113 protein-coding genes (2 of these 113 only partly in view) are annotated in these 109,066 nt (G+C 71.2%); 46 read left to right on the top strand and 67 right to left on the bottom strand.

The features are described 5' to 3' along the window. Together ABUW04_RS00845 and ABUW04_RS00840 are read left to right on the top strand one after the other, a co-directional pair. Positions 1-158, top strand: partial view of a maleylacetate reductase gene (locus tag ABUW04_RS00845; protein ID WP_380561668.1) — the 3' portion only. Its footprint begins 898 nt before the window's first position; the window shows 158 of its 1,056 coding nt (coding positions 899-1,056); the start codon falls outside the window, past its left edge; it ends in the stop codon at positions 156-158. Then, a complete protein-coding gene (locus ABUW04_RS00840) occupies positions 155-1,096 on the top strand; it encodes an intradiol ring-cleavage dioxygenase (RefSeq protein WP_380561666.1) in 942 nt (313 codons plus the stop codon). Before ABUW04_RS00845 ends, ABUW04_RS00840 begins: the two co-directional genes overlap by 4 nt. Before the next feature lie 12 nt (positions 1,097-1,108). Here the strand turns inward: ABUW04_RS00840 and ABUW04_RS00835 are convergent, their stop codons facing one another. The 4 genes from ABUW04_RS00835 to ABUW04_RS00820 form a co-directional block, all read right to left on the bottom strand. Next, positions 1,109-2,572, bottom strand: a complete 1,464-nt coding sequence (locus tag ABUW04_RS00835; RefSeq protein WP_380561663.1) for a glycoside hydrolase family 76 protein — start codon at positions 2,570-2,572, stop codon at positions 1,109-1,111. A gap of 138 nt (positions 2,573-2,710) precedes the next feature. Further along, positions 2,711-3,544, bottom strand: a complete 834-nt coding sequence (locus ABUW04_RS00830; protein WP_030252707.1) for an aldo/keto reductase — start codon at positions 3,542-3,544, stop codon at positions 2,711-2,713. A gap of 187 nt (positions 3,545-3,731) precedes the next feature. Further along, positions 3,732-6,293, bottom strand: a complete 2,562-nt coding sequence (locus ABUW04_RS00825; protein ID WP_380563403.1) for a glycosyl hydrolase — start codon at positions 6,291-6,293, stop codon at positions 3,732-3,734. A gap of 246 nt (positions 6,294-6,539) precedes the next feature. Next, a complete protein-coding gene (locus ABUW04_RS00820; RefSeq protein WP_030252703.1) occupies positions 6,540-7,034 on the bottom strand; it encodes an Lrp/AsnC family transcriptional regulator in 495 nt (164 codons plus the stop codon). A gap of 105 nt (positions 7,035-7,139) precedes the next feature. On the opposite strand from ABUW04_RS00820, the gene ABUW04_RS00815 reads away from it, so the two are divergent. Beyond that, complete coding sequence (locus ABUW04_RS00815; protein ID WP_380561661.1) at positions 7,140-8,441, top strand: APC family permease; 1,302 nt, start codon at positions 7,140-7,142, stop codon at positions 8,439-8,441. A 13-nt stretch (positions 8,442-8,454) separates the two neighbouring features. On the opposite strand, the gene ABUW04_RS00810 is transcribed toward ABUW04_RS00815, so the two are convergent. The 6 genes from ABUW04_RS00810 to ABUW04_RS00785 all read right to left on the bottom strand — a co-directional run bounded on the left by ABUW04_RS00810 (position 8,455) and on the right by ABUW04_RS00785 (position 12,533). After that, positions 8,455-8,865, bottom strand: a complete 411-nt coding sequence (locus ABUW04_RS00810; protein WP_380561659.1) for a (4Fe-4S)-binding protein — start codon at positions 8,863-8,865, stop codon at positions 8,455-8,457. A gap of 60 nt (positions 8,866-8,925) precedes the next feature. After that, the gene (locus ABUW04_RS00805) at positions 8,926-9,609 is read right to left on the bottom strand and encodes a class I SAM-dependent methyltransferase (RefSeq protein WP_380561657.1); all 684 of its coding nucleotides are present in this window, start codon (positions 9,607-9,609) and stop codon (positions 8,926-8,928) included. Positions 9,610-9,675: 66 nt separating this feature from the next. After that, positions 9,676-10,305, bottom strand: a complete 630-nt coding sequence (locus ABUW04_RS00800) for a DUF3887 domain-containing protein (RefSeq protein ID WP_051725152.1) — start codon at positions 10,303-10,305, stop codon at positions 9,676-9,678. Positions 10,306-10,378: 73 nt separating this feature from the next. Then, positions 10,379-10,978: a DedA family protein gene (locus ABUW04_RS00795; RefSeq protein WP_232242095.1), complete on the bottom strand. Its 600-nt coding sequence runs from the start codon at positions 10,976-10,978 to the stop codon at positions 10,379-10,381. A 134-nt stretch (positions 10,979-11,112) separates the two neighbouring features. Next, positions 11,113-12,102: an aldo/keto reductase gene (locus ABUW04_RS00790; protein ID WP_380561655.1), complete on the bottom strand. Its 990-nt coding sequence runs from the start codon at positions 12,100-12,102 to the stop codon at positions 11,113-11,115. A gap of 26 nt (positions 12,103-12,128) precedes the next feature. Then, entirely contained in the window at positions 12,129-12,533 is a 405-nt protein-coding gene (locus tag ABUW04_RS00785) for a (R)-mandelonitrile lyase (RefSeq protein WP_030252692.1), read from the bottom strand. A 226-nt stretch (positions 12,534-12,759) separates the two neighbouring features. Here ABUW04_RS00785 and ABUW04_RS00780 point away from each other — a divergent pair, with 226 nt between their 5' ends. Continuing rightward, a complete protein-coding gene (locus tag ABUW04_RS00780) occupies positions 12,760-13,656 on the top strand; it encodes a helix-turn-helix transcriptional regulator (protein ID WP_380563401.1) in 897 nt (298 codons plus the stop codon). A 10-nt stretch (positions 13,657-13,666) separates the two neighbouring features. On the opposite strand, the gene ABUW04_RS00775 is transcribed toward ABUW04_RS00780, so the two are convergent. Further along, complete coding sequence (locus ABUW04_RS00775; protein WP_380561653.1) at positions 13,667-14,761, bottom strand: hypothetical protein; 1,095 nt, start codon at positions 14,759-14,761, stop codon at positions 13,667-13,669. Positions 14,762-14,890: 129 nt separating this feature from the next. Between ABUW04_RS00775 and ABUW04_RS00770 the strand changes: the two genes are divergently transcribed. Beyond that, positions 14,891-15,481, top strand: a complete 591-nt coding sequence (locus ABUW04_RS00770; RefSeq protein WP_380561651.1) for a maltokinase N-terminal cap-like domain-containing protein — start codon at positions 14,891-14,893, stop codon at positions 15,479-15,481. A gap of 21 nt (positions 15,482-15,502) precedes the next feature. Here the strand turns inward: ABUW04_RS00770 and ABUW04_RS00765 are convergent, their stop codons facing one another. From ABUW04_RS00765 to ABUW04_RS00740, 6 genes are all read right to left on the bottom strand, one after another. Beyond that, complete coding sequence (locus ABUW04_RS00765) at positions 15,503-16,534, bottom strand: acyl-CoA desaturase (protein WP_380561649.1); 1,032 nt, start codon at positions 16,532-16,534, stop codon at positions 15,503-15,505. A 202-nt stretch (positions 16,535-16,736) separates the two neighbouring features. Continuing rightward, positions 16,737-17,486 carry a GAF domain-containing protein gene (locus ABUW04_RS00760; protein WP_380561647.1) on the bottom strand — a complete coding sequence of 250 codons (750 nt, stop codon included), beginning with the start codon at positions 17,484-17,486 and terminating at the stop codon, positions 16,737-16,739. Positions 17,487-17,491: 5 nt separating this feature from the next. Next, complete coding sequence (locus ABUW04_RS00755; RefSeq protein WP_380561645.1) at positions 17,492-18,268, bottom strand: GAF and ANTAR domain-containing protein; 777 nt, start codon at positions 18,266-18,268, stop codon at positions 17,492-17,494. Continuing rightward, entirely contained in the window at positions 18,265-18,612 is a 348-nt protein-coding gene (locus tag ABUW04_RS00750; protein ID WP_380561643.1) for an STAS domain-containing protein, read from the bottom strand. Before ABUW04_RS00750 ends, ABUW04_RS00755 begins: the two co-directional genes overlap by 4 nt. 295 nt (positions 18,613-18,907) lie before the next feature. After that, positions 18,908-19,702 (bottom strand): class I SAM-dependent methyltransferase, encoded by a 795-nt coding sequence (locus ABUW04_RS00745; protein ID WP_380561641.1) that lies wholly within the window; start codon positions 19,700-19,702, stop codon positions 18,908-18,910. Positions 19,703-19,773: 71 nt separating this feature from the next. Beyond that, complete coding sequence (locus tag ABUW04_RS00740) at positions 19,774-21,225, bottom strand: MFS transporter (protein WP_380561639.1); 1,452 nt, start codon at positions 21,223-21,225, stop codon at positions 19,774-19,776. A gap of 233 nt (positions 21,226-21,458) precedes the next feature. On the opposite strand from ABUW04_RS00740, the gene ABUW04_RS00735 reads away from it, so the two are divergent. Continuing rightward, entirely contained in the window at positions 21,459-22,394 is a 936-nt protein-coding gene (locus tag ABUW04_RS00735; RefSeq protein ID WP_380561637.1) for a helix-turn-helix transcriptional regulator, read from the top strand. Positions 22,395-22,419: 25 nt separating this feature from the next. Here the strand turns inward: ABUW04_RS00735 and ABUW04_RS00730 are convergent, their stop codons facing one another. Together ABUW04_RS00730 and ABUW04_RS00725 are read right to left on the bottom strand one after the other, a co-directional pair. Next, positions 22,420-23,658: an RNA polymerase sigma factor gene (locus tag ABUW04_RS00730; RefSeq protein ID WP_380561635.1), complete on the bottom strand. Its 1,239-nt coding sequence runs from the start codon at positions 23,656-23,658 to the stop codon at positions 22,420-22,422. Continuing rightward, on the bottom strand, positions 23,658-24,014 hold the full coding sequence (locus ABUW04_RS00725) for a YciI family protein (RefSeq protein WP_030252670.1): 357 nt from the start codon (positions 24,012-24,014) through the stop codon (positions 23,658-23,660). Before ABUW04_RS00725 ends, ABUW04_RS00730 begins: the two co-directional genes overlap by 1 nt. A gap of 152 nt (positions 24,015-24,166) precedes the next feature. On the opposite strand from ABUW04_RS00725, the gene ABUW04_RS00720 reads away from it, so the two are divergent. Beyond that, positions 24,167-25,030 (top strand): alpha/beta fold hydrolase, encoded by an 864-nt coding sequence (locus ABUW04_RS00720; protein WP_380561633.1) that lies wholly within the window; start codon positions 24,167-24,169, stop codon positions 25,028-25,030. Between the two features lie 15 nt (positions 25,031-25,045). Here the strand turns inward: ABUW04_RS00720 and ABUW04_RS00715 are convergent, their stop codons facing one another. The 5 genes from ABUW04_RS00715 to ABUW04_RS00695 all read right to left on the bottom strand — a co-directional run bounded on the left by ABUW04_RS00715 (position 25,046) and on the right by ABUW04_RS00695 (position 28,058). Beyond that, a complete protein-coding gene (locus tag ABUW04_RS00715; protein ID WP_380561631.1) occupies positions 25,046-25,948 on the bottom strand; it encodes an NADP-dependent oxidoreductase in 903 nt (300 codons plus the stop codon). A 105-nt stretch (positions 25,949-26,053) separates the two neighbouring features. Beyond that, positions 26,054-26,383, bottom strand: coding sequence for an STAS domain-containing protein (locus ABUW04_RS00710; RefSeq protein WP_051725148.1), 330 nt, complete (start codon positions 26,381-26,383; stop codon positions 26,054-26,056). Between the two features lie 201 nt (positions 26,384-26,584). After that, positions 26,585-27,166, bottom strand: coding sequence for a GNAT family N-acetyltransferase (locus ABUW04_RS00705; RefSeq protein ID WP_380561630.1), 582 nt, complete (start codon positions 27,164-27,166; stop codon positions 26,585-26,587). A 119-nt stretch (positions 27,167-27,285) separates the two neighbouring features. Further along, positions 27,286-27,714: an SRPBCC family protein gene (locus tag ABUW04_RS00700; RefSeq protein WP_380561627.1), complete on the bottom strand. Its 429-nt coding sequence runs from the start codon at positions 27,712-27,714 to the stop codon at positions 27,286-27,288. Continuing rightward, a complete protein-coding gene (locus tag ABUW04_RS00695) occupies positions 27,711-28,058 on the bottom strand; it encodes an ArsR/SmtB family transcription factor (protein ID WP_380561625.1) in 348 nt (115 codons plus the stop codon). Before ABUW04_RS00695 ends, ABUW04_RS00700 begins: the two co-directional genes overlap by 4 nt. Positions 28,059-28,172: 114 nt before the next feature. On the opposite strand from ABUW04_RS00695, the gene ABUW04_RS00690 reads away from it, so the two are divergent. Then, positions 28,173-28,940, top strand: a complete 768-nt coding sequence (locus ABUW04_RS00690) for an SDR family oxidoreductase (RefSeq protein ID WP_380561623.1) — start codon at positions 28,173-28,175, stop codon at positions 28,938-28,940. Between the two features lie 80 nt (positions 28,941-29,020). On the opposite strand, the gene ABUW04_RS00685 is transcribed toward ABUW04_RS00690, so the two are convergent. Next, a complete protein-coding gene (locus ABUW04_RS00685) occupies positions 29,021-29,758 on the bottom strand; it encodes an SDR family NAD(P)-dependent oxidoreductase (RefSeq protein ID WP_380561621.1) in 738 nt (245 codons plus the stop codon). A 155-nt stretch (positions 29,759-29,913) separates the two neighbouring features. On the opposite strand from ABUW04_RS00685, the gene ABUW04_RS00680 reads away from it, so the two are divergent. The 5 genes from ABUW04_RS00680 to ABUW04_RS00660 all read left to right on the top strand — a co-directional run bounded on the left by ABUW04_RS00680 (position 29,914) and on the right by ABUW04_RS00660 (position 34,680). Then, positions 29,914-30,918 (top strand): RNA polymerase subunit sigma-70, encoded by a 1,005-nt coding sequence (locus tag ABUW04_RS00680; protein WP_380561619.1) that lies wholly within the window; start codon positions 29,914-29,916, stop codon positions 30,916-30,918. Positions 30,919-30,998: 80 nt separating this feature from the next. Next, a complete protein-coding gene (locus ABUW04_RS00675; protein WP_380561617.1) occupies positions 30,999-31,955 on the top strand; it encodes a GlxA family transcriptional regulator in 957 nt (318 codons plus the stop codon). A 117-nt stretch (positions 31,956-32,072) separates the two neighbouring features. Beyond that, positions 32,073-33,071 (top strand): type I glyceraldehyde-3-phosphate dehydrogenase, encoded by a 999-nt coding sequence (gene gap / locus ABUW04_RS00670; RefSeq protein WP_380561615.1) that lies wholly within the window; start codon positions 32,073-32,075, stop codon positions 33,069-33,071. 137 nt (positions 33,072-33,208) lie between these two features. Beyond that, the gene (locus ABUW04_RS00665) at positions 33,209-33,673 is read left to right on the top strand and encodes a MerR family transcriptional regulator (protein WP_380561613.1); all 465 of its coding nucleotides are present in this window, start codon (positions 33,209-33,211) and stop codon (positions 33,671-33,673) included. Beyond that, positions 33,673-34,680: an NAD-dependent epimerase/dehydratase family protein gene (locus tag ABUW04_RS00660; RefSeq protein ID WP_380561611.1), complete on the top strand. Its 1,008-nt coding sequence runs from the start codon at positions 33,673-33,675 to the stop codon at positions 34,678-34,680. Before ABUW04_RS00665 ends, ABUW04_RS00660 begins: the two co-directional genes overlap by 1 nt. A 24-nt stretch (positions 34,681-34,704) precedes the next feature. Here ABUW04_RS00660 and ABUW04_RS00655 read toward each other — a convergent pair whose 3' ends face one another. The 8 genes from ABUW04_RS00655 to ABUW04_RS00620 all read right to left on the bottom strand — a co-directional run bounded on the left by ABUW04_RS00655 (position 34,705) and on the right by ABUW04_RS00620 (position 42,182). Then, complete coding sequence (locus tag ABUW04_RS00655) at positions 34,705-35,229, bottom strand: AAA family ATPase (RefSeq protein ID WP_380561609.1); 525 nt, start codon at positions 35,227-35,229, stop codon at positions 34,705-34,707. A gap of 109 nt (positions 35,230-35,338) precedes the next feature. Further along, positions 35,339-35,563, bottom strand: a complete 225-nt coding sequence (infA, locus tag ABUW04_RS00650) for a translation initiation factor IF-1 (protein ID WP_030252641.1) — start codon at positions 35,561-35,563, stop codon at positions 35,339-35,341. A gap of 46 nt (positions 35,564-35,609) precedes the next feature. Continuing rightward, positions 35,610-36,407 carry a GNAT family N-acetyltransferase gene (locus ABUW04_RS00645; protein ID WP_380561607.1) on the bottom strand — a complete coding sequence of 266 codons (798 nt, stop codon included), beginning with the start codon at positions 36,405-36,407 and terminating at the stop codon, positions 35,610-35,612. 207 nt (positions 36,408-36,614) lie between these two features. Further along, a complete protein-coding gene (locus tag ABUW04_RS00640) occupies positions 36,615-37,310 on the bottom strand; it encodes a response regulator (RefSeq protein WP_380561605.1) in 696 nt (231 codons plus the stop codon). Continuing rightward, the gene (locus ABUW04_RS00635) at positions 37,307-38,983 is read right to left on the bottom strand and encodes an ATP-binding protein (protein ID WP_380561603.1); all 1,677 of its coding nucleotides are present in this window, start codon (positions 38,981-38,983) and stop codon (positions 37,307-37,309) included. The genes ABUW04_RS00640 and ABUW04_RS00635 overlap by 4 nt, the downstream gene beginning before the upstream one ends. 158 nt (positions 38,984-39,141) lie before the next feature. Further along, positions 39,142-40,242 carry an ABC transporter substrate-binding protein gene (locus ABUW04_RS00630; protein WP_030252635.1) on the bottom strand — a complete coding sequence of 367 codons (1,101 nt, stop codon included), beginning with the start codon at positions 40,240-40,242 and terminating at the stop codon, positions 39,142-39,144. 105 nt (positions 40,243-40,347) lie between these two features. Further along, complete coding sequence (locus tag ABUW04_RS00625; RefSeq protein ID WP_380561601.1) at positions 40,348-41,265, bottom strand: ABC transporter permease; 918 nt, start codon at positions 41,263-41,265, stop codon at positions 40,348-40,350. Then, positions 41,265-42,182 carry an ABC transporter ATP-binding protein gene (locus ABUW04_RS00620; protein ID WP_380563399.1) on the bottom strand — a complete coding sequence of 306 codons (918 nt, stop codon included), beginning with the start codon at positions 42,180-42,182 and terminating at the stop codon, positions 41,265-41,267. The genes ABUW04_RS00625 and ABUW04_RS00620 overlap by 1 nt, the downstream gene beginning before the upstream one ends. Before the next feature lie 213 nt (positions 42,183-42,395). Between ABUW04_RS00620 and ABUW04_RS00615 the strand changes: the two genes are divergently transcribed. From ABUW04_RS00615 to ABUW04_RS00605, 3 genes are all read left to right on the top strand, one after another. Next, the gene (locus ABUW04_RS00615; RefSeq protein WP_380561598.1) at positions 42,396-43,655 is read left to right on the top strand and encodes an MFS transporter; all 1,260 of its coding nucleotides are present in this window, start codon (positions 42,396-42,398) and stop codon (positions 43,653-43,655) included. A gap of 254 nt (positions 43,656-43,909) precedes the next feature. Then, the gene (locus tag ABUW04_RS00610) at positions 43,910-46,504 is read left to right on the top strand and encodes an MXAN_6230/SCO0854 family RING domain-containing protein (RefSeq protein WP_380561596.1); all 2,595 of its coding nucleotides are present in this window, start codon (positions 43,910-43,912) and stop codon (positions 46,502-46,504) included. A 76-nt stretch (positions 46,505-46,580) separates the two neighbouring features. Continuing rightward, complete coding sequence (locus tag ABUW04_RS00605; protein ID WP_380563397.1) at positions 46,581-47,174, top strand: phosphohydrolase; 594 nt, start codon at positions 46,581-46,583, stop codon at positions 47,172-47,174. A 300-nt stretch (positions 47,175-47,474) separates the two neighbouring features. On the opposite strand, the gene ABUW04_RS00600 is transcribed toward ABUW04_RS00605, so the two are convergent. From ABUW04_RS00600 to ABUW04_RS00590, 3 genes are all read right to left on the bottom strand, one after another. Continuing rightward, complete coding sequence (locus ABUW04_RS00600; RefSeq protein ID WP_380561594.1) at positions 47,475-47,987, bottom strand: hypothetical protein; 513 nt, start codon at positions 47,985-47,987, stop codon at positions 47,475-47,477. A gap of 26 nt (positions 47,988-48,013) precedes the next feature. Next, positions 48,014-48,265 carry a hypothetical protein gene (locus ABUW04_RS00595; protein ID WP_380561592.1) on the bottom strand — a complete coding sequence of 84 codons (252 nt, stop codon included), beginning with the start codon at positions 48,263-48,265 and terminating at the stop codon, positions 48,014-48,016. 180 nt (positions 48,266-48,445) lie between these two features. Continuing rightward, a complete protein-coding gene (locus ABUW04_RS00590; protein WP_380561590.1) occupies positions 48,446-49,321 on the bottom strand; it encodes a hypothetical protein in 876 nt (291 codons plus the stop codon). Between the two features lie 94 nt (positions 49,322-49,415). On the opposite strand from ABUW04_RS00590, the gene ABUW04_RS00585 reads away from it, so the two are divergent. Continuing rightward, a complete protein-coding gene (locus ABUW04_RS00585) occupies positions 49,416-49,913 on the top strand; it encodes a MarR family winged helix-turn-helix transcriptional regulator (protein WP_380561588.1) in 498 nt (165 codons plus the stop codon). A 103-nt stretch (positions 49,914-50,016) separates the two neighbouring features. Here ABUW04_RS00585 and ABUW04_RS00580 read toward each other — a convergent pair whose 3' ends face one another. Beyond that, positions 50,017-50,607: a TetR/AcrR family transcriptional regulator gene (locus tag ABUW04_RS00580; RefSeq protein ID WP_380561586.1), complete on the bottom strand. Its 591-nt coding sequence runs from the start codon at positions 50,605-50,607 to the stop codon at positions 50,017-50,019. 92 nt (positions 50,608-50,699) lie between these two features. Between ABUW04_RS00580 and ABUW04_RS00575 the strand changes: the two genes are divergently transcribed. The 10 genes from ABUW04_RS00575 to ABUW04_RS00530 all read left to right on the top strand — a co-directional run bounded on the left by ABUW04_RS00575 (position 50,700) and on the right by ABUW04_RS00530 (position 59,984). Further along, a complete protein-coding gene (locus ABUW04_RS00575) occupies positions 50,700-51,167 on the top strand; it encodes a nuclear transport factor 2 family protein (RefSeq protein WP_380561584.1) in 468 nt (155 codons plus the stop codon). A gap of 125 nt (positions 51,168-51,292) precedes the next feature. Continuing rightward, positions 51,293-52,588, top strand: coding sequence for an acyl-CoA dehydrogenase family protein (locus ABUW04_RS00570; RefSeq protein ID WP_380561582.1), 1,296 nt, complete (start codon positions 51,293-51,295; stop codon positions 52,586-52,588). Continuing rightward, positions 52,585-53,613 (top strand): phosphotransferase family protein, encoded by a 1,029-nt coding sequence (locus tag ABUW04_RS00565; RefSeq protein WP_051725146.1) that lies wholly within the window; start codon positions 52,585-52,587, stop codon positions 53,611-53,613. The genes ABUW04_RS00570 and ABUW04_RS00565 overlap by 4 nt, the downstream gene beginning before the upstream one ends. Further along, complete coding sequence (locus ABUW04_RS00560) at positions 53,610-54,512, top strand: SDR family NAD(P)-dependent oxidoreductase (RefSeq protein WP_380561580.1); 903 nt, start codon at positions 53,610-53,612, stop codon at positions 54,510-54,512. The genes ABUW04_RS00565 and ABUW04_RS00560 overlap by 4 nt, the downstream gene beginning before the upstream one ends. Beyond that, positions 54,509-55,492 carry an NADPH:quinone oxidoreductase family protein gene (locus ABUW04_RS00555; protein WP_380561578.1) on the top strand — a complete coding sequence of 328 codons (984 nt, stop codon included), beginning with the start codon at positions 54,509-54,511 and terminating at the stop codon, positions 55,490-55,492. The genes ABUW04_RS00560 and ABUW04_RS00555 overlap by 4 nt, the downstream gene beginning before the upstream one ends. A 2-nt stretch (positions 55,493-55,494) precedes the next feature. Continuing rightward, entirely contained in the window at positions 55,495-56,106 is a 612-nt protein-coding gene (locus ABUW04_RS00550) for a TetR/AcrR family transcriptional regulator (protein ID WP_380561576.1), read from the top strand. Continuing rightward, the gene (locus ABUW04_RS00545; protein ID WP_380561574.1) at positions 56,103-56,951 is read left to right on the top strand and encodes an SDR family NAD(P)-dependent oxidoreductase; all 849 of its coding nucleotides are present in this window, start codon (positions 56,103-56,105) and stop codon (positions 56,949-56,951) included. The genes ABUW04_RS00550 and ABUW04_RS00545 overlap by 4 nt, the downstream gene beginning before the upstream one ends. After that, on the top strand, positions 56,948-57,697 hold the full coding sequence (locus ABUW04_RS00540) for an SDR family NAD(P)-dependent oxidoreductase (protein ID WP_030252611.1): 750 nt from the start codon (positions 56,948-56,950) through the stop codon (positions 57,695-57,697). Before ABUW04_RS00545 ends, ABUW04_RS00540 begins: the two co-directional genes overlap by 4 nt. 116 nt (positions 57,698-57,813) lie before the next feature. Next, positions 57,814-58,761, top strand: coding sequence for a LysR family transcriptional regulator (locus tag ABUW04_RS00535; RefSeq protein WP_380561571.1), 948 nt, complete (start codon positions 57,814-57,816; stop codon positions 58,759-58,761). Between the two features lie 77 nt (positions 58,762-58,838). Continuing rightward, complete coding sequence (locus ABUW04_RS00530; protein WP_380561569.1) at positions 58,839-59,984, top strand: hypothetical protein; 1,146 nt, start codon at positions 58,839-58,841, stop codon at positions 59,982-59,984. A 114-nt stretch (positions 59,985-60,098) separates the two neighbouring features. Here the strand turns inward: ABUW04_RS00530 and ABUW04_RS00525 are convergent, their stop codons facing one another. The 4 genes from ABUW04_RS00525 to ABUW04_RS00510 all read right to left on the bottom strand — a co-directional run bounded on the left by ABUW04_RS00525 (position 60,099) and on the right by ABUW04_RS00510 (position 62,988). Further along, on the bottom strand, positions 60,099-60,938 hold the full coding sequence (locus ABUW04_RS00525; protein WP_380561567.1) for a lytic transglycosylase domain-containing protein: 840 nt from the start codon (positions 60,936-60,938) through the stop codon (positions 60,099-60,101). Positions 60,939-61,374: 436 nt separating this feature from the next. After that, positions 61,375-61,947, bottom strand: coding sequence for a YbhB/YbcL family Raf kinase inhibitor-like protein (locus tag ABUW04_RS00520; RefSeq protein ID WP_380561565.1), 573 nt, complete (start codon positions 61,945-61,947; stop codon positions 61,375-61,377). Beyond that, positions 61,944-62,510: a cysteine hydrolase family protein gene (locus ABUW04_RS00515; protein ID WP_380561563.1), complete on the bottom strand. Its 567-nt coding sequence runs from the start codon at positions 62,508-62,510 to the stop codon at positions 61,944-61,946. The genes ABUW04_RS00520 and ABUW04_RS00515 overlap by 4 nt, the downstream gene beginning before the upstream one ends. 28 nt (positions 62,511-62,538) lie before the next feature. Further along, the gene (locus ABUW04_RS00510; protein ID WP_380561561.1) at positions 62,539-62,988 is read right to left on the bottom strand and encodes a MarR family winged helix-turn-helix transcriptional regulator; all 450 of its coding nucleotides are present in this window, start codon (positions 62,986-62,988) and stop codon (positions 62,539-62,541) included. A gap of 154 nt (positions 62,989-63,142) precedes the next feature. On the opposite strand from ABUW04_RS00510, the gene ABUW04_RS00505 reads away from it, so the two are divergent. Beyond that, positions 63,143-64,006 (top strand): SAM-dependent methyltransferase, encoded by an 864-nt coding sequence (locus ABUW04_RS00505; RefSeq protein WP_380561559.1) that lies wholly within the window; start codon positions 63,143-63,145, stop codon positions 64,004-64,006. A gap of 24 nt (positions 64,007-64,030) precedes the next feature. On the opposite strand, the gene ABUW04_RS00500 is transcribed toward ABUW04_RS00505, so the two are convergent. From ABUW04_RS00500 to ABUW04_RS00490, 3 genes are all read right to left on the bottom strand, one after another. Then, positions 64,031-66,823 (bottom strand): AAA family ATPase, encoded by a 2,793-nt coding sequence (locus ABUW04_RS00500; RefSeq protein ID WP_380561557.1) that lies wholly within the window; start codon positions 66,821-66,823, stop codon positions 64,031-64,033. A 175-nt stretch (positions 66,824-66,998) separates the two neighbouring features. Beyond that, on the bottom strand, positions 66,999-67,844 hold the full coding sequence (locus ABUW04_RS00495) for an alpha/beta fold hydrolase (RefSeq protein ID WP_380561555.1): 846 nt from the start codon (positions 67,842-67,844) through the stop codon (positions 66,999-67,001). Between the two features lie 108 nt (positions 67,845-67,952). Continuing rightward, positions 67,953-68,255 (bottom strand): tautomerase family protein, encoded by a 303-nt coding sequence (locus tag ABUW04_RS00490; RefSeq protein ID WP_030252593.1) that lies wholly within the window; start codon positions 68,253-68,255, stop codon positions 67,953-67,955. A gap of 231 nt (positions 68,256-68,486) precedes the next feature. On the opposite strand from ABUW04_RS00490, the gene ABUW04_RS00485 reads away from it, so the two are divergent. The 4 genes from ABUW04_RS00485 (at position 68,487) to ABUW04_RS00470 (ending at position 71,160) form a co-directional block, all read left to right on the top strand. After that, positions 68,487-68,903: a nuclear transport factor 2 family protein gene (locus ABUW04_RS00485; RefSeq protein ID WP_037594824.1), complete on the top strand. Its 417-nt coding sequence runs from the start codon at positions 68,487-68,489 to the stop codon at positions 68,901-68,903. 55 nt (positions 68,904-68,958) lie between these two features. Further along, complete coding sequence (locus ABUW04_RS00480; RefSeq protein WP_030252590.1) at positions 68,959-69,249, top strand: YciI family protein; 291 nt, start codon at positions 68,959-68,961, stop codon at positions 69,247-69,249. 136 nt (positions 69,250-69,385) lie between these two features. Further along, a complete protein-coding gene (locus ABUW04_RS00475; protein ID WP_030252588.1) occupies positions 69,386-70,384 on the top strand; it encodes a zinc-dependent alcohol dehydrogenase family protein in 999 nt (332 codons plus the stop codon). Positions 70,385-70,416: 32 nt separating this feature from the next. Then, a complete protein-coding gene (locus tag ABUW04_RS00470) occupies positions 70,417-71,160 on the top strand; it encodes a VOC family protein (protein WP_380561553.1) in 744 nt (247 codons plus the stop codon). A 72-nt stretch (positions 71,161-71,232) separates the two neighbouring features. Here ABUW04_RS00470 and ABUW04_RS00465 read toward each other — a convergent pair whose 3' ends face one another. After that, entirely contained in the window at positions 71,233-71,661 is a 429-nt protein-coding gene (locus ABUW04_RS00465; RefSeq protein WP_030252584.1) for a hypothetical protein, read from the bottom strand. A gap of 254 nt (positions 71,662-71,915) precedes the next feature. Beyond that, entirely contained in the window at positions 71,916-73,004 is a 1,089-nt protein-coding gene (locus tag ABUW04_RS00460; protein ID WP_380561551.1) for a DUF5937 family protein, read from the bottom strand. A 99-nt stretch (positions 73,005-73,103) separates the two neighbouring features. On the opposite strand from ABUW04_RS00460, the gene ABUW04_RS00455 reads away from it, so the two are divergent. Beyond that, positions 73,104-74,546 (top strand): MFS transporter, encoded by a 1,443-nt coding sequence (locus ABUW04_RS00455; RefSeq protein ID WP_380561549.1) that lies wholly within the window; start codon positions 73,104-73,106, stop codon positions 74,544-74,546. Positions 74,547-74,572: 26 nt separating this feature from the next. Here ABUW04_RS00455 and ABUW04_RS00450 read toward each other — a convergent pair whose 3' ends face one another. Next, positions 74,573-75,574: an NADP-dependent oxidoreductase gene (locus tag ABUW04_RS00450; RefSeq protein ID WP_380561547.1), complete on the bottom strand. Its 1,002-nt coding sequence runs from the start codon at positions 75,572-75,574 to the stop codon at positions 74,573-74,575. A gap of 1 nt (position 75,575) precedes the next feature. Next, positions 75,576-77,096: an MFS transporter gene (locus tag ABUW04_RS00445; RefSeq protein WP_380561545.1), complete on the bottom strand. Its 1,521-nt coding sequence runs from the start codon at positions 77,094-77,096 to the stop codon at positions 75,576-75,578. 168 nt (positions 77,097-77,264) lie between these two features. On the opposite strand from ABUW04_RS00445, the gene ABUW04_RS00440 reads away from it, so the two are divergent. Continuing rightward, complete coding sequence (locus ABUW04_RS00440) at positions 77,265-77,846, top strand: TetR/AcrR family transcriptional regulator (RefSeq protein WP_380561542.1); 582 nt, start codon at positions 77,265-77,267, stop codon at positions 77,844-77,846. Between the two features lie 27 nt (positions 77,847-77,873). On the opposite strand, the gene ABUW04_RS00435 is transcribed toward ABUW04_RS00440, so the two are convergent. Continuing rightward, on the bottom strand, positions 77,874-78,473 hold the full coding sequence (locus tag ABUW04_RS00435) for a TetR/AcrR family transcriptional regulator (RefSeq protein WP_380561540.1): 600 nt from the start codon (positions 78,471-78,473) through the stop codon (positions 77,874-77,876). Between the two features lie 102 nt (positions 78,474-78,575). Here ABUW04_RS00435 and ABUW04_RS00430 point away from each other — a divergent pair, with 102 nt between their 5' ends. From ABUW04_RS00430 to ABUW04_RS00415, 4 genes are all read left to right on the top strand, one after another. Further along, complete coding sequence (locus ABUW04_RS00430; protein ID WP_380561537.1) at positions 78,576-79,778, top strand: epoxide hydrolase family protein; 1,203 nt, start codon at positions 78,576-78,578, stop codon at positions 79,776-79,778. A gap of 56 nt (positions 79,779-79,834) precedes the next feature. Then, on the top strand, positions 79,835-80,377 hold the full coding sequence (locus ABUW04_RS00425) for an SHOCT domain-containing protein (protein WP_380561535.1): 543 nt from the start codon (positions 79,835-79,837) through the stop codon (positions 80,375-80,377). A 70-nt stretch (positions 80,378-80,447) separates the two neighbouring features. Further along, the gene (locus tag ABUW04_RS00420; RefSeq protein WP_380561533.1) at positions 80,448-80,846 is read left to right on the top strand and encodes an ArsR/SmtB family transcription factor; all 399 of its coding nucleotides are present in this window, start codon (positions 80,448-80,450) and stop codon (positions 80,844-80,846) included. Next, positions 80,843-81,328: an SRPBCC family protein gene (locus ABUW04_RS00415; protein WP_380561531.1), complete on the top strand. Its 486-nt coding sequence runs from the start codon at positions 80,843-80,845 to the stop codon at positions 81,326-81,328. Before ABUW04_RS00420 ends, ABUW04_RS00415 begins: the two co-directional genes overlap by 4 nt. A 35-nt stretch (positions 81,329-81,363) precedes the next feature. On the opposite strand, the gene ABUW04_RS00410 is transcribed toward ABUW04_RS00415, so the two are convergent. Next, positions 81,364-81,774: a nuclear transport factor 2 family protein gene (locus ABUW04_RS00410; protein WP_380561529.1), complete on the bottom strand. Its 411-nt coding sequence runs from the start codon at positions 81,772-81,774 to the stop codon at positions 81,364-81,366. A gap of 143 nt (positions 81,775-81,917) precedes the next feature. Between ABUW04_RS00410 and ABUW04_RS00405 the strand changes: the two genes are divergently transcribed. Beyond that, positions 81,918-82,871, top strand: a complete 954-nt coding sequence (locus tag ABUW04_RS00405; RefSeq protein ID WP_030252559.1) for an aldo/keto reductase — start codon at positions 81,918-81,920, stop codon at positions 82,869-82,871. A 22-nt stretch (positions 82,872-82,893) separates the two neighbouring features. On the opposite strand, the gene ABUW04_RS00400 is transcribed toward ABUW04_RS00405, so the two are convergent. Next, entirely contained in the window at positions 82,894-83,652 is a 759-nt protein-coding gene (locus ABUW04_RS00400; protein ID WP_380561527.1) for a DeoR/GlpR family DNA-binding transcription regulator, read from the bottom strand. A gap of 87 nt (positions 83,653-83,739) precedes the next feature. Between ABUW04_RS00400 and ABUW04_RS00395 the strand changes: the two genes are divergently transcribed. Next, on the top strand, positions 83,740-84,417 hold the full coding sequence (locus tag ABUW04_RS00395; protein WP_380563395.1) for an NUDIX domain-containing protein: 678 nt from the start codon (positions 83,740-83,742) through the stop codon (positions 84,415-84,417). A gap of 16 nt (positions 84,418-84,433) precedes the next feature. Here ABUW04_RS00395 and ABUW04_RS00390 read toward each other — a convergent pair whose 3' ends face one another. From ABUW04_RS00390 to ABUW04_RS00380, 3 genes are all read right to left on the bottom strand, one after another. After that, positions 84,434-84,916 carry an AAA family ATPase gene (locus tag ABUW04_RS00390; protein WP_380561525.1) on the bottom strand — a complete coding sequence of 161 codons (483 nt, stop codon included), beginning with the start codon at positions 84,914-84,916 and terminating at the stop codon, positions 84,434-84,436. A 218-nt stretch (positions 84,917-85,134) separates the two neighbouring features. After that, positions 85,135-86,478 carry a ricin-type beta-trefoil lectin domain protein gene (locus ABUW04_RS00385; protein ID WP_380561523.1) on the bottom strand — a complete coding sequence of 448 codons (1,344 nt, stop codon included), beginning with the start codon at positions 86,476-86,478 and terminating at the stop codon, positions 85,135-85,137. Positions 86,479-86,624: 146 nt separating this feature from the next. Continuing rightward, entirely contained in the window at positions 86,625-88,868 is a 2,244-nt protein-coding gene (locus ABUW04_RS00380) for an RICIN domain-containing protein (protein WP_030252554.1), read from the bottom strand. Positions 88,869-89,086: 218 nt separating this feature from the next. On the opposite strand from ABUW04_RS00380, the gene ABUW04_RS00375 reads away from it, so the two are divergent. Both ABUW04_RS00375 and ABUW04_RS00370 read left to right on the top strand, forming a co-directional pair. Continuing rightward, positions 89,087-90,121 (top strand): LacI family DNA-binding transcriptional regulator, encoded by a 1,035-nt coding sequence (locus ABUW04_RS00375; protein ID WP_232242091.1) that lies wholly within the window; start codon positions 89,087-89,089, stop codon positions 90,119-90,121. A gap of 117 nt (positions 90,122-90,238) precedes the next feature. Continuing rightward, positions 90,239-90,718: a DUF5662 family protein gene (locus ABUW04_RS00370; RefSeq protein ID WP_380561521.1), complete on the top strand. Its 480-nt coding sequence runs from the start codon at positions 90,239-90,241 to the stop codon at positions 90,716-90,718. Between the two features lie 9 nt (positions 90,719-90,727). Here the strand turns inward: ABUW04_RS00370 and ABUW04_RS00365 are convergent, their stop codons facing one another. The 8 genes from ABUW04_RS00365 to ABUW04_RS00330 all read right to left on the bottom strand — a co-directional run bounded on the left by ABUW04_RS00365 (position 90,728) and on the right by ABUW04_RS00330 (position 97,033). Then, on the bottom strand, positions 90,728-91,663 hold the full coding sequence (locus tag ABUW04_RS00365; protein ID WP_380561519.1) for a hypothetical protein: 936 nt from the start codon (positions 91,661-91,663) through the stop codon (positions 90,728-90,730). A 385-nt stretch (positions 91,664-92,048) separates the two neighbouring features. Further along, positions 92,049-93,434 (bottom strand): S1C family serine protease, encoded by a 1,386-nt coding sequence (locus tag ABUW04_RS00360; RefSeq protein WP_380561517.1) that lies wholly within the window; start codon positions 93,432-93,434, stop codon positions 92,049-92,051. A gap of 144 nt (positions 93,435-93,578) precedes the next feature. Further along, positions 93,579-93,926 carry a VOC family protein gene (locus ABUW04_RS00355; RefSeq protein ID WP_380561515.1) on the bottom strand — a complete coding sequence of 116 codons (348 nt, stop codon included), beginning with the start codon at positions 93,924-93,926 and terminating at the stop codon, positions 93,579-93,581. 97 nt (positions 93,927-94,023) lie between these two features. After that, on the bottom strand, positions 94,024-94,632 hold the full coding sequence (locus ABUW04_RS00350; protein ID WP_380561513.1) for a hypothetical protein: 609 nt from the start codon (positions 94,630-94,632) through the stop codon (positions 94,024-94,026). Between the two features lie 178 nt (positions 94,633-94,810). Continuing rightward, positions 94,811-95,200 carry a VOC family protein gene (locus ABUW04_RS00345; protein WP_380561510.1) on the bottom strand — a complete coding sequence of 130 codons (390 nt, stop codon included), beginning with the start codon at positions 95,198-95,200 and terminating at the stop codon, positions 94,811-94,813. A gap of 93 nt (positions 95,201-95,293) precedes the next feature. Next, the gene (locus ABUW04_RS00340) at positions 95,294-95,665 is read right to left on the bottom strand and encodes a VOC family protein (RefSeq protein WP_380561508.1); all 372 of its coding nucleotides are present in this window, start codon (positions 95,663-95,665) and stop codon (positions 95,294-95,296) included. Between the two features lie 361 nt (positions 95,666-96,026). Beyond that, complete coding sequence (locus ABUW04_RS00335) at positions 96,027-96,464, bottom strand: hypothetical protein (RefSeq protein WP_380561506.1); 438 nt, start codon at positions 96,462-96,464, stop codon at positions 96,027-96,029. A 251-nt stretch (positions 96,465-96,715) separates the two neighbouring features. Then, complete coding sequence (locus tag ABUW04_RS00330; RefSeq protein WP_380561504.1) at positions 96,716-97,033, bottom strand: hypothetical protein; 318 nt, start codon at positions 97,031-97,033, stop codon at positions 96,716-96,718. A gap of 301 nt (positions 97,034-97,334) precedes the next feature. On the opposite strand from ABUW04_RS00330, the gene ligA reads away from it, so the two are divergent. The 3 genes from ligA (at position 97,335) to ABUW04_RS00315 (ending at position 102,896) form a co-directional block, all read left to right on the top strand. After that, positions 97,335-99,422, top strand: coding sequence for an NAD-dependent DNA ligase LigA (gene ligA, locus ABUW04_RS00325; protein ID WP_380561502.1), 2,088 nt, complete (start codon positions 97,335-97,337; stop codon positions 99,420-99,422). 888 nt (positions 99,423-100,310) lie between these two features. Next, positions 100,311-100,739, top strand: a complete 429-nt coding sequence (locus ABUW04_RS00320) for a DUF3291 domain-containing protein (protein ID WP_380561500.1) — start codon at positions 100,311-100,313, stop codon at positions 100,737-100,739. A gap of 162 nt (positions 100,740-100,901) precedes the next feature. After that, positions 100,902-102,896 (top strand): S53 family peptidase, encoded by a 1,995-nt coding sequence (locus tag ABUW04_RS00315; protein ID WP_380561498.1) that lies wholly within the window; start codon positions 100,902-100,904, stop codon positions 102,894-102,896. Positions 102,897-102,950: 54 nt separating this feature from the next. Here ABUW04_RS00315 and ABUW04_RS00310 read toward each other — a convergent pair whose 3' ends face one another. Together ABUW04_RS00310 and ABUW04_RS00305 are read right to left on the bottom strand one after the other, a co-directional pair. Beyond that, the gene (locus ABUW04_RS00310) at positions 102,951-103,568 is read right to left on the bottom strand and encodes a class F sortase (protein WP_380561496.1); all 618 of its coding nucleotides are present in this window, start codon (positions 103,566-103,568) and stop codon (positions 102,951-102,953) included. Further along, entirely contained in the window at positions 103,558-104,250 is a 693-nt protein-coding gene (locus ABUW04_RS00305) for a hypothetical protein (RefSeq protein ID WP_380561494.1), read from the bottom strand. Before ABUW04_RS00305 ends, ABUW04_RS00310 begins: the two co-directional genes overlap by 11 nt. Positions 104,251-104,454: 204 nt before the next feature. Here ABUW04_RS00305 and ABUW04_RS00300 point away from each other — a divergent pair, with 204 nt between their 5' ends. Next, positions 104,455-105,858 carry an SMI1/KNR4 family protein gene (locus tag ABUW04_RS00300; RefSeq protein ID WP_380561492.1) on the top strand — a complete coding sequence of 468 codons (1,404 nt, stop codon included), beginning with the start codon at positions 104,455-104,457 and terminating at the stop codon, positions 105,856-105,858. 219 nt (positions 105,859-106,077) lie between these two features. Here the strand turns inward: ABUW04_RS00300 and ABUW04_RS00295 are convergent, their stop codons facing one another. The 3 genes from ABUW04_RS00295 to ABUW04_RS00285 form a co-directional block, all read right to left on the bottom strand. After that, on the bottom strand, positions 106,078-106,809 hold the full coding sequence (locus ABUW04_RS00295) for an aspartate/glutamate racemase family protein (RefSeq protein WP_380561490.1): 732 nt from the start codon (positions 106,807-106,809) through the stop codon (positions 106,078-106,080). After that, positions 106,809-108,350, bottom strand: coding sequence for an NCS1 family nucleobase:cation symporter-1 (locus tag ABUW04_RS00290; RefSeq protein WP_380561488.1), 1,542 nt, complete (start codon positions 108,348-108,350; stop codon positions 106,809-106,811). The genes ABUW04_RS00295 and ABUW04_RS00290 overlap by 1 nt, the downstream gene beginning before the upstream one ends. Positions 108,351-108,455: 105 nt before the next feature. Further along, a protein-coding gene (locus tag ABUW04_RS00285; protein WP_380561486.1) for a GntR family transcriptional regulator crosses the window boundary here: on the bottom strand, positions 108,456-109,066 show its 3' portion. 91 nt of this gene lie beyond the right edge of the window; only the last 611 of its 702 coding nucleotides appear in the window; its start codon lies beyond the right edge, outside the window; it ends in the stop codon at positions 108,456-108,458.

The following is a 109,066-nucleotide window of genomic DNA, read 5'->3' as shown; positions in this document are numbered from 1 at the left end:
CGACGGCCCTGCGCGACTACGGTCTGCAGGAGGCCGACCTGCCGGGCGCGGTCGAGGCGATCCTGCCGGTCGTGCCCGCCGACAACCCCACCCCGGTGGACCCCGACAACCTTGCGCGCCTGCTGCACGCGGCGTGGGAAGGAGCAGACCCCCGATGAGCACGGACACCTCCGAGCCGGACACCTCCCAGCCGGACACCCCCGAGCCGGCCGCCGTCGTCTCCGCCGAGCAGCAGGCCCGCGAGGCGGAGCTGACCGCGCGCGTCCTCGCGTCCTTCGACGGCACCGCCGACCCGCGGCTCAGGCAGCTGATGCAGGCGGCGGTCCGGCACCTGCACGCGTTCCTGCGCGAGGTGCGGCTGAGCGAGGACGAGTGGCAGCAGGGCATCGAGTTCCTCACCGCGGCCGGGCACATCACCGACGAGCGGCGCCAGGAGTTCATCCTGCTGTCGGACACGCTCGGGGCGTCGATGCAGACCATCGCGATCAACAACGAGGCGTATGCCGACGCCACCGAGGCGACCGTCTTCGGCCCGTTCTTCGTCGAGGACGCCCCGCTGGTCCAGCTCGGCGGCGACATCGCCGGCGGTGCCAAGGGCCAGCCCTGCTGGGTCGAGGGGACGGTGCTCGACACCGGCGGCAAGCCGGTGCCGGGAGCGCGGATCGAGGTCTGGGAGGCCGACGAGGACGGCCGCTACGACCTGCAGTACGACGACGACCGCAGGGCCGGGCGCGGACACCTCTTCAGCGCCGACGACGGGTCCTACCGCTTCTGGGCGGTCACCCCCACGCCCTACCCCATCCCGTACGACGGCCCGGTCGGGAAGATGCTGGAGGCCACCGGGCGCTCACCGATGCGCGCCTCGCACCTGCACTTCATGGTGAGCGCGGAGGGGCTGCGGACCCTGGTGACGCACATCTTCGTGCGCGGTGACGACCGGCTGGAGAGCGACAGCGTCTTCGGCGTCAAGGAGTCGCTGGTCCGGGACTTCGCCGAACAGGCCGCGGGCACCCCCACCCCGGACGGCCGCGACCTGGGGGACGCCACCTGGTCGCGGGTCCGCTTCGACATCGTGCTGGCACCCGGCGGGGCCTGAACCGCGCCGCGCTCAGCCGGCTGCGTTCATCAGGTCGACGGCGCTCTGCTGGCGGGCGGCGTCGGTGCTGTCCAGCGGTCCGGCCCAGTGCAGGCCGTAGGCGTCGAGCGGGTTGCGGTCGTCGGCGTAGGCGGTTGCGGCCTGGCGCTGCAGGTAGGCGGTGTAGGGGTGGTCGGACAGCTGGGCGTTGAAGGCGTTGAGCCCGCGGACGGCGGCGCCCTTGAAGGAGGGGCCGTCGCCGCCGCAGTCGCCGCTCTCGCAGGGGTCGCGCAGGATCCCGCCGGAGTTCAGCGACGCGGTCGTGGTCATCGCGTCGCCCAGCTGCCGGCCCCGGGTGAGCAGCGTCGAGTCGCCGGTGGCCCGGTAGAGCTCGGCCAGGCCGCCGAGCAGCACACCCTGGTTGTAGGACCAGACGGCCTGGCCGTTGTTGGCGCAGCTGGAGGTGGTCAGGCCGTCGTTGACCAGGTCGGAGCCGTTGATCATGCCGCTGGCGGAGAACCAGGACCACTCCGCGCGGGCCCGGCCGAGGTAGGCGGTGTCACCGGCGATGCGGTTGTGCAGGGCGGCGTTCAGCTCCAGGTAGAGCGAGTTGGCGATGGCGTTCTTGTAGGTCTTCGCGGTGCTCCACCACACGCCGCCGCCGCAGACCGAGTCCCAGTACTGCGCCATGTGGTCGGCGTCGGCGCGGGCGGTGTTCAGGTACCTGCTGTCGCCGGTCAGGTCGTAGGCGTCCACCCAGGCCAGTCCCCACCAGCCGGTGTCGTCGATGTAGTCGTTGGTGAAGTTGCCGCCCTGGGCCGACAGTTCGAGGTTGTAGGTGTCGGCGATGGCGTACCGGTAGCTGGGCATCCCGGTGACCCGGATGTTGTCGATGACGGCGGTCAGCGCATTGGCCGAGTTCCACCAGCCGGTGGTGTCGAACAGGCCGGTGCCGAGGTCGTAGGACTGCATCAGCGCGGTCACCGCCGCGGTCGGGCGGCTGTAGGCGTTCCAGGTGGTGCGGGCCCAGGGGGTGCAGGCGATCTCGGCGCGGTCGCCGGCCTTGCCGCAGGCCCGCAGCGCGCCGACGCCGAGGTTGTTCCAGTCGTCGACGTTGTACATCAGGGTGCGCCAGCCGCCGGCCCCGGAGGGGACCGTGGTGTCGCCCAGCTTGCTGCCCGCGCTCCAGGTGCGGCCGCCGTCGAAGGAGCGGTCCAGCCACACCTCGTCGCCCGGGTTCCCGTTGCCGATCGAGGCCCAGCCCATGGCGTCGGTGTCGTCGAAGTGCAGCACGATGTTCCGGCCGTAGATGGCGGCGGAGACCGGCTGCCGGTCCTGCGGGGACAGTGCGGGGTCCCGGGCGTCGCAGTACTTGTTGCAGATGGCGGTCCGGGCCGTGGCCGCGACCGCGGCACCCCCGGAGGTCGACACCGACAGGACCAGGGCCGCGACCACGGCGGCCCAGGCGATGACCGTTCTGGATGCTGTTGACCGCATGTCAGCTCCGCGCTCGCGGGATTCCGGGGGTCCGGTTGCCCCTTGGGACCACACTCCATCAAGGTTGTGTACGCGTCAATGGTCTGGACCACCTTGAGTGGTCGGAGTGCGGTCTGCGGGGGCGACGCCCGAGCCGGATCAGGGGATCCAGTTGAAGGTGTCCGGGTCGGGGCCGGTGCGCTCGTCGCGGTTCAGGCCGGAGACGGCGGCCATGTCGTCCGGGGTGAGTTCGAAGTCGAAGAGGGCGAAGTTCTCCTCGACCCGGGAGCGGGTGACCGACTTGGGGAACACGATGTCGCCGCGCTGCAGGTGCCAGCGCAGGGTGACCTGAGCGGGGGTGCGCCCCAGCCGCTGGGCGATCCGGGTGATGACCGGGTCGTCCAGGACCTTTCCCTGGGCGATGGGGGACCAGGCCTCGGTGGCGATCCCGTGCTCGGTGTCGAAGGCTCGCACCGCGTCCTGGGTCAGGTAGGGGTGCACCTCCACCTGGTTGACCGCGGGGACGACCTCGGTCTCGTCCAGGAGCCGGCGCAGGTGGTGCGGCTGGAAGTTGGAGACGCCGACCGCCTTGGCCCGGCCGGAGCGGTAGATCTCCTCCATGGCCCGCCAGGTCTCCACGAAGTCGCCGACAGCGGGCAGCGGCCAGTGGATCAGGAAGAGGTCCAGGTAGTCGAAGCCGAGGTCGTCCAGGCTCCGGTCGAAGGCCTTGAGCGCGTCGTCGTGGGCGTGGAAGCCGTTGTTCAGCTTGCTGGTGACGAAGACGTCGGCCCTCGGCAGCCCGGAGTCGCGCACGGCCCGGCCCACCTCCTTCTCGTTGCCGTACATCTGCGCCGTGTCGATGTGGCGGTAGCCGACCTCCAGGGCCGCCAGGGTGGCGGCCACGGTGTCGGCGGGCTTGATCTGGTACACGCCGAAACCCAGCTGGGGGATGGTGGTCCCGTTGTTCAGGGCGACGGTGGGGACTGCGTTCACGTTCATTCCTCTCGGCTGCCCGCGCTGCGGGGGGAGCATGCCGGCCGGAGCACAACCGTGCAGCTCAGGTCACTGGTCCAGGCTGGCACGAGCGGGCCGCCGGTGCTCGCCGGGCATGCCGCTGCCCGGACCCTCGGGGGTCCGGGCAGCGGGTGACCGCGGGCGGGCCGTCGGTCGGTGCAGGCGATCAGTGCAGGCGGTTCAGGCTGATCGCGTAGATGCCGCGGCCGTGGGTGGCGGCGTAGAGCCGGTTGTCGGGTCCGACGACGACCTGGGTGACGGCTACGGCGGGCAGCTGGCCGATGACCTTCCAGGTCGTCCGGCCCGGAGCCCGGTAGAGGGCGCCCAGGTCGGTGCCGAGGGCGATGCCGCCGCCGGGGGTGAGCGCGATGGAGTCGGCCGGGATGTCGGGCAGGTTGCTGGAGATGTCCTTCCAGGTCAGGCCGCCGTCACGGGACTCGTAGAGGTGGCCGACGCCGGCCCCCGGGCCCTCGTTCCAGGAGCGGGAGAAGCCGTTGACGGCCAGGTAGACGTGGTTGTTGTCGTTGGGGTCGACGGCCAGGCTGGACAGGTAGCGGTTGGGGACGCTGCCGGTGGCGGGCAGGGTGATCTGCTGCCAGCCGGTGCCGTCGGCGTTGCCGACCGCGATGCCGCGGGTGAAGCCCTGGCTGTTGCAGGGGCCGCACCAGGCGGCGTAGATCTTGCCGCCGGAGGCGGCCACCGCGGTGGCGACGTGTCCGGCCCCGAGGTCGAAGACCCCGGTCCAGGCGCTGGAGGAGCGGATGGCGAAGCCCTGGGTCTGCACCCACACGTTCTCGCCGCCGGCCACCCAGGTGCTGGGGGTCTTCAGGTCCGAGGTGAAGGGCGCGATGAAGCGGGCGTTGCTGGTGGCGTTGTCCGGCGGGGGCACGTTGTAGGTGGTGGGCGCACCCAGGCCGTTGTTGGCGGCGCAGTTCTGGGTGACGTTGATCTCCAGGTACACGTACTCCTGGGCGATGTTGCAGCCGTTGGCCGGGTCGTTCAGGGTCATCCCGCCGTCGCCGCCGAAGTTGGAGCCCATCACCGTGTCGTTGCTGCGCAGGATGGACTGGCCGTTGTCCTGCAGGCCGCCGGTGACCGAGACCCCGCCGTTGGCGAGGTCCTTGCCCACGCCGACGGAGTAGTACTGCAGGGTGTCGATGGTGCCGTCGTTCAGCGAGGTCCAGTCGGTGGCGTGGCCGGAAGCGTCGGCCGCGCCGTCCAGCGGCCGCTTGTACATGCCGCCGTCGTTGCCCACGTAGAGCACGGACTTGCCGTGGTAGCTGCCCACCGCGACGGCGTGCTGGTCGGCGTGTGTGGTCTGGGAGCAGTCGCCGGTCTGCTTGGTCGGGTCGATGCTCCAGCAGGGGAAGTAGAAGTTCCAGTAGGGGCCAGGGGTGGTCCAGGTGGTGCCGCCGTCCTTGGTCTCGAAGACCTCCTCCAGGCCGGCGAAGACGTGGTTCGGGTCGTTCGGGTCGACCTGCAGGAACTGGTCGTACCAGCCCTGGGCGCCGGGGTCGGTCAGGGCCGAGCCGGAGGCGGCCAGCTGGTCGGAGGTGGCGATCCGGGTCCAGGGGCCGAACGGTGAGCCGGACTTGGAGACGAAGATGCCGGCCAGCGCGTCGGTGCCGGCGTTGAGTCCGGCCGGGGACTGGTCGATGGCGTAGTAGCGCGAGCCGTCCGCGGAGCGTGCGAAGGTGACGCTGCCGATGTCGGCGGCGTCCGCGGGCAGGTCACCCAGCGAGGTGAGCTTCTGCCACTGCCCGGCGACCTCGGTGTAGAAGCCGTTGTAGGTGTCACCGGAGCGCCAGCCCGCGGCGACCACCACCCGCCCGGGGTTCCTGGGGTCGAAGGCGATGTCGCTGACGATGTTCTTGTAGGCGGACGAGGGGTCGTTCGCCAGGGAACCGCCGGGCATGTAGGCGGGGTTGGGGGCGAACTCCAGCTTCCACGGGCCGTTCAGGTGCACGGTGGAGTGCGACCACAGGCCCTCGCTGGTCGCCGCCCACACGGTGGTGCCGCTGAAGCGCAGCTCGTGGATGCTGGTGCTCTGCAGCTCGGTGCCGCCGACCCGGTCCCGGGAGGTGAAGCTGCCGTGCTCGGGGTGGTCCAGGACGTACACCCCGCTGCCCAGGTAGGCGTCGGCGTTGGTGGTGGCCTCACCGGTGCCCAGCCAGAGCCGGTCCTTGGAGTCCAGGGCCAGTGCCCCGGTGGACTGCGCGGGCAGGGCGTCGCTGATCGCGGTCCACTTGCCGCCGCCGGTGCTGGAACGCCAGACCCCGCCGCCGGCCGAGCCGGCGTAGACGTGTCCCTCGTCGTCGGCGGCCAGTGCGGCCATCCGGCCGGTCACCAGCCCCGCACCGCCACTGGAGTTGGAGTCGTAGTCGCGGTAGCGCGGGTCGTCGGAGTTGTAGGGGAGGTTGGTGACGTTCTGCCAGCTACCGCCGGTGCTCGGCAGTTTCTGCAGGGCGTTCCAGGCCGCTCCGTAGGCGCCGGGCGCGACCACGCCGGGAGAGGTCCGTGCCTCGGACCACTGGGCGGCGCCCTCGGATATCTCGTCGGCCTCCTCGCTGCCGTCGTCCGCGGGGGACGCACTGGCGGTGGCTGCGGCGGTCGCGGCTGCGGGGGTCCGGGCGGCGTGCTTCTGGGCGTAGGCCTTGGCCGCCCCGGGGGCGAAGATGCTCGCTCCGCCGGTGCCCCCCGACGACGCCTGGGCGGGTATCGCGGCCATCAGTCCGGCGATGGCGAAGGCCCCGATTGCGAGTCCTCGCCGCCTGCGGTGCGCTGTGGTCAACAGGTCCTCCCCGAGTGGTCGGTGTCACTGGTTCGTACTGCCGCGCTTGTGTGCAGGGTGACTTGACCACACTCGGGGTGGTGGCAGACATACTTGTGAACCACCTTTGCCAAATCGTTGTCATGCGCTTGGCGGTGGAACGGATGTGACTCGGGGTCAGCGGATCGGCAGGGGCTGCGCGGATCAGTGCCGGTTGCCGCGGGCCAGGTGGTCCAGGGGGAGCGGGCCGCGGCTGAGCACGGTGCGGATGGCGAAGGTGCTGCGGGCGTCGGTGACCGGTTCGATGGCCAGGATGTGGTCCAGCAGCAGGCGCTCGTACGCGGCCAGGTCCGGCACCGCCGCCTCGACCAGGAAGTCCGCCTCGCCGGAGACCACATGGCAGGCGACGACGGCGGGGATGGCGACCAGGGCCTCCTCGATCTGCCGGGAGGTCTCCCGCGAGTGCTGGGCCACCTTCAGGGCGATGAACACCGTCAGCCCCAGACCCGCGCGGTCGCGGTCGAGTTCGGCGCGGTAGCCGCCGATCAGCCCGCCGGCCTCCAGGGCCTTGGTCCGGCGCAGGCAGGAGGAGGGCGAGAGGGACACCGCCTCGGCGAGGTCCACATTGGCGATCCGGCCGTCGCGCTGCAAGCGGTCGAGGATGGCGAGATCGGTCCTGTCCAGGCGGTCGTCCGGCATAAAAGTCAGCATAGGGCCTGAATGCTCGAATATTGAGCCGCCAGGAAGGTTCCCGGCGCAGGAATTTGCCATCGCGTGCCGGGCCTTTCGGAGCATGCTTCTCGCATGACGAAGACATCGGATCTGTCCACCGTTCGGGGCGCCGCCCTCTACATCGGCGCACTGCTGGGCCCCAGCGTCCTGCTGCTGCCCGGGCTCGCCGCCGACCTCGCCGGACCCGCTTCGATCATCGCCTGGATCGGGCTGCTGGCCCTCTCGGCCCTGCTCGCCCGGGTGTTCACGGCGCTGGGCACGCTCCTGCCCAGGAGCGGCGGCGTGGCCGCCTACGCCGAAGCCGGGCTCGGGCCCCGCGCCGGACGGGCGGTCGGCTGGTCCTTCCTGGTCGGGGCGGTCTGCGGGGCGCCGGTGGTCTGCCTGATCGGCGGCAGCTACGTCGCGGCGCCCTTCGGCGGCGGGCGGGCGATGAGCGAGACCGCGGCCGCCGCGCTGCTGGCCGTCGTGATCGCGCTGACCCTGGGCGGCGCCCGGGCCACCACCACCGTGCAACTGCTGCTGGTGGCCCTGCTGGTGGTGATGATCGCGGTCGCGGTCATCGGCTCCGCGCCCTCCGCGCACGCGTCCAACTGGACGCCGTTCGCGCCGCACGGCTGGTCCTCGCTGGGCAGTGCGGCCTCGGTGCTGATGCTGTCCTTCGTCGGCTGGGAGGCGATCGCCCCGCTGGTCTCCCGGCTCGGCAACCCCTCGCGGCAGCTGCCGCGGATCATCCTGTCCGCCTTCGCCGTGACCGCGGTGGTCTACCTCGCGCTGGCGTTCGCGACGGTCGGGGTGCTCGGCGGCCGGGCCGGCAGCGCGGTACCGCTGGCCGATCTGCTGCGCGTCGCGGTCGGTCCGGCCGGTCCGGTGATCGCCGCGGCCACGGCTGTGGTGCTCACCCTCGCCGCCACCAACGCCTACCTCTCCGGCGCCGCGGCCCTGGCCGCGGAACTGCGGGCGCACCGGCGCCCGGCCGGCGGACGCCCCTCGCGCGGGCTGCAGCTCGGCATCTTCGGCACCGGCGCGGTGCTGCTCGGCGGCTCGGCGAGCGGACTGGTCAGCACGGCGCAGCTGGTGGCCCTGCCGACCACGTTGTTCCTCACCGTCTACCTGGGGTGCACCGCGGCGGCCACCCGGGTGCTGACCGGCGGCACCCGGGTGGCCGCCGCGGTGTCGTGCGTCGCCGTCGCGGTCGTCATGGCCTTCGCCGGCTGGTCGCTGATCGGCGCGGCCGTCGTGGTCGGCCTCGGCGCCTCGGCCCGGGTGCGGCCCAGGCCCAGGGACACCAGGCCCGCCGGGCAGGCATCAATGCAGGTACCGGCCCCCGCCGGAGCGGTGGCCGAGGAGGCCGGCGTCGACCACGCCCTGGACTAGCAGGCGGGGGCGGTCACTGCCCGCAGGCGCCGGAGTGGTCGCAGTAGGGCTGGAGCCGGCTCTGCCCGCAGCCGCAGAGGACCGCCCTGGTCTCGGCGCGGGGACCGTCCGCCGTGTCCACCTGCAGCTCGCCGCGGACGGTCAGCTGGCCGGAAGGGCCGCGGCTGATCCGGGTGGGCCGGTCCGGGGTCTCCGCCGGTCCGTCCGCCAACCGGTACTGCAGCGCGCCGGAGGGACAGCGCCGCACCACCTCTGCCACCCGCTCGGGCCCGGCCGCGTCCGGCTCGATCCACGGACGCCTGGCCGTGTCGAAGACCTCGGGCAGCCCCCGTACGCATTCGGCGGCGTGCAGGCAGCGATCGGCGGCGAAGGTCACCGTGACCGACCGCCCCTGGTACGCCTTCTTCTCCGAGCCACTGCTCATGACGGCCTCCCTCGCCGGACTTCCCCCAGTCTGGACGACCGCGACGGGTTCCGCCGGGTGTCAGCGCAGCCGGCGGGCGCGCAGCACCAGGTCCTCGGCGTGGTGCGCCCCGGCGCCGTGCTCGGGCGCCAGTCGCGGCCGCTGCTCGTCCAGCTCCACCGTCCAGTCCTCGTCGAGCAGCGCGGCGACCATCGAGGGCCAGACGTAGTCGGCCGGGTTGAAGCCGTCCTCGCGCACCTCCTGGGACTCCATCCCGGCGTGGTGCACCAGCAGCAGCAGGCCGCCGGGCGCGACCGCCGCCAGCAGCGCGCGCTCCGCCGCGGCGTCAGGGGTGCGCAGCAGGGCCGGGTACTGGGCGGAGACCACGTCGAAGGAGGCCGGCGGCAGCTGCGCGCCCTCCAGGGTGGCGTGCACCCAGTGAACGGCGACGCCGGCGTCCCGCGCGTGCCCGGCCGCCCGCTCCAGCGCCACGGCCGAGACCTCGACCGCGGTCACCTCCCAGCCGGCCTCGGCGAGCCAGATCGCGTCGGCGCCCTCGCCGCAGCCGACGTCCAGCACCCGCCCGGGCGTGAGCCCGGCTATCTCGGTGACCAGCGCGCCGTTGGGCCGGCCGCTCCACAGCCGGTCCTGGGTGGCGTACCGCTGGTCCCACTGCGCCTGCACCTCGGGGTCCACGACGGGGCCGGCGGTGGCGGACGGGGGAGCGTCGGGCGCGGGCGATGCCGCTGCGATGTCGTCAGTCATGGGGCCAACCTCGCCCATCGCCTCCCGGGCGCGCAAATCCCGTGCCGCAGCGAGCGGTGCGGACGCTCACGGTGCGTCGGGGACGAGGATGAAGAGTCCGGCGACCTTCTCGTCGGTGTCGAAGGCGACCCGCGCCTTCATGTCGCCGGCCTCGTAGCGCAGCGGGATGTCGACGACCGTGTGGTCGCCGATCCGGCGGACGAAGGGCTCGCCCTCGCCGAAGCCCTCGAACGCGCCGACGAGGCCGGTGACGGTGGCCAGGCCGTCGCCCCGGACCTCGTCGGTGAAGGCCTCCAGGACCTGCGCGTTGAAGGACGGGCGGGCGTCGTCCATCCGCCCTTCGAGGACGGCGGTGGTGATCGCGATGGCGCGTTCGGCGGCGTCGGCCATCCGCACTGTCTTGTCCATGGGTTCTCCCGTTCGGGGATCGATGGGCTTGCCGAACCGCTGGAAGGCGGCCTGGCGGGTGACTCCGAGCAGGTCCCCGAGCTCCTGCCAGGTGTGCCCGGCGTCCCGGCTCTGCTGCACGCACAGCTTGAGCACCTGTTCCGCCAGGTCGTCGACCTCCCGCGCGCGGTGCACCAGGTCCAGGTAGGCGGGTGACGCCAGCGGACTGCCCAGCGCCCGGGCCAGGGCCGAGGCCTGTTCGGCCATCAGCTTGCCGAGAGCGACGAGGGTCTGCGAAGAATCGACCATGTGTAAAGGATGCCTTTACGCCTCACTGGCGTCAAGGATCGGTTTACAGCGAGGATCCGCCGGCAAGCCCGGCTCAGGTGGGCGGGTGGCGGCGCTGCAGCAGGACCGGGAGCATCGAGACCGCCACCACCACGGCGACCAGCGGCAGCAGGTAGTTCTCGATGCCGGGCACCGCCGCCCCCAGCCAGAAGCCCAGCAGCACCATGCTCTGGGTCCAGGCCAGGCCGCCGACGACCTGCCACAGGGTGAAGGTGCGCACCGGCACCTCCAGCATCCCGGCGACCGGCCCGAGCACGGTGCGGACCATGGGGACGAAGCGGCCGATGACGATGGCCTTGCGGCGCCCGTAGCGGGACAGCAGGTCCTCGCTGCGCGCCAGCACCGACTTCAGCCGGCGGCTGCCGATGCGTTCCAGTGCGGGTCTGCCGCCGTGGCGGCCCAGGTAGTAGCCGAGCTGGGTGCCGATGATCGAACCGGCCGCCGCCCCCAGCATGACCTGCCAGAGCGTCAGATGCGGTCCGTCGCCCACCCCGGTGGCGCAGAGCACCCCGGCCGGGAACAGCAGCGTGTCGCCCGGCACGAAGAAACCGATGACCAGCAGCCCCGCCTCGGCAAAGGTCACCACCACGACGGCCAGTGCCCCGTAGGACGACAGCAGTGAGGACCCGCTCATGGGGTCAACCGCGAGCAGAGCCGCGCTCACGGCAGGGTTCCCATCACGCGACAACGTTAACAACAGATTGGATCTCGTGGTGGGCCTGCTGGAAGAGATCCACTGCCTTCGTCGTCGCTACGCCCTCCGGTTGTTCACCTGCCGACGAGGCTCATGTGCTGGGGGTTGTAGCGGTCCCCGTGGATGCCGATACGGGTGGCGGCCTGGTCCAGGTCGGCCTTCTCGTCGGCGGACAGGGCGACAGCGGTGGCGCCGGTGTTCTCGTCCACACGGGAGATGCGGCGGGTGCCGGGGATGGGGACGATCCACGGCTGCTGGGCCAGCAGCCAGGCCAGGGCGATCTGGCCCGGGGTCGCGTCCTTGGTCCGGGCCAGGGCGGCGACGTGCTCGACCAGGGTCCGGTTGGCGGTGCGGTTGGCCTCGGTGAAGCGGGGGATGGTGCTGCGGATGTCGCCCGGGGTGAAGGCGGTGGTGGTGTCGACGGTGCCGGTGAGGAAGCCCTTGCCCAGCGGGCTGAAGGGCACGAATCCGATACCCAGTTCGGCCAGGGTGGGCAGGACCTCCGGTTCGGGGTCGCGGGTCCACAGCGAGTACTCGCTCTGCACAGCGGTGACCGGGTGGACCGCGTGGGCTCGGCGGATCGTGGCCGCACCCGCCTCCGAGAGGCCGAAGTGGCGGACCTTGCCGGCCTGGACCAGTTCGCCGACCGCGCCGGCCACGTCCTCGACGGGGACGTCCGGGTCGACGCGGTGCTGGTAGAACAGGTCGATCACGTCGGTGCGCAGCCGGCGCAGCGAGGCGTCGGCGACGAGCTTGATCTGCTCGGGGCGGCTGTCGAGCATGCCGGTGGAGGCGCCGTTCTCGATGCGCCAGCCGAACTTGGTCGCCAGCACCACCTGCTCCCGGAGCGGGGCGAGGGCTTCGCCGACCAGTTCCTCGTTGGCGTGCGGTCCGTAGACCTCGGCGGTGTCGAAGAAGGTGACGCCGCGCTCGACCGCGCCGCGAAGGACGGCGATCATCTCGTTGCGGTCGCCGGGATTGGGGCCGTAGCTCTGGGACATGCCCATGCAGCCCATGCCGATGGCCGAGACCTCAAGGCCCTGGCCGAGAGTGCGCGTGTGCACGAGTGGACTCCTGTTCTGGGTGGGTGTCAGGCGGTACGGGTGCTGCGGCGCGGGCCGGCGTACTCGGCGTCGGTCACGTGGGCGAGCCAGTCGACCTCGTCGGTCTCCCACAGCGCCAGGTGGACCATGAAGCGGTCGGGAGCGGCGCCGTGCCAGTGCTCCTCGCCCGGCGGGGTCCACACCACATCGCCGGGGTGGGCCTCCAATACCTCCCCGCCACGGGACTGGATCAGGGCGATGCCCTCGACGATGTACAGGGTCTGGCCCAGGCCGTGGGAGTGCCAGGCCGTCCGTGCACCGGGTGCGAAGCGCACCGCATTGGCCCGCGCCCGGGAGGGTTCCTCGCCGCGGTAGATCACGTCGGCCCAGGCGTCGCCGGTGAACATCGTCTCGGGCAGCTTCAGCGTCGGCTGCCTGGTCAAAAGCTTCATGCTGGTCTTCTCCTCGTACAGGTGCATGGGGGTGCGGTGGCTCAGGAGGCGGCGCGCTCCGCGGTGATCCTCTTCAGCTGGGTGATCGCGCTCATCGCGGTGGGCCATCCGGAGTAGCCCGGCTGCTCGCCCCAGCATCGAGGAAACCCCAGATCAAGGGGATGGGGGAGGGCCTGGCCCTACAGGTACTGACAGGACCCCCCACATGCCTGCGGTCCGTCCTAGCCTGGAAGGCGTGAGTACCGAGAGCGACATCCGCGAGTTCCTAGCCTCCCGCCGGGCCAAGGTCACCCCGCAGCAGGCCGGGCTGCCGGCCTACGGCGGCAACCGGCGCGTGCCGGGCCTTCGGCGCGAGGAGGTCGCCCTGCTCGCGGGCGTGAGCATCGACTACTACATCCGCTTGGAGCGCGGCCACATCGCCGGAGCCTCGGAGGCGGTCCTGGACGCCGTCGCCGGCGCCCTCCAGCTCGACGAGGCGGAGCGCGAGCACCTGCACGACCTGGCCCGCGCCGCCGCCAAGCGCCCCGCCCGGCGTACCCGCCGCACCCGCGGTCCACTGCCGGACAGCGTCCTGCGCGTGCTGCACTCCATGACCGATTCCCCGGCCTTCATCCGCAACGGGCGCCTGGACATCCTGGCCACCAACACCCTGGGCCGCGCTCTCTACGCGCCCCTGTTCCCCGACGCCGCCGCGCAGACCACCAACGTGGCCCGCGCCCAGTTCCTCACCCCTGCCGGCCGCGACTTCTTCCCGCAGTGGGAGACCTCGGTCAACACCACCGTCGCCCTGCTGCGCACCGAGGCCGGACGCGCCCCCCACGACACCGAGCTGACCGGACTGATCGGAGAGCTGGTCACCCGCAGCGAGGAGTTCCGCTCAGCCTGGGCCAAGCACAATGTGCGCCTGCACCACACCGGCCGCAAGTCCTTCCACCACCCCGCCGTCGGCGACATCACCCTCGACTTCGACGCCATGGAACTCCCCGCCCAACCCGGCCTGACCCTCACCGCCTACAGCGCTGCACCCGGCACCCCCGACCATGACGCGCTCACGCTCCTCGCCACCTGGGCCGCCACCGAGACGGCCCCGACCACCAGGGTCTCCAGCACCGGGGAGTCGTGAGAGGGACCGGTCAGCCCCGTCCCGCTTCGGCGGCGCGCAGCTCCACCACCGGACCGCGGTGCGGGAACAGGGAGTTGAGCAGGGTGCGGAAGGCCTGGGCGTCGCCGGCGATCCGGTAGGCGGCGAAGGGGACGCCGACCGCCTCGGCGAGATCGGCGCAGGGGCCGAAGCTGCGCTGGTTGGTGTGCAGCACCAGGAAGCGGTAGCCCTTGTCGTCCAGCAGGACCAGCAGGCTCGACGGACCCAGCCGTGCGCCGGTGTGGAGCAGCCACACCATCTCGGCCACCGGCCGCACCCCCCGGTCGACGCTGCCCTTCAGAGCGGGCCTGCCTGCGACCGGGACCATGTGGGTGTGCCCCTGGGCATCGCTCCAGGCGAGCCGGGTGCCGTCCCAGTGCAGCACCGGCGGGGAAGCCCGCAGGCGGCGGCCGCGGGCGGAGTACGAAGTGCCTGCGAGCTGTGCGGGCACCGACTGCGGCTCGGGGGAGGGCGGGCCGCCGTGCGACTGGTAGCTGGCGCGGGTGCGTCCGAAGGCGCCCTGGTCCGCGAAGACCGTCGGCGGTATCGCCGCCCGGGTGGAGTGACGAGCCGTCACCTTGGCCGCGTCCTCGGCCAGTCGGGCGAGCTTGACGCCGCGTCGCAGTTCCTGCGGCCACAGCAGCCAGACCAGCGGTTCGAGCAGTCTCGCCGCGACGGCGAGCCACACCAGTACCCAGGCGGCGGTGGACCAGCCGCGGGCGGCGGGACCGTCGCCCTTCCAGGTGCACCAGCGGTCGGCGGCGAGCGCCAGGGAGCCGGCCAGCAGCAGCACGGTGAACGCCCGCCAGGCGACCTTCCGGTGCAGCAGCCGGAACCGGAGCATCTCCGCGGTCCCCTCCTCGGGCGCCCGCCAGACCCTCAGGGTCGCGGCGAGGACGAAGAAGAACAGCGCGGCGTCGTGCCACAGCTTGGCGACATGGCTGCTGTCGGCGGTGCCGGTGTCATGGGTGACCAGGACGATCCCCGGTACCGCGACCAGCAACTGCAGTGCCCACCACCGGTAGCGGCGCAGAAACCGCAGCCGACGGCCCAGGCTCGTGGTTGCCAGAGTCCAGGCTGTGCTCATGACGTCCCCCTGCCGTCCCCGCCGAGTTCGCCCTGCTCGCGGACCCTGAGAAGGCTACCCGACCGAACGGGTGGGCCGAACGGCAGTTGATAGCCTCGCAAGCCAGCCGCCGTGCGCGAAGGAGTCCCGATGGCCGTCGTCCACAACACCACGATGACCCCCACCAAGCTCGAACTGCTCACCGAGTGGCTGCTGCGGCAGCGGTGGTACCTCGACTCGGGACGGGCACCGGCGTTGGTGAAGGCCGGCGGGTTCCGGCTGGACGATCCCGAGGGGGAGGTGGGGATCGAGTTCATGGTGGTGGTCGACACGGCCGGGCCCGCCCCGGTGGCGTACCAGGTACCCATGGCCTACCGGGGTGCGCCGCTGGACGGGCCCGAGGCGGAGGCGGCGCTCATCGGCACCTCCGAACACGGCGTCCTGGGCACCCGCTGGCTCTACGACGGCGCCCAGGACCCGGTCGTGACAGCTCAGTTGGCCGCCCTCCTGCGCGGCACGGCGGTGCCGCAGCGCCAGCACGAGAGCGCCACCCCGGACCCGACCGTCACCGTTGCTCCGTCCCCGGCTGCTTCCGGCTCCAACTGCGGGATCATCCGCGTCCTGCGACCGTTGGACAACCCGGCCGAGGTCGATGCGGACCTGCTCCCAGGCCGGGTGGTTGCAGGCTGGACCTGGCCGGACGGCACTGTCGCCCGCGGCGTCCTCGCTACGACGGGATGACCCGTTTCCCGTCGCGGTCGTTCAGGCGGGGAGGCGGCGGTTGGCGAGGCGGGTGGTGTCGGGCCAGTGCACGTCCTTAGCCCAGCCCGCGCGTTCCAGCAGGCGGATCACTCCGGCGCTGGGGTCGATCTGTCGGCGGTCGACCCCGTGGCGGGCGCAGGTGGGTTCGGCGTGGTGCAGGTTGTGCCAGCTCTCGCCGAAGGACAGCAGCGCCAGGGGCCACAGGTTGGTGGCGCGGTCGTACCGGCGGGTGCGGAACGGACGGTCGCCGATCATGTGGCACAACGAGTTGACGCTCCAGGTCACATGCTGCAGCAGCGCCACCCGCACCAGACCCGCCCACAGCAGTGCGGTCAGCGCACCGTGCAGGGTGCCGCCGACGGCCCAGCCCAGGGCGAACGGTAGCGCGAGCGAGAGCACGCACAGCACCGGGAACAGGCCGGAGACGACCCGCATCGACCGGTCGGCGACCATGTCCGGGGCGTAGCGGTCGGCCGGTGTGGCGTCACCGGTGAACAGCCAGCCGACGTGGGCGTGCGCCAGCCCCTTCAGTTCGCCGAACAGGCTGGTGCCGTAGCGGAACGGTGAGTGGGGGTCGCCGGGCCGGTCGGTGAAGGCGTGGTGCCGGCGGTGGGTCGCCACCCAGCCGATCACGTCGCCCTGGAAGCTCATCGACCCGGCCACCGCGAGCACGACGCGCAGGCTGGGGGTGGGGGTGAAGCTGCCGTGCGTCAGGCAGCGGTGGAAGCCCACGGTCACCCCGAGACCGGTGAGGGTGTACAGGGCCAGGGCGAGGGCCAGATCGGTGGGGCCGATCAGGCTGCCCCAGAGCACCCAGGCCGCCAGGACCACGGCTATCAGCGGGAAGGCCACGATCAGGCCGGTCAGCGCGACCTGCCACTGCGGTGGACGCTTCTGCTCGGGCGACGGGACGGTCCCGAAGGGTGCATGACCGTCGTAGGGGACCGGTTCCCGTGCCGGCGCGGGAAGGGTGGTGACGGTGTCAGGGGGACCCGTTCGCGGTGCGGTCGGGATCAGGCTGTCGGCGGACATCTGGAACTCCTCGGCTGTTGCCAGTGGCGCAGCCGGGTCCGGGGCAGCGGGGACATGACCGTCACAGCGGTCAGGTGGTACTTACGACACTACATCGCGGTTCCCGGCCTCGGAGGGCGTTCACGTCCGGACCGTTCACCAGCACTCCTTCCCGTTTCGCGGGTGCCCATGCCGACCGCTCCCGCCCCGTCGTCGCGGCCGGTCAGCGGCGTCGGCCGGGCTTTCGCGGCTGGCGAATGCGGGCGGTGTCGAACTCGCCGTCGGCGATGAGCCTGGCCAGTCGGGAGAGCTGGTGGTGGTTGGAGCGGGCGTAGGAGCGGAAGGCGACGAAGGCCTCGTCCGGGCTGACCTGCCAGCGTTCGGCGAGGATGCCCTTGACCTGCTCCAGGACGATGCGACTGGTGAGTGCGTGCTGGAGCTGGCCACGTTCGACCTCGCTGTGGGCCAGGGTGCGCTGCTGCAGGATGGCGATGGTGGCCACGTCCGCCAGCGCCTGGCCCAGGGCGATGTCGGCGTCGCCGAGCGCGGTGGCATCGGTCTGGAACAGGCCCACCGAGCCGATGACCCTGCCGCGCAGCCGCAGCGGGAGCGCATTGGTGGACACGAAGCCGGAGCTCCGCGCGGCGGGGGTGAACTGCGGCCAGTTGCGGGCCGCATCCGGGTCCGCGAGGTCGATGTTGGTCCGGGGCCGGCCGCTCCGGTAGCAGTCCACGCACGGCCCCTGGTCGTGCTGCAGGGAGAACAGCTCCAGCAGCCGGGTGTGCTCGTCCGAGGCCGCGAGTACCGTCAGCACGTCGTGCTGGTCGGCCAGCAGCACCCCGCAGGCGGCCACGTCCAGCAGTTCCACGCAGCGTCCGCACAGCCGCTGCAGGAAGTCGATCAGGTCGAAGTCCTCGGTCAGGGAATCGGCGACTTCCACGAAGACCTTGGTGAGCTGTTGTTCGCGGGTCATGGCGGTCAGTCCTTCTCTGGGACGGGCATCGGGGTGCCGTTGCCGTTGCCGTAGGTGTCGTCCAGGCGCAGTCGCCGCTCGACCACGTCCCGGGAGATGTCGGTGATGGATCGGCCGGTGCCGAACGCGTGTGCACGCAGCCGCAGCAGGGCCTGCGGCAGCGAGAGATCGAGTTGGACGCTGACCATGCCGGTGGCCTGATGTATCACAGCATGGTGCAACGCCTGCCGGGAATCCACCGGGACTGCCGTGCCCACGCCCGACACCCCGCCGCCCATCCCCTTGCCACCCAGCCCCCCGCTGCCCAGCGCCCTGGCGGTCAGTGCGTGAGCCAGTACCTGCGCGTCCTCGACCTGCTCGTCGGTGAGCGGACCCGGGGTCCGGCGCAGCGCCGTCAACACGCCCACGGGTACCGCTCGGATCCCCATCGGGAAGCAGAACACGGCCCGGGTGGCCAGCCCCGGAGCCTCCCGGCTCAGCTCCGGCCAGCGCTGGCGCCACACCTGCGCCAGATCGGGGACGAGCACCCGCACACCCCCGCGCAGGGCTTCGGGCCCCGGGCCCTGGCCGAGGGTGAACTGGAGGTCCTCGAACCGGCGCGCCGCCTCGTCCGAGCACCACACCGGCTCGGCCGAGCCGTCCTCGGCCGTCAGGGACACCGTCAGCCCGTCCACGTCCAGGGCCCGCACGCCGAGGTCCGAGATGTCGGCGATGCTGCCGGAGCCCTCCCGGAGCTGGCTCTGGAGCAGCGTCAGCACCTGGGCCATGCGTTCACCGATCACCGGAGGTTCCGGCTCACCGGACGGGTCGGCGACGGTATGTGTGGGTCCCCGTCGGGCAGCAGGGTGCTGAGGGTGCCGGTGAGGACGAGCAGCCGCAGCATCCCGGGAGTCGGGTGCTCCAACCGTAGGGAGCCGCTGCGTTCCTTGGTGGCCCGGGCTGCGGCGAGGAGGGCTTCCACACCGCTCACATCGCAGAACGTGACACCCGCCAGGTCGATGCTGAGGGTTCTCACCCCCGAGTCCAGACACTGCGCCACGATGACGTCCAGCACCGCGGCCGAGTCCAGATCCAGTTCCCCGACCAGTCCGATCCAGGTACCGCGCTCGCCGTCGTGGCGTCGCACGCTGAACCGGGGAGGCATCTGCCCTGCAGCCCGTGCCGGGGGTACGGCCGCCGCGGTCGTGGGCGTTGCACCTGTCCGCCTGTCGCTGCGCATCCGGGACTCCTCCGCCGATCGTCAATGACGCGGCCGGGGTCGGGGGCAGCGGGAACACGGTGCCGTCGGCGGAATCGCAGCTCGGCCGAGGGCGGTGCCTAGAAGGGTGCTCCCCTCACCATAGTCCCGGGGGCGGGATCGGGCCTCGCCTGCGGACACGATTTGCGGGAGCGGCAGTGCGCCTGCCGCCACCGCGGTCCGCTCAGCCCGGACCCTTGCGCCCCACGAGGTGGAAGACGCGACTCAGCTGGCGGTAGGGGTCCCGTCGGGCGGCCTCGAGCTCGACCGCGGCCGTCGCGGCCACCCGCTCGGCATCGCCGACGTCCAGCACGGCTCCGCCGAACTCCAGCCAGTCGACGAACAGCCAGACCCCGTACCAGTGGAGCGGTTCCACGCCCCGACTCAGCAGGAGTTCGCTGATCTCCTCCACCGTGTCGGCTCGGCCCGACACGCCGAGCACCCCGATCTCGGTCCTGGCGTCGAACGCCGCCAGGGCGTCCTCCCACCGCTGTTCCATCGCCGGGCGCACCGCCGCCGCCTTGGCATTGCCCGTCATGATGGAGACCAGGCCGCCGTCGGCCGCGCAGCGGCACAACTGGTCGACCATCGGTTCCGGTCGGTCGAGGTACCCGAGCACGCCATGGCACAACACGGCGTCAAACTGCCGACCGTGCAGCGCTTCGGTGGCGTTCTCGCCGTCGCCCTGCAGCAGCGTCACTCGCCCCCGGACTTCCTCGGGCAGTCGCTGGAGCCGTTGTCGGGCCTTGTCCAGCATCGCCGGCGACGGGTCGAGCAGGGTCACCTGGTAGCCGGCCTGGGCCAGCGGAAACGACTGGTGCCCCGCCCCGCCACCGACGTCCAGCACGGTCGCCGGAGGCGGCGGCAGGTGCTCCAGCAACTGCTGGTGCATCACATAGGTGCGCACCCGCCCCTTCACCGAGGCATACGCCTCATCTACAAACAGGTCAGCCAGCCCGGCCCAGGTGTCATCGCCCACCCCACCACGATAGGCGGTGGCTGCCGGGTTCCCGATCACCCGCACCGTCGTGCCCGACGGCTGAGCGGGCGTCAGGGCGCCGGCGTCGCTGCCGGCCGCGGCTTGCGGAGGAAGAGGAGTGCGATGGCGACGCCGGTCAGGACCAGTGCGGCGTTGGCGGTGACGGCGGTGGTGATGCCGTGCAGGACGTCCGGGGCGGCGGCAGAGGCCATCGACCCGGTGGCGATCGCGCTCATGACGGGGGTGCCCAGGGTGATGCCGATCTGCTGGGTCATGGTGGCCAGGCCGGTGGCGAGTCCCTGTTCGTGGTCGGGCAGCCCCGAGGTCGCGGTGATCATGAAGCCGACGATCACCAGCATGTTGCCCACGCCGCCGGTGAACGTGGTGATCAGCAGGAGGGCGAGGGAGCCGCCGGTCGAGGTGGTCAGGCCCAGCAGGGCGAAGGTGGAGGCGGCCTGCAGAAGGCCACCGCCGATCAGTGTGGCGCGGGTGCCGACCCTGCCGATGATCCTGGGGGCGAAGGATCCGCCGACGACGGTGCCCAGGCCCAGCACACCGAAGGACAGTCCTGCGGCGAGCGGGGAGAAACCCAGCACCTTCTGCAGGTAGAGGGTCAGCAGGAAGACCAGGGAGGTCTCGGTGAGGAAGGCCAGCAGTCCGGTCGCGTTGCCCCAGGCCACGGTGGGCCGGTGCAGGACCGCGACGGGCATCAGCGGGGCCTCCTGGCGACGCTCGACCGCGTGGAAGACCACCAGCAGCGCCAGGCCGGCGGCCAGCGGGCCCAGGGTCAGGGCCGAGCCCCAGCCGTCCCGACCGGCCTGGGTGAAGCCGAACACCAGGGCCAGCAGTCCGAGCGTGACGCTGACGGCTCCGGCGGCGTCCGGACGCGGACGGCTGCTGGGCCGGGACTCCTTGATCACGGACGGTGCGACCAGCAGCACGCCCAGGGCGATGGGCACGTTGATGAAGAACGCCCAGCGCCAGGACAGCAGGTCGGTGAGGACGCCGCCCAGGACGGCCCCGGTGGTGAACCCGGCCGACATCAGCGCCCCGTTCAGCCCCAGGGCGCGGTCGCGCGCCGGTCCTTCGGGGAACGAGGTGGTCAGCAGGGACAGGCCGGCCGGGGTGACCGCGGCGGTGGCCAGCCCCTGGAAGACGCGTGCGGTGATCAGCATGGCCGGGCTGGTGGACAGTCCGCCCGCCAGGGACGCCAGCCCCAGGACGGCGAGGCCCGCCAGGAACATGCGCCGGCGGCCGAAGAGGTCGGCGAGCCGCCCGAAGAGCAGGGTGAAGCCTGCCGCGCACAGCGCGAACGCGGTGGCGACCCACTGCAGGTCGTCCAGGGCGATGCCCAGGCTCCGGCCGACCTGCGGCAGGGCCACGTTGAGGATCGAGAAGTCCACGGCCAGCATGAACTGGGCCACCAGCAGCACGACCAGGACCAGCCGCAGCCTGGGCGTCAGTCCCGTCGACCCGGCACTCCGCACTTCCGGTCCCGGACCGGTCTTCTCCGTCAGCGACATCTTCGGTTCCTCTCCTGCGCAGGTGGTGGCGCTTGTGGAACCGATCGTGCTGGCGCCGGAGGCGGCTACCCAGCCCCCGGTTGTGACAGGCCACCGCGAGACCGTCCGTCGCCAGGGTGGTCATCACAGGACCAGGCTGGGCCGGGCGATGCGGGAACGTGCGCCCGTCCCCGCGGTGTTGTCCCGGTGTGCGGCCTACCTTTCCGACTCGGCCCGCAGAGTGGAGCTGAACGATGAGCCCAGGGCCTGCAGCCCCGCAGCCGGGGTCCCCGGGGGCGGTACGAGCCGAACTCGCAGCCTTCCTCAAGAGCCGCAGAGCCCGGCTCCGCCCCGAGGACGTCGACCTGCCGCTGTACGGGGGCAGGCGCAGGGTGGCCGGACTGCGCCGGGAGGAGCTGGCGATGCTGGCCGGGGTGAGCGTCACTCACTACACGCGGCTCGAACAGGGTCGTGGTGACGGCGCCTCGGACTCCGTCCTGGACGCGATCGCCGGCGCACTGCGGCTCAGCGACGACGAGCGGGCGCACCTGAAGGACCTGGCACGGCCCGCGGGCGAAGTCCGTCGCTCGCCGCAGCGTGCGGGCGAGCGCCCGACGAGCGCGGTGCGCCATCTGCTGACCGCGATGTCCGAAGCGCCGGCGGTCGTCCTGAACCGGCGCAACGACGTCCTCGCCTGGAACCGGCTGGGCCATGCCCTGCTCGCCGGCCACCTGGACTTCGACGCCCCGGACCGGTCGGCGGACCGCCCCAACCTCACCGACATCCTGTTCCTGAGCCCCCAGGGCCGCGCGCTCTACCCCCGCTGGGACGAGGAGGCACAACTCGCCGTCGCCTCGCTGCGGCTGGTGGCAGGACGGCATCCGCAGGACCGCCGGCTGGGCGAACTGGTGGGCCGGCTGGCGGTGCAGAGCCAGGACTTCGCCGCGCTCTGGGCGCACCACCCGGTCCGCACCTGCTCGGACGGCGTCAAGCAGCTGGACCACCCGACCGTGGGGACCATGGAGCTGTTCTTCCAGAGCATGTCGCTGACCGGAAGCGCCGACCAGCGCATGATCGCCTACAGCGCGGAGCCGGGCACTCCCTCCGAGGCGGCCCTGCGGCTGCTGGCCAGCCTCAGCAGGTCCGGCTCTACCGCCGAAGCTGAAACCGAAGCCGAGGCAGTGGACTGAAGGGAACGCACAAGGTGTCGCGTCGTCAGGTCGGAGTGAGTGCTTGGCGGCGGCGCTTGAGGAAGGTTCGCTCGGCCGTGTTCCCGGTGCGGGCGATGGCACGGTCGTAGGCCTGCGCCGCCTCGGAGCTTCGGCCCAGGCGACGGAGCAGGTCGGCGCGGACGGCGTGGAGCACGTGGTAACCGTCCAGGCCGGGGGCGAGGTCGTCGACCAGGGCGAGCGCCTGCTGCGGCCCGTCCACCTCGGCGACCGCGACCGCTCGGTTCAGGGCCACGATCGGGCTCGGCGCGACCACCGTCAACTGGTCGTACAGCCGCAGGATCTGGCCCCAGTCGGTGGCGGCTGCGGTCCGGGCGTCGCTGTGCACAGCGTTGATGGCCGCCTGGATCTGATAGGGGCCCGGCCGGTTGCGGCGCAGGCAGCGCCGGACGAGGGCCTGGCCCTCGGCGACGAGATCCTGGTCCCACAGCGTGCGGTCCTGGTCGCCGAGCGGTACCAGTTCGCCGTCGGGACCGGTGCGGGCGGCCGTGCGTGCGTGGGCGAGCAGCATGAGCGCCAGCAGCCCCAAGGCCTCGGGTTCGTCGGGCATCAGCTCGACCAGGAGCCGCCCCAGGCGGACCGCCTCCGCGACGAGGTCCTCGCGGAGCAGCTGCTCGCCCGAGCCCGCCGCGTAGCCTTCGTTGAAGATCAGGTAGATGACGGCGAGCACGGCGCCCAGGCGCCCGGGCAGGTCGGCCTCGTAGGGGATCCGGTAGGGGATCCCGGCATCGCGGATCTTGCCCTTGGCCCGGACCAGCCGCTGGGCCATGGTCGGCTCGGGCACCAGGAAGGCGCGTGCGATCTCCGCGGTGGTGAGGCCGCCCAGCAGACGGAGCGTCAGCGCGATCCGGGCCTCGGTGGCCAGCGAGGGGTGGCAGCAGGTGAAGATCAGCCGTAGTCGGTCGTCGCGCACGGGACCCTCCTCGGCCGGTTCGTCACGGGCGTACAGCTGGGCGGCCTGCGCGTGCCGGTCCTGGCGGGAGGCTTCCCGGCGCAGGCGGTCGATCGCGCGGTTGCGTGCGGTGGTGATGATCCATCCGGCCGGGCTCGGCGGCACCCCCGTCGCCGCCCAGCGGTCCAGCGCCGTGGTGAAGGCGTCCTGGACCGCGTCCTCGGCGATGTCGATGTCGCCGAAGGCACGGACCAGGACGGCGATCGACCGGCCGTACTCGCGTCGGAAGACATCTTCGACGTCGGCGGCGGTCGGGCCCAGCAGGTCGGTCATCAGGCCGGCACGTCACCCATGAACGGCCGCACCTCGATCGGCAGCGTGGTCGCCCGGGCGGCCTTGCTGCCCCACTCCAGCGCAGCGTCCAGATCGGGCGCGGTGACGATGCACAGCCCGCCGAGGTACTCCTTGCCCTCGGCGAACGGGCCGTCGGTCATCAGCACGTCCCCGTCCTTCACCCGAACCATGGTGGCGGTGCTGGGGGCGTGCAGCCCGCCGGCGAACACCCACGCCCCGGCGGCCCGCAGTTCCTGGTGGAAGACCTCCAGATTCCGGTTGATCTCCGCGAGCACCTCGGGCGCCGGGCGCTCCTGTCCGGTCGGCTGCACGACGCTGAGCAGGTACTGCTTCATGATGTCCTCCTGGACCGTCCGGTCGGCGTCCGCCGACCTCTCACCCTCTATACGATCGGCCCCGGCCCGGATCGACAGACCCGCACCCATCTTCCACACCATCTCCCATCCGCCTCTTGCCGTCAGCCGCACGCCGAACCAGACTCAGCCGGATGGGTGGCGTGGACGAGACGGTGCTGACCGAGGACGGAGTCCGGCTCTGCGCGACCCGGAGCGGCGAGGGTGTTCCTGTGGTGTTCTGCCACGGCGGCCCCGGACTGTGGGACTTCCTGGATGACCTGGCCGAGCTGCTGGCGGACCGGGCCGCCGTCCACCGCTGGGACCAGCGCGGGTGCGGGCGGTCGCAACGCTGCGGGCCGTACTCGGTCGCCCGGTCGGTGGCCGATCTGGAGGCCGTCCGGCGCCACTTCGGGCTGTACCGGATGACACTGCTGGGCCATTCCTACGGCAGCCACCTGGCCCTGCAGTACGCGCTGGACCATCCCGAGCGGGTGAGCAGCCTGGTCTACCTCTCCGGCACCGGAATCGACAGCCGCGACACCTGGCGGTCGACCTACCAGCAGAACTTGCGGGCCAACCTCGGGACGCACCTGGAGCGCTGGGAGGCGCTGGACGGCCGCGAGCGCACCGAGGCCGAGGGGCGGGAGTGGTGCGTACTGCAGTGCTCAGCGGACTATGCCGACCGGGAGCGGGCGTTGGAGCTGTCCGAGGCTGCGGCCACGCCCTGGTTCGGGGTGAACCTCGACTGCAACGCGACCGTCAACACCGACGTCAAGCGCACCCTGGGAACACCGGAACTGCGGGCCGCCTGCGAGAAGCTGGACCTGCCGGTGCTGATCGTGCACGGAGCCGAGGACATCCGACCCGACTGGGCCCTCGACTCGCTGGAGCAGGCACTTCCGCGGGTCTCGCGGACGCTGCTCGACGGTGCGGGGCACCTGCCCTGGGTGGAGCGGCCGGAGGCCTTCTGCTCCGTGGTCGGCGACTTCCTGGCCGGTGACGCAGCGGGCGCCTGAGCGGCTGCTCGGGCGTCAGCCGACCACCAGCACGAGCTTCCCGCGTACCCGGCCGGTCTCGCCGACGCGGTGCGCCTCGGCGACCTCGGCGAGCGGGAAGGTCCGCGCGACCGGGAGCGAGAAGCGTCCGGCCTCGGTCAGCTCGCCGATCCCGGCGAGTGCGTGCAGCGCGCGGCCGGCGTCCCCGCGGCTGAAGCGCACGCCGTACTTCTGCGCGCCTGCGAAGTCGGCGACCGTCAGCACCTGCTCCGGGCCGCCCGCGAGCTCGATGAGCTCGGGCAGGACGCCGCTTCCGGCGACGTCGAGCGCGAGGTCGACGCCCTCGGGTTCGAGGGCGCGAAGGCGCTCGGCCATGCCCTCGCCGTAGGCGACCGGTTCGGCGCCCAGCGAGCGCAGGTACGCGTGGTTGGCCGGACTGGCAGTGCCGATCACGCGCGCACCGCGGGCCACGGCGAGCTGGACCGCGGCGCTGCCGACGCTTCCGGAGGCGCCGTTGACGAGCAGTCGGCTGCCGCCGGCGACACCGAGCTGGTCCAGCGCGCGGGTGGCCGTCTCGACGGCGGCCGGCAGCGCGGCAGCGGCCGGGAAGTCGAGCGACGGCGGGATCGGCGCGTAGTGGGACAGCACTGCCAGCTCGGCCTGGGCGGCGCCCTCGGTGGAGAAGCCGAACACGCGATCGCCGACGGCCACGTCCGTGACACCGGCGCCGAGCTCGTCGACGACGCCCGCCGCCTCGTAGCCCATGGTCTGCGGAAGCTCCTCGTCCATCAGGCCCTGGCGCTTCTTCCAGTCGCTCGCGTTGACGCCGGCCGCGCGCACCGCGATCCGGACCTGGCCGGGACCCGGATGTGGATCGGGGAGATCCACGATCTCCAGGACCTCGGGGCCTCCGAACCGGCTGAAACGGGCTGCCTTCATCGTCTGCTCCGTCTGCTCCGTCTGTTGCGTCTGCCATGCCTGTTCAGTGGCGAACGCTGCTCGCTTGCCTCGCGCACACCGTACGCCACCGGCAGCGCTCTCCCGTCAGCGCGACTCGCCCCGCAGCAGCGTGGTCAGGCCGGTCACTTCGAGCAGCCGGGCCAGGTAGGCAGGGACGCGGACCAGGTGCAGCGGAACCTCGCGCTCCCGGGCGGCCAGGTGCGCTCTGAGGAGGCCGGAGATCCCGGCGGAGTCGCAGAACGTGGTGAGCGCGACGTCGACCTCGATGCGCTGCACGCCAGGGCTGGTCAGCACCTGCATGACGGCGAGGTGCAGTTCGGGGAGACCGTCCGCGTCGATCTCGCCGCGGAGCAGGATCTCGGCCTTGGAGTCGGCGGCCAGGAGCACGAGGGCCAGTCGGGGGGTAGTGGTCATGGATGTTTCGGACGGCCTCCAGGTCACTGGCACCGGTGCTGGTGCGCCCGACGCAGCCGAGATTTTTGATGTGCACACATAAGGTAGTGGCACGGTCCGGCCGGAACGTCGGCGGGTGCGACCGTACGGGCCGATCGTGTCAGTGTCGTTATCAGCGGCTGTGGCCACCGTCTCAGCCGGACGGCGCGGTACCGCGCGGTCCTACCGCAGCCCTACGCAGTCCAGCGCCCAGAAGGCGTCGGCGTAGACGAGGGTGCCGGTCATCCAGGGCTGGTACGCCGTCAGCCGGGCGACCTGGAAGGCGGGGGCCGGGATCCGCAGCGACGGGGAGCGGAAGCCGATCCGGTCGGCGCGTTCGAACCCCCGGGCCGCGTAGTAGTCGGGCGAGCCTTCGAGGAAGACCAGCGGCGTCTGGCGAGCGTCAGCCGCCGCCAGCGCATGCCGGATGAGCCGGGTGCCGACGCCCCGGTTCTGGTACCGGGGGAGCACACCCAGCGGTGACAGCACCAGGACGTCCACGATGCGCTCCGGGGCGTCGAGCCGGCTGTGCGTCAGCATGGTGTGCCCGACCACCTCGGTGCCGTCCACGGCCACGAACGACATCGGCTCCAGCGGAGCCGGGGCGACGCGCAGCACGTCCACCAGGTCCGGCACCCGGCCGTCACCCGCGAAGGCCGACAGGTGCAGGGCGCGCACGGCCGCATGGTCGCTTTCGCGTTCCGGCCGGATCGGCAGTGCGCCGTCGGCCCGGTCGGCGTCGGAGGTCCTGCCCGTGGTCGCCATGATGGCGAGCGTAGGGGGCCGGTCCGTTGCCCGCGATCGGATTTCCGCCCCGCTGCTCGGGCGGCGCGGCGCGCGGTCATGGTTCGGCGCGACCTCGGGTAGCTCCACCGCGACGGCGGTCAGCTCTGCGCGAGCAGGGCGGCGAGCCGGTCGCAGATGCTGGCCCAGGCGAGCCGGGCGCCGTCCTGGATCGGCCGGGTGGGGATGCGCTCGTGGAGGATGGTCATCTCGGTGGCGTCCCCGTCCGGACGCAGGGTGACGGTGACCTGGGTGGTGTGGTTGGCGGTGGTGTCGGCGGCCCAGGTGAAGACCAGCCGGTGCGGGGGATCGACCACGAGGTACTCGCCGGTGACCTCGTCGGCGCCGCTGGCCAGGATCTTGACGATGCGGTAGCGCCCGCCGACCACGGGATCGCAGCTGGCCTCGGCGACGAAGCCCGGGTCGGGGCAGAGCCACTGCTGGAGCCGCTCGGCGTCGGTCCAGGCGTCGAAGACCTGCTCGGGGCTGGCCTTGAGGGTGCGGGTCACCCTGACCACCGACTCGTTCACGGCGTGGGCCCTTTGTGGAGGTGCTGTTCCAGGTGGTCGGCCAGGGCGTCGGCGCGCCGCTCCCAGAAGCCGGTGTAGTCGCTGATCCACTTCTCGGCCTCGGTCAGCGGCTGCGGGTCGGCGCTCAGGTAGTGGTCCCGGCCGCGGACCTCGCGCCGGACCAGGCCCGCGCGCTCCAGCACGACGATGTGCTTGGAGACGGCGGCCAGGGACATCGGCAGCGGTTCGGCGATCTCGGTGACCCGGGCCTCGGCGCTGCGCAGCCGTTGCAGGATCGCCCGGCGGGTGGGATCGGCCAGCGCCATGTAGGTCAGGTCCAGCGGGGTGGAGACACGTTCAACCATATTGCTGAATGTTAGCGCGGCGACTATGTTTAACCAACAGGTTGAATGTTTGATCCGTGCAGTTCCGTGCAGTACAGCACCTCCCTCCGCTCCCAAGGCAAGGAGACGGCACCCATGCGTCCCACCGAACCCACCCCGACGACAGGGCCGACCCGGACCGCGATCGTCACCGGCGCCGGCCGTGGCTTCGGCCGCGCCACCGCCATCGCACTGAGCCGGGCGGGCATGCAGGTCGTCGGGGTCGCCCGCGACCGCACCGACCTGGAGAAGGTCCACGCAGAACTCGGCGACTCCTTCGTCCCGTTCGTCGCCGACGCCACCGACCCGGCCATCGCCGAACAGCTGCTGACCCGGTACACCCCGCACCTCCTGGTGCTCAACGCCGGAGCCGTCCCGTACGCCCGCCCGGTCCAGGAGTACACCTGGGAGGACTTCAGCCTGCACTGGCAGGTCGACGTCCAGCACGCGTTCCACTGGACCCGGCTGGCGCTGACCGCGCCGCTGCCGCCGGGCAGCACGGTGCTCGCGGTCTCCAGCGGGGCGGCCCTGCGCGGGTCGCCGGTCAGCGGCGGCTACGCCGGGGCCAAGGCCACCATCCGGTTCCTCGCCTCCTACGCGGCCGAGGAGTCCCAGCGGGCCGGTCTCGGGCTCCGGTTCCTGTCGGTACTGCCGCCGATGACCCCCGGCGCCCGGGTCGGCGACGCCGGAGTCGCCGGCTACGCGGCCCGGGCCGGTGTCACCGAGGCCGAGTTCGTCCAGCGGCTCGGCCCGGTGCCCACCCCGGACCAGATCGGCCGGACCATCGCGGACCTCGCCTTGGAACCCGACCTCACCCACAGCAGCTACCAACTCACCGCATCGGGGCCGGTCGGCCTCGACTGACACGACGTCAGGGGCGCCACCGCAGCGGTGGCGCCCCTGACGTCGTCCCGCTGCCGTGCGGCAGGCAGCGATCGCGACGGTCAGCCCATCGCGGCGATCGCGGCGATCAAGGGAGCGTTGGCCCGCTCCAGGGTCTTGACGGCGTCCCCGTCCCAGCCCGCGGCCAGCACCCCTGACATCGGGTCAGGGAAGATCTCCTCCCGGCCCGCCGCGACCCCGTCCAGGATCGCCGCCGCGACCGCCGCCGGTGCGGCCTTGGGCACGTCCAGGTCGCGCGACATCTCGGTGTCGACCGGCCCGGTCAGCACCGCGTGCACCCGGACGCCCTCCGGAGCGAGCATCGCCCGCAGCGACTGCGTCATCGACAGCGCCGCAGCCTTCGAGGCGGAGTACGCCGGGATGAACGGCAGCGACGCCAGCGAGGCCAGCGAGAGCACATTGACCACCGCCCCGCCGGAACGGACCAGCGCGGGGCGGAAGGCCTGGGTCAGTGTCAGCGGCCCGAACAGGTTGACGGCCAGGTGCTCCTCGACCACGCCCCGGTCCGTCAGGTCGTCGGAGCGGGCCAGGCCGGCGTTGTTGACCAGGACGTCCAGCGCGTCCACCCGCTCGGCGGCCGCCTGGATCTGTCCGGCGTCGGTGACGTCGAGCAGCAGCGGGACCACCCGCTCGTCGGGGTGGGCGAACGGCGTCCGGGACGCCGCGTAGACGCGCCGCGCGCCGCGCTGCAGCGCCTCGTCGAGCAGCGCGCGGCCGATGCCGCGGTTGGCGCCGGTGATCAGGATCGTGCGGTCGGTCAGGGTGGGCAGGGTCGACATGGGTCACTCCACGGTCGAAGTCGAACAGTTGTCGATGGGGCAGACACACCCGGCCCCGCTTTCTGGTCACCCGGCGGCGACCAGTTCCGCGGACCGCCGGTGTCAGTACCGGAAGAGACCATGAAGACGGACGACCACGGACAACGGAGGACCCCATGCCGGCCTCGACCGAACTGCTGGCGCGAGCGCGCACGGGCGACCGCGACGCGTTCGCCGAACTGGTGCGGCCGCACCGCCGTGAGCTGCACGTGCACTGCTACCGCATGCTCGGCTCGCTGCAGGACGCCGAGGACGTGCTCCAGGAGACGCTGCTCGCCGCGTGGGTGGGCCTCGGCGGGTTCGAGGGGCGCTCCTCGGTACGGACCTGGCTGTACCGCATCGCCACCAACCGGTGCCTGAACGCGCTGCGCGCGACAGGCCGACGGCGACCGGCCGCCGAACCGCTGCCCGTTCCGCCTCCGGAGCCCTCCGCTCTCGGCGAGGTGCTGTGGCTGCAGCCCTTTCCGGACCTGCTGCTGGACGACCTGCCCGACCACGACCCCGGTCCCGAGGCGCGCTACGAGTCGCGGGAGGCGATCTCGCTGGCCTTCGTGACAGCCGTTCAGCTGCTGCCGCCGAACCAGCGCGCCGCCCTGCTGCTGCGCGATGTGCTCGGCTACCGCGCCCGCGAGGCCGCCGACCTGCTCGGGGTCACCGAGGACACGGTCACCAGCGCCCTCAAACGGGCCCGCGCCACCCTGGACCGCACCCACCGCACCGGACCGCCCGCACCGGAGCCCGGCAGCGCCGCCGAGCGCGAACTGCTGGATCGCTTCGTCGAGGCGTTCGTCGAACTCGACGTCGACGCACTGGTCGCCATGATGACCGACGACGCCTGGGTGCGGATGCCGCCGCTGCCGTTCGAGTACCGCGGCACCGACGCGATCCGCCGCTTCTTCTCCGCGCTGGACGCACACCGCCGCGGGATCGCGCGGATGCTGCCGGTACGGGCCAACCGGCAGCCCGGCTGGGGGGAGTACCGGCGCGACCGGACCACCGGCCGGCTGCACCTGGCCGGCATCGAAACCGTCGCCCTGGCCGGTGACCGGATCCGGGAGATCACCCGTTTCGACACCGCCACCGCCCCGTACTTCGGCCTGCCCCGCAGCCTGGACGGGTGACCCGCCGCCACCGCGCCGACGCCCACCGCGACCCAACTGGCCTGCGCTGATCCGGATCCGCTCGCGGTTAGTCTGTCCCCGTGTCCGCCTCGCCCCTGCGCCGCGTCGCCGTCCTGGTCCTCGACGGTGCCAAGCCCCTCGACGTCGGCATCCCCGCGCAGGTCTTCTCGACCCGCGCGAGCATGCCCTACGAGGTGCGGGTCTGCGGCGCGGCGCCCGGGCTGGTGGCCGGTGGTGACGGACTGTCGTACCACGTCGCCCACGGGCTCGAAGCGCTCGCATGGGCGGAACTCGTCCTCGTGCCCGGCTACCGCTTCCCCGACCGGGACACCCCGCCGCAGGCCGTCATGGACGCACTGGCGGCCGCCCACGACCGCGGAGCGCGGCTGGCCGCCATCTCGACGGGGGCCTTCGCGCTGGCGGCCGCCGGACTGCTGGACGGCAGGCGCGCCACCACGCACTGGCACTACACCCGGGCCCTGGCCGAGAAGTACCCGCGGGTCCTGGTCGACGAGAACGTGCTGTTCGTGGACGCGGGCAGCGTGCTGACCTCGGCCGGCGCCGCCTCGGGGATCGACCTGTGCCTGCACATCCTGCGCGGGGACCTCGGCGTGGCCGCCTCCAACCACACCGCCCGACGCCTGGTCGCGGCCCCCTACCGCAGCGGCGGCCAGGCCCAGTACGTGCCGCGCAGCGTGCCCGAGCCGCTGGGGGAGCGGTTCGCCGTCACCCGCGAGTGGGCGCTGCACCGCCTGGGCGAGCCGCTGACCCTGGAGATACTCGCCCGGCACGCTGCGGTGTCGCCGCGGACCTTCTCCCGCCGCTTCGTCGAGGACACCGGCTACACCCCGATGCAGTGGGTGATGCGGGCCCGCCTCGACGTGGCGCGGGAACTGCTGGAGCGCTCCGAGCGCAGCGTCGAGCAGATCGCCGTCGACGTCGGCCTGGGCACCGGCACCAATCTGCGGCTGCACTTCCAGCGGATCCTGGGCACCACGCCGAGCGAGTACCGGCGCACCTTCGCCCGCGGCGAGTAGCCCTCCGGCGCAGCTTCGACGCCTTGGCGAGATCCTTTCGAACCATGGCACTCACGCCCCTGCCACCGGCCGGCGGCGCAGGCGAACCTGGTGGTGACTGGAAGGGACACACCACTCATGACTCGTATCGCCGTCAACGGATTCGGCCGCATCGGACGCAACGTCCTGCGTGCCCTGCTGGAACGCGACAGCAAGCTGGAGGTCGTGGCCGTCAACGACCTCACCGAGCCCGCCACCCTGGCGCGGCTGCTCGCCTACGACACCACCGCTGGCCGGCTCGGACGCCCGGTCACGGTGGACGGGGACACCCTGGTCGTCGACGGCCACCGGATCAAGGTGCTCGCCGAGCGCGAGCCGGCTCAGCTGCCCTGGGCCGAGCTCGGCGTCGACCTCGTGCTGGAGGCCACCGGCCGCTTCACCTCGGCCGCCGCGGCCCGCGCCCACCTGGACGCGGGCGCCAGGAAGGTACTGGTCAGCGCGCCCTCGGACGGCGCCGACGTCACCCTGGCCCTCGGCGTGAACACCGACGCCTACGACCCGGCCCGGCACACGATCGTCTCCAACGCCTCCTGCACGACCAACGCGCTCGCGCCGCTGGCCGCGGTGCTCGACGAGCTCGCCGGTATCGAGCACGGCTTCATGACCACCGTGCACGCCTACACCCAGGAGCAGAACCTGCAGGACGGACCGCACCGCGACGCCCGCCGGGCCCGTGCCGCCGCCGTCAACATCGTGCCCACCACGACCGGCGCCGCCAAGGCGATCGGGCTGGTGTTGCCGCAGTTGGAGGGCAAGCTGTCCGGCGACTCGATCCGGGTGCCGGTCCCGGTCGGCTCCATCGTCGAGCTCAACACCACCGTCGCCCGCGACGTGACCCGTGAGGACGTGCTGGCGGCCTACCGCACGGCCGCCGAGGGACCGCTGGCCGGCGTCCTGGAGTACTCCGAGGACCCGCTGGTCTCCTCCGACATCACCGGCAACCCGGCCTCCTCGATCTTCGACTCGGCGCTCACCCGCGTCGACAGCCGCCACATCAAGGTGGTCGCCTGGTACGACAACGAGTGGGGCTTCTCCAACCGCGTCGTCGAGACCCTGGAGCTCCTGGCCGCCGGCTGAAGGGCTGACCGGCTGACCGGCTGAACGGATCACCGCGAACGCATCCGGCCCCGGGGCGCCCGCCGCCCCATCCGGCGACGAAACCCGAGGTCGGACGCGTTTGCCTTCAAGCGCTTGAGGTATGTGACGCTGACTGCATGCCGACCTTCACCATTCAGGATGTGTCACGGCGCAGCGGGCTGAGCGAGCCCACGCTGCGGTACTACGAGGACGTCGGGTTGATCGGTCCGATCGATCGCGACGAGAGGAGCGGGCACCGCCGCTACGGCGAAGCGGACCTGCACACGCTGGAGGCGCTGGCGTGCCTGCGCGCGGTGGGCCTGAGCATCGAGGAGATGCGCACCTACCAGGCCAACCTCGCCCACCGGCAGACGGCGGCGGGTGAGCAGCGCGACCTGCTGCTTCGCCACGCGGAGCGCATCGAGGCCGAGATCGTCGCCCAGCATGCGCGACTCGGCTACCTGCGTGCGAAGGCGGAGCTGTGGGACGCCCGCGAGCGCGGCGACGCCGAGGCGGAGGCCGCAGCGATGCGACGTGCCATGGACGCTGCCGGAAGTCTGGCCGTCGGAAGTCTGCCCGTCGGAAGTTTGGGGGCGCTGTGATGAGCCCGGTTCTGGTCACCGGAGGATCCGGCTACCTGGCGACGCACCTGATCGCCGCACTGCTGCGATCCGGGAAGCCGGTGCGCACCACGGTGCGCTCCACGGCCCGCGAGTCCGAGCTGCGCGCCGCGGTGCGCCGTGGCGGAGCCGACGACGCCGGGCTGGAGATCGTCGCGGCGGACCTGATGTCCGATCAGGGATGGCCTGCCGCGGTGGCGGGCTGCGAGGAGGTGCACCATGTCGCCTCGCCCATCCCGGTCGCCCAGCCGAAGGACCCCGACGAGCTGATCGTGCCCGCCCGCGAGGGCGCGCTGCGGGTGCTGCGTGCCGCCCGCGACGCGGGTGCCCGGCGCACCGTACTGACCTCGTCGTTCGCGGCGATCGGCTACACGCCAAAGCCGGGTGCCGAGTTCACCGAGGAGGACTGGACCGACCCCGACACGCCGGGGCTGGCGCCCTACCCGCGCTCCAAGGCGGTCGCCGAGCGCGCCGCGTGGGACCTGATGGGGCGTGAGGGCGGTGACACCGAACTGGTCGTCGTCAACCCGACGTTCATCCTCGGGCCCAGCCTCACCAGCGACCTGCGCTCCTCGACGTACCTGGTCAAGGCGATGCTCGACGGGACTATGGAGGTCACGCCGCGTTCCCCCCGCTTCGGTGTCGCCGACGTGCGCGACGTGGCGGATCTGCACATCCGTGCGATGGCCGCGCCGGAGGCTGCGGGGAAGCGCTATCTGGCCGTCTCGGACGGCCCGGCGATGAGCTTCCTCGAGGTGGCCGACGTCCTGCGGCGACGGCTGGGCCCGCTGGCCGCACGCGTGCCGACCGAGGAGGCCCCGGGGGAGGAGCCGCCGCGGCCGATCATCCACAACGACCGGGCCCGCAACGAACTCGGCTGGCACCCGCGCCCGGCCGAGACCACGATCGTGGAGACCGCGGAGAGCCTGCGGGACCTCGGCCTGCTGGACACAGGTGGGCCTTCGGCAGGGGAGGGCGCAGCTCACTGACACTGGTCGGCAGGCGGCTGGTCCTCAGCGTGGGAGCCGGCGGGCAGCGTCGGCGGAGAGTCGGTCGCGGATCTCCCGCAGGCAGTCCTCGACCGTGCGGTGCGCGGTGTCCACGGTGATGTGCTCCCGGTCCCAGGCGTCGTAGCGACGGTCGACGATCTCCTGCCAGGAGGGCAGCGGCAGTCCCGGGATGTCGACGGTGCGTCCGGCCGCGCGGCGGCGGTGCTTGGCCGGGTCCGAGCAGACGACCTCCACCTCGGCGAAGGGCACCTGGACTTCGGCGGCCAGGTCCTGCCAGCCGTCGCGGGTGACCGCGAGCGGGTTGACGCACTCGGCGACCACGGTGAGTCCCTGCCGCAGATGGTCGGCGGCGAGCGCGTGCGCGACGGTGTAGCCCACCGGGCCGAGCGGGTGCTCGGCCGTGCCCGAGCGCACGATGGCCTGTTCGATGGTGTCGATCCGAAGATGGACGGCCGTCAGGTCACGGGCGAGGAGCCGGGACAGGGTTGTCTTGCCGGTGGCCGGCAGGCCGCAGACGACGATCAGCATGCCGCCCATTGTGTACCCGGAGGGCCGGACCCCGTGCCGGTCGCCGCCACCGACCCCTGGCTGCGACCGGCTGCTGCCGACCGGCCCGCAGGCCGGTGGCCCGACGGCGTTAGTTGCGGTAGCGGAAGAGGATCCGGCCGCGGTTGAGGTCGTACGGGCTGAGCTCCACCAGGACCCGGTCGTACGGCAGGATCTTGATGTAGTTCTTCCGGATCTTCCCGCTGATGTGCGCGAGGACCTTGTGCCCGTTCTGCAGCTCCACCGTGAAGGTGGCGTTGCGCAGGCACTCGATGACGGTGCCCTCGACCTGGATGCCTTCTGCTGTCTTCGTCATCGCTCCACCTCGTTCGGTCGTGCGGTCAGGGGGGTGTGGCGGGGCGTCAGCGGCATGCCAGCTCCAGGTTGCCGCCGGCGAGCCGGGAGCCGAGGCCCTCGAACAGTGCCGTCGCCGCCTTGTTGGACTCGTCGACCTCGGCCGAGGCCGCTGCGACGCCGGAGCGGTGCAGCGAACCCAGCACCTCGGCCAGCAGTGCCCGGGCGATGCCGTGGCGCTGCTGGTCGGCCCGGACCGCGATCAGCCCGATTCTCGGCTGCCGCGGTACCGGCGCCAGCCTGACCAGGCCCACGTAACGGTCGCCGCGCGCCGCCACCGCGTACCTGGACGGGTCCAGCACGGTGATCCCGCGCGGGAGCGGAACCACCTCCGCCGGCATCGTCTCCCAGCCGACGGTGGCCCCGACCTCCGCGCGGACGGCACGGTCCAGGGCGCGCAGCGGACCGTCCTCCGCCTCGCCGAGCGGCATGACGGTCACGCCTGACGGCGGTCGCACGGCGTGCAGCCCGGTCAGCTCCGGATCGGTGGGGACGAGGTACTCCCGCTCGCGTCGCCGGACCTGGAAGCCGATCCGCTCCCAGCCCGACCTCTGGTCGAGGTCGGCCTCGTCGACCACGGTGTGCAGCGGCCTGGGCAGGTCGGTCAGCATCGCGTCGGCGAGGCGGTCGAAGACCGCGCCGTGCCACGCGTCGATGCTGAGGAAGACCCGACCGTCGGGCCGGGGTGAGGTGTGGCCGCGCCCCACGACCTGGTCGTCGTCCAGGGCGTGCCACTGGCGTTCCGCGACCCGGGTGACCACCACCGGGTGCTCGTTGGTTGCTGCGGTGGAATGCAGAGGGTTCATAGGTGTCTGCCTCTCAGGGGAGCCTTGCGTTCAGGCGCTCCCGGCGACACCTACGTCAACCGCCCGACCATGAAGGACAAGGGGAGCACCCATGGGACACAGCGTTCACGGGTCTCACCTCCAGAGGTCTGCTTCACGGTCGCGTGCACGTTACCAACCGCCGGCCGTCGTGCCCAAACCCTTTTCCGGGTTCCGGCCGAGGGACAGTCAGGTCGCCGCGCGGTAGCGGTGCTCGGGTCGGCCGGCGGAGCCGTAGCGCAGTTCCAGCCGGGCCAGGCCGTCGCGGACCAGGTAGGAGAGGTAGCGCTGGGCGGTGGGCCGGGAGACCCCGGTGATCTCGGCGACTTCCGCGGCCGACAGGTCGCGTTCGCGCACCGCTTCGCGGACCAGCGCCAGGGTGGGCGCGGAGAGCCCCTTCGCCAGGGCCTGCGGCGCGGGGGTGGGACGCGCGGCGTTGAACAGGGCGTCGACCTCGGCCTGATCGGTCTGGGCGCTCGGGCCCCGGGACTGGACGCGCTGGTGCAGTTCCCGGAAGGCAGCCAGCCGCTCGCTGAACGCGGCGAAGCCGAAGGGCTTGACCAGATAGCCGACCGCGCCGAGCTTCATCGCCGAACGGACGGTGGCCAGCTCCCGTGCCCCGGTGATCACTATCGCGTCGGGTCCGGTCCCGGTCCCGGTCCCGGCCGCGTCCGCGGCGAGCTGGTGCAGCACGTCCAGGCCGCTGCCGTCGGGCAGGTAGACGTCCAGGAGCAGCAGGTCCGGCTGCAGTTCGCGAGCGGCCTGCACCGCGCCACGGACCGTCGACGCCTCGCCGACGACGGTGAACCCCTCGGTGCGCGCCACGTAGCGCGCGTGGATGGCGCCGACACGGAAGTCGTCGTCCACGACCAGAACGCTGATCACCAGCGATCGCCTCCTGAGGTTGCGAGTTCGAACGGGGCGGCTTGGCCGGGCCGGTCGCCGTCGGCCGGGGCGGTGTCCGACAGCGGGAGCGTCACGGTGAACACCGCACCCGCACCGCTGCTCACCGTGATGGTGCCGCCGCGGTGCCGCACCAGCCGGTGCACCAGGGCCAGCCCGAGTCCGCGCCGGGCGGTGCCCCGGTCCGGCCGGGTCGACCAGCCGTCCTGGAAGATCGACTCCATGGCGTCGTCGGGCACGCCCGGGCCCGAGTCGGCGACCTGGACGGTGACCGCGGTGCCCGTCTCCAGCAGCGACAGCCGTACCTCGGCCTGCGCCGCCCCGGTCGTGGTCCCGGACACGGCGGCGTCCACGGCGTTGTCCAGCAGGTTGCCGACGATGGTGAGCAGTCCGTGCAGGTGAGCGGGCTGCTCGCCGAGCCGGGACTCCTCGGTCAGGGTGATCCGCACCCCGCGTTCGGCGGCGACGGTGGACTTCGCCACGATCAGCCCGACCATCAGCGGGTTGCCGATCCGCTGCCGGACCGACTCGGTGAGCGCGGGTTCGACCCCGGCCGACTCCACCGCGTACTCGAAGGCGGCGTCGTGTTCGCCCAGGTCCAGGAGCCCGGCCAGGATGTGCATGCGGTTGGCGAACTCGTGCTGCTGGGCGCGCAGGGCGTCGGTGAGCCCGCGCACCGAGTCCAGTTCGCGCAGCAGCCCGACCATCTCGGTGCGGTCCCGGACGGTGACCACGGCACCCAGTTCGCGTCCGTGCAGGCCCACCGGCATCCGGTTGACGACCAGGCAGTACCGGTCGGTGAGCACGGTCAGGTCGTGGCCGGTGAGGGTGCCGTCGAGGGCGTCGCGCAGACGCCCCTCGGGCAGGACGTCCTCGGGCCGCAGGCCCAGCGCCGCGTCGAACGGCAGCAGCCTGCGGGCCTCGTCGTTGACCACGGTGATCCGGCCGGCCGGGTCGAAGGCGATCACGCCCTCCCTGATCCCGTGCAGCATCGCCTCACGGTCCGTCAGCAGTCCGGCGATCTCCTCAAGCTCCAGCCCGAAGGTGGACCGCTTCAGCCGCCGGGCCAGCGCGTACGAGGCGGCGCAGCCCAGGCACAGGGCGATGCCGGCGTACAGCGCGAAGGTGGGCAGCTCGTGCCAGAGCTGGCCGGCCACCTTGCTCTCCGTGATCCCGACGGAGACCTCGCCGATCACCTTCCCGGACGGGTCCCGCAGCGGCGCCTTGCCGTTGGCCGACCGGCCGGTGACGCCCTGGTCGATGCCGCCGTGCGGCTGGCCGTCGAGCACCACCAGCGGCTCGGAGATCCGCTGCCCGATGAGGTCGGGATGCGGATGGGAGTAGCGGACCCCGTTCAGGTCGACCACGACCACGTAGGACGCGACGGCGGCCTCGGCGATGCGTTCGGCGGCCGGCTGCACCAGCGCCCGGTCGCCCGGGGCGACCATGCCCTGGACGATCTGCGGGTCGGCGGCGGCCACCTGGGCGATGGACATCGCGCGCTGCTCGTACTCGTTGTCCAGCTGGCCGCGCTGCACCCAGGCGAACAGCACGAACCCGATCACGCTGGTCACCGCCAGGATGGCCACCTGACTGGCCAGGATCCGGGTGGAGAGCCTTCGGCCCTGGCCCGTCCGTGGTCTCCTTGGGAACATCGTCTCTCACCGCTCAGCTCTCGAAGCGGCGTCCTTGCCGCACTCGTGGGGCGATTGTCGCTGGTCAAGGGGGATTTGCCCAGTCCCGGGGCAAGGCGCGGGGCCGGCGGCGGACCCGGGCTGTCCAGGACCGGGTCCGCCGCCGGCGGTATGGCGGGTCAGCCGCCGCTGACGGTGAAGCCCTCCAGCTTGTTCGCCGCGAGGACGTACTGGTTGGTGTAGGTGCCGCTGATCTTGACCTTGCTGACGTCGACCCCGGAGATCTTCGCGGTGGCCTGGACGGTCGTCGGGCCGTTGGCGGGCATCATCCCGTCCGGCAGGAACTGGCCCTTGTCCTGGGCCAGCGCGGCGATGTAGTCGGCCTTGGTGATGAGGCCGTTGTTGGTGTACGAAGCGGGCAGGGCGTCGGCGATCTGCGCGGCGGTGTGCGTGTTGATCCAGTGCATCGTCGCGACCAGGGCGTCGACCACCTTCTGCGCGGTGTCCTGGTGCGACTGGACCCAGCTGTTCAGGGTGAGTACGCCGGCGGCCGGCCAGGTGCCGCCCAGCCACTGGGTCGCGCCCGCCGTGCTGGACAGGTCCAGCACCGAGGTCCCGGCGCCGGACTTCTCGATGGCGCTGACCGTGGGCTGGGTGGTGATGGCGCAGGCGACCCGGTTCTGCTTCAGGGCGGCCAGCAGGGTGGAGCCGTCGCCCACGCCGATCCGGTGGAACTGGCTGGTGGAGAGGTTGTAGTGGGCGGCGAGCTGCTGGATCAGGTCGTCGGTGCCGGAGCCGAGGTCGGTGACGCCGATGCTCTTGCCCTTGAAGTCCGAGGGGGTGGTGACGCCCGAGTTCTTGGAGCACATCACCCGCTCGCCGGGGGCGCCGCTGAGCTGGGCGAGGTTGACCACGTCCTTGCCCTTGGCCTGGAAGTCGAAGGTGTGGATGTACCAGGCCCCGGCCATGTCGACCTGACCGGACGCCATCGCGTCCTCGGCGCCGACACCGCCGTTGGTCTCGGTGCTGAGCTGCATGTTGACGCCGTACTTCTTGTAGAAGCCGAGCTGCTGGGCCAGCTCGTACGGCAGGTAGATCTGCTTGTCGATGCCGCCGACCATCATGGTGACCTTCGGCAGGCTGCCGCCCCCGCCGCTGGAGGCGGAGGAGCCGCTGCTGGAGGAGCCGCAGGCGGTGAGCCCGAGGGTGGTGAGCAGACCGGCGGCTGAGGCGAGGGCCAGGGTGCGGCGGGACTTCCGGGTGAATCTGGTGCTGAGCATGGCGCGTACTCCCTTGTACGGGGTGGGGGGCTGTGCGGGGTGGGGGGACTGTGCGGGGTGGGGTTGCTCGGGGTGGGACGGGCCTCGGACCGGGATCCGGCCGGCTCAGATGCCGGCGACCTCGGTCGAGGACGGCGGGCGCCAGGCGAGCAGCTTCTTCTCCAGGAAGCTGATCCCGCTCTCGGCGGTGAGTGCGATGACGGCGATGATCACCATGGCCGCGAACACACCGTTGGGGTTGAAGTGGTTCTGGGCGTCGGAGATGACCAGGCCCAGGCCCTGCTGGGCGCCCAGGAACTCGCCGACGATCGCGCCGATCACGGCGAAGCCGAAGGCGACGTGCAGGCTCGCGGTGATCCAGGTCAGCGCCGAGGGCAGCACCACATGGCGGGTGATCTGCAGCCGGGAGGCGCCCAGGACCCGGGCGTTGTTGACGAAGACCCGGTCGACCTCGCGCACGCCCTGGAACGCGTTGAAGAAGACGACGAAGAACACCAGGACGGAGGCCAGCAGCACCTTCGCGGGGGTGCCCAGGCCGAGCCAGACGAAGAAGATCGAGCCGAGCACGATGCGCGGGACGGCATTGACGATCTTGATGTAGGGCCCGATGACATCGGCCAGGAAGCGCACCTGGCCCAGCAGGACGCCCAGCACCACGCCGCCCAGGACGCCGTAGACGAAGCCGAGCAGGGCCTCCTCCATGGTGACGCCGATCTGCGACCAGATGGAGCCGAACGAGGTGCCGTGCTGGAACCAGTCCACCAACTGCTTGACGATGCCGGATGGTTCGCCGAAGAAGAACGGGTCGATGATCTTCCACTGCGCGAAGAGCTGCCAGCCGCCGACCACCAGGACACCCAGCAGTGCCCGGCCGGCGTTGACCTGCAGCTTGCGCTTGCGGGCCTGGCGCAGCGCCCTGGCCGTCACGGTGGCCTCGTCGGCGGCGATCTCGGACTGGAGGGCGGACCGGATCTGGTCGGGGGTCTGCATCTGACGCTCCTTCGACTGGGACGTGATGGCCATCAGCGCTCTCCCGCCGGCTTCGACCGGCCCGAGGAACCCGAGGAACCCGAGGCGCCGTCGACGCCTGCGGTGCCTGAAGTGCCGCCGGTGTCCGCGTAGGCCCGCTGCACCTCGTCCTTGAGCGACTCCCAGATCTGGTGGTGGAGTTCGAGGAAGCGGGGCTCGAAGCGGATCTCCTGCACCGCGCCGCGCGGGCGCGGCAGGTCGATGTCGTAGACACCCTTGATCGTTCCGGGGCCCGAAGTCATCACGACCACCCGGTCGGAGAGCGCGACGGCTTCCTCCAGGTCGTGGGTGATGAACAGGACCGACGGCTTCAGCTCCTCCCACAGGCCGAGCAGCTCGTTGGACATGATCGCCTTGGTCTGCACGTCCAGCGCCCCGAACGGCTCGTCCATCAGCAGGATCGACGGCTCGTTGATCAGCGCGGCGGCCATCGCGACGCGCTTGCGCATACCGCCGGAGAGCTGGTGCGGGTGGTGGTCCTCGAAACCGCGCAGGCCCACCCGGCCCAGCCAGTCCCTGGCACTGGCCTGTGCCTGCTTCTTGCCGACCCCCCGGAAGACCGGGCCGAGCGCCACATTGGCGAGCACCGTCTTCCAGGGCAGCAGGGCGTCCTGCTGGAACATGAAACTGACGCCCTCGGTGATCCCGTCCACCTCGGCGCCGCCGACGCGCACCGATCCGGCGCTGGGCCGGTCCAAGCCCGCCACCATGCCCAGGGTCGTCGACTTGCCGCAGCCGGTCGGTCCGACGACCGCGCAGAACTGGCCGGGCTCGACCGTGAAGTTCACGTCTCGAAGGGCGGTGAACACCTTGCCGGTGGGGGAGGTGAAGCGCCGGGTCACCCCCGACAGTTCAATACGGGCGCTGGCGCGTCCCGCTCGCCCGCCGCCCGGGTCCGCCCCCGCGTCCAAGGTCTGGCCACTGTGAGCCGCCGTCACATCTCTCTCCGTTCGTCCTCGCCGTTGAGGACTCTGAAGCTAGAGCGACCGGCAGATGACCTCCATGTTTCGTGTTTAAGTCGCCATTGAGCTCTTTTCCAAGGGTTCTGTGCATTGTGCTCACGGGGTCCGGGCTGCGCCGAAATCGCTTGATGAATCCCGTATCCACTGGAAGCATCGCCCCTCGTGCCTGAGACAGACGCGCCGACGCCGGTATCCAGCACCCGACTCGCGTCCGAACGGCCGCTGCGATCGCCCGCCTTCCGGTGGTACTTCACCGGCTGGTCGATCACCAATGCCGGCAGCGCCATGGCGCCCGTCGCACTGGCCTTCGGTGTCCTGGAGGCCACCGGCAGCGCCGCCTGGCTGTCCGCGGTGCTCGCCGCCGCCACGGTCCCGATGATCGCGACGATGCTGCTGGGAGGCGGCATCGCCGACCGCTACCGGCGCGACACCGTGCTGCGGCTCACCAGCCTGGGCTGCGGGATCAGCCAGGCCGGGGTGGCCGCCGTCCTGATCACCCACCAGCCTCCCGCACTGTTGCTGCCGCTGAGCGCCTGCAACGGGGTCTTCCAGGCGCTGACCACCCCGACGATGCGCGGCATCGTCCCGCAACTGGCCAGCGGCCGGGGCATCCAGCAGGCCAACTCCCTGCTGGCCTCGGCCAGGAACATCTCCAAACTGCTCGGGCCGATCGCCGCCGGCCTGCTGACCGTCTCCGTCGGAGGCGGCTGGGCGATCGCGGCGGACGCGGGGTCGTTCCTGCTGGCGGCGGTCTGCTTCGCCCGGATGTCGCTGCCCGACCGGCCGCCGCGCACCGACGGCGACCCGTCCATGCTCGGCGAGCTGCGACAGGGCTGGCACTACTTCAGCTCCCGGCCGTGGATCTGGTCGGTGACGCTGGCCTTCGCCGTCTTCAACACCGTCAACATGGGCGTCTGGAACATCCTCGGCCCGGCGATAGCGGTCCACACGATCGGGGCCGACGGCTGGGGCCTGGTGCTCAGCGCCCGCGGCGCCGGAGCACTGCTGGCCACCACGGCGATGGTGAAGCTGACGGTCCGTCGGCCGATGGGGCCGGCCCTGTCCCTGATGACGCTGGCCGGCGTTCCGATGATCCTCCTCGGCCTGCACGCGAGCACCCTCTGGCTGGCGGCGGCGGCCTTCGCGGCCGGGGTGGCCGCCGAGTTCTTCACCGTCGCCTGGTCCACGGTCTGGCACATCCACATCCCGGAACGGCTCAGCTCCCGGGTCGGCGCCTACGACGAGTTCGGGTCGTTCGCCTCGATCCCGGTGGGCCAGCTGTCCGTCCCGATCCTCGCCACGGCCTTCGGCACCGCACCGGTGGCCGTCACCGGCGGAGCCCTGACGGTGACGGCCATGCTGCTGCCCCTGCTCCTGCCGTCCCTGCGGCGCATCGACATCAGCACCCCCGACGTCTCCTGACGCGGTGACAGTCGCCGCGCTGTCGCGTCGTCATGCTGCGCGCTGCCGCAGGACAATCCGCTCGCAGCCGAGGCTGTGCCCCTGGTAGGTTCGCGATCGCAGGGCGGCTCTCGCGTGTGCTTCCTTCTCACTCACTGAAAATGATCCAGTGCGCGCACTCTCCGCCCCGCCACAGCATTCGGTCGCGCCAGTCTCCGCACGAGGCTGGCGCGACGTCGTACCCGGCCCCGGAAGCCGGATGGGGGAGGACCGTCATGAGCAGCACCACCGCGACGTCCGTGGTCGGCACCGCCGAGCGGCGCAGCCTGGACGCGGTGCTGCTCGCACGGCGCGGCGCCGTGTACGTCCCGGTGTCGCAGGCGGCTGCCGGGATCGACTCGGCAGCGGGGGTGGCGCTGCTGGAGGCCGATCTGCTGGACCTGGGGTACCTGCTGTCCGCGCCCCTGCGCGACGCCCTGGGACGGCTGGACCGCGAGGAACTGCAGCGGACCGGCAGCGCACTGCTCGCCGACCTCCATCGGGCCCTCGGCTCCGACCGCCCGCACACGCCGCTGTTCCGCGAGTTCCCCGCGAGCACACCGCACGACACCTTCAGGTTCTATGTCGACCGGGTGCTGTCCTACCTCCTCCAGGACCCGGAGACCCCGTGCGTGCTGTGCGGTGAGTACGGGACCGTCCACGCGGTGTCGCCGTGCGCGCACCTGGTGTGCCGTTCCTGCTTCGACGGCGCCGACTTCTCCGCCTGCCCGATCTGCCACCGCCGCATCGACGCGGACGATCCCTTCCTGCAGCCGGCCCGGGTGCGCTCCGCTGCGGACCCGAACCGGGCGCTGCCGGCACGCCTGCGGATCCTCGCCCACGGCGGACCGCCCGCGGACCGGTCCGAGGACGCCGGCCGAGAGATCGCCACGCTGCTGGCGCGCCCCGGCGCCCTCAGCCCGCAGGACACCGACGACCTCACCACGCTCCTGACGACGCGTGACCGCAACGACCTGCGCTGGCTCCCGGAGGTGATCGCGGCCCGGGAGACCAAGGCACGGGTCCTGGCCTGGCTCCTGGAGGACCCGGCCGGCTACCCCACGACGCTGCCCGCGATCGTGGCACGGATCGACACCGCGACCGACGTGCTGCGGCTGTTGGCCGTCCGTTCCGGTGGCGACGCCGGGCTGGTGGAGATCCCGAGGTTCCGGTCGCTGCCGCGACCGGTCCGCCGCACTCTGCTCGCGGCGCTGGACGCGCTGGAGCCGGCCCAGGCCGTCCAGGACATGGGCCGCCACCGCCGTGCCTGGCTGCATGCCGCCGAACTCCTGCACCCGTTCGAGAGCGCCGACCGTCACCCCGACGCCGCCCTGGCCTTCGCCGCACTGCGCCGTACCCGCGTCGGCGGCGACGCCCTCGGACTCGGCCTGCGCGCGACCGCGGACCGCTCCTCGCACGCGACCCTGCGCGAGTCCACCGTCCACGTCTCCAACTGGGGCTCCCAGGTCGAGACCGCGCTGGCGGCCGACGACGTAGCAACGGCGCTGGCCCTGCTCGCCCAGCGGCCGGGCGAACTGCTGCGCCGCCTGGACCACCTGCTGCGCACGGCGGACGACACCCAGCACGGCGCGGTGATCGCGGCGCTGCGGGTCGCCGCGCCCAGGGTGGCGCCCGCCGTGCTGTTCTCGACGCTGGGCGCGGTGCGCACCCGGGCCCGGAAGGGGAACGGCCGGGTGGTGTTCCCCAAGGGCGGCGCGACCCGGGTGCACTACCTGGACGAGACCCGCCGACCGCTGGCTGCGGACCTGGTGGCGCAGGTCACCGAGGTGCTGACCCGCGAGGCCCTGCGACGGGCCGAACTCGCGCCCGCCGTCGACACGGCCCTCATCGACGCCGAACTGGCCGGCGTCGTCGCACCGTTCGCCGAACGGACCGCGTCGCGCGCCCTGGTCACCCTGCCACGGGGCAGCGAGATCACGCTCCCGGACAGCCTGACGCTGCGTCTGTTCCTGCACTGGATGGAGTCCGCCGAGTCGGGACGCACCGACCTGGACCTGTCGCTGGCCATGTTCAACGACGACTGGGTGGAGGTCGGACGCTGCGACTACACGTCGCTGCGCTTCGCCGGCAGCGCAGCCGTCCACTCGGGTGACCTCACCTCCGCGCCGGCGCCGCAGGGCGCCACCGAGTTCGTCGACCTGAACCTGGAAGGCCTCGCCGACGCGGGCGTGCGGTACGTGATGGCGATCGCGTTCTCCTACAACAGCGTCCCGTTCGAGGAGCTGGCCGAGGCCTTCGCCGGCGTCATGGTCCGTGACCGACCTGGCCAGGAGGGTCCCGTCTTCGATCCGCGATCCGTGGAGCAGCGCTTCGACCTGACCAGCCGGGCCCGGGCCGCCGTGCCGCTGATCGTCGACGTCTACGCGCGCACCCTGCGCTGGCTCGACGTGGTCCACGGGGTGACCGGCACCAACCACAGCGTCGCCCGGCACGTGAGCGAACTCGGCGTGCTCGGCAGCGCCCTGACGGACCTCTACACATCCGGAGCGCGGGTCGGCCTCGGCGAACTCGCCACCTGGCAGGCCGCCGGCCGCGCACGGACCGTGATCGTCCGCCACGCCGACGCCACCACCAGCACCTACCACCGCCGCACCCTGGAGGACACCTACGCCTTCGCCGCACGCCTGGGCACCCCCGACACCGACCCAGCCAACGACCAGCCCCACCCCGAGCTGGCCTACCTGCTCCGCGGCGACATCGCCCTCGCCCCCGGCAGCGAGACCTACGCCCTGCACCCGGCAGCCCTGGACGCAACGAAGGTACGCCTCCTGAGCGCCACGGACGTCACCGCAGCCTTCCCCGCGAGCTGATCGATTCGCCGAGACAAGTCACCAATGTCCAGTTGCGACGACAGGGCCGGGCCGCTGTCAGTACCCTGACGCGGTGATGGCCAGCCCCCTTTCGTCGCGAGCCATGAGCGGCACCGTCGATCCGCCCCTGCTCCCTCTGCCGGATCGTGTCGCAGACCTTCTGTCGGAGCTGGGATGCCCGCCGCGGCTGGCGGCTCACCTGCGCGCGGTCCATGACGTCGCCCATCAACTGGTCGACTGGGCGGAACAGCACTACCCCGCCGTGATCTTCGACCGCGAGGCCGTGCTGTTCGGGGCAGCCACGCACGACGTAGGAAAGACGGTGCACCTCGCCGAGCTCTCGGGGCCCGGATCGGCACACGAGGAGGCCGGGCAGGCTCTTCTGCTCAGCCACGGCATCAGCCCGGAGTTGGCGCGTTTCGCCGCGACCCATGCGTCATGGGTGGACGCACGGGTCGGCCTGGAGGACCTACTGGTCAGCCTGGCCGACAAGATCTGGAAGAACAAGCGCGTGCCCGACCTCGAAGATCTGATCGTGGCCCGGCTGGCCGATGCAAGCGGTCGGCCGGCATGGGAGGAGTTCATCGCGCTCGACGGGATCCTGACACGCATCGGCGACGAGGCCGATCAACGCCTGGCGTTCCAGGCATCGTTCCCGATCCACAGCTGAGGGGCTGCCGGGACCTCCTAGCTCAGGACCTCTTCCGGGCAAGGGCAGGCATCTACCCTGATCATGGCGCCCACACCCTGCTCTCCAAGCCACTCCAGGATCAGCAGGACGACATCTTCGACTCCGCTGTCCTGGTCAATCTTCGGTCGTCGTCGACCTCGCCTCGCTGTCACGAGCACGACTCTAGGGTGGGCTGATCAGCTGGCGCTGAAGTGCCCCTCGGACTGCTCAGTTCCATGAGTGGACTGCGGCCCCTCCTGCGCCAGGGACGCTCATGAATGGCAACGGGGACCTATCCGGTCAATCACTGATCGGATGCACGTGACTGCTCATCCGGCGAGCCAGGCCTTCGAAGAGTTCTTGAAGACTGGCTGCAGCACAATCGAACTCATCGAACGACGAGGCGGTCGTCGACCTCCATACCCGCCCCGAGCACGCCAGTGCGAACAGGTGGCCGCCGCCGTCGCTGGCGAACACCAAGGCAGCCTCCTCCCGGTCGATCTGGACGGGCCCGTACGCGCGGAAGTGGCTCGCGACCATCGAGGGCGAATGAATGAAGTAGCCGATGTCCACATCGGGCAGAGAGACCTCGTCGATCACCCAGAACATCGTGGTCAGGTCGGAGGGAATCGGCGTCAGGGCCACCAGGGCATCCGTCGCCTTGTGGCTCGCCTCGGTTGCGAGCACCACCGCGTTCTCGCCGGGCGGGAAGCCGTGCCGTTCCTGGAACGACCGCGTCAGTTCCGCGATTGCTTCATCCGCCCGCTCGCACCATGCCCGAACCCATTCCGCTTCTAGTCGCTGACCAGCCACAATTGACCCCTTCATTGATCGGTGAATCAGACGTCGAGCCGCTGAAGGATCTGTGTGAACTCGTTCGACTCGATCAGACCCGTGAGTACCTGCGTCATGTTGCTGATACCGGGATCGCGGACGATGAGACCGTCTGAGCACCAGAAGTAACGACCTCCCAGGGCTTCTCCGCTTTCTGCCCATCTCGCCATGAGGACCCCGACCTGATCGAGGGTGATGATGGTCGCGCTCCAGCGGGATCCGTCGTTGAGGTAGACAAAGACGTCGATGTTGTCCACCGACTCCAGGTCCTCGCCTGCGTTCGGCAGGAGGCGGCTTCGAAGTGTTCCGTGCGAACCCGGTACCAGGGCCCGTCCCAGCGGCCCGGCTGTGCGCTGTGGCTCATCAGGGGAGTGTGCCGGGCTGGGCCGTGCGGCTCAACTCTGTTTTCTGGCAGGCTTCCAACCTGAGTACGGTGTTCACTGGCCGGGGTCGTACGGCGGGATGCTCCAGCGCAGTACCGCTTCATCGGCGCGAGCTTCGAGGGTGGCGGGGTAGACCTGTCCGTAGGCCCGCTCTCCGCGGTGGCGCATGGAGTGGTCCCCGCCGTCCCAGCCGAGACCGAGCACTGGGCATCCGCCGAGATCGATGGGGCCCGCGAGTAGTGGGTGGCTCCATCCGGTCCGGTGGAATCGGTAGAAGTCGGTGTGGGCGTCGACGGAGACCATCAGGCCGTTGCCGGGGCCCTCGCGGGTCCAGGTTCGGAGCCGATCGGCGACCGCTTTGGCATCGGCCAACGGGAGGTCGAGCCAGCCGCGCGGGCCGTGCCCGTTGGGGTGCTGCGGGATGCGGTCGCCGCCGAACTGGGCGTGGACGGCGTCTTCGTACTTGCCCCAGTAGGTGACGTCCGCCAGGCCGTTGGTGGACTGGCCGTCCAGGCCGGTGAAGCCGTCCAGCGCCTGGGCGTCCCCGAGGACCATTCCGCACCGGTCGACCGGCAGGTCGCCGAGCTGTACGGCTTCGACGTCGTCGTGGCCGGGCCAGGGCAGGCCGAGGTCGACCTCCAGAACGGCGATCGTGGGTTGCCCGTCGAAGGGTGAGGCTGAGGTCCGGGCTCGAACCTGCAGGTGCCTGTCCGCGGCGGCTGCTACGGCGATCGCCTCGCACATCCAAGCGGATGGCTCGGTGTCCTCTGGTCCGTGCACATGGCCGCCGCCAGTGGCTATCGCGGTCCGGGCCCGCTCGGACAGCGGACGTCCGAGCTGCGGCCAGTAGTCGATCCAGGCCGCCATCCCCAGCACGAGCATCCCGGAGGGTGCGGTGACGGTGCCAAGGTCGACATCGGTCTCGGTCATCTGCTGATTGAACAGGCTCGGAGCCGAAAGGATCAAGGTGTCGTGGCGTCCGACGTTCGCGTGGCCCTTTCAGGGCGGCTGATAATCTCTCGGCGTGACTTCCACCGACAAGGCGCCGCAGGCGGACGAGCATGCTGGCCTGTGGCTCACGTCGGCCGAGTTGGACTCCTGGATGTCCGTGGTGCGGCTGATCACCCGGTTGCCCTGGGCCATCGACGCGCAGCTGCAGCGCGATGCCGAGCTGAGCATGGTCGAGTACATGAGCCTGGCGATGCTCTCCGAGGCCCCGGACCGGACCCTGCGCATGAGTGCGCTGGCCGAGCACACCAGCACGTCGCTGTCGCGGCTGTCGCACATGGTCAAGCGGCTGGAGGCCCGTGGCTACGTCCGGCGCGAGCCGGACCCCGCCGACGGGCGCTTCACCAACGCCATCCTGCTGCCCGCCGGCTTCGAGAAGCTGGAGTCGGCCGCGCCCGGCCATGCCGCCCACGTTCGCCGGCTGGTGGTGGACAACCTGTCCGGCGAGCGGCTGCGCCGGCTCGGGCAGGATGCCGAGCGGATCCTGCAGCGGATCGACTCGCCGGCACGCTGACGCCTGGACGTGGGTTCGGCGAGTCGCTGCTGACCTGTCTGGTCGTCAGTGTCACTGCGTCGACTATGACTTGAGCTATCAAGTCAATGGTTCCTTCTCGAGTTCACTCCTGACGCTCCGCCACCGCTACCCACCAGGGGGGTGCGCAGGCCACGGCCGCGTCGACCAGGTCCTCCTTGGTGACGTCCGGGTCGCTGAGCCAGGCCTTGATTGCTCCGGCGAAACCGTGGGCCAGGAACTGTGCGGTCACCTCGCGGTGGACAGCGGGGAGGTCGGTGTCGGCCGCGCGCGACAGGAAGGCGACGGCGTAGCGGTGGAAGTGGCGCACCAGCGCGTCGTACACGCCACGGTCCGCCGGGTCGTCGAGGGCGTGCCGGTAGACGTCCGCGAAGCGCTCGACGTGGTCGGCGACCTCCGAGACCGCGAGCCGCAGCAGGGCCGGGCCGCGGTATCCCTCGGCCCGGCGCCGGTCCTCCAGCCGGTGGCCGGTCTCCAGATCGGCGTCGAGCACCTCGATCAGTGGATCCAGCGGGGTGCCGTAGCGGTTGTAGAAGGTCGCTCGGGTGACCCCGGCGCGCTCGGCAAGCTCGGCGACCGTGATCCGGGAGGCCGGCCGCTCCGAGGCGAGGCCCAGGACGGCCTGCCGAAGGGCGTGGGTGGTCCGGGTGACACGGGGATCGGTGCGACTGCTCACGGTGCTGCCCTCCAGACCGTCGGGTCCGGTTGCGGTACCCCGTGACCAGTGCTCTTATACATATGTCAAAGAGTTTCACGAAGGGAGCCGACATGTCCTCCCACGCCCCGATGCCGCCCCAGGAGGCGGCCGACCGGCTGGCGATCCGCGAACTGGTCGACGCCTACGCGCACTGCGCCGACCGGCGCGACGCCAAGGGGCAGATGTCCCTGTTCACCGAGGACACCAGGTTCCTGGTCTTCATGGACGCCACCGTGGCCGAGCCGACCCAGGAACTGCACGGGCGAGAATCCCTCGCCCCGGTCTTCGACAACCTCAACACCTACCGGGCCACCACCCACTTCAACGGACAGAGCACGGTGTCCGTCGACGGCGACCGGGCGAGCGGGGAGAGCTACTGCCTGGCCCACCACATCTCGTTCGGGGCGGACGCCGATCGCACGATCATGATCGCCTCCATCCGCTACCTGGACGAGTTCGTCAGGCAGGACGGCCGGTGGCTGTTCGCCGAGCGCCGCCTGTTGGTCGACTGGACCGAGACCCGCCCCTGCTCGCCCTGAGTGCCGAAGCGGGCGGTAGTACGGGTCCAACTCGGCTGCAGTCTGCGGTGGTTCGAGTATGGCGCTCTTGCATGACGATGTGATTACACTGTGATCCGTCGTTCGCGAGCCCAGGGGGACCACCCATGGCGTGGGATTTCGAGACCGATCAGGAGTTCGCGGAGCAGCTGGCCTGGATGCGCTCCTTCATCGACCACGAGTTGATTCCGCTCGAGCCAGTCTTCGACGAACTGCCTTACGACGAATGGTCGGTGGTCAGGCGTCAGCTGCAGGAGCAGGTGAAGGCGCGGGGCCTGTGGGGGGCGTTCCTGGACCCGCGGCTGGGCGGGCCGGGCTTCGGCCAGATGAAGCTGGCGCTGATGTCGGAGGTCATCGGACGCTGCATGATGTCGATGACCGTCTTCGGCGTGCAGGCCCCGGACAGCGGCAACATGGAGTTACTGGCCCACGGCGCCGACGAGGCGCAGAAGGAACGCTGGCTGTGGCCCAACCTGCGCGGCGAGATCTCCAGCGCCTTCGCCCTCACCGAGCCGTTCCACGCCGGCGCCGACCCCACCGTGATCGGCACCACGGCCGTGCTCGACGGCGACGAGTGGGTGCTCAACGGCCGCAAGTGGTTCATCACCAACGGCTCGGTGGCCGACATCGTGCTGGTCTTCGCCGAGACCACCCCGGAGGGCCGGCCGCACCGCCACGCCTCGGTGTTCGTCGTCCCGGCCGGCACCCCGGGGATGGAGATCGTCCGCGACATCGGCACCATGGCCGCGCCGGACGCGGTCTTCGGGCGGCCGGGCAACCACGCCGAGATCAGGTTCCGTGACTGCCGGGTGTCCGGCGAGCACCTGATCGGTGCTCCCGGGGAGGGGTTCGTCCTGGCCCAGCAGCGGTTGGGCGGCGGCCGTATCCACCACGCCATGCGCTGGCTCGGACAGGCCCAGCGCTCGCTGGACATCATGTGCGAGCGTGCGGTCTCGCGCACCTCGCACGGCAGGCTGCTGGGGGAGCACCAGATGGTCCAGGACTACGTGGCGCTCTCGCACATGGAGATCCAGGCGGCCAGGCTGCTGACGTTCCGGACGGCGTGGCGGATGGACCGCGACGGTGCCCGGGCGGTGCGCGCGGAGCTGGGCATGGTCAAGGCCCATGTGTCCAAGGTGGTCCTCGGGGTGCTGGACCGCACCATCCAGGTGTGCGGTGCGCTGGGCTACTCCAGCGACCTGCCGGTGGAGGCCTGGTATCGGTCCACCCGCTTCGGACCGATCGGCGACGGCCCGGACGAGCTGCACAAGTCGGTGCTGGCCCGCACCCTGCTGGCCGGGTACAGCCCGGTCGAGGGCTGGCCCAGCGAGCACATTCCCAGCCGGCGACCGGCGGCCGAGGCGAAGTGGGCCCAGCTCCGCGCAGCGGCGGGGCTGACATGAGGGCCGGTTCGCCGGAACCGCTGCGCCGGTTCCTGGACGCCCGCCTCGGCGACCGGCAGCCGGTGGCGGTGGAGCCGATGCGCGGCGGGGGATCGTGCGAGGTGTTCGCGGTGACCCGCGGAGCGGAGCGCTGGGTGCTGCGCCGGGCACCGCAGCACGCCAACGCGACCTCGGCGCACGACGTGCTGCGCGAGTTCCGGATCCTGGACGCGATCAAGGACGAGCCGGTGCTGATCGCCCGTCCGGTGCTGGCCTGCGCCGACCCGGAGGTCTTCGGCTCGCCGTTCTACCTGATGGAGCGGATCGCCGGGGTGCCGGTCCGCAGCAGGATCCCCGGCGCGTGGGCCGCCCGGCCGGACACCCACGGCCTGGCCCTGGAGCAACTCGTCGACGCCCTGGCGGCGATCCACGCGGTGGACTGGCGCGGCTGCGGGCTGGAGGACCTGTCGCGGTCCGGCGCCGAAGGAGAGCGCAGGACCGAGCGCTGGCTCGCCCAACTCGACGGGTACGGCGGGCGCGAGCTGCCCGAGGCCCGGCAGGTGGCGGCCTGGCTGGACGCCGACCAGCCTCCGGACCAGCCGGCCGCGCTGTGCCACGGCGACTACAAGCTGGACAACCTGCTCTTCGCCCCCCAGGCGCCGCCACGGCTGCTCGCGGTGGTGGACTGGGAGATGGCGGCCGTCGGGGACCCGCTGGTGGACCTGGCCTGGGCGCTGATCTTCCACCCGGGACCCGAGGGGACACTGCGCCTGGGCGTCACCGGGGAGCCGGGATTCGCCGTCGACCGGCTCCCGGACCGCGCCGCACTGGTCAAGCGCTACACCGAGGCGTCCGGCCGCGACACCGCCGCGCTGGGCTGGTACGAGGTGTTCGCCCGCTGGAAGCTCGCCGTCGTGCTGGAGGGCAGCTACGCCAAGTTCCTGCGCGGGCACTCCGACAAGCCGGTGCACGAGTACTTCGGCCGCCAGGCCGACCTGCTGCTGCGCGACGCCGCCACCCTCATCGACCGAGGAGATCCGCTGTGACCCAGCCCCTCGCACCTCCGGCCCCGGTGCCGGCGCCGTCCCCGTCTCCAGCCCCGTCCCCGTCCCTGTCCCTGCGCGGCCGTACGGCGCTGGTGACCGGCGGTGGCACCGGCCTGGGGAAGGCCACCGCGGGCGCGCTCGCCGCTGCGGGAGCCCGGGTGACCGTCTGCGGTCCCGAGGCCGACGTCCTGGCCTCGGCCGCCGCCGAGCTGAGCGGACCCGGGATCGAGGACCTGCGCTGGGTGGTCGCCGACGTCACCGACGAGGAGCAGGTGGCAGCCGCTGTGGAGGCGGCCGCGCCCGGCGGCGGGCTGGACATCGCGGTCGCCAACGCGGGTGTGGCGATGCCCGGTTCGCTGCTGCACCTGACCACCGAGCAGTGGATGCTGCCGCTGGGGGTGAACGTGATCGGCACCGCCCACACCGTCAAGCACGCGGCGCGCAGCATGCGCAGCCGGGGCGGATCCATCGTCACCATCTCCTCGATCGCCAGCACCCGGCCGGCCGCGTTCCTGGGCAGCTACTCGGTGAGCAAGGCCGCGATCGACGGCCTCACCAGGTTCGCCGCGGCGGAGCTGGGACGCTTCGGCATCCGGGTGAACGGCGTCAGACCGGGGTGGATGGACACCGAATCCAGCGCCGCAGGCATCAACGACGAGAACCTCGCCCTGATCCGCGCCACCACCCCGCTGGCCTCGGACAACCCGCTGGGCGACCCCGACCATGTCGCCCGCGCCGTGGTCTACTTCGCCTCCGACTACTCCGCCTGGATCACCGGGCAGGTGCTGGGGGTGTGCGGCGGCTCCTCGCTGCCGCCGCCCTCCGGGGACTTCTCCCACATTGCCAGGCTGCTGTTCGCCGACGAGATGGCCCGCGACTTCGACGCGGAGTCCTCATGATGCGGGCCTGGCAGGTGCACGGCCACGGCGAACCGGCGCAGGTGCTGCGCCAGGTGACGGTCGATCAACCCGAGCCTGGGCCCGGGCAGCTGCGGCTGCGGGTCGCCGCCGCGGGCATCGGGCTCCCGGACGTGCTGATGTGCCGGGGCAGTTACCCGCTGACCCCCGGCCTGCCGTTCACCCCGGGGCAGGAGGTCACCGGCACCGTCACGGCGGTGGGCGCCGGCGTCGGGCTGCCGATCGGCAGCAGGGTGATGGCGGTGACCGCGTTCACCGAGGGGCACGGCGGCTTCGCCGAGGAGTGCCTGGCCCCGGCGGACTCCGCCTTCCCGGTGCCGGACGGACTCGACGACGTCGCGGCGGCCGGCTTCTGGATCCCGCACCTGACCGGCTGGCTCGCCCTGGTCGAACGCGGCCGGCTGGCCCCGGGGGAGCACCTGGCGGTCCTGGGCGCCGCCGGGGGCAGCGGCATCGCCGCCGTGCAACTGGGGCGCGCGCTTGGTGCCAGGGTCGTCGCCGTGGTCAGCGACGAGGAGCGGGCGCGGTTCTGCCGTGGCCTGGGTGCCCACGCATCGGTGGTCTACCGAGACGGACCGCTGTCGGCCGCACTGCGCCAGGCCACCGACGGACACGGCCCCGACCTGGTCTTCGACCCGGTCGGGGGAGCGCTCGCGTCCGACGCGGCGGCTGCGCTGGCCCGCGGTGGCCGACTGCTGTCGGTGGGCTTCGCGAGCGGGGCCTGGCCCGAGATCACCGCCGACCGCTTCGTGCTCGGCAACACCTCGCTGGTCGGTGTCTTCGCCGGCGGCTACAGCCGCGCCGAACTCGACGACGTCCACACCAGGCTCACCGCCCTGGTCGCCGACGGCAGCCTGCGCACCGCGGTCGGACCCGCCGTCGACTTCGACTCCCTGCCCCAGGCCCTGCAGCGCCTGGCCGATCGCTCCGTGATCGGCAAACTCGTCCTCGGAGGAATCTGACCATGGCCAAACCGGCCGACCTGGAACTCGACGCTGACCAGATCGTCGCCGCGGCGATCTCGATCCTGGGCGAGGGCGGTCTCGACGCGGTCAGCATGCGCAGCGTCGCGGCACGCCTGGGCGTCTCGCCGGTCCCGCTCTACAGCCGCGTCGGCAACAAGGAGGCGCTGATCGAGGCGATCGCCGACCGCCTGCTCGCCGACCTGGCCCCGCCGGACAGCGCGGACCAGCCCTGGACGGCCTACGCACCGCGCTGGGCCGGTGAACTGCGCACCAGGCTGGGGCAGTTGCGCGACAGCCGACTGGTCGTCGCCGCGCGCCGGCAGGCGTACGTCGAGGCGTCCCGCCCGCTGCTGGAGACCATGCGCCGGGACGGCATGGCCACCGACGCCGCCGTGCGGGCCTGCCGGCTGATCATGTGGGCGACCGTGGGCTTCGTGGCCCTGGAGGCCGGCGCGCAGCCGCCCCCAGGCGGGCCCAGCCGAAGGGTGCGCTCGGGCGGCGACGCCCAGGGGGTGTCCGCGGCGGACGCGGACACCCTGTTCCAGCTGCACATCCGCTACCTGGTCGAGGGCATCGCCCGCGACGCGCACACCACCGGGGAGGACCAGTGAAGCAGGCGCTGGGACCGGGACGGGTGGCCGTGGTGACCGGTGCCGGGAGCGGTATCGGGCGGGCCCTGGCCGATGCCTTCGCCCGCGAGCGGATGGCCGTGGTCCTCGCCGACATCGACACCGCCCAGGTGGAGGCGGCGGCCCAGGAACTGCGGTCCGCCGGTGCGCAGGTGCTGGCCCGCACGGTCGACGTGGCCGACCCGGCCGACCTGGACCGGCTGGCCGCGGCGGCGGTCGAACGCTTCGGCCACGTCGACGTGGTGTGCAACAACGCGGGCGTCTCCACCTTCAACCTCATCCAGGACCAGCGCCTGGAGGACTGGCGCTGGGTGCTGGGCGTCAACCTGTGGGGTGTGGTGCACGGGCTGCACAGCTTCCTGCCGGTGCTGCGCGACCAGGCGACCCCCGCCCACATCGTCAACACGGCCTCGATCGCCGGGCTGCTCAGCGGGGTCCCGGTGATCGGCCCCTACGCGGCGAGCAAGGCGGCGGTGGTGTCGGTCTCCGAGACCCTGCGGGCCGAGCTGGCACTCGCCGGCCTGCCCATCGGCGTCAGTGTGCTGTGCCCGAGCAGCGTCGACACCCGGGTGATGGAGTCCGAACGCAACCGGCCGGCTGCCCTTGGCTCCGAACGGCGCAGCGAGGCCGCCGAGTCGATGCGGCTGATGATCCGCGGCACGCTCACCGGGCCCACCGGCCTGTCTCCGGCCGCGGTGGCCGAGCGCGTGCTGGCCGCCATCCGTGAGGACCGCTTCTGGGTCATCACCCATGCCCAGGAAGGGGCGTCGCTCAAGAACCGGTTCGCGGACATACTCGCCCACGTCCCGCCCGGAGACGGCGCATGAGCATTCCCACGTTGAGTGCCGAGGGCAAGGTCGTCCTGGTCACCGGGGGCAGCAAGGGCCTGGGCCGGGCCATGGCCCTGGGCTTCGCCGAGGCGGGCGCCGATGTCGTGGTCGCCAGCCGCAAGCTCGGCCCCTGCGAGGCGGTGGCCGACGAGGTCCGCTCGCTGGGCGGCAAGGCCCTGGCGGTCGCCTGCCACGTGGGTGACTGGCAGCAGTGCGAGGACCTGGTGGCGGCCGCCGTCGGCGCGTTCGGCCGCATCGACGTGCTGGTCAACAACGCCGGCATCGCCCCGGTCCCCGCGTCGATCGAGGCGGTCACCTCGGAACTGTTCGACAAGACCCTCGCGGTCAATCTCAAGGGCCCGCTGCGGCTCACCGCGCTGGCCGCCGCGCACATGCCCAGCGGCGGTGCGGTGATCAACATCAGCTCCAAGGCGTCCCTCCACCCGACGCCGTCCACCGTGGTCTACGCCGCGGCCAAGGCCGGTCTGAACGCGGTGACCCGGGCGACGGCGCAGGAGCTGGGCCCGCGCGGAATCCGGGTCAACGCGATCGTCTGCGGCACCTTCCACACCGACAGCCTGCACCGGTCCCTGCCCACCGAGGCACTGCAGGCCCGAATGGCCGACCGGATCAGCCTGGGCCGGATCGCCACGGCCGACGAGATCGTCGGGACGGCCCTGTTCCTGGCCGGCGACGCCTCGTCCTACCTCAACGGCGAGCTCATCGTGCTGGACGGAGGCTGAGCAGTGATACACAACCAATAGGTGATCATGAGCATCGAAGTCAGTGGAATGGCCAGGGGGAGTGCAACAGCAGGGGCATAAGCAACAACCCATGGTTGTTCCCTTAGGGTGTCGACATGGATCTCGACACCGTCCGGACCTTCGTGGCCGCGGCCGACGCGGGGCAGTTCCAGGAGGCCGCCGCCGAGCTGGCGGTGACCCAGCAGGCCGTCTCCAAGCGCATCGCCGCGCTGGAGCGCGAACTCGGCGTGCGGCTGTTCACCCGCACCGCACGCGGCTCCGGGCTCACCATCGACGGGCAGGCCTTCCTGCCCCACGCCCGCGAGCTGCTGCGCGTCGCCGAACGCGCGGTCGCCTCCGTGCACACCGGGCGCCGACCGCTGCGCGTGGACGTGATCGCCTCGCGCAGCGCGCAGTCGGGCCTGATGCGCGGCTTCCACCGGGCTTATCCCGAGATCGAACTCGACGTGGTGATGCTGTTCGACGTCGACACGGCCGTCGCCGCGATCCGGTCCGGTGCGATCGACGCGTCCTTCCGTGCCGTCGCCGCACCCGACCGGCCGCTCCCCGACGACATCGAGTCCGTGCGGGTGTTCGACGAGACGCTCCAGCTGCTCACCGGCCCCGCCCACGCGCTGGCCGGCGCCCGGTCGGTGACGATGGCTCAGCTGGTCGGGCACCGGATCTGGATGCCCGGCATCGTCCCCGGTACCGAGTGGGCCGCCTACTACGAGGACATGGTCGCCGAGTTCGGCCTCACCATCGAGGCGACCGGCCCCAACTTCGGCTCCGACGCGCTGCTGGACACCGTCGCCGACACCCCGGCCCTGGCCACCTTCATGGGCGAGCAGACCCGCCTGGTCTGGCCCGCCGACCACGGCCTGCGCCGCATCCCGGTGACCGACCCGACTCCGGTCTACCCGCACTCCCTGCTCTGGCACCGCGACAACCCGCACCCGGCGCTGTCCACCCTCCGGGCCCACCTGGCCGCCACCGTCGCCGCCCACGGCGCGGCCGGGACCTGGGTGCCGGACTGGGCGGTGCGCCGCGCCGTCGGTAGGTAGCAGTCGGTACGTAACAGGGGGAGCGCCCGGGCGCGTCATAGGGGTGCAGTGACGTGATCCAACGAGAGGCGTACTCAATGCACTTCAAGGAGAAGGCGACCACCGGGCTGGCGCTGGCCGCGCTGTGCGGTCTCGGGACGGCCGTTCCCGCGTCGGCCGCCCCCGGGGCCTCGTCCTGGACCGAGACGAACCTGGGCAGCGTCCAGGTGGCGAGCGCACAGGCGGCCGGCCCCGGGATCACCTGGGTCGCGGGCGCGCAGGTGACGACCGATCAGGCCACCGGCGCCACCAGGTTCGCGCCCGTGCTGTTCCAGCAGGACCGGGCCGAGGGGGAGACCTGGCAGCGGCTGCCGGTGTCCTTCGCGGGCTGGGACAGCCGGAGCAACGACCTCGACGTGACCTCCGACGGGTCCGCCTACCTGGTCGGCGACATGTCCGGCACGGACCCGGGGGTCCTGGTGGGCCGGTATGTCGCGGGGCGCTGGAACGTGTCGGCCGACACCGCCCTGCCCGCGGGAACCACCGACGCCAGCCTGTTGTCGGTCAGCGGCACCTCCGCCCACGAGGCCTGGGCCGTAGGCCAGGCGGACGACGCGACCGGGCAGGTTCCCCTGGTCCAGCACTGGAACGGACACGCCTGGCAACTGGTCCGGATCCCGATCGCGGGCTACGACCAGTGGCTCCTCACCCAGGTGAAGGAGGTGTCCCCGAACGACGTCTGGGTGGTGGGGAACGACAACGCCACCGGTCAGACCCTTGCGGCCCACTGGGACGGGACGGCCTGGAAGCGTATTCCGACCCCCGCGTTCCCCGACTCCTCGGTGCTCTTCGACATCGCCGCGCGCACCCCTTCGGACATCTGGGCGGTGGGCTGGTACCGCGACACCGACAAGCAGCGTCCGCTCGGGCTGGCCCTGCACTGGGACGGCCGCAGCTGGACCCAGCTGCCTCTACCGGCCGGGACCTTCGCGCTGAACAGCGTGGCCCTGCAGCCGGCCGGCGGCATCGCGGTGGTCGGTGGCAACGACGACGCCGCAGTCGGCCTGACCTGGGACCCGGCCGACGGGTGGAAGTCCCTGGACCTGCCCGAGAACAACCCCGACCAGCCCCTGGGCGCCTGGACGGTCCTCGCGCAGCCGGGCCGGCTGACCGTCACCGGCTGGCACTACCTCTCGTCGGACTTCGGCGACACCTTCGAGAGCGGCGTCATCCTGACCAGGTGACCGGCGTAGGCCCTGGCCTCGGCCCCGGCCTCTGCCCCGGACAGCACACGTCTGCCCACGACGGTGTCGTCGTGGGCAGACGTGGAGGAGCTGCTGCGGTGCGGTCGGCCGGGATCAGTAGCCGCTGCTGCCGTAGGCGATGTTCTCGAAGGCGCCGTAGGTGGCGTTCGCGTAGCGGACCGCGGCGACGATGTTGTCGACCGGGTTCATGATGTCCGTGTGACCGGACAGCGCGTAGCTGTTGAAGGTCGGCTGGATCATCTGCATCAGGCCCTTGGAGGGGGTGCCGGCGGCCGCGTTGGAGTCCCAGTCGTTGACAGCGTCGGGGTTGCCGCTGGACTCGGTCATCGCCCGGGCGCTGATGGCGTCGGCGGAGGGCACGTGGTCGCCGTCGGCGGCCAGGATGTCCCGCGCCTCGGCGATCCAGCCGTCCAGGTTGTCGGCGTAGGTCGGCGTGGCAGCGGCCTTCGCAGCCGCTGCGGCTGCCGCTGCGGCCGCCTGGGCCTTCGCCTGTGCGGCCGCCTCGGCCTGGGCCTTCGCCTTGGCCTGCGCGGCGGCTTCGGCCTGGGCCTTCGCCTTGGCAGCCGCCTGGGCCGCTGCCTTCGTCTTGGCAGCAGCCTGGGCCGCTGCCTTCGCCTTGGCGGCGGCCTCGGCCTGGGCCTTCGCCTTGGCGGCCGCGGCCTTGGAGGCGGCCGCCGAGGTCTGGAGCGCGGTGCGCTGCTCGGAGCGGTTCGCCGCGTCACTGGACGGGCGTGCGGCGGCCTGGCTGCTCGCAGCCTGTGCCGTGGTGTGGGCGGTGTCCGAGCTGCCGCCCGCGAAGGCGACGGCGGTACCGGTGGCCGTGCCGGTGACCAGCAGGGCGGCGACGGCGCCCGCGGCCAGCCGCTTGTTGGGTCGGACGGCGGCGACGCGCTGGTTGAGACGGCTGAGGGAAGGCCGGATGTGGTGACGCATGGAACTCCGATGTCGACGGGACTGCCCAGGGCCGAGGGCGCACCGGTCCGCGCGCTCGCCCAGGGGCGTCGCTCCGCAAGGGGTGGGCCGCTCGGCGGCTTCGGGACTGGCCCGACCGAGCAAGGGAGCCGTTCAGTGGCGGATGTTCCGGCGCTCAGCGCGCGGTTCGCCCGGCTCCCGGCAGGTCGTTCTGTTCGCCTGCCTCGTGCACCGTCACATGCTCTTCACGTGATGAGCAAGAAATCTCGACGGAAAGTGCGACACGCCACAACGCGGGGGTGACCTACGTCTCAACTGGCCTCAAAAACCCCACCCTGCGCCCCTGATGTCCGTTTTGAGGGATTTATGCAGGTGTTAGTGCAGGGCTCCGGAGCGGGGCAGAACGAAGCGCCGTGGTCCCGATCGGGACCACGGCGCTTCGGTAGTCGTGCTGCTGTCAGCGTTCGAAGACGCCGGTCAGTCGGGCGCGGCCCAGCACGGGCGGGGTGACGGCGGGCAGCAGGGTGCGCGGGCGGGCCCGGTCGGGAGGAGTGGTGGCGGAGCTGGCGTCCAGGGGGGTCTCCAGGGCGAACAGCTGGAAGACGTAGCGGTGCGGCCCGTGGCCCTTGATGGGGCCGGGGCCGTGGTAGCCGCGCCCGAGGGTGGACCGCAGCACCCGCACCCCCTGGCCCGGCTGCTTGCCGGCCAGGTCGCCGGGCTCCAGCTGCCCGACCGCCGGGTCGATCAGGGCGACGCAGTGCACGGCGGGCTTGCCCATGGGGACGTCGAGGTCCTCGACCACCAGCAGGAGCTGCGCGGTGCCCGTGGGCGGCGGGCTCCAGGCCAGGTGGGGGGAGCGGTCCTGGCCGCCGATGTGCTTGGCGCAGTGCTCCAGCTGCATGGTGCCGCCGTCGCCGAAGTGCCGGCTGGTGAGCGTCAGCGTCTCGGGGCCGTGGAGGTTGGGCAGGTTCCAGGCCATGTGGGTCTCGCCCGCCCTGCGGTTGTTCAGGAGTCGTCCCAGCAGGCTCATCGGGTGGCCCCGACGGTGGCGAGGACCTCGGCGGTGGTGGCGGTCTCGCCGAGCTTGGGGAAGACGCGCTCGACGCTGTGGCGGTGCGAGTCGGCGTCGGGATCGGCCATGGCGTCGGTGGCCAGGATGACGTGGTAGCCGTGGTCGGCGGCGGAGCGCGCGGTCGACTCCACGCCCGAGCTGGTCGAGATCCCGGCGAGCACGATCTGGGTGACGCCCAGGTCCCGCAGCAGGGTGTCGAGCCCGGTGTCGTGGAAGGCGCTGCGCCGCCGCTTGGTGATCAGGTGGTCGGTCGGCTGCACGTCGAGCTCGTCGACCAGGTCGGCCCAGTCGGAGGGCATCTCGGCGAGGTTGCGCGGGCTTCCGGCCTCGGTGCGTCCCGGCGCGCGTCCGGTCACGTTGACCAGCACCACGGGCAGGTCGTGCCGGCGGAACCCGGCGGCCAGCTGCGCCGCCTGCCCGACGGTGGCGGTGAACGCATCACCGCTGCCGGGGGAGAGGAAGCCCTTCTGCAGGTCGATCACGACGAGCGCGGACATGGGGTCGATCGTTGTCAGTGCCATGGTTGCCTCTGCTGCGGGTGACGGATCGTCATAGGGGTTGGACGTTCTGGGCCAGACGCTCCAACAGTGCTGCTGCCGACCGGAGTTGCTCCAGTTCGGACGGCGTGAACGCGCCGCTGGTCAGGGCCCGGGCGATCAGTTCGGTCCGGGCGTTGCGCTTGTCCTTCAGTGCCCGTCGTCCGGCATCGGTCACCGTCAGCACCGCGCGCCTGCCGTCCTCCGGGTCCGGTCGGCGTTCGACCAGGCCGCGGGCGCGGAGCGCACTGAGTGTCGCCCCCATGGCCTGGGCCGTGATCTGCACCTCCCGGGCCAGCGCCGAGGAGGTGGTGGGGCCCGAGCGGTCCAGGCAGGACAGGGCGGTCCGTTCGGGCATGGTGAGCCCGCCGCCGGTGGGCACTTGGCGCACCCGTCGCACCAGAACGCTGACGCTCGCCAGCAGCGTCGCGGCAACCGTGCCGGGGTCCAGATCGTCGTCCATGTACTAAGTCTATCTTATAAACCTGCCTTACGGTCTACTCCGGCGCCACCGCGCGGGTTCCGGTTCGAATACTTCCGTGGAGTGCCCGCTCGCGGATTCGATTCGGACCTACTCTTGATCCGATCAAGTGATGGACGTCGAGGGAGAGTTGTCGATGAGCAGGGACGTGTTCTCGGGTGCGGCACTGGGGTCCGCTTCTTCGCCGGAACCCTGGGTGCCTCCCGTCATCGACACGGGCGTGGCCCATCCGGCGCGGATGTACGACTACTACCTGGGTGGGAAGGACAACTTCCCGGCCGACCGGGAGGCCGCGGAACGGATCCTGGCAGTGGGTCCGCAGACCCGGGTGTTCGCCCAGGCGAACCGGGCGTTCCTGGGGCGGGCGGTGCGGTTCCTCGCCGAACAGGGCATCGACCAGTTCCTGGACATCGGCACCGGGATCCCGGCCGCGGGCAACACCCACGAGGTCGCCCAGAACGTCAATCCGGCAGCCCGCGTCGCCTATGTCGACAACGACCCGATCGTGCTGGCCCACGCACGCGCCCTGATGGCCGGTCACGGACTGGGCGCCACCACGGTCGTCCAGGCCGACCTGCGCGACCCGGCCGCCATCCTGGCCGACCCCGCGGTGCGGGCCGCGATCGACTTCGACCGGCCGGTGGCCCTGATGCTGGTGGCAGTCCTGCACTTCGTCACCGAGGCCGAGGAACCCGACGCCGTCACCGCGCTGCTGCGCGACGCGCTCCCCTCCGGCAGCTACCTGGTGCTCTCCCACGCCACCGGCGACTTCGTCCCCCCGGCGCAGGCCACCGACGCCCGTACCATCACCGAGGTCTACAAGCAGCGGGCCACCTCACCGCTGACGCTGCGTACCGGCGACCGGATCCGCGAGTTCTTCGGAGACTTCGCGCTGCTCGACCCGGGGCTGGTCCAGGTCCCGTACTGGCGTCCGGAGCAGGAGGTCCCCGCCGAGATGGCCCAGGTGGTGTTCTATGGCGGAGTGGCCCGCAAGGCCTGAACCGACCGCAGACCCGACGGGGCGTCAGGGCTGCGGCGGCGGCCGGTCCTCGGTTCGGGCGGTGAGCGCGTCGCGCAGGCCGGCGCGGGCGGTGACGCCGAGTTTGGGGAAGACGTTGTAGAGGTGCCCGCTGACCGTGCGGGCGGACAGGTGCAGCCGTTCGCCGATGGCCTTGTTGGTCAGCCCCGAGGCCGCGAGCGTGGCGATCTGCAGCTCCTGCGGAGTGAGCTGGACGTCTGCCGAGTCGGCCTGCCGCCGGGACACGCCGGTGGCTGCCAGTTCGTTCCTGGCGCGCTCGGCCCACGGTGCGGCCCGCAGCCGATCGAAGACCGTCAGCGCGGCGTTGATGCGTACCCGCGACTCGACGGTGGCCCGCTCCCTGCGCAGGTGCTCGCCAAAGGCCAGCAGGACCCGCCCGCGTTCGAACGGCCACAGGTGCTCGGGCGCCGCTGCGAGCGCCCGCTCGAAGTGGGCGCTCGCCACGTCCCCTTCCGAGACCAGGCCCTGCGCGGCGGCCACGAGCATCGTCCAGCGCGAGGAGATCCTGGTGATACCCATCCGCAGCATCGCCTCGACGAATCCCTGTGCCTGGTCCGTCCGGCCCGTGCGGACGGCTGCCTCGACGAGGTCGTAGGCGACGAACAGCTGCAGCTGCCGGGCGGTGCCGGGTTCCAGTCCGTGTGGGCTGATCCTGGTCGCCTCGGTGTAGGCCGTCTCGAAGTCGCCGCGGCCGATCGCGGCGAGGGTCCGCACCCGGTACACGTGCTGCGGCACGATGAAGGCCTGGCGTGGGATCGCCCAGGCCAGCATCGCCTCCAGAGGTTCCTCCGCCTCGTCCTGCTGCCCGAGCGCGGCTGCCGCGAGGGCTTTGCTGTAGTGCAGGAACCAGACGAAGTTGACGTATCCGTAGGACTGGGCGCGTTCCAGCCCCTCCTCGGCGAAGCGCTGGGTGTCGTCCCATCGCCCGGCCAGGTAGCTCTCGGCGCACAGCAGCATCAGCGCGTTGGTGACGGAGGCGACGGCCCCGGTGCGGGCGGCGTCCTGCCACACCCGCAGCAGTGGTTCGCGCAGGTCGGACAGGCGGTCGACATCGTTGGCGACGTACCCCACCCGGATGATCTGGCCGGGGTCGAGCTCGGTGGCCAGCGTCGCGATCTCCTGGTCCAGGGCGTTCAGTGCCTCGGGGGAGACGAGGGCCGGATTGGAGACGACCTCGGAGCGCACGAGCAGGCCCTCCGGCAGCAGGTCGCGGTATCTGTCGACCAGTTCGAGGTAGGGGTCCCACATCTCTCTGCGCCCGTTGAGCGAGGCGATCACAGAGAGCACCCAGATCGCGGCGTTGATCTCCTCCGCGGTCGGATCGGCCTCGGGGGCCCGCAGGGCGGTGGTGAGCACCCGGAAGGCCGAGACCACGTCCGCGTCGGAGTACAGCATGAGCGAGGCCGCAGCCGAGGCGGTGGCCAGCGAGCCGAGGTCGGTGTCCAGGCGGCGCGCGTCGTTGAGCAGTTGCGAGGCCGTGTGGAGGTCCCCCATCACCTCGGCCGCGAAGTACGCGGCCCCGGCCAGGCGCTGTGAGCGGTGATCGGGATCCGGACTCAGATGGGCCGACCGGGTCATCGCCGCCACCGCCGCGGAGGGGTCCCCGCGCTTGAGTGCCCGGATCGACTCGTGCTGCAGCAGGGTGGCCACCTCCTCGTCCGGGCCGAGGGACGCATCGGCGAGGTGCCAGGCGCGGCGTCCCGGATCGGAGCGATGGCAGCCGGCGAGTGCCTGGTGGGCCCTGCGTTGCTGCTCCGGCCGGGCCAGTTCGACGACGGCGGAGCGCACCAGCGGATGACGGAAGACCACCGTGTGACGGTTGTCGACGACGACGATGCGCTCACGTTCGGCGATGTCGAGGTGGGTGGCGGCATCGGGTCCCACCACGCTCTCCTCGGACAGCGCCTGGCCCGAGCCGTCCAGGGCGAGCAGCAGCAGCAGGTCCCGGGTCTCCTGCGCCAGTGCCGTGATCCGGGCGGTGAACATCCGGGTGAGCCGCTCGGTCAGCGGCAGCACCGTCGGCAGCGTGTCCGCGGTGGGGTAGCGGGCCGAGGTCAGCGTCGCCGGCAGTTCGACCAGAGCGAGCGGGTTCCCCTGGGCCTCGGAGACGATGCGCCGGCGCACGTGCTCGGCCAGGTCCGGGTAGTTCGCCAGCAGCAGGGCTTCGGACTGCGCGGGGTCCAGGGCATGGATGGTGAGGCTGTTGACGTCGCCGCGGTTGCGCAGCGGCTCCCCGGTGGTGCGGACTGTTGTGAGCACGCGCACCCGGGTTCCGGCGACCCGGCGGGCCACGAAGGACAGCACGTCCGCGCTGGCGTCGTCCAGCCACTGGGCGTCGTCGACGATGGCGACCAGCGGCTGTTCCCGTGCGGCGAGCAGGAGCAGGGACAGGGTCGCGGTCGAGACGAGGATGCGCGAGGGGGTCGCGCCGTCGCCGAAGCCCAGGGCCACTCGCAGGGCGCTCGCCTGGCCCGGGTCGAGTTCCGCGAACAGGGGTGCCAGCGGCAGCAGCAGCTGGTTGAGGCCGGCGAACGCCATCCTGGCCTCGAACTGGGCACCGGCGGCCCGCAGCGTCCTCATCCCCCTGGCGCGGGCGAGACCGGCGGCGGCGTCGAGCAGGGCGGACTTTCCCACGCCGGGGTCACCGAACAAGGTCAGCGAGCCGTCGAGTCGAGCGGTGTCGTCGATCACTGCCGTGATCAGGTCCAGTTCGTCGGACCGGCCGGTCAGATCGGCGCCGGCCTCCCGGGCCTTGCGGCCCGGGCGCTCTGTGTTCATGGGAGGTGCTTCTCTCCAGCGGCATAGAGGGTGCGGTCACCTCAAGGAGTGTGGAATTGAACTGCGGTCCCAGGCTTCGTGAGGTTCTCGACTCTATTCGACGCCGCAGTGCACTGCCCGGTAACCGCTGCGGCCCCGGGGCCGCAGCGACTCCATGATAAGAACTCCAGTTCGATTATCGGGCAGGTCCGCTGGCGAGGAAGTCCACCAGGGCGGCGTTGACCTGGTCCGCATGGGTCCACAGCAGTCCGTGCGGGGCGTCGTCGATCTCGATGTACTGCGCGTCAGGCACCGCCTTGGTGAACTGCCGCCCGGTGGCGTCGATCGGCAGGATCCGGTCGGCGGTTCCCTGCAGGATCAGCGCCGGCACGTCGATCCTGGCGATGTCGGCGCGCATGTCGGTGTGCCAGCTGGGCACCACGGCCGAGGACGCGTACGGGGACATGCGCGTGGCGGTGACCCAACTGCCGCGCACCGCCTCCGGGCTGATGAGTGTGCCCAGGTTCTCGTCGAGGTTGTAGAAGTCGTTGAAGAAGTTGGTGAACCAGGCGTACCGGTCCTTCTGCGCGGCCGCGATGATCCCGTCGAACACGCCGGCCGGAAGGCCGGTGGGGTTGTCGGGGGTCTGCAGCAGGAACGGTTCGATCGGCGCCAGGAACGCGACCTTGCGCAGGTTCGCGGTGCCGTGGGCGCCGATGTAGCGGCCGATCTCGCCGGTGCCCATCGAGAAGCCGACCAGGGCGACGTCCTTGAGCCGCAGTACGTCGAGCAGCACGTCCAGGTCGTCGGCGAAGGTGTCGAAGTCGTAGCCGGAGGTGGGCTGGCTGGACTGGCCGAAGCCCCTGCGGTCGTAGGTGATCACGCGATGCCCGGCCTCAAGGAGGGCGGGGATCTGCAGCTCCCAGGACCTGCCGTCCAGCGGATAGCCGTGGATCAGCACGACGGGCGAGCCCTGGCCGTGGTCCTCGTAGTACAGGTCGACGTCGGTGGTGTTTTCCCTGGCGACGGTGATGTAGGGCATGGCTGTGCCTCCTGAGTGGCGGGGATCGGATGTGGTGACGCTGTGGTGCGGGGAGCGGCGGCGCCGATTCGGCGTCGGCACCGCCGGCGAGGACCGGGCAGGGTGGAGTCACTTCTCCAGGTAGGGAGCGGCCTTGGCGAGCTCGGGGCGGGTGACGGGGTGGCCGTCGATGGTCTGGTAGGTGGCGGCGGAGCGGCCGAGGGTGTCCAGGAGGGTGGCGGGGCCGGCGAAGGGCTTGCCGCCGATGTGCCAGCCGTCGGTATGCAGCTCCTCGATGAGGACCCAGACGATCTCGCGGAAGGCCTCGGAACCCTCGAACTTGACCATGACCTCGGTCAGGGCTGCGGCCATGTCGTGCTTCTCCTGGGTGCTGAACACTCCGTCGACCAGCTTGACGTTGACGAACGGCATGGGGTGCTCCTTGGATCGGGATGCGATGTCCCGCCGAGCGGCGGGGACAACTGAATCCTCATCCCGGGGGCCCGCACGCCGCACCAGTCATCCGACCTGACCTTTGCGGACCCTCTGCGGCACCGGCGTCGAAGCCGGGTCGGATGACTCATGCCCGGTCCGGGGGCGGCGGCGACCATGGACAGGGACGGCGCAGCCGCCGAACCCCTCACCGATGAAACGAGGAACACCATGTCCGAAGAGTCCAACAGGCAGTTGGTCGCGGACGCGTTCGAAGCCTGGGCCGCCGGCACCGGGGGAGTGTTCGACCTCCTGGCCGAGGACGCCGACTGGACCATCGTCGGCAACAGCGTCGCCTCCGGTACCTACCCCACGCGCGAGGTGTTCCTCGACACCGTCATCCGTCCGTTCAACGCCCGGATGAGCACCCCGCTGGTGCCCTCCGTGCGCGCGCTGTACGCCGACGGGGACACTGTGGTCGCGCTGTTCGACGCGAGCGCCACGGTGCGGGACGGCTCGCGCTACGACAATACCTACGCGTGGTTCCTGACCATGCGTGAGCACCGGATCGTCAGTGCCGTCGCGTTCTTCGACAGCGTTGAGTTCAACGATCTCTGGGCCCGGGTCCAGCCCGCCCGACCCGCCTGATCCGCCTCGCCCGTCCGTCCCTGACCGCTCCGTCCGAAGATTGGCAGTGCACACCATGTTCGTCGTCATCCTTGACTACACCGCGCCGCTCGAAGAGATCGACCGCCACCTGGAGGCCCACAACGCCTGGCTGGAGCAGAACTACGCGGCCGGGCACTTCGTCGCCTCGGGCCGCCAGGACCCCAGGACCGGCGGCCTCATCCTGGCCCGGGCCGCCGACCGCGAGGAACTGGGCCGGATCCTGGCCCTGGACCCGTTCGGCATCGGCAAGGTGGCCACGCACACGGTCATCGACTGGCGACCCTCGCGTGCCAGCGCCGAGGCCCAGTGGCTGCTGCAGCCCTGATCCGACCCGACCGGGATCTCGCCGACACGCGCCCGGACCGTACCGCCCCGACCCCACCCGATAGGGACGATGTGGTGGTCAGCCGTTGCTTCAGGACGGCGGCCACCACCCCCGGACCCACCGAAAGACAGTGACCATGCGCGCAGCCGTGCTCAAACAGTTCGCCACCCCGCTGGAACTTGCCGACATCCCTCGACCGGCGCCCGGCCCGGGCGAGGTCCTGGTCAGGATCGCCGCCAGCGGTGTGAACCCCCTGGACACCAAGATCCGTGCCGGTCTGGCCGCGCACGCACGTGCCGTCCTGCCCGCGGTGCTGGGCCTGGACCTGGCCGGCACCGTCGTCGAGGTCGGGCCGCAGGTGGCCGGCTTCGCCGTCGGCGACGAGGTGTACGGGCTCAGCGGCGGCGTCGGGGGCCTGCAGGGATCACTGGCCGAGTATGCCGCCGCCGACGCCCGGCTGCTCGCCCACAAGCCCGCCTCACTGACCATGCGTCAGGCCGCGGCGCTGCCGCTGTCGGTGGTCACCGCATGGGAGGGCCTGGTGGACCGGGCCCGGGTCGGTGCCGGCCAGAAGGTCCTGGTGCACGGCGGTGCCGGCGGCATCGGCCACGTCGCGGTCCAGATCGCCCGTGCCCGCGGCGCCGAGGTCTTCGCCACCGCCTCGGCCGCCGACGCCGAGACCGTCCGGCAGCTCGGCGCCACCGCGATCGACTACGCCGGCACCGAGGTGCAGGAGTACGTCGCCGCCCACACCGGCGGCGAAGGCTTCGACATCGTCTTCGACACCGTCGGGGGCACCGTCCTGGACAACTCCTTCGCCGCGGTACGCACCTACACCGGCCATGTGCTGAGCGCCCTGGGCTGGGGCAGCCACAGCCTGGCCCCGCTCTCCTTCCGCGGCGCCACCTACTCCGGGGTCTTCACGCTGCTGCCGATGCTCACCGGAAACGGCCGCGACCACCACGGCGAGATCCTGCGCGAGGCGGCCGCCCTGGCCGACGCGGGCCTGCTCAAGCCGCTGCTCGACCCCCGCCGCTACGACCTGGACACGGTCGCCCAGGCCCACGCGGCCGTCGAGGACGGCTCGGCCCACGCCAAGATCGTCGTCGACATCGGCTCAGCGGCTGGTAGTTGATCACTGCTCAGCCAGTGCATAGGGTCGCGGGTATGGCACTGCGACCCGTTCAGGTGAACATCAAGGCTCTTGATGACGCGGCGGTCGGCCGGTTCTGGGCCGAGGCCCTCGGCTGGGGCGTCTCCAGCGAGGGGCCCGGCGTGACGAACGTCGAACCACTCGGCGGGTTCGTCTGGCCGGATCCGGTCGCGCTCTGCGTCGACGTCGTGGCCGTCCCGGAACCCAAGACCTCGACCAAGAACCGGGTGCACCTGGACCTCGCCACCAGCTCCGCGGCGCACCACGCCGAACTGGTCGCGCGCCTCAGGGATCTCGGTGCTACGCCCGCCCAGGTGGGCCAGGGCGTGGTGCCGTGGACGGTGCTCGCCGACCCGGAGGGCAACGAGTTCTGCGTACTGGAGCCCCGGGACGTCTACCGGGACACCGGACCGATCGCCGCGGTGGTGGTCGACTGCGTGGATTCGCGGGCGATGGCCCGGTTCTGGGGCCAGGCGACGGACTGGACTCTGCACGGGGTGACGGACGACGAGGCGGTGTTCCGCTCCGCCAAGGGTGTCGGCCCCTATCTGGAGTTCCTGCGCGTCCCCGGCGGGAAGGCCGTGCCGGACCGGGTCCACCTCGACCTGCTTCCCTATCCCGGTGACGACCAGGAGGCGGAGGCGGCCCGGCTGCGGGTCCTGGGTGCCGTCGACATCGACCTCGGCCAGGGCGACGTGCGGTGGAAGTGCCTGGCCGACCCGGACGGCCACGAGTTCTGCGTCCTCGCCCCGTCCTGAACCCGGCCCGGAAGGAGTCCGCGCTCCGGCAGGCCGCCGCCTGCCGGAGCTGGAGCAGCGCGTCGGACCAGGTCAGTCCTCGATGGTGATGCTCTGGCCCGCACCGCTGCTGGAGGTCACACCCATGACGGTGCCGGCCAGCACGTCGGTGCACAGGACGATGGGGCTGCCGGTGTACTTGACGTACCCGGCGGTGCACGCGCCCCAGTTGCCGTTGCCGTAGTAGAGCCAGCCCTCGTAGCTGACGCCCGACTTGCCCTTCCACACGTTCAGGTCGTGGCAGGTGGTGCTGGACGTGCTCGGCTTGGTGAAGGTCGAGCCACCGGAGAACTCCGGGAGACCGTGCGCGTTGGTGCCCGTCGTGCCCGTGGTGCCGGTCGGGAACTGACAGCCGACCGCAGCCGACGTCGCAGCCTGGGCCGGGACCGCGGCGACCGCCGTCGCGCCCCCGATCAGTGCGAGGGCCGCCACGCCGGTCACGAGTCGCTGGGGCTTCCTCATGTGCATCTCCTCCTGGGACAAGGGGTGTTCCGGGTGCCGGGCCCGATCCTGATTCGGCCCGGAGCACGCCGATCCTGTTCGGGACGGCGCCCCGGAGCAAGAGCCGCCGCCCGGATGACGGATTCCCGGGACGACACCGCCACGACCTGCGGGGACGCGCAACCAGGTGCCGACACGGCGGGACGCCGCTGGAACCGGTGAGGTGCCTGCGGCACCCGGTGTCTGAGATCGGCTCGGGTGGCTGAGGACGGTGTTCAGCGGAGGAGGGCCTGGATCAGGTCGGTGCCCAGGCGTGCGTTGGCGGGCAGGTCGAGTTCGTAGCTGACGTAGCGGCCGGTCCGGGTGGAGGTGATGACGCCCGCCTTCTTCAGGATGGCGAGGTGGCGCGAGACCTCGGGCGGGGTGAGCAGCCAGACGTCGGCGAGCTGGGCGGTGGTCTGCGGTCCGCGGGCGATGCTGCGCAGCAGGCGCAGCCGGACCGGGTGGTCCAGGGCGTGCAGCCGGTCCTGGACGGTCGCCACGGACAGGGAGGGTTCGCTGGGGGTGGTGAGCATCGGGTAGTTGATCACCGGTTGCCGGCCGGGCGCGTGGACCACGAGCAGGTGCGGGTGGGAGAAGGCGCTGGGCATGAACGTCAGCCCGGTCCCGGCGGAGCTGGTGGTGCGGTCCTGCAGTTTGTCGACGACGATGTGTCCGCCGGACGCCGACAGTGTGACCGCGGGGGAGATCGCAGCGAGGGTGCGCTGCAGTCCGTGCCTGGCCAGCAGGTCGCGCTTGTGACGGGCGTCGACGCCCAGCCGCCCGGCCACCGTGCGCCACGCGGTGTTGAAGAACCCGGTCGCGCAGTCCTCGAGCAGGCGCCGCAGCCAGCTCCTGGCGGTCTGCGGATCGGTGAGGACGTAGTCGACGAAGTCGAGCTGTCTGCTCCCGCGGGCGGCCGCCCGTTCGCGGGCGATACGGCGGGCGGTGTCGTCGGTGAGCGGTGATCCGAGGTCCTCGCGCAGCGGCACGACACCGCAGCTGCTGGTCATCAGAGCGGTGTGCACCCAGGTCTCGTCGTCCAGTTCGTCGAGGACGTCGAGTTCCTCGACCAGGGTCTGCTTGGGCCGGGCGGGCAGCAGCATGTCCGATCGCGAGGTGCGCCACAGGTAGTCGGCGGTGATGACGCGGTCCATCAGGTCCGGGTCGATCTGGGTGGTGGACGCGGTGATCCAGCCGGCCTGTTGGGCGTGGTGGGCCGGCTCCACGAGCAGGTGCAGGGCCGACCCCAGCTCGGCCAAGGGCGAGGGCGCGAACAGGTACCCGTCCGCGGCCAGGTCGGACACATCGATGCTGACGCTCATGACGCCATCCTCGTACCTGCCCGGGACCACGGCCGCGTGGATTGACGACCATCGTCAATCCACGCGGGGGAAACGGGGCCCCGCACCGATCGTGGCTGCATGCCCACCACTGCCGGTACAGCCACCGTTCCACCGCCACCACCACCGACCAGACTCACCACCCCCCAGCTGCTGCGCGGCCTGGGCGGGGGCCGCTACGCCTGCGCGGCGCTGGTCTCCTCCCTGGGCGGCGGGTTGATCCGACCGTTCCTGCTCCTGTACGCGGTCACGATCAGCGGCATCAGTGCGGGCCGAGCAGGCCTGGCCCTGTCGGTGGGCTTCCTGGTCGGCATCGCCCTGGTGCCGCTCGCCGGCCGCTGGGTCGACCGCGGAGCCCGCCGGGCGCTGATGGCCACCACCTTGACCTTTCGTGCGTCGGGGCTGATCGCGCTGCTGCTCGTCCCCGGGGCGGACGGATTCCTGTGGTGCTGCCTGCTCCAGGGGATCGGCAACCAGGCCGCGCCGATCGGGCAGGCCGCGATCATCGGGGACCTGTCGGTCGGCTACGAGCGCGACGCGGTGCTGGCCGCACTGCGCTCGCTCGGCAACGCCGGCACGGGTGCGGGCGCCCTGCTGGCCACCGTCGCGGTGAGCTCCGGCGGGGTCGGCATGCGCTGGCTGGCCGTCGGCACCGCGGCCGGATACCTGATCTCGGCGGCCCTGGTCTCGACCGTCCGGATCACCGGCACGGCCGGTAGCGCCGGCACCGCCGCAGCGACCCGTTCACCATCCCTGACGACCCGTGTCGGGGACCTCGACCGGCCCGTACTCCGTCGGCTGACGCTGATGAACCTGGCCAACCTGCCCTTCGCGTTCTGCTTCGACATCCTCGAAGTCGCCCTGCCGGTGGTGCTGGTCACCCGGATGCACGCGGCGCCCGCGTGGTCCTCCGGCGTCTTCGTCGGCAACACCGCCATGGTGATCCTCGCCCAGCTCCCGGTGGTGCTGTGGTCGTCGCGGCGGCCGCGACGCCATGTCTTCGCCCTGGCCGGATGGGTACTGGCGGCCTCCTACCTGGGATTCCTCCTCGCCGGCAGCGGGCACGGCAACGCGGGTGCGGGGGCCGTCGCGCTGGTCTGCGTCCCCTACACCCTGGGTGAGATCCTCTACACCGGTGTCGGCACCGCGCTGGTCATCGACGCCGCCCCGCCCCATCTGCGCGGACGCGTCATCGCGCGCTGGCAGCTGTCGCTGGGCCTCGGCCGGGCGCTGGCCCCGCTGACCATCACCGCCGCGCTCGGCGTGTCGGCGGTCGCGCTGTGGTTGCCGCTGGCTGCGGCGACGGTGCTGGGCGCGAGCCTGATCGTCCTCCACGCCCCCACCGACACGGGCCGACCGACGCACCCCGGCCCTGACCCCACCCGGCGCGAGCGCCGCAACCGCGCGGCCCTCGAACGCGCCGAGCTCGCCCATGCACTGCACCGGGACGGCTACCGCCGGCCGGACCGGATCGCGCATCCGGCCCTGCGCGGTCCCTGGTGCGGCTCCCGGCCATGGAGATAGCCCCGCGGGCCGCCGCCCGGCCCCACTCACATCCGGACCACGACCTTGCCCTTGGCGTGGCCCTGTTCGAGGTGGGCGAAGGCATCGGCGATCCGCTCGAACGGGAAGACCCGGTCGGTCACCGTCCGCAGCTCCCCTTGGTCGACCAGGCCGGCCAGCAGGTCGAGGTCGGCCCCGCTGGGATGCATGAAGAGGAACCGGTAGCCGACTCCACTCCGCCCGGCCCGGTGGCGGATCCTGGCGCCGGCTGCCCACAGTGCGGCCGCCACCAGCGGGCCCGCGTCGAAGTCCGCACGGGCGTTGGCGGGTTGGGGGAGTCCGGCGACGGAGACGGTGCGGGCTCCGCGCTTGAGGATGGCGAAGCTGTCCGACAGGTCCCGCCCGCCGGTCAGGTCGAGCGCGCCGTCGTAGTCGCTCAGCACGTCCCTGAACCTCTGCTGCCGGTAGTCGATGACCGTCGTGGCGCCGAGGGACCGCACCAGTTCCTGGCCGCGCGGTGACGCGGTGGTGGCCACCTGCGCCCCCATCCGGACGGCCAGTTGGATGGCGAGGGTGCCCACGCCCCCGGCTCCGCCGGAGATGAACACCCGGTCGCCCTCGGTGACGGCCAGCTCGTCGCGCAGCGCCTGCAGCGCGGTCAACCCGGCCAGCGGCAGGCCGGCCGCGTCGGCGAAGTCCAGCGACTGCGGCATCGTCCCCACCAGGGTCTCGTGGACGACGGCATAGGGGGCGAAGGCGCCGAGCTTCTTCTTGTCCACCCGGGCGAACACCCGGTCGCCGACCGCGAACCGGGTGACGCCGGTGCCGACCGCCGCGACCACCCCGGACAGCTCACTGCCCGCGACCTGGGGCAGGTCGAGGCGGTGCACCAACCGCATCGCGCCCTGGCGCACCTTGTAGTCGATCGGGTTCAGTCCCGCGGCGTGTACCCGGATGAGCACCTCGCCCCGGCCCGCCGTCGGTTCGGGGACGTCGCGCATCTCCATCGCGCTCGCGTCCCCGTACCGGGTCATCACAAACGCCCGCATGTCAGCTGCCCTCCTTCGCAAGGTCCGTCGCAGGTTCCGTGACCGGCGCGGCGACGGTGACGGGGTCCGGGCCGGTCGTGCCGCGGCGGTACAGCAGGAGGCTGAGGAGCAGTCCGAGCGCGAAGAAGCCGGCGGACCACCAGTAGGTCGTGGCGTAGCCGTGCAGGGCGGCCTGAGCGAACGTCAGGGGGTCGCGGGGGTTGCGGCCGACGAGGTAGTGGGCGGCCGTGGTGGTGGCCAGGGTGTTGAGCAGCGCGGTGCCGATCGAGCCGCCGACCTGCTGCATGGTGTTGACGGCCGCGGACGCGACTCCGGCGTCCTGCGCCGCGACCCCGTACGTCGCCAGGCTCATCGCGGGCGGGGTGGCCAGCCCGATGCCCACCCCGGAGACGAGCAGCGCCGGCATGATGTGCCCGGCATAGCTGCTGTGCAGTCCCAGGGAGGTCATCCAGACCAGGCCGGCTGCGGCGAGGCCCATGCCCAGCGGCACCACCGGCTTCGGGCCGAGGCGCGGCACCAGCACGGTCGTGGACAGCACGGACATGATCACCATGACGCCGACCATGGGCAGGAACGCCAGGCCGGTCCTGACCGGCGTGTAGCCGAGGGTCTGCTGCAGGTAGTAGGTCAGGAACAGGAACACGCCGAACATGCCCGCGCCCAGGACGAGTACGGCCAGGTAGGACGCTCCGCGGTTGCGGTCCAGCAGCACGCGCAGCGGCAGCAGCGGGTGCGTAGCCCTGGCCTGCCACCAGGCGAACGCGGCCAGGAGCACGGCGCCGGCGACCAGGAATCCCCAGGTGTCGGCGGAGCCCCAGGAGTGCGACTCGGCGTTGGCCAGGCCGTAGACGATGCCGAACAGGCCGGCGGAGACCAGCGCGGTGCCGGGCACGTCCAGGGTGGCGTCCCGGTTCCGGCCGGAGCGCTTGAGCAGCAGCGCACCGCCGACGAAGGCGAGCAGGGCGAAGGCCAGGTTGACGTACATGGTCCAGCGCCAGCTCAGGTGCTCGGTCAGCAGTCCGCCGAGCAGCAGCCCGATCGCGCCGCCCGCGCCGGCGACGGCACCGAACACGCCGAAGGCGGTGGCCCGGTCCTTTCCGTCGGTGAAGGTCGTGGTCAGGATGGATCGGGCGGCCGGGGCGAGCAGTGCGCCGAAGACGCCCTGCAGGGCGCGGGCGACGACCAGGCTCTCGAAGCTGCCTGCGGCGCCGCCGAGGGCGGAGGCTCCGGCGAAGCCGACCAGCCCCACCAGGAAGGTGACCTTGGTGCCGAACATGTCGGAGATGCGGCCGCCGAGCAGCAGCAGGCTGCCGAACGCGAGGGCGTAGGCGGTGACCACCCACTGCCGGTCTCCGTTGGAGAAGCCCAGGTCGCTCTGGGCCGACGGCAGCGCGATGTTCACGATGGTGGTGTCCAGGACCACCATCAGCTGGGCCGTCGCCACGACGGCGAGGACCCACCAGCGGAGCGATGACCGGTCGCGGATTCCTGGTCGGGTGGCGGCTTCTACTGCGGTCTGCATGGACAAGGGCCTGTTCCAGGGTGCTCGCGAGATGAGGGGTGCATGTGGCGACCCCAGATGTAAACGCTGTACACATTAGGCACGCGAAGTGTGCAGTGTCAACATTGGCGGGCGGTGGTGCCCCTGGCGGTGCCTACACTGGCAGCACCTGGAGGAAGGGTGGATCAGGTGGCAACGGCCCGCGACGCGTACCACCACGGCGATCTGCGCGCCGCCCTGCTGAACGCCGCGCTCGAACTGCTGGAGGAGGGCGACGAGGCGGCGCTGTCGCTGCGAGCCGTCGCCCGCAGGGCCGGGGTCTCGCCCAACGCCCCCTATCGGCACTACCCCGACAAGGACGACCTCCTGGCCGCGCTCGCCACGCACGGCTTCCAGGACCTGCGCCGCACCCTGCTGGCGGCGGAGGCCACCGCCGCCCCCGGGGAGGAACTGGTCACGCTGGCGCAGGCCTACGTCCGCTACGCGCTGGACCATCAGGCGCTCTTTGGGCTGATGTTCGCCCGCCCCTGCGACATCCGGCACCCCGAGACCCGCACGGCCGCCGATGAGACCTACGCCGTGTTGTCCGCGCGCGTGGCCGCGGTGAACACGCGCCCGGCCGACCAGCAGGCGGCGTTCATGGCCGGCTCATGGGCCCTGGTCCACGGGCTGGCCTCGCTGGTCCTCTACGGCAAGCTCGCCCGGGACGGCAAGCCCGAGGAGCTGTCCGCCCTGGTGAGAAGCGTCGTCGACGCGATGTGCGGCCCCTGATCCTCGGCACCGCTCAAGAGCTGCGGCTCAGGGCTGGTCGCTGACGAGAGCGACCGCTCGCGCCTCGGGAACTCCCAGCATCAGCAGGCTCGTGATCGTCGCAGCTCGGGCTCCCGGGGTCCTGTTCGACAGGTCGCTGTCCGCGATGGCGAACACGACGCCGTAGGCGACCTGGCTCAGAACGCCCGCCGGCAGGTGCTGCGCGAACACACCGCCGTCCTGGCCCCGTTCCACCAGGTCGGCAAGGAGCTCGTCGAGCGGCCCGAGCAGGCCGTGGATCGCCTCGCCGTACTCGCCACGGCGCAGCGCCAGCAGCACCCGGTAGCGGTGCGCCACCGGCCAGACCCGGGCGATGAACCGGACCCACGTCGCGTCCGCTGCCGCGTCGGAGGCGTTGACCTCGGTGAGCACGGCGGTCATCTCGGTGACGGCCCGTTCCGTGAGGGTCCGGATCAGGTCGAGGCGCGAGGGGAAATGGCCGTAGACCGTACGACGGACGACGCCGGCGGCGGAGGCGATGTCGCCCATGCCGGCCTCGGGGTTCTCTCCCAGCACGTCGAGAGCGACGTCGAGGATGCGATCGCGCGTCTCGTTCATCGAGCGCAGACGGGAGGACTCGGTAGGCACGGCGCCATTGTTGCACAGCACTGTGCAGTGTAGTAGATTGCACAGCAGTGTGCAATGAAAATCCGCGCTGTGCCTCGCAGCACAGGAGGAGAGAAGAAGGCCATGACCGCACCCACGCCGCCGCCGACACTGCCGGCCTCGACCCTCGTCCGTCCGTTCACCGTCTCGATCCCGGATGCGGAGATCGACGACCTGAAGCAGCGACTGGCGAGGACGCGCTGGCCGGATCCGGAAACGGTGGACGACTGGTCGCAAGGCGTTCGCCTGGAGAACGCCAGATCCCTGGTCGACCGCTGGGAGCACGGCTACGACTGGCGGCGCTTCGAGTCCGAGCTCAACCGCTTCCCCCAGTTCCTGACCGAGATCGACGGGCTGGACATCCACTTCATCCACGTCAGGTCCAGGAATCCCGACGCGATGCCGCTGATCCTCACGCACGGGTGGCCCGGCTCGATCGTCGAGTTCCTGAAGCTGATCGGCCCGCTGACCGATCCGGTGGCGTTCGGAGGGGATGCCGCCGATGCGTTCGACGTCGTCATCCCCTCGCTCCCCGGGTTCGGGTTCTCCCAGAAGCCCACGCAGACCGGGTGGGACGTAGCGCGCATCGCAAGCGCCTGGACGGAGCTGATGAAGCGTCTCGGCTACACGAGGTGGGCCGCGCAGGGCGGTGACTGGGGTGCCGTCGTCACCACCGCCCTTGGGGCGATGCGACCTGAGGGGCTGCTCGGAATCCACCTGAACACCCAGTACGCCTTTCCCGCGCAGATCCCCGACACCGACACCCTGTCGCCCGAACAGCGCTACGCCGTGGAGACCCTCGCCCGCTACACCGGCGAACTCGGCGGGTCGAACCACCTCCAGGGCACCAGGCCGGAGACCGTCGGATTCGCCCTGGCGGACTCTCCCGCCGGCCAGGCGGCGTGGATCTACGAGAAGTTCCAGTCCAAGACCGACAACCACGGGCTCGCCGAGGACGCCCTCGACACGGACGACATGCTCGACGCGATATCCCTGTACTGGTTCACCAACAGCGCTGCGTCGTCCGGCCGCATCTACTGGGAGAACAGGTCGGCCACCCTCGCCGGCCCCAAGGTGTCGCTCCCGGTCGCCGTGACCGTCTTCCCGAAGGACATCCCACGCCTGCCGCGCAGCTGGATCGAGGACACCTACAGCAATCTGATCCACTACGGCGAGGCCGACAAGGGCGGCCACTTCGCGGCCCTGGAGCAGCCCGAGATCCTGGTCGACGAAATCCGCACCGGCCTGCGTGCCCTTCGTGGCGGCGGAGGCGTCCCTGCGGCGTGACCCGTATCCGGTGCGAGGCGAGCAATCGGACGTGGGAACACCGTAGGTTGGGGAGCATGGACTGGAGTGACCTGGTGACGGACATTGCCGCGGACGCGCTCGGCGACAGCGCGTCCAAGCGGCTGCCGAAGGCGGCACAGGCGGCGCGGGCGGCGCAGGCCGATGCGCTGCCCGGCGAGCAGCCGGTCGCCTTGACCGCCTGCCGTGGCAAGGACGACTGGGCCAAGGGCGCACTGCTGGTGACCACGCACCGGTTGCTCTACCTCAAGGAAGGGCGGCCCGGAGTGCCGGTGCCGCTGATCGGGATCACCCATGTCGAGCTCAAGTCGACCCGGCTGAGCGGCATGGTGCTCAAAGTGGTCGCCCTGAGCGGGGCGCACCGCTGGGAAGGCATGGAGGAGGCGGAGGAGTTCACCGAGAAGCTGCGCAGCGCGATCAGGGCGGCCGTGTCAGCCGCAGCTCCCACCGAACCGGCGCCACCCGCAGGGGAGGGCGGCGAACTGCTCGACCAACTGGAGCGGCTTGCCGCCCTGCACGACTCGGGCGCGCTCGACGACGCCGAGTTCGCGGCCGTGAAGAAGCGCCTGCTCCAGCTCTGACGTTCCAGCCGTGCAGCGACCACGGCCACGTACCGATTGACGTATGTCCATATTGGCATACGATGGAGCCATGGCGAGAGCTGCGACCACGACGGACGCGTTCAACGCCGTCGCCGAACCCCGGCGGCGGGACATCCTCGACGCCCTGGCGCGGGGCGAACGGTCCGTCAATGACCTGGTCGAGCAGCTCGGCGTGGCGCAGCCGGTGGTCTCCAAGCACCTGCGGGTCCTGCGCGAGGTCGGGCTGGTCCAGGTCCGGGACGAGGGCCGGCAGCGGATATACCGGCTCGAGCCGGCGCCGCTGCGCCAGGTCTTCGAATGGGTCAAGGACTACGAGCGGCTCTGGACCGAGCGCTTCGAGCGCCTGGACGCGGTGCTCGAGGACCTGAAGGCAGAGCAGGCGCAGGCCGACCGCCAGGGATCGCGGCCGGCGACATCGGAAACGACGGACGAGGAGCGGACATCATGACTGCGGCGAACCAGCGGCGGGCGACCGTCACCACCCCCACCGACACCCAGATCCTGATCACGCGCGAATTCGACGCGCCCCGGCACCTGGTGTACCAGGCCTTCACCACCCCGGAGCTGCTGCGCCGCTGGTGGCACGCGAACCGCTCGGAGGTGACCGACGTCGAGATGGACGTACGCGTCGGCGGCAGCTGGCGCTGGGCGGCGAAGGCGTTCAACGGCTACGAGTTCGCCTTCTACGGCGCGTACCTGGAGGTCGTCCCGGACGAGCGCCTGGTCACCACGGAGACCTTCTCCGGCGTCCCCGACGCCAAGGCCGTGAACACCACGACGTTCACCGAGAAGGACGGCCGGACCTACCTGGAGATGCTGGTCGAGCACCAGAGCCGGGCGAACCGGGACGCGCACCTGAACTCCGGCATGGAGGACGGCATGCAGGACGCGCTGACGCTGCTGGAGGAACTGGTGCGCGAGCAGATCTGAGCCCGGGCCGCCCGACCCGGACGGCTCCTCGGGGTTCAGCCCGCGGAGGGCGGCCCGTCGAGGTCGGGCACCGCGCTGGCGTGGGCAGCCAGGACGCGCCAGGCGTCATCGGCGTACACCCAGGTGCGGGTGTACTGGAGGCGCGCGGCGAACGGCTGTCCGCCCGCGGTGCCCTGCAACCCGGCCAGGACGAGGGTGATCCCGGTCGAGCCGACCACGGTCACCTGCAGGTCCTGCTGGTCGAAGACCGCGACGGCCAGGGCGCCCGACCTGTGCGCCTCCAGGTCGTCCGCCTTGGTGAGGACGCGGCCGTCGGGCCCGGTGTAGCGGACGCGGTCGTCCAGGAGCTGGTCCAGTGCCTCGCTGTCCCCTGCTCGAACGGCGGCCTGCAGCTTCTGCTCGGCCTCGTGCAGGGCGGCTACGAGAGCTGCCTGGTCCGTCCCCATCCCGGTCCTCCTCGTCGTGTTCCCCCGCGATGCTTTCCTCCCTTGCGGGATCCGTCAAGGACTCGCCGACGCGTGCGCCTCCGGCGCCCGACCGGGTGACGGGCCGACACGTCCCGTTGCCGTGCCCGATCTAGAGTGGCCCCATGGACTATCGAACCCTTGGCAACAGTGGACTCCTGGTCTCCGTGGTGGGGCTGGGCTGCAACAACTTCGGCGGAAGGCTCGACGCGGCACAGACAGTCGCGGTCGTGGACGCGGCGATCGACGCCGGGGTGACGCTCTTCGACACCGCCGACATGTACGGCGCCAAGGGCGGTTCCGAGACGCTGCTCGGCCAGGCGTTGAAGGGGCGACGCGACGAGGTCGTGCTGGCCACCAAGTTCGGCCACCAGGGGATCGACATGGGGTACGGGCCCGCAGCCGGGGCCAAGGGCGGGCGCTCCTACATCCGGCGTGCGGTCGAGGAGTCGTTGCGACGCCTGCAGACCGACCACATCGACCTCTACCAGTTGCACACCCCCGACCCGCGCACGCCGATCGCCGAGACGCTGGCCGCGCTCAGCGAACTGGTGCGCGAAGGCAAGGTGCGCTACATCGGACACTCCAACCTGGCGGGCTGGCAGATCGCCGAGGCCGCGCACGTGGCCCGGGAGACCGGGGCCGTGCCGTTCGTCTCGGCCCAGAACGAGTGGTCGCTGCTGGAGCGCCGGGTGGAGCAGGAGGTGGTGCCCGCGGCCGTGCACTACGGCCTGGGGGTGCTGCCGTACTTCCCGCTCGCCAACGGACTGCTGACCGGCAAGGTACGCCGCGCCACCGGCGTGCCCGCGGGCTCGCGCCTGCAGTCGCGACCCGAGCGGGTGACCGAGGCCGGCCTCGACGCGGTCGAGCGCCTCGCCGCCTGGGGCGAGGCGCACGGCCGGAGCGTCCTGGAGATCGGCGTGGGCGCCCTGGCCGCACGGCCTGGCTGCGGCTCGGTCATCGCCGGTGCGAGCACTGCCGAGCAGGTGCGCGCCAACGCCGCCGCGGGGGAGTGGGTGCCGACCCCCGAGGAACTGGCCGAGATCGACGCGCTGCTTTCACCCCCGACCGCGGTCTGACGCCGCGTCCGGGCCGTGGCCGTCAGCCGGCTGCCAGGATCTCCACGCCGTGCGCTGCGAGGTGCTCGACGACTGCGTCATGGGGGTCGGCGTCGGTGATCAGTCCGCTGACCTTCTCCCAGGGCAGTACGCGGAAGCGAGAAGCCGTGCCGATCTTCTCCGAGGAGGCGAGGACGTAGGTCTCCGCGGCCCGCGCGGCCAGGGCGCGCTTCATCGCGGCCTCCTCGGCGTCCGCGGTGGTCAGTCCCGCTTCGGGGTGCACGCCGGTGACGCCGAGCAGGCACAGGTCGGCGGAGACGTTCTGTGCGGCCTCGACCGCGGCGGCGCCGCAGGCGACCGCCGAGTGCTTGAAGATGCGGCCCCCGAGCAGGAAGAGCTCCGCCTGCGGATGGTCGAGCAGGGCCGCTGCGATGGTCGGGCTGTGGGTGATCACGGTGCAGACCAGATCCTGGGGGAGCGCCTGGGCGACGGCGAGGGCGGTGGTGCCGCCGTCGAGGATCAGCGCGTTGCCCGGCCGCACCAGGGCGGCGGCCACAGCGGCGACCTTCCGCTTCCCGTCCGGGGCCACGCTCTGCCGGGCGGCGTAGTCCGCCACCGCCGGCGAGACCGGAAGCGCTCCGCCGTAGACCCGCTGGCACAGCCCCTCGGCGGCGAGGTCGCGCAGGTCGCGCCGCACGCTGTCCTCGGAGATCCCCAGGTCCGACGCGACGTCCTTGGCGACGACCTTGCCCTCGCGGGCCAGCAGACCGAGTAGGTGGTCGCGCCGTTCAGCAGCCAGCATCCGCACTCTCTCCTGTTCTTGCACGTTTCTGCATGTATCGTAGCGCCTGTGAACGACCAACCCGTGCTCATCCCCGCAGGAGGCCAGGTGGCAGCCCGCACCGGCATAGACGTTCCCGACCACCGCGGCCGCACCGGCCTCGACCGGGCCGGACGTGGCCTTGACCGTAACCCCGACGTCCGGGTGCGCGACGTCGAGCTCACGTCCCAGGGCTGGCACGTCCTCCGGCGCACCACCTTCGACTACCGCCGCCGCGACGGACGCTGGGAGACCCAGCAGCGCGAGACCTACGACCGCGGCGACGGCGCCGTCGTCCTGCCCTACGACACCGAACGCGGCCGCGTCCTGCTGACCCGTCAGTTCCGCTACCCGGCCTACGTCAACGACCACCCCGACGGCATGCTCGTCGAAGCCGCCGCAGGTCTGCTCGACGCGGACGACCCGCCCGCCGCCGTCCGGCGCGAGTGCGCCGAGGAACTCGGCGTCACCCTGGGCCCGCTCACCCACGTCCTCGACGCCTACATGAGCCCCGGCTCGGTCACCGAACGCCTGCACTTCTTCGCCGCCCCCTACACCCCGGCCGACCGCACCGGGGCCGGCGGCGGACTCGAGGAGGACGGCGAGGACATCGAGGTCCTCGAACTGCCCTTCGCCGATGCCCTCGCCATGACCCGAGACGGCCGCATCGCCGACGGGAAGACGATCATGCTCCTGCAGTGGGCAGCCCTGGACGGGCCCTTCGCACCGGTGGCGGACGCTCGCTGACCACGAGGTGCGAGGTTCAGCCGAGGGGGTCGTCAAACAGCTCCAGTTCTTCGTCCGTGGGGACGTCCAGGGACGCTTCGCACTCCCTGAGCAGTTCGGGCGTGATCACGGCAGCGCCAGGCTCCTGGTTGCGTCGGCCGACACGCTCATGCAGTTCCTTCGAGGACACGGCCAGATACCGCAGTTCGACGGCCGCTCCGAGGGATCGGGCCAGGCGGCGCTTCTCGTCACGCTCGGCACGGTCCCAGAACCCGTTCTCCAGGATCACCACGGCGCCCTGGGACATCAGCTCCTGAGCCAGCAGCCAGAGGCGCTGCTCGACCCGGTCGCGGGCCCGGCCGTCGAAGCGGTCGAACCCGAGGTCCACCATCCACTCGTCGGGGCACAGGCGGACCGCCGGAAGCTCCTGGGCCAGCCTCCTGGCCAGTGTCGTCTTTCCCGCCCCGGGAAGGCCGCACAGCAGGATCAGTCTCGGGCCGGCCGGAACCACGCCGCTCACCAGCCTTCTTGATCAACACTTCGCCACGATGGCAAGGACGTCGTCTGCTGCCGTCACCTCGCGGACGCTAGTGCTGATCGCCTCGGTGGGCGAGTGATGTACAGTCGCTCGCGGCCCAGCACACCTGACGTTGAAACGCCTCCCCGGGCCCGCCGCATGGGCGGCGTCCGGGGAGGCGCTGGTTGACGCTTGGTGCGTCCTGCCGTACTGGCTGGATGTCAGCTGGACAGGGTCCACTGCTGGTTGGCGGAGTCGGCGCAGGTCCAGATCTGCAGGCGGGTGCCGTCGGCGGAGCTGGGGCCGGTCGCGTCCAGGCACTTGCCCGAGCCGGTGTTCACCAGCTCGCCGTTGGACTGGTGCGTCCACTGCTGGGCGGCGGTGCCGTTGCAGTCGTAGAGCTGGACCTGGGTGCCGTTCGCCGTGCCGGCCGCGGTCACGTCCATGCACTTGCCCAGTGCCTGGAGCGTTCCGCTGGAGGAGGTCCACTGCTGGGCGCTGGTGCCGTTGCAGGTGTAGAGCTGGACCGCGGTGCCGTTGGCGCTGCTGGCCCCGGCCACGTCGACGCACTTGCCGCCGTAGCCGGTGATCTGACCGCCGGTGGTCGGCGGGGGCGTGGTGGTGCCGCCGGTGATCGCGTTGAAGATCCGGGAGTAGGCGTAGCCGGTGCCCTTGTCGTAGCTGTTGACCTCCCAGAAGGACAGCTCCTGGACGCCGTTGCTGGCGGCGAAGCTCTCCAGCGCGCTGGCGTTGGCCTGGGTGAAGTTCTCGTTGTCGTCGTTCTGCCCGGCGATCGGGGTCAGCCCGAGGCGCCCGTAGGCGGCCGAGGTGGAGATCCCGTACAGGCTGGCGAGCTGGGCCGCGGTGCCCCGGGCGGCGGACTCGGCGTCGTTGAAGGCGTTCTGGCCGTCGCCGAAGTCCATGGTCATGATGTTGACCGTGCTGACGTTGACGCCCGCGCTCTTGGCGCCCTGCAGGACTCCGAGCTCCTCACTGGGCAGGCCGGTGGGGTCCACGGCGAGGGTGTAGTCCACCTGTACCGACGGGTTCTGGGCCTGCAGCGCGGCCAGCGCCTGGTTGCGGCGGGTGTTGGCCGCGGAGTCGTCCAGGGTGCCGCCCTCGATGTCGAAGTCGAGCTTGGTGATGCCGTAGGTGTTGACGATGTTGGCGTAGGCGGCGGTGAGCGAGGTGACCGAGGTGCAGGTCTCGGCGAGCTCGCCGCCCTCGGCGCCGCCGGAGGAGATGATGACGTTGCCGCCGGCCGACTTCAGCGTGTTCACCTGTGAGGTGAAGGCGCCCAGCGAGCTGCCGCCGGCCTCCCACTGCGGGGTGCAGCCGGACTGGGGGATCAGGAAGGCCAGCGTGTAGTACTTCAGCCCGGTGGCGTTCATGTCGGCCGTCATGTCGCCGACGGTGCTGCTGGACAGTTCCAGGTACGGGGCGGCGTAGTGGGCCGGGAAGGTGCCGGCTGCCTGGGACTGGGCGGCGCCGGTCAGGGCCGTCGCCATCGCAGCCACCGGCACGGTGACGGCGGCGATCATCTTGTACTTACGTGACCATGTCACGAGGTTCCTCCTGGTGCGGTCGAACGTGGGGGCTTGCAGGAAGGTCGATGCGCCGCCGCCGCTGCGGAACGCATCGGCGTTCCGGTGGGGGGAGGATCAGGGCGGCGGCGCATCGAGGTCACAGAGGCGTGGTCACGGCCCCGTGGTCACGGTCCCGTGGTCAGGTAGGCCACGGTGGGGCTTCCGGAGACCTGGGCACCGGAGTTGTTGATGATGTGGTGGATGGTTCCGGTGCCGCCGAGCGAGACCGTGACCATGTCGTGGAAGGTCGTGCCGCTGGTCGGCACCTCGATGGCGCGGTCCGCCGCGACCGCCGAGTTGGTGCTGAAGTAGCAGTACACGCCCACGCCCCAGGCCTGGTGCGAGGTCACCGAGTTGGCGACCTTGTAGGAGGGGTAGCCGTTCTCCCCGCCGCCCGGTGTCCAGCTGGCGTTGTTGGGAACGTCGTAGGGCATCTCGGACTGGTAGAAGTAGGTCCGGCCGCCGTTGCCGTTCCACAGCGTCTGGTACTGCTGGTAGTGCTCGACCGCCAGGCCGTACATGGTGACGTTGGCACCGTTGACGACCAGGCCGTTGGCGGCCGTGTTGGTGCTCCAGCCCACCCCGCTGCCGTGGTCGGCGCGCCAGATCCACAGGTCGCTGCCGACGGTGTTGGCGCTGTTGACCACCAGGGACTGGGTGGCCTTGCCGGCCACGTCGCCGCCGACGCGGAAGAACACGTCCGACAGCGTGGTCGGGTCGCTCGCGTGGCTGGCCGTCGAGCCCGCCGGGCCGATCTGCACCAGCGAGGAGCTGTTGGTGGTACCGGCGCTGACGATCAGTCCGGAGATGTTGATGCCGTCGACGTCGGCCGTGGTGATCGCGGTGACGCCGTTGTCCGGCACCAGGGTGGCCAGGCCGAGGCCGAGCACCACGGTGTCCGGGCGGGTGATGTTGAGCGGCGCGCTCAGGTGGTAGACGCCCGGGGTGACCAGCAGGTTGAGCCCGGAGGCGAGCGCCGCGTTGATGGTGGCCGCGGTGTCACCGGACTTGACCACGTAGAACTGGGAGATCGGCAGCGAGGTGCCCGCGGTGCTGCCGCCGGTCCAGTCCGGGCCGGTCGCGTTGGTGCGCAGCCCGGGGACCATGACGTTGTACAGGCCGGTGGAGTCCACGTACAGGTACGGCTTCTCCTTGGCCGTCGGCGTCTGGGACACGCTGGTGTACGTCGGGAACGACTGCCCGGGGGCGCCGTTGTCGCCGACGAAGACCATGTTCCAGTTGGAGCCGGCCCAGCTGCCCATGCTGGTGTCCTGGGTCAGGAACTGCTGCTGGGTACCGGAGTTGATCTGGCCGGAGACCCGCGAGTCGCCGATGAAGCCGCCGGAGGACCAGTTGCTGCTGGAGTTGCCCGAGGTGTAGTCGTCCAGGGTCATGTTGCCGTGCACGTCCACCCGCCGGAACGGGTCGGCCTGGGAGACGGCCCACTCCAGCGTCCCCGAGCTCGGGGTGTCGGAGAGGTTCTCCACGTCGCGCCAGAAGTTCTGGGTGGCGTTGCCGCCCGACCAGGCGGCGTCCACGTGCACCCCGCCGCCGGTCAGCGAGACGTCGTCGGGGGAGGCGCCGAGCCCGGCGACCTGGGTGTAGAAGCCCACCGGCACGTCCACGTTGTAGCTGCCGGGCTCGAACAGCAGCGCGTAGCGATTGGTGCCGAACTGGTTGGACTGCTGCGAGCTGTAGACCGAGTTGACGGTCGACTGGATCGAGGACGCCGACATCGACGGGTCGAAGATCTTGACGTTCGGCCCCAGGTCCGGGTTGTTCGGGTTGGTCGGCGGGGTGGTGCCCCCGCCCCCGCCGACCGTGTTCAGCGCGAAGGACTGGGCGGCGGTGCCGTTGCAGGTGTACTGCTGCAGTTGGACGCCGTCGGCGGTCGAGGCACTGGGGACGTCCAGGCACAGGCCGCTGTAGTGGTTGACGAAGTGGTAGCGCCCGCTGCTCTCCAGCACCGGCTGCCACTCCTGGCTGCTGTAGCCGCCGTTGGCCCAGAGGTGGATCACCGCTCCGTTGGCGGTGGACGGGCCGTTCACGTCGACGGCCGGCTGGGCGCCGTTGAAGTTGACGATCTCGTAGTAGCCGGAGTCGGCGCCCGCGCGGAACCCCCATTCCTGGGCGGTGGTGCCGTTGCAGGTGTACTGCTGCACGGCGGTGCCGTTGGCGGTGGCGGCTGCCGCGGCGTCCACGCACTTGGCGCTGTTGTTGGCCACCAGGTTGTACCAGGACGAGGTCGAGACGGCGGCCTGGGCGCTGCCGGCGCCGAAGGCGGACAGGCCCGCGGCCAGCATGACCACGACCGTGCCGGGCACTGCGGCCCGGCGCGCAGCCTTCCTGGCCTTGAGGAGATGTTTCATGGCTGCCCTTCGCAATGGGTGGATTGCGTTTCTGAAACATGGACCCGGAAAACGTTGCAGAAGCCGTTCTGGTATAGATCATTTACTGAGGCTGACCTGCGATGATGTGTCGTAGAGCGCTCTCTGCAACATGTGTTCCATGTACGAAACCAGTTTGGTCCAGACCTGTCAAGGAGCTGTGTCATCACCGCACGTCAGCGCTGGCCTAAGCTGTCGCCGTGGAACACGAGCAGGAGATCACCGGGCCCTCACCCGGCCGTGCCACGGTCCGCGGCCTGGCCGCGCACCTGGGCCTGTCGGCCGCCACCGTCTCCCGCGCGCTGAACGACCGCGCCCACGTCGCGGTCGAGACCCGCCGCCGGGTCCAGGAGGCGGTCCGTCAACTGGAGGGCCAGGACGCGCAGCCGCGTCCGCGCACCCGGCGCGGCCTGGTACTGCTGCGCTGCCCCTACGAGCTCACCGACTTCTTCGGACCGATCGTCTCCGCCGCCGCCGAGACGCTCCGACTGCACGGCCGCGAGGTGCTGCTGGACGCCGGCGGTGCCGGTTACCACGACACCGTCCTGCGGCGCCTGCCGAGCCGGCGCGACATCGCCGGGGCGCTCCTGGTCCTGCCGCCGGAGTCCGCCGCCGACCTGGAGGCGCTGCGCGCCTCGGGCACCCCCTTCGTGGTGATCGATCCACGGGTACGGGTGCCGCGCAACGTGCTGTCCGTCTCGGCGGCCAACGTGACCGGCGCGCGCGCCGCCACCGCGCACCTCACCGGCCTGGGCCACCGCCGGATCGCGGTGATCACGGCGGCGCCGACCCTGACCGCCGGCGAGGACCGGATGGCGGGCCACGCCGCCGCCCTGGCCGAGGTCGGAGCGCTGACGGACCCGGCGCTGGTCCGGGCCGGGGAACCGGTCGCGGAGACCGGCCACCGCCTGGGCGGCGAACTGCTCGACCTGTCCCCGCGCCCCACCGCCGTGGTGTGCTTCAACGACAAGGTCGCCGTCGGCGTCCTTCAGGCCGCCGCCGCACGCGGCCTGCGCGTACCCGAGGACCTGTCGGTGGTGGGCTTCGACGACATCGACGTCAGCCGGGCCACCACCCCGACCCTGACCACCGTGCGCCAGCCACTGCAGGAGCTGGGCCGGCTGGCCGTCACGGCCCTGATCCGGGTGCTCGAGGGCCACCAGGCCGAGGCCCTGCACATCGAACTGGCGACCCAACTGATCGTCAGGAACAGCACCGGCCCGGCCCCGCACTGACTCACCGCCGCCGCTGGACACACCCCGCGCCGAGCTGAACCCTTGTCGGGAGGGTCACTGCAGCTCAGCTGATCCGACGACCGTCACAACCCTCCAGTCGATCACGCGGGGACCACGATGGACACACCGTTCGACTCCACTGCCGACACCCTGCGCCACAGCCTGCGCGTCGCCGAGCTCATGGGCGAGCCGATCAAGGAGCTGATCGACCGTTCTACGCAACACGACCTGAGCAAGACCCGCGAACCCGAGCTCTCCACCTACGACCAGTGCGTTCCCAGGCTGCACGAAGCGACCTACGGCACCGCGGAATACGCGGCAGCGGTGGCAGCCATGGGCGAGGGACTACGTCACCACTACGCGCACAACCGCCACCACCCGGAGCACTTCCCCGACGGGATCAACGGCATGACGCTGGTCGACCTCGTCGAGATGCTCGCGGACTGGAAGGCAGCCACCGAACGCGGCGGGGACGGCGATCTGGCCCGCGCCCTGCAGATCAACCGCGAAAGGTTCGGCATCACCGCACAACTGATGGACATCCTCACCAACACCGCCCACCACTACCATTGGCTCAACGCCGACGAGGGCCGGTAGCGCCCAGGCTCATCCTCCGGTGAAGTACGACGGCTGACGGACGCTCATGCTCTGCGCGATCGCGGTCAGCACGGCTGCGCTCACCGGCGGTGAGGTGGCCTGGATGTCCGCCACCGTGTCGCCCACCCGGACGTAGTAGGAGACGTATTGGGAGTTCCCCGATCTCCACACCCCCGGCGCGACGGCGATGCAGGCGGGGGCCGGGACCGGGTAGGTGGAGTTGACCGCGGCGCAGTGCGACGGCGGGGTGAACCGCGGTTGCACCGGTGCGACGGTGACCTGGATCTCGCGCTGCAGCTCCGCCATGGTGGAGGCGGTCTGGCCGTCGGGGGCGAGGCGGTAGAAGAAGACCGGGCCGGTGATGGTCTCGGTCCCGGCACCTTCGATGTGGTAGCCGCCGGGTACCCGCGGTCCCAGCAGTGGGAGCGGGCTCGCCGACAGGACGCCGTTCTCCTGGCTGGTGGCGATCTGCGAGACGGCGTACGCGTTCACCGGCACCACCAGCGCCAGCGCGACCACCGCCGCCACCCGCGGCAGCCACGGGCGCAGCGAGGCGGTGAACCACGCAGCGAGGGCGAAGGCAGCGGTCGGTAGCACGAACCGGGCCCAGCTGACGTCGCCCGGGAGCCAGGGGATGCTGTTCACCGCCGTCAGATACCGCAGCAGGTACCAGCTCAGGCCGGTGCCGAGCAGCGCGGTGAGCCACGCCGGGCGCACCCCGAGCACCCGCAGCACCGCCCACGCGCCGAGAAACAGCACGAACGGGGTGGCATCGTCCCACAGCACCGCCACACCGAGGCAGCCCCAGCCGGGGGCGTTCCGGCAGGCGGAGGAGGAGTCCAGCAGCCACTCGGCGAGGAACAGCGCCACCATGAGACCGAGCCCCGCACCGGCCGCACGCAGCGTGCGCCCGCTCGGCCGCCAGCGTCCTGACGTCGGTTCCACCGTCCCCGCGCTGCTCACTCCGCACCCCCGTGATCGTGATCCGCAACGGGAGTACTCTGCCTCAACTCGCCCCACTGAGCCTGAGTACGCGTACTCAGATGTCGAGTCGTCACCGAGTCGACGGCTTGGCCAGCGTAGGCGTCGGGGTGAACGCGGGCTTCCTGTACTCCGACCCTGGGACCGGATACATCGGTGACCTTGAGAGCGACGAGAAAGCGCCACCGTCTGCGCCGTCGGTGTGATCCTGGCGGTCATCGATGCGCTGCGGACCGCTGCTGCTGAAGCAGGCCTGGTTGTCAGCGTCGCGGTGGTGGCTGCTGCCGGTCGTCCCGGACGAGGCCGGCGCCCGGCCGTTACCGGCCCGAGCGCCCGCCCTGGCGCCTCGTCAGGTCGCCGGGCCGCTGGCCAGGACCAGGGAGGCGCTGTGCTGGGTGCCGGAGGTGTCGGTCCACACCACGGTGACCTTGTCTCCCGGGCGGTGGGTGGCCATGACCGTGCTCAGCGCCGCCGAACTGGACACCGTCTGTCCGCCGACGGAGGTGATCACATCGCCCTGCGCCAGCGAGGTCTGCGCGGCGGGCGAGCCGTTGATCACTCCGGCGACCACAGCGCCGTTGACGCCGGTGCCGCTGCCTGCGCCGCCACTCAGGCCGCCGCTGTTGCCCTGGCTGCCGCCGGCGCTGTTCCCGCTGCTCACTTCGACGCCGAGGAACGCGGTGGCGCCGATGTGGACGGCCGAGCTCGCCTTGCCTGCTTCGATCTGCTGGGCCAGCGGCACCAGCGTGTCGATCGGCAGGGCGAAGCCTTGGGTGGCGGTCTGCTGGAAGCGGGAGGAGGAGGCGGAGCCGGCGGTGTCCATCCCGATGACCTGGCCGGAGGAGTTCACCAGTGGGCCGCCGGAGTCGCCCGGCTGGATGTTCGCGTCCACCTGGAGCAGCCCGTGCAGCTGTTCGGAGGAGCCGGTGGCGTCGTCGCCGGCGGTGATCGCCTGGTTCAGTGCGGTCACGCTGCCGGACGCCGCGGTGGGCGTGCCGGTCCCGCCGGCGTTGCCGATGGCGGTGACCTGGTCTCCCACGGCGGTTTTGGCAGAGGATCCGATCTGCACCGTGGCCAGTCCGGAGGCGTTCTGCAACTGCAGCACCGCCATGTCCTCGGCAGCGTCGTAGCCGACCACGGACGCGGTGTAGGTGCGGTTGTTGCCCACGTCGGTGACGGAGATCTGAGTCGCCCCGCTGATCACATGGTTGTTGGTGAGGATCTCGCCGTTGGAGGTGAGCACCATCCCGGTGCCCGCTGCCTGGAGGTCCTGGTAACCGAGAGTGACATTGATGATCGCCAGCGCCGGCTCGACCTTGGCCGCCACCGCCGAGTCCCCGCCGGCCGCTCCGGCCCCCTGGGTGGCCGGAGCGGTGGGGAAGGCGGGGGAGGGGCTCGCACCTGCCCCGGGCTGCAGCGAGGCGCCCGGCTGCGGGGTCGCGTTTGCGCCGAACGTCGAGGACGAGGCCGGCGCCGCGACCGAAGGACGCCAGAACGCATGGTCGATCCCGATGCCCACCCCAACCGCGGCCAGCAGCATCACCGATGTGCCCAGCCGCCGGCCCCGCCTGTGCGATCGCCTGGGCGGCGGGCCGAGAGGAGGGACCGGCCCGTAAGCCGGCGGCGGGTAGTCGCTCATGGTCCGTTCGGCCGTCGGCGTCCCCGGCGGATAGGGAGGTCCCCAGCCGCCGCCTGCCGTGCCCGCCGCACCGTACTGTCCCTGGCTGTCACTCACGAGAGCCTCCAGCAAGCCGCCGACCCGGACCTGTCCAGGTCTCCGCATCCCTCTGGACCCCCATCCTGTGCGCCGGTCCTGAGGACCGTGTCAAGAAAAGATGAGGATCCGGTAGCGACTACGGCGGCGGACCGTGCGGGGTCCTCAGCGGTGGCCCAGCACGTTGACCACTCGGCCGTTCGGGTCGCGGACGAAGAAGCGCCGGACGCCCCACTCCTCGTCCTGCAAGGGGTGCACGATCTCCGCACCGCTGGCCCGCACCACCGCGTAGGCCGCGTCGACGTCGTCCACCTCGATGCTCAGATCGGGGGCGACCGGCGCGGTCAGGTCCTCGGCCATCACGCTGATCTGGGCCGCCGGAGCGGAGGGAGAGGCGAGCGTCATGATCCAGCCGTGGTTCATGACCTCCTCGAACCCCAGCATGCCGTAGAACTCCCGGCTCTGCTCGGCGGCCTCGGACTGGATGTTGGGTCCGACGCGGCGAACGGCCATGAACGGCTCCAGGTGGCAAGGGGCGGTTTCGGACGGTCCAGCAGGGGGGCGGAGCAGGCAGCTGGCGCCAGGCTCCCGCATCGCTTCCCGGCACCGCTCACGCTGTCTGCGACATGTTCTCTATCGTGTCGTCGATCGGAGCGGGGAAGCCCAGGGCGTCCAGCAAGGCGGGGAAGAGGTTCTCCGCAAACGTGTCGTGTGAGAGGAGAACCGCCTCGATCCCGCTCCGGGAGGAAGGCGTGATTCCGGCTGCGGCGGCCCAGGCCAGGGCCGCTTCGGCGGATCGCGGGACTTCTTCCACGAGTTCTGCCCGCTTACGCTGTACCGCTTCGTGAAACCCAGGCGAGCCGACCCAAAGGCTCAGATCGTCCATGTCCTGGGGCTCTGCGGCCAGCAGCGATGCTGCGGTCTCCAGGTTCAGGCAGGCTTGCCACTCTCGTCCTACGGGGTCGAGACCGGCGATCAGGGCCATGTCGCTGTCGTTCACGTTGGCCACGCAGGCTGGTGCGTTCGTCCAGGCGACCAGTTCGCGCAGGTAGTCGGATTCCCAGAGCCCGTTGTCGAGTTCCAACGTCTGCCACCATCCTGGCCTGGCCTTCCAGGGTCGGATGGTGTCCTTGACCTCCTGATGGAGGTCATCGAAGACGGGCGCGGCCAGCAGCGGCTGGGTGCTGCGGCCGAAGACCAAGTGCCCTGAGAAGCCCATGGGCCACCTCCTACACGATGTTGAAGGCACCCTATGGCCCGCCGCTGACAGCCCTGCGACGCACTCGGCTGGTGGATCTGGTGAGTACCCTCGCCCGCTTGTTGCCGCGACCTTCGGCATGGACCCCGAAGGCGTCAGGGTCTACCTCGTCAGGCTTCGGCGGGACGATGGGACTTCGCTAGGTCGGCTTGCTCTCCTTGTCCATGACCAGGCAGAAGGGATGCCCAGCTGGATCCGTGAGGACTCGCCACCACTTGTCCTTGCCCGGCTGGTGATCCGGCTTGCCCGCGCCCAGCGCCAGCAGTTCCGCCTCGGCCTCGTCGAAGTCCTGGACCGCGAAGTCAAGGTGGAACTGCTGCGGAACCGTCTGGTCGGGCCACCGCGGAGCCTGATAGTCGTCGACACGTTGGAAACCGATGAAGAGACCGTCCTCACGCGTGATGCCGGCAAAGTCGGCGTCTGACTTTGGATGGAGCGCAAGGCCTATGGCCTGCTGATAGAACGCCGCCAGAGCCAGCGGATCACGGCAGTCGAGTGTTATCGCAGTCAACTTCATCTGCAGGGGCATGGCACCTCCGGGCTCAGCAGCGGATCTTCACGATGCGAGGGTTCTCACGCCGCAGGCGCCCGATGGTGTGAGGCACCAGGCCTTCCGGGCGCGTCAACTGCGGGTAGCGATGCAGAACGGATGGCCAGCCGGGTCGAGCATCACGACCAGCCCCCGCGAACGGTCATGCGGCTGATATTCGGGCGTGGTGGCCCCGTAAGCGTGCAACTGCTTCTCGGCCGCGTCGAGGTCGGCAACGAGGAAGTCCATGTGCATCTGCAGCGGGACATGCGACGAAGGCCAACTCGGCGCCTTGTAGCCCTCGATCTTCCGGAAGACCCAGGTCGTTCCGGCCATCGCGACCCACGCCGAGTCGTCGTCGGTGTGAGTGATCTCGCCCCCGGACGCTGCTTGATAGAACGCCGCCATGGCAGCAGGGTCCTGGCAGTCGAGGACGACACAGGCCAGCTCGATGATCGCAGACACAGGTTCACTCCTGGTTAGGGACTACTCGGCCCCATCATCCCGACTACCACCCGACCCGCACCAACCAGTTAGGGTGCGGTCCGTTGTGTGGTTGGTGCGGATCAGGATCCGTCGGCCGCGCCGGTAGCGCTTGGGGGACTGGGCCAGGGCCGGGCGGGTCGTGGTGATGTGCTCGGCTGCGGTGCGGCGTCCCGCTTCTCGGTGTGTGCCAGGATCAGCACACCGTCACGCTTGTTCACCTGGAGAACGCTCCCTTCCTTGCGGCGGACAGGATCTTGGAGAAGTCCCATCGTTGCAGGTCGGCAGTGCTCTTCAATATTTTGATCGAGGATCGGACGGGTTCGCTCCCGGCGACATGCCGCTAGAGCAGGCGCTTGGGCGTCGGCGACCAGGACGGCGGCAGTTCAACGTCCTCGTTGTGGTCGATCAACAGGGGAAAGCGGTCGTGCCACCACCTGCCTTGCACTGCCCAACGGCTTGGCCCGGGGCCCTGTGGCATGGTCGGCCTCGTCGCCGCGCGGTAGCGGGCGTCGCACTCATCGATCACGGTCTGACACAGCGTCCGCAAGGCAGGGGTGAGCAGCGGCCCGGCGTCGTGCAGCCAGTCGCGGCAACCCAGGTCGTTGTGGTAGTCCCAGAGCCATGTCGTGTCGAACCCCTCCTCGACACCCGTCACGAAGTCCTGCCACGACTTCATCTGTCGGAAGAGGCTCGGGGCGGCACCGGACAGGCTCGCGAGCCGCTGCTGGGCGTGCTCGGCGGACGCATGGTCCTCGGTGGTGAGCTGGGGGACGTCCATGCTGTACAGCGTTTCAGACAGTCAGTACCGGCGTAGCCCTCGCCCGGCAGGTGCAGAGCAGCAGGCCGCAGCCGCAAGGACCCAGAAGGACATCTCAGCAGGCCAGGAACGAGGGCTGCTGACCGGTTCACTCTTGTCCCACATGATGAAAGCCCGAGGCTAGTTCGGGGCTGCCCATCCGATGTTGTCCTCGGGAGCAGTGCAGCGGCCGAAGATCGCGATCTTGATGGTGTCTGGTGACTCAGTCCGTGCTACTCACTGGCCATCAGGTGGCGGATGATGGCGTGAGCGACGATTTGGGGGCCTTCGGTGATCAGGAGTTCAGCTCCGACGTGAAGGTGTGGTCTGGCCAGCTCGGGGACGAGGAAGCCGATGTTGGCGAGGGCCAAGCCGTGGGGCTGAGGGGTGATGTGTTCCACCAGGATGCTGAGAAGCGGCGCGTCAGAACCGGGGAACGTGGCGGTCGCCGCGTACACCGAGGCGGTCGGTGGGCCCGAACTACGGCCGCCCTGCGATTCCGGCAGCCAGCGGATCTCCGCTACGGCCATCGGCTCCTTTAGCTCGGTCACCGGCTCAGACTATCCGGCGCCTCTGTCATCGGGGTGCTGACAGAACCGCACTCAACGCCTGCCGGTGGTCAGTGTGTCTCAGGTCGGTGTTGGCGTGAGCGGCGCGGAGGCGCGCAGAGTGCTGCCATGTCCGAACGACGCGAATGACGCCGCTTGCACGCGCGGGCCCGCGCTATTGGGCTCCCCGTTCCCGGTGGCATGGTGGTGGTACTGACGGTCCATGCCCATGGGTGCGCGGGCCGGACGACTTGCTGACCACGGCACGGCTGGCGTGTCAGACCCGTAGTTCAGGATGACTCACATGACACCGACCAGTGCCCCGCTCTTCGCTCCACTCGTTGACCATGACTCGTACCTGCAGGCCGTCACCACCGCGCGTACTGCGGCGGACGCATACTACGGGGACGGTGAGTCGGGCCTGGACGACGACGCGTACGACCGCTTGCTGCGCGCGATCACCGTATGGGAGACCGAGCATCCGGATCAGACCGCCGAGGACTCCCCGACCCGTCAGGTGGCCGCCGGGGTGACCTCGGGAGAGGTGGCACACCGGGAACGGATGCTCTCCCTGGGCAACGTGTTCTCGGCTGAGGAACTCAACGCCTGGGTGGCCTCACTGGAGCGCCGGTTGGGTGGGCGTCCGGTGGCCGGGTGGTCGGTGGAGCCCAAACTGGACGGGGTGGCTCTGGCCGCCCGCTACGAGGGCGGGCGCCTGGTGCAGTTGGTAACCCGCGGGGACGGCAGCGCAGGGGAGGATGTCTCCCACGCGATCGGTACGGTCCTGGGCCTGCCCTCCGAACTGGTGGAGCCGGTGACCGTGGAGGTCCGCGGGGAGGTGCTGATGACCACTGCACAATTCGAGGCTGCGAACGAGTTGCGTCTGGCCCACGGGGCTCCGGTGTTCGCCAACCGCCGCAACGCCTCCTCCGGGTCGCTGCGCGCCAAGGACCGCGCCTACCAGGTCGAGCAGACCTTCCTCGGGTACGACGCTGTGACCAATGCCGAGCACACTTCCGACCCGGCTCTTCAGGAGCTGACCCACACCCAGCTCATCGCGCGCCTTTCGGCCCTGGGCGTGCGGACCACCTTGGACACGGAGGTCGCCACCACTGCCTGCGCCGGCGTGGAGCAGGTCCTGGCCCGGATCACCGAGATCGGCGCGCTGCGCACCACCCTGGGCTTCGAATTGGACGGAGCGGTCATCAAGGCCGACACCCCGGCCGACCGGGCCGAGGCCGGCACCGGGTCGCGGACCCCGCACTGGGCTACCGCGTGGAAGTTCCCCGCCGTCCAGAAGATCACCGTGCTGCGCGAGGTGCAGTGGAGTGTCGGACGCACCGGCGTGATCGCCCCACGCGCCGTCCTGGACCCGGTCACCGTGGCCGGCACCACCATCACCTACGCCACCCTGCACAACCCCGCCGACATCACCCGCCGCGGCCTCATGCTTGGCGACCACGTCACCGTCTACCGCGCCGGCGAAGTCATCCCCCGCGTCGAAGCACCCGTCACCACCCTGCGCACCGGAACCGAACGACCCATCACCTTCCCCGACACCTGCCCACGCTGCGACGCGGACATCGACCGGACCCAGGAGCGCTGGCGCTGCGCTCGCGGCCGTGCGTGCGGGCAGGTGGAGTCGATCCGCTACGCGGTGGCCCGTGACGCGCTGGACATCGACGGCCTCGGCGAGAAGATCGTGGTCCAGTTGGTCGAGCTCGGACTGATCGAGGACTTCGCCGATCTGTTCACCCTGACCCGCGATCAGGTCCTGTCGCTGGACCGGATGGGGGAGCGCAGCACCGACAACCTGCTGGCCGCGATCGAGACCGCCAAGGACAGGCCACTCAATAGAGTGTTCTGCGCCCTGGGCGTACTGGGGACGGGACGGTCGATGTCGCTGCGGATCGCCGGGCACTTCGGATCGATGCAGGCCATCCGGGACACCGACGCGCAGGGCCTGGAGGCGGTCGACGGGATCGGCGGCGAGAAGGCCCCGGTGATCGTGGCCGAACTCCTGGAGGTCGCCCCGGTCATCGACAAGCTGGTTCGGGCCGGGGTCAACATGACTCAGCCCGGAGGAGCAGTGGTCACTTCAGCCCCTGACGCGGTCGCAGCCGAGCCGCCGGGGGCGCGGCCCTTGGAGGGCCTGACGGTGGTAGTCACCGGCGCGATGAGTGGAGTCCTGACAGAGTATTCACGCACCGAGATGACCGAGCTCATCGCCCGGGCCGGCGGCAAGTCCTCTTCCAGCGTCTCTGCCCGCACCCACCTGGTGGTTGCCGGAGACAAGGCCGGCTCGAAACTCGACAAGGCTCGTCACCTGGGGATCGAGGTGCTCACGCCCGAAGAGTTCGCACAGCGCCTGGCAGGGGTGCTCAGCATCTGACGCTGACAGCCACCCGCGCCCTTCTGCTGACGTTCTCGCTCTGCCTCCAATGTCCGCATGATCGTCAGTCAAGGGGTGATGGTGCTTGTGAGGTTTGCCTGTAGCGTCCGCGCGGCGCGCGGATTCTTGTTCTGTCCATGGGGAGGCTTCATATGCGTCGTGCTGGGTTGGTGTGGCTGGTCTCTGCTGTGTCGGGAGGTGCTCTGACGCTGTCTGCCTGTTCGGTCGGGACGGCATCCGATGTTGGCGGCTTCGGACGCGGATCTGAAAGCGGCGGTCGACGCGGTGGCCGAGGCTGGGGTGACCACGGAGAACGTGGACATGTGGGTCATTGACCAGAGCCTGCCGGTCAAATTCCACGTGACTGCGGTGACCCCCAAGGCACCGAGGACGTCACGGTGGGTACTCAGACTACGCCAGCGCCCCAGTGGCTATCACGGTGCCGCCGGTGAGCGACACAACAGACGCGGGTGCGCTCACCTCGTAACCGGTCAGAGGCGGCTCGGTGCTGAAGCTGTGGTGGGGCGTGCGCGGTCAGTGGACCTGGTGTTCTTCCGGGCAGACCGGTTCGGCAGACGGCCATCGGTTCCCTGCGGCGGTAGCGGCCTGCTCGGATCCAGCGTCGGTCTCGCGCTGCCCCGGGGGCTGGCGCTGGGGTGGGGCGGAGTGACCGGGGGCTCGCTAGGAGTTCCAGCGCGGAGGCGAACGCGGTCAGCTCCCGGGTGATGTCCGGACGAGCGGGGATGTGGACGACTTCGGGGACGTCTGAATCAGGAGCCTGCGTGAACCGGCCACGGCTACGACTGCCTGGCTGAGCGGGCGGCATTGGATACTCGAACTGTCTAATATGGATACCGCTACTCGCCAACTTCACAACGGGGGAACACGATGCCAACTCTGCCCTGGACGACTCCGAACCCGGCCACCCCTGACACTCGCGCGTTCGTCATGGCGTCGCGCTTCGAGGTGCGGTCCGCCAAAGACGTGCCGCGCTTCTTCCTGAAGTCGCTCGCTGCATGGCGTCAGGTGCGGTCCGCACCGGGCGCGTTGGGTGCGTCCCTGATCGCCCAACCACTGAAGCGGACCTTCTTCACGCTCTCCGCCTGGGAGGGGCGTGACGCCCTCTACGCGTTCGCGGGGACAGAGCCGCACCGCAGCATCATGAGCGTCCTGCGCCCCACCATGCGGAGCTCCACCTTCACCTTCTGGGAGCTTCCGGTGGAAGAGCTGCCGATCAGTTGGGAGACCGCCAAACGACACCTCGCCGAGCAGGCACGCCTGGATGCTGCCACTGCCACGGGCAGCACCGACCGGTGACTTCCCGTCAGCACGGTGCCCGCCGGGAACACAGCTCGTCGGGAGCGGGCTCACGCTGAACGCCGATGCCGACGCTGCCGCAACCGAGGGTGTGCGAACTGCGTTGTACTCGGGGAGAGCGGCGGCCGTGCGGCGCTGTGTTCGTGGAGGACAGGAGCGCTGGTGAGGGGCTTTCTTCAGACGGTGGCCGCGATGGCGGCCTGTGCGGCGGTGGTGGCGTCCGGCGGCGTCGCGGGTGCGTCGGGTTCTGGGCGGACCGCGTCAACTGTCGCGCTGCCCGGGTCGGTCCGCGCGGCGGTGGGCACTGCCGTCTGGGTGGGGGCCGTGCCCGCGTCGCAGCGGCTGACGGTCCAGGTGTGGCTCAGGCCGGACGCGGCGCGCGCCGCCGCGTCCGCGGACGCGGTGGCCACGCCGGGCAGCCCCGAGTTCCACCGCTACCTGAGCCCGGATGCCTACACCGCCAGGTTCGGTCCGTCGGCCGCGCAGGTGGGGGCGGTGGTGGGGTGGCTCACCGGCAGGGGGCTGACGGGGGTTCAGGTCGACGGCGGCCGTGACTTCGTGTCGGCGACGGGGCCGGTCTCGGCGTTCGAGTCCGCTTTCCAGGTGCGGATCGGCCAGTACCAGCCCCGGGACACCGAACGCGGGTCGGCGGGCCGGTCGCCGGTGTTCACCTCCAACGACCGCCAGGTGTCGATGCCTGCGTCGCTGGCCCCCGATGTGCTGGGGGTGACCGGGCTGAGCAGCGCGTCCGTCGGATCGCGGAGCACGGCTGTGTCGGACGCGTTGGTTGCGCAGAGCCCAGCGGCGGGCAAGCCGGAGGGCAAGTCAGCGGGCAAGCCGGCGACGTGCGGCCAGTACTGGGCGCAGCATGTGCATGTCCTGCATCCCGCCTACCGGGGGCTGACCCGGGCCTCGCTGCCGGTGTGCGGGTACTCCGCGGCCCAACTGCGGGCCGCCTACGGGGCGACGTGGAGGGACACCGGCAGGGGCCAGCGTGTGGCGCTGACCGAGGACGAGTCGCCGACCGCGATGTTCCAGACGCTCACCGCGTACGCCCGCAGCAACCGGCTGCCGCTGCCGAAGCGCTCCCAGTTCCGGCAGGTCCAGGCAGGGGGCGCCTGTACCGCGCCCTCGCCGGCAGGAGACCGTGCGGCACAGTCGCCTGCCGTTGACGTCGAGGCGGAGATGGACTCCGAGGCTGTCTACGCCATGGCACCGGGCGCGGACCAGGTGATGGTGGTGGGTACCGGCTGCGACGAGGACCAGGCGCTGCTGGACGCGGCTTCGGCCGTGCTGACCGGGGACGGACACCGCCCCCTGGCCTCGATCGTGTCGAACTCGTGGCAGATCCCGCTGGGAGACGTGGCTCCGCAGATCGTGCACGCCATCGACGTTCGGGCCGCAGCCGAGGGGGTCGGCATGTACGTCGCCTCCGGTGACACCCCCGGCCTGACCGTCACCGACTCCGACCCGTACGCCGTGGCGGTCGGCGGCACCACCCTGGGGGTGGGGGCCGCGCGCAACCGGGTGTTCGAGACCGGCTGGTCCGATGACTACGGCTCCCTGGACGGCGGCAGGTGGACCGACCTCGGTGTCAGCGGGGGCGGCGGGGGCGTCAGCGACGTCTACCGGCAGCCGACGTACCAGAAGGGCGTCGTCCCGGCGTCGATGGCACGGGTGCGGGTGGCCAAGCAGACGGTGCTCGGCCGGGCAGTGCCGGACATCGCCGCCGACGCCGACCCCGACACCGGCATGCTGACCGGCTACACCGACACGGACAGCCACGGGAAGCCCGGGCGCTACCGAACCGTGGCAAGCGCCGGCACCAGCCTGGCCACCCCACTGGTCGCAGGCCTGGTCGCCGATGCCCAGCAGGGACGGACGCTGCCGTACGGCTTCATCAACCCGCTGCTCTACCGTCTGGCCGGCACCCGGGCGTTCCACGACACCCTGCCGATCAGTACGTCCGCGCCGCAGCAGAACCGGGCCGCCTACATCGCGCCCGACGACACCTTCACCAGCGCGGGCGTCGACGTCTTCGACGTCCAGCAACGCCCCGACACCGAGCAGGTGACCGTCAAGGGATACGACACCATGACCGGCGTCGGCACCCCGAACGGAACCGCCTTCATCGCAGCCCTGCGCCGCAGCGGCTGACCGCCCGGCCGGTGGCACCCCAGACGGCTGCGGCCGTGCGTTCTGCGGAGGCGGTCAGGTGGTGAGGCGGGCGAAGGCGACGATGCTGCCGAGGTAGCGGTGGGTGGTGGGGTCGTAGCCGTAGCCGCAGGTGATGAGGGCCAGTTGTGGGGGGCTGGAGAGGGAGTAGACCTGGCTGGTGGGGAAGGCGCTGTCGGTGTAGGCGGCGATGCGGGTGACGGTGAAGACGGCGGTGCTGCCGTCCTGGCGGTCGATGCGGATGCGGTCGCCGGGGCGGAGCTGGCCCAGGCGGTAGAGGACGGCGCGGCCGGTGGGGGTGTCGACGTGGCCGAGGAGGACGGCGGTGCCGGGGGTGCCCGGGGCGGGCGAGTAGCGGTACCAGCCGATGCGGTCGGCCTGGCGGTAGGTGGGTACGGCGATCTGGCCGTCGGCGGCCAGGCCGAGAACGGTGGTGGGGGCGTCGACGCCGATGGCGGGGATGCGGACACGTTCGGGGGCTGAGGCGGGCAGAGGTCCGCGTCCGTCGACGGTGCGGGCCAGGGCCGCGGAGGGGGGTGGCTGAGGGGCCGTCTGGAGGCTGCCGTGGGCGGCCATCCAGATGAGCAGCGCGCCCACCGCGCCGACGAGGAGCGCGTTGCTGCGCTTGCGGCGCTGCGGGTCGTCAGTGGGCACGGTCGTGACCGTTGGCGCGGGGGCGTGCCCGCCACCAGGCGGCGGCGCCGCTCAGGAGCAGCAGGGCGCCGAGGAGGCCGAGTGCCGGGTTGGTGCTGTGGGTGACGCTGCCGCCGGCGCCGGTTCCGATGTGGCCGTTGGAGGGCGGGGCGCCCATCACGGTGAGAGTGCCGGTCACGGTGCCGCCGCCGGCGCAGGCGGCTGCGACGGGGTAGGTGCCGGGCAGGGCAGTCGATGTGACGGTGGTGGTGCCGGTCAGCAGGTTGCCGCCGCCGGGGGCGGGGGAGAGCGGCGCGTCGGCGCTGAAGGCGGTGGAGGAGCCGATGCCGCCGGTGCCCTTGCAACCGGAGACGGTGAGGGTGAGAGCGGACCCGGCGCGGGCCGGGTTCGGTTTGACGCTCACGCCGGCTGGGCGGGTGGCGGACGGACTCGGCCTGGTGGAGGCGCTCCCGCTTGCGGACGGGCGTGTACTTGCTGAGGCGCTCGGGCTCGCGGAGGAGGCAGCGGTGGTGTGGCTGGAACTCGCGCTCGCGGCGGCCGATGAGCTGCTGGAGGAGACCGCAGCGGTGAGGTCCTGCGGGGCACCGCAGGCCGGCAGCACGGCGAGCGTGGCCGCCAGCAGCGCGGCCCCGAGTGCCGCACGGCGGCGTGCACTGACATGCGGGTGCAGGTGCACATCCATGCGGAGGGGCCTCCCACGGCGCTACGGCTGTTGATGGTCCCTCAGAGGGTTCCAGCCGCGCGCACGCGGCGGCAAGACATCGGACAGCCTCCTCCGAAGCGTGCAGCGCGAACGGCGCTCGCGACCACGCCGACCAACTCGCCGCCGGCCAGAACACCGGGTTCTCCGGGGCCATGTGTCGGTGGTCGCGCGTAGGGTCTGCGCATGGTTGATCAGAAGGTCACTTCGCTTTCGATACATGACTTCGCGACGTGGGCGCCCGTGCTGCGGCTCCTGGTGGACAGCAGTCCGGACCGGCACGGTGCTGCGTCGGTGCGCGTGTCGGGGAGGATCGGCCGGCACGGCTGGAGTCTGGCTCTGCGGCGGCCGCGACGGGTTCCTGGCCGTGCGGCCCAGGTGGAGGACGTGCAAGATGAGTTCGACGCGGTGCAGCGGGTGCAGGGAGCGCTCGCTGACGCCGGCATCGACGACATCTCCTTCCGGGCGGAAGTCTCCGGAACGGGCAGGACGGTGCTCCATCTGCTCGGGCCGAGCCCGGCGGTGGAGTCCGGCATCGGCAGCGCCCATCCGGGGGCGCTGGTCCTGGTCGAGGGCTCGGTCCCCGAGCCCTGGCGCCGCCTTCCTGAGCCGGTGCCCGCAGCGGTGCCGGCCCCGTCAGTGGATCTGGCGCTGCTGGAGCGGACGCTGCGTGAGCGGCTGCCCGACGCCGTCGGGGCAACGCAGGAGGAGATCGCTGCCACGGAGGCACGACTGGGTGTCCCGCTGCCCGAGGAGCTGAAGGTGCTCTACCGGGTGACTCGGGCGCGGTGGGAGGACTGGGGCGACTACGAGAGGGCCGGCGGCGTGTACCACGCAGTCGGCTGCGAGTTGTTCCCCTTGGATGACCTGTACGTCGCAGATGCGACGTCCCGTCACTTCCTCTGGCAGTTCGGGGCGAAGAACGCGGTCGTCACCGGGCCCGGCGCCGCGGTCCAGGGCCTGGTCGGCTCGCCCGGCTGGATCGCCTTCGGCGACAACGGCGGCGGGGACCGGCTGGCGGTGGACCTGACTCCCGGCCCGCGCGGTCACCTCGGGCAGATCATCCTGCTGTCCCATGAAAAGAGTACCGGCGCCGACCTGCTCGCCGACTCCCTCACCGACCTCGTCCTGGAACGCCCCAGCCGCTACAGGGAGGAAGCCGACTCCGGCCTGCCGCCGGTCGTTGCCCACGTCAACGTCCGCAGCGTGCCCAGTGTCCAGGCCGCAGCGCACCCGGGCCTGGAGGTCCTGTCGATCGGCGTGTGGGAGGACGAGCCGGTCAGCCTCGCCCCCGTCACCGGGCTGCCGCGGCTGCGCACCCTTGCCGCCTACCCCGGAACGCTCGCCGATCCGCTGGAGATCGCGAACCTGACCGGCCTGGAGTACCTGGAGCTCGGGCCGCAGGAGTGGCGCGTCCTGTTGGATGCGGGCGCCGTTCCGCGCAGCCTGTCAGCAGCCGCCATCATGGTGCGCGGCCAGCAGGACCCGCTGGCCGTCGTCGCCGTCGCCAACGACGTTCTGGCCCTGTGGGACCGACCGCAGATCATCCAAACAGTCATCGAAGGCAACCTCGCCCCCTCCCATAGCTGACGAAGCTTCGCCGGGCGTACCGCCGGGACCCTGTCGCCGGGGGATGAGCACGATTGGGGACTGGCTCACCCGGCGCGGCGCGGCGCGGCGCCGGCGCAGGGCCTCCCCGTGTTCGGCGGCGGTATCCCGCAGATGACTCAGATCGCCGGCTGCGTGCGGCCCGTCCCACACCACCGACGCGATGGTGGCGAGGTGATCAAGGGGGATGCGCATGCGGTGCTACCGTGGGTCGGCCAGGCCGAAGTGCGCCAGGGCGCCCTGGTAGGGCTTGCTCGGCGGAGGGGCATACTCGCCGGACCGGCTCGTCCCGAGCCCGAGTCGTAGGAGTCCTTCGACCGCTGCGACGGCTGCAGCCACGCCGTCCACCACGGGGACGCCCAGTTCCGCGGTCAGAGCGGTGCACAGGTCCGCCATCCCGGCGCAGCCCAGGACGATCACCTCGGCACCGTCGGTCTCCAGCGCTGCGCGGCACTCGGCGACGATCCGGCCGCGCGCGCCGGGGTCCGTCTCCAGTTCCAGCACCGGCACGTCGCAGGCCCGGACGTTGCGGCAGTAGGGGCGGACGCCGTAGCGGTCCACGAGTTCTTGGGCCCGGCCGGTCGTCCGCGCCAGGGTTGTCACCACGGTGAACGACCGGCCGAGGTAGGTCGCCGCCCGCATCGCCGCCTCGGCGATGCCGACCACCGGGCCAGAGGCGACTTCCCTGGCCGCGTCGAGCCCGGGGTCGCCGAAGCAGGCGATCACGTACCCGTCCGCCGACGCGCCGCCGGTGATCTCGGTGAGCAGCCCGGGGACGCTCAGCGCCTCGTCGTAGTGGGACTCGATCGAGACGGGTCCCATCGCCGGGCTGACGGCGATCACGCTGGTGCCCGGGCCGACCGCGCGCCGGGCACTGGCCTCGATCGACCGGGTCATCGACTCGGTGGTGTTCGGATTGACGACCTTGATCATCACTCCGCCGACGCCGCCGCTCCTGTCGGTGCGGCCGGCAGTTGGGCAAGGACCTCGCGCCGGCCCGAGCCGGCCACGTTCGCCCGGCGAGCGATCAGGTAGTACGTCACGAACCCGCAGCCGCAGCCGACGAACCAGCCGTACTGCGGCAGCCAGCCCAGCACGCCGCCCAGCTTGGGCACGATCACCGAGGCGAGCGAGATCGCGCCGGACAGAACCACCGCCTTGACCGCCGCCGGGTTGTAGCCGCCCTGGTAGTAGTACGCGCCGCCCTCGTCCAGGGTGAACAGGTCGTCGACGATGATCTTCTGGCGGCGGATCAGGTAGAAGTCGGCGATCAGGATGCCGAAGAGCGGACCGATCAGAGCGCCCAGCAGGCCCAGCGTCCAGAAGATCGCGTTGGCGTTGTCGTACCAGTTCCACGGGGTCAGCAGCAGTGAGCCGACCGCCGCGATCATGCCGCCCATGCGCCAGCTGATCTTCTGCGGACTGACGTGCGAGAAGTCGAAGGCCGGAGAGATGAAGTTGGCGACGATGTTGATGCCCACCGTGGCCGTGACGAAGGTGACGCCGCCGAGGATGATCGCGAAGGTGTTGTCGATCTTCTGGACGGTCACGATCGGATCGGTGATGAGCTGCCCGTACACCGGGACCGTCGCTGCGGCGGTGAGCACCGTCAGCAGCGAGAACATCACGAAGTTGATCGGAAGGCCGAGCAGGTTGCCCCGCTTCACCTGCGAGAACTTCCCCACGTAGCGGGAGAAGTCACCGAAGTTGAGCATCGGCCCGGAGAAGTAGGCGACCACCGCGGCCGTCGCGCCGCACATCGTCCACAGCAGCGACCAGCCGGACAGGTGCTTGTCGGACAGATCCAGGTTGATGTGGAAGTGGGCCTTGGACAGCATGTAGAGGCACAGGACCAGCATCACCACGTACACCGCCGGGCCGGCCAGGTCGATGAACCTGCGGATGGTGTCCATGCCGCGCCAGAACAGCGCGGCCTGCAGCACCCACAGGATCGCGTAGCTGAGGTAGCCGAGGTAGGACAGCCCGAGCAGGCCGTGCCGGTGCACGTCCGCGAACGGGGCCAGGCCGGGCCACAGCTTGAGGAACACGATGTTCAGTGACTCGGCGGCCAGGAAGGTCTGCACCCCGTACCAGGCCACCGCGATCAGGCCGCGGATGATCGCCGGGATGTTGGCGCCCAGCACTCCGAACGACGCCCGGCTGGTGACCGGGTACGGCACACCGACCTGCTGGCTCGGCTTGGCGACGAGGTTGCAGAAGAACTGCACGATGACGATGCCGACGATCAGGCAGATGAAGACCTGCCAGCTGGTCAGGCCCAGGGCGAAGAGGCTGCCCGCAGTGATGTAGCCGCCGACGCTGTGCACGTCGGACATCCAGAAGGCGAAGATGTTGTACGCACCCCAGGGCTGTTCCCTGAGCGGCGCCAGATCCTGATTGGTCAGCCGTGGGTCGTATCCGCGTTCCCCCGACCCGGCCGGCGGTGCCGCCGGTCCCACTTCCTCTACCGTCATCTCCAGGCTCCTCACGGTTGGACCATTCGCTCGATGTCTCGATGGCTCGTTGGAACGACCGTAGGAACGTGAGATTGCGCCCGGATGTCCGCGCGGATATATCCGTCAGGGCCGTAGGCCGTTGACCGGCAGCGCCGCGACGACGTCCTGCAGCCGCCGGTAGTGCACCGCGGACACCGCGAGCAGGGCGTCGGCGTCGCGTGCGTGGAAGGCGTCGACCATCAGCTGGTGGTCGGTATGCAGCGCGAGTGTCATCTCGCGTGAGACATGGGACATCGGCTGCAGCGGCTCGGTGATGTTCCACGCCGACTCGAACATGCCCAGCAGTCGTCGCATCCGGCAGGGACCGGCCAGTGCGAGATGGAAGCGGCGGCTCTCCCGGTGGTGCCCGCGCGCGTCGTGGTCCTCGATCGCCTGTGACAGCGCCTCATGCGCCTTCGCCACCTCGGCGTCGTCGTCCTCCGTGGCCGCCTGCGCCGCCGCGCTCAGCGCCGCGGCCTCCAGCGCCTCGCGGACGACGTACAGCTCGGCCAGCTCCGCGCGGGTCACCTGTGCGACTGCGTACCCGGCCCGTGGGGCGTGGTCGACCAGCCCCTCGCCGATCAGTGTCTTCAACGCCTCACGGACAGGGATCCGGCTGACGGTGAACCGGTGGGCGATGGCGTCGATGTTCATCGGCGCACCGGGCGGCGCGTGTCCGGCCAGGATGACAGCGC

It is taken from the genome of Streptacidiphilus jeojiensis (assembly GCF_042510965.1).
GTDB classification, from domain to species: Bacteria; Actinomycetota; Actinomycetes; order Streptomycetales; family Streptomycetaceae; genus Streptacidiphilus; species Streptacidiphilus jeojiensis.
The sequence above is the reverse complement of the archived record's forward strand: the minus strand, read 5'-3'. Positions and strand labels throughout refer to the sequence as shown.

What these genes read in the sequence shown, in the direction of transcription:
- ABUW04_RS00840 (WP_380561666.1), top strand. Translation starts at nt 155, where the DNA reads ATGAGCACGGACACCTCCGAGCCGGACACCTCCCAGCCGGACACCCCC.
- ABUW04_RS00835 (WP_380561663.1), bottom strand. Translation starts at nt 2,572, where the DNA reads ATGCGGTCAACAGCATCCAGAACGGTCATCGCCTGGGCCGCCGTGGTC.
- ABUW04_RS00825 (WP_380563403.1), bottom strand. Translation starts at nt 6,293, where the DNA reads ATGGCCGCGATACCCGCCCAGGCGTCGTCGGGGGGCACCGGCGGAGCG.
- ABUW04_RS00820 (WP_030252703.1), bottom strand. Translation starts at nt 7,034, where the DNA reads ATGCCGGACGACCGCCTGGACAGGACCGATCTCGCCATCCTCGACCGC.
- ABUW04_RS00815 (WP_380561661.1), top strand. Translation starts at nt 7,140, where the DNA reads ATGACGAAGACATCGGATCTGTCCACCGTTCGGGGCGCCGCCCTCTAC.
- ABUW04_RS00810 (WP_380561659.1), bottom strand. Translation starts at nt 8,865, where the DNA reads ATGAGCAGTGGCTCGGAGAAGAAGGCGTACCAGGGGCGGTCGGTCACG.
- ABUW04_RS00805 (WP_380561657.1), bottom strand. Translation starts at nt 9,609, where the DNA reads ATGACTGACGACATCGCAGCGGCATCGCCCGCGCCCGACGCTCCCCCG.
- ABUW04_RS00800 (WP_051725152.1), bottom strand. Translation starts at nt 10,305, where the DNA reads ATGGTCGATTCTTCGCAGACCCTCGTCGCTCTCGGCAAGCTGATGGCC.
- ABUW04_RS00795 (WP_232242095.1), bottom strand. Translation starts at nt 10,978, where the DNA reads ATGAGCGGGTCCTCACTGCTGTCGTCCTACGGGGCACTGGCCGTCGTG.
- ABUW04_RS00785 (WP_030252692.1), bottom strand. Translation starts at nt 12,533, where the DNA reads ATGAAGCTTTTGACCAGGCAGCCGACGCTGAAGCTGCCCGAGACGATG.
- ABUW04_RS00775 (WP_380561653.1), bottom strand. Translation starts at nt 14,761, where the DNA reads ATGAGCACAGCCTGGACTCTGGCAACCACGAGCCTGGGCCGTCGGCTG.
- ABUW04_RS00770 (WP_380561651.1), top strand. Translation starts at nt 14,891, where the DNA reads ATGGCCGTCGTCCACAACACCACGATGACCCCCACCAAGCTCGAACTG.
- ABUW04_RS00765 (WP_380561649.1), bottom strand. Translation starts at nt 16,534, where the DNA reads ATGTCCGCCGACAGCCTGATCCCGACCGCACCGCGAACGGGTCCCCCT.
- ABUW04_RS00760 (WP_380561647.1), bottom strand. Translation starts at nt 17,486, where the DNA reads ATGACCCGCGAACAACAGCTCACCAAGGTCTTCGTGGAAGTCGCCGAT.
- ABUW04_RS00740 (WP_380561639.1), bottom strand. Translation starts at nt 21,225, where the DNA reads ATGTCGCTGACGGAGAAGACCGGTCCGGGACCGGAAGTGCGGAGTGCC.
- ABUW04_RS00735 (WP_380561637.1), top strand. Translation starts at nt 21,459, where the DNA reads ATGAGCCCAGGGCCTGCAGCCCCGCAGCCGGGGTCCCCGGGGGCGGTA.
- ABUW04_RS00730 (WP_380561635.1), bottom strand. Translation starts at nt 23,658, where the DNA reads ATGACCGACCTGCTGGGCCCGACCGCCGCCGACGTCGAAGATGTCTTC.
- ABUW04_RS00725 (WP_030252670.1), bottom strand. Translation starts at nt 24,014, where the DNA reads ATGAAGCAGTACCTGCTCAGCGTCGTGCAGCCGACCGGACAGGAGCGC.
- ABUW04_RS00720 (WP_380561633.1), top strand. Translation starts at nt 24,167, where the DNA reads ATGGGTGGCGTGGACGAGACGGTGCTGACCGAGGACGGAGTCCGGCTC.
- ABUW04_RS00715 (WP_380561631.1), bottom strand. Translation starts at nt 25,948, where the DNA reads ATGAAGGCAGCCCGTTTCAGCCGGTTCGGAGGCCCCGAGGTCCTGGAG.
- ABUW04_RS00710 (WP_051725148.1), bottom strand. Translation starts at nt 26,383, where the DNA reads ATGACCACTACCCCCCGACTGGCCCTCGTGCTCCTGGCCGCCGACTCC.
- ABUW04_RS00705 (WP_380561630.1), bottom strand. Translation starts at nt 27,166, where the DNA reads ATGGCGACCACGGGCAGGACCTCCGACGCCGACCGGGCCGACGGCGCA.
- ABUW04_RS00695 (WP_380561625.1), bottom strand. Translation starts at nt 28,058, where the DNA reads ATGGTTGAACGTGTCTCCACCCCGCTGGACCTGACCTACATGGCGCTG.
- ABUW04_RS00690 (WP_380561623.1), top strand. Translation starts at nt 28,173, where the DNA reads ATGCGTCCCACCGAACCCACCCCGACGACAGGGCCGACCCGGACCGCG.
- ABUW04_RS00685 (WP_380561621.1), bottom strand. Translation starts at nt 29,758, where the DNA reads ATGTCGACCCTGCCCACCCTGACCGACCGCACGATCCTGATCACCGGC.
- ABUW04_RS00680 (WP_380561619.1), top strand. Translation starts at nt 29,914, where the DNA reads ATGCCGGCCTCGACCGAACTGCTGGCGCGAGCGCGCACGGGCGACCGC.
- gap (WP_380561615.1), top strand. Translation starts at nt 32,073, where the DNA reads ATGACTCGTATCGCCGTCAACGGATTCGGCCGCATCGGACGCAACGTC.
- ABUW04_RS00665 (WP_380561613.1), top strand. Translation starts at nt 33,209, where the DNA reads ATGCCGACCTTCACCATTCAGGATGTGTCACGGCGCAGCGGGCTGAGC.
- ABUW04_RS00660 (WP_380561611.1), top strand. Translation starts at nt 33,673, where the DNA reads ATGAGCCCGGTTCTGGTCACCGGAGGATCCGGCTACCTGGCGACGCAC.
- ABUW04_RS00655 (WP_380561609.1), bottom strand. Translation starts at nt 35,229, where the DNA reads ATGCTGATCGTCGTCTGCGGCCTGCCGGCCACCGGCAAGACAACCCTG.
- infA (WP_030252641.1), bottom strand. Translation starts at nt 35,563, where the DNA reads ATGACGAAGACAGCAGAAGGCATCCAGGTCGAGGGCACCGTCATCGAG.
- ABUW04_RS00645 (WP_380561607.1), bottom strand. Translation starts at nt 36,407, where the DNA reads ATGAACCCTCTGCATTCCACCGCAGCAACCAACGAGCACCCGGTGGTG.
- ABUW04_RS00635 (WP_380561603.1), bottom strand. Translation starts at nt 38,983, where the DNA reads ATGTTCCCAAGGAGACCACGGACGGGCCAGGGCCGAAGGCTCTCCACC.
- ABUW04_RS00630 (WP_030252635.1), bottom strand. Translation starts at nt 40,242, where the DNA reads ATGCTCAGCACCAGATTCACCCGGAAGTCCCGCCGCACCCTGGCCCTC.
- ABUW04_RS00625 (WP_380561601.1), bottom strand. Translation starts at nt 41,265, where the DNA reads ATGGCCATCACGTCCCAGTCGAAGGAGCGTCAGATGCAGACCCCCGAC.
- ABUW04_RS00610 (WP_380561596.1), top strand. Translation starts at nt 43,910, where the DNA reads ATGAGCAGCACCACCGCGACGTCCGTGGTCGGCACCGCCGAGCGGCGC.
- ABUW04_RS00605 (WP_380563397.1), top strand. Translation starts at nt 46,581, where the DNA reads ATGGCCAGCCCCCTTTCGTCGCGAGCCATGAGCGGCACCGTCGATCCG.
- ABUW04_RS00590 (WP_380561590.1), bottom strand. Translation starts at nt 49,321, where the DNA reads ATGACCGAGACCGATGTCGACCTTGGCACCGTCACCGCACCCTCCGGG.
- ABUW04_RS00575 (WP_380561584.1), top strand. Translation starts at nt 50,700, where the DNA reads ATGTCCTCCCACGCCCCGATGCCGCCCCAGGAGGCGGCCGACCGGCTG.
- ABUW04_RS00570 (WP_380561582.1), top strand. Translation starts at nt 51,293, where the DNA reads ATGGCGTGGGATTTCGAGACCGATCAGGAGTTCGCGGAGCAGCTGGCC.
- ABUW04_RS00565 (WP_051725146.1), top strand. Translation starts at nt 52,585, where the DNA reads ATGAGGGCCGGTTCGCCGGAACCGCTGCGCCGGTTCCTGGACGCCCGC.
- ABUW04_RS00555 (WP_380561578.1), top strand. Translation starts at nt 54,509, where the DNA reads ATGATGCGGGCCTGGCAGGTGCACGGCCACGGCGAACCGGCGCAGGTG.
- ABUW04_RS00550 (WP_380561576.1), top strand. Translation starts at nt 55,495, where the DNA reads ATGGCCAAACCGGCCGACCTGGAACTCGACGCTGACCAGATCGTCGCC.
- ABUW04_RS00540 (WP_030252611.1), top strand. Translation starts at nt 56,948, where the DNA reads ATGAGCATTCCCACGTTGAGTGCCGAGGGCAAGGTCGTCCTGGTCACC.
- ABUW04_RS00535 (WP_380561571.1), top strand. Translation starts at nt 57,814, where the DNA reads ATGGATCTCGACACCGTCCGGACCTTCGTGGCCGCGGCCGACGCGGGG.
- ABUW04_RS00530 (WP_380561569.1), top strand. Translation starts at nt 58,839, where the DNA reads ATGCACTTCAAGGAGAAGGCGACCACCGGGCTGGCGCTGGCCGCGCTG.
- ABUW04_RS00525 (WP_380561567.1), bottom strand. Translation starts at nt 60,938, where the DNA reads ATGCGTCACCACATCCGGCCTTCCCTCAGCCGTCTCAACCAGCGCGTC.
- ABUW04_RS00520 (WP_380561565.1), bottom strand. Translation starts at nt 61,947, where the DNA reads ATGAGCCTGCTGGGACGACTCCTGAACAACCGCAGGGCGGGCGAGACC.
- ABUW04_RS00515 (WP_380561563.1), bottom strand. Translation starts at nt 62,510, where the DNA reads ATGGCACTGACAACGATCGACCCCATGTCCGCGCTCGTCGTGATCGAC.
- ABUW04_RS00510 (WP_380561561.1), bottom strand. Translation starts at nt 62,988, where the DNA reads ATGGACGACGATCTGGACCCCGGCACGGTTGCCGCGACGCTGCTGGCG.
- ABUW04_RS00505 (WP_380561559.1), top strand. Translation starts at nt 63,143, where the DNA reads ATGAGCAGGGACGTGTTCTCGGGTGCGGCACTGGGGTCCGCTTCTTCG.
- ABUW04_RS00500 (WP_380561557.1), bottom strand. Translation starts at nt 66,823, where the DNA reads ATGAACACAGAGCGCCCGGGCCGCAAGGCCCGGGAGGCCGGCGCCGAT.
- ABUW04_RS00495 (WP_380561555.1), bottom strand. Translation starts at nt 67,844, where the DNA reads ATGCCCTACATCACCGTCGCCAGGGAAAACACCACCGACGTCGACCTG.
- ABUW04_RS00490 (WP_030252593.1), bottom strand. Translation starts at nt 68,255, where the DNA reads ATGCCGTTCGTCAACGTCAAGCTGGTCGACGGAGTGTTCAGCACCCAG.
- ABUW04_RS00485 (WP_037594824.1), top strand. Translation starts at nt 68,487, where the DNA reads ATGTCCGAAGAGTCCAACAGGCAGTTGGTCGCGGACGCGTTCGAAGCC.
- ABUW04_RS00480 (WP_030252590.1), top strand. Translation starts at nt 68,959, where the DNA reads ATGTTCGTCGTCATCCTTGACTACACCGCGCCGCTCGAAGAGATCGAC.
- ABUW04_RS00475 (WP_030252588.1), top strand. Translation starts at nt 69,386, where the DNA reads ATGCGCGCAGCCGTGCTCAAACAGTTCGCCACCCCGCTGGAACTTGCC.
- ABUW04_RS00470 (WP_380561553.1), top strand. Translation starts at nt 70,417, where the DNA reads ATGGCACTGCGACCCGTTCAGGTGAACATCAAGGCTCTTGATGACGCG.
- ABUW04_RS00465 (WP_030252584.1), bottom strand. Translation starts at nt 71,661, where the DNA reads ATGAGGAAGCCCCAGCGACTCGTGACCGGCGTGGCGGCCCTCGCACTG.
- ABUW04_RS00460 (WP_380561551.1), bottom strand. Translation starts at nt 73,004, where the DNA reads ATGAGCGTCAGCATCGATGTGTCCGACCTGGCCGCGGACGGGTACCTG.
- ABUW04_RS00455 (WP_380561549.1), top strand. Translation starts at nt 73,104, where the DNA reads ATGCCCACCACTGCCGGTACAGCCACCGTTCCACCGCCACCACCACCG.
- ABUW04_RS00450 (WP_380561547.1), bottom strand. Translation starts at nt 75,574, where the DNA reads ATGCGGGCGTTTGTGATGACCCGGTACGGGGACGCGAGCGCGATGGAG.
- ABUW04_RS00445 (WP_380561545.1), bottom strand. Translation starts at nt 77,096, where the DNA reads ATGCAGACCGCAGTAGAAGCCGCCACCCGACCAGGAATCCGCGACCGG.
- ABUW04_RS00430 (WP_380561537.1), top strand. Translation starts at nt 78,576, where the DNA reads ATGACCGCACCCACGCCGCCGCCGACACTGCCGGCCTCGACCCTCGTC.
- ABUW04_RS00425 (WP_380561535.1), top strand. Translation starts at nt 79,835, where the DNA reads ATGGACTGGAGTGACCTGGTGACGGACATTGCCGCGGACGCGCTCGGC.
- ABUW04_RS00420 (WP_380561533.1), top strand. Translation starts at nt 80,448, where the DNA reads ATGGCGAGAGCTGCGACCACGACGGACGCGTTCAACGCCGTCGCCGAA.
- ABUW04_RS00415 (WP_380561531.1), top strand. Translation starts at nt 80,843, where the DNA reads ATGACTGCGGCGAACCAGCGGCGGGCGACCGTCACCACCCCCACCGAC.
- ABUW04_RS00410 (WP_380561529.1), bottom strand. Translation starts at nt 81,774, where the DNA reads ATGGGGACGGACCAGGCAGCTCTCGTAGCCGCCCTGCACGAGGCCGAG.
- ABUW04_RS00405 (WP_030252559.1), top strand. Translation starts at nt 81,918, where the DNA reads ATGGACTATCGAACCCTTGGCAACAGTGGACTCCTGGTCTCCGTGGTG.
- ABUW04_RS00400 (WP_380561527.1), bottom strand. Translation starts at nt 83,652, where the DNA reads ATGCTGGCTGCTGAACGGCGCGACCACCTACTCGGTCTGCTGGCCCGC.
- ABUW04_RS00380 (WP_030252554.1), bottom strand. Translation starts at nt 88,868, where the DNA reads ATGAAACATCTCCTCAAGGCCAGGAAGGCTGCGCGCCGGGCCGCAGTG.
- ABUW04_RS00370 (WP_380561521.1), top strand. Translation starts at nt 90,239, where the DNA reads ATGGACACACCGTTCGACTCCACTGCCGACACCCTGCGCCACAGCCTG.
- ABUW04_RS00355 (WP_380561515.1), bottom strand. Translation starts at nt 93,926, where the DNA reads ATGGCCGTTCGCCGCGTCGGACCCAACATCCAGTCCGAGGCCGCCGAG.
- ABUW04_RS00350 (WP_380561513.1), bottom strand. Translation starts at nt 94,632, where the DNA reads ATGGGCTTCTCAGGGCACTTGGTCTTCGGCCGCAGCACCCAGCCGCTG.
- ABUW04_RS00345 (WP_380561510.1), bottom strand. Translation starts at nt 95,200, where the DNA reads ATGCCCCTGCAGATGAAGTTGACTGCGATAACACTCGACTGCCGTGAT.
- ABUW04_RS00335 (WP_380561506.1), bottom strand. Translation starts at nt 96,464, where the DNA reads ATGGACGTCCCCCAGCTCACCACCGAGGACCATGCGTCCGCCGAGCAC.
- ligA (WP_380561502.1), top strand. Translation starts at nt 97,335, where the DNA reads ATGACACCGACCAGTGCCCCGCTCTTCGCTCCACTCGTTGACCATGAC.
- ABUW04_RS00320 (WP_380561500.1), top strand. Translation starts at nt 100,311, where the DNA reads ATGCCAACTCTGCCCTGGACGACTCCGAACCCGGCCACCCCTGACACT.
- ABUW04_RS00305 (WP_380561494.1), bottom strand. Translation starts at nt 104,250, where the DNA reads ATGGATGTGCACCTGCACCCGCATGTCAGTGCACGCCGCCGTGCGGCA.
- ABUW04_RS00300 (WP_380561492.1), top strand. Translation starts at nt 104,455, where the DNA reads ATGGTTGATCAGAAGGTCACTTCGCTTTCGATACATGACTTCGCGACG.
- ABUW04_RS00295 (WP_380561490.1), bottom strand. Translation starts at nt 106,809, where the DNA reads ATGATCAAGGTCGTCAATCCGAACACCACCGAGTCGATGACCCGGTCG.
- ABUW04_RS00290 (WP_380561488.1), bottom strand. Translation starts at nt 108,350, where the DNA reads ATGACGGTAGAGGAAGTGGGACCGGCGGCACCGCCGGCCGGGTCGGGG.